The organism is Pseudoduganella danionis, from assembly GCF_009720775.1.
In the GTDB taxonomy this organism is placed as follows: Bacteria; Pseudomonadota; Gammaproteobacteria; order Burkholderiales; family Burkholderiaceae_D; genus Rugamonas; species Rugamonas danionis.
The window spans coordinates 1-113,546 of record NZ_WNKW01000001.1 but is presented as its reverse complement, the minus strand read 5'-3'; the positions used below and the strand labels follow the sequence as shown (position 1 = coordinate 113,546).

109 protein-coding genes and 1 tRNA gene (1 of these 110 running past the window's edge) are annotated in these 113,546 nt (G+C 60.8%); 45 read left to right on the top strand and 65 right to left on the bottom strand.

Annotated elements, in window-relative coordinates:
* From nirB to grpE, 12 genes are all read right to left on the bottom strand, one after another.
* Positions 1–1,611, bottom strand: partial view of a nitrite reductase large subunit NirB gene (gene nirB / locus GM655_RS00550; protein ID WP_155432709.1) — the 5' portion only. Its footprint begins 921 nt before the window's first position; the window shows 1,611 of its 2,532 coding nt (coding positions 1–1,611); the start codon lies at positions 1,609–1,611; its stop codon lies off the left edge, out of view.
* A 23-nt stretch (positions 1,612–1,634) separates the two neighbouring features.
* Positions 1,635–2,954 carry an MFS transporter gene (locus GM655_RS00545; RefSeq protein ID WP_155432708.1) on the bottom strand — a complete coding sequence of 440 codons (1,320 nt, stop codon included), beginning with the start codon at positions 2,952–2,954 and terminating at the stop codon, positions 1,635–1,637.
* Positions 2,955–3,229: 275 nt separating this feature from the next.
* Positions 3,230–4,000 carry a uroporphyrinogen-III C-methyltransferase gene (cobA, locus tag GM655_RS00540; protein WP_155432707.1) on the bottom strand — a complete coding sequence of 257 codons (771 nt, stop codon included), beginning with the start codon at positions 3,998–4,000 and terminating at the stop codon, positions 3,230–3,232.
* A 10-nt stretch (positions 4,001–4,010) separates the two neighbouring features.
* Positions 4,011–4,682, bottom strand: coding sequence for a methyl-accepting chemotaxis protein (locus tag GM655_RS00535; RefSeq protein WP_155432706.1), 672 nt, complete (start codon positions 4,680–4,682; stop codon positions 4,011–4,013).
* Positions 4,682–5,488: an ABC transporter ATP-binding protein gene (locus GM655_RS00530; protein WP_155432705.1), complete on the bottom strand. Its 807-nt coding sequence runs from the start codon at positions 5,486–5,488 to the stop codon at positions 4,682–4,684. Before GM655_RS00530 ends, GM655_RS00535 begins: the two co-directional genes overlap by 1 nt.
* Positions 5,489–5,503: 15 nt before the next feature.
* Positions 5,504–6,385: a nitrate ABC transporter permease gene (ntrB, locus tag GM655_RS00525; RefSeq protein WP_155432704.1), complete on the bottom strand. Its 882-nt coding sequence runs from the start codon at positions 6,383–6,385 to the stop codon at positions 5,504–5,506.
* Between the two features lie 11 nt (positions 6,386–6,396).
* Positions 6,397–7,605 (bottom strand): CmpA/NrtA family ABC transporter substrate-binding protein, encoded by a 1,209-nt coding sequence (locus GM655_RS00520; RefSeq protein ID WP_308807397.1) that lies wholly within the window; start codon positions 7,603–7,605, stop codon positions 6,397–6,399.
* A gap of 371 nt (positions 7,606–7,976) precedes the next feature.
* On the bottom strand, positions 7,977–8,600 hold the full coding sequence (locus tag GM655_RS00515) for an ANTAR domain-containing response regulator (RefSeq protein ID WP_155432703.1): 624 nt from the start codon (positions 8,598–8,600) through the stop codon (positions 7,977–7,979).
* 65 nt (positions 8,601–8,665) lie between these two features.
* Entirely contained in the window at positions 8,666–9,343 is a 678-nt protein-coding gene (can, locus tag GM655_RS00510) for a carbonate dehydratase (protein WP_155434038.1), read from the bottom strand.
* A gap of 90 nt (positions 9,344–9,433) precedes the next feature.
* Positions 9,434–10,558 (bottom strand): molecular chaperone DnaJ, encoded by a 1,125-nt coding sequence (gene dnaJ, locus GM655_RS00505; RefSeq protein ID WP_155432702.1) that lies wholly within the window; start codon positions 10,556–10,558, stop codon positions 9,434–9,436.
* 162 nt (positions 10,559–10,720) lie between these two features.
* On the bottom strand, positions 10,721–12,664 hold the full coding sequence (gene dnaK / locus GM655_RS00500) for a molecular chaperone DnaK (RefSeq protein ID WP_155432701.1): 1,944 nt from the start codon (positions 12,662–12,664) through the stop codon (positions 10,721–10,723).
* Between the two features lie 93 nt (positions 12,665–12,757).
* Positions 12,758–13,300: a nucleotide exchange factor GrpE gene (gene grpE, locus GM655_RS00495; protein WP_155432700.1), complete on the bottom strand. Its 543-nt coding sequence runs from the start codon at positions 13,298–13,300 to the stop codon at positions 12,758–12,760.
* A 293-nt stretch (positions 13,301–13,593) separates the two neighbouring features.
* On the opposite strand from grpE, the gene GM655_RS00490 reads away from it, so the two are divergent.
* From GM655_RS00490 to GM655_RS00480, 3 genes are all read left to right on the top strand, one after another.
* Positions 13,594–14,598: a TraB/GumN family protein gene (locus GM655_RS00490; protein ID WP_155432699.1), complete on the top strand. Its 1,005-nt coding sequence runs from the start codon at positions 13,594–13,596 to the stop codon at positions 14,596–14,598.
* 639 nt (positions 14,599–15,237) lie between these two features.
* Complete coding sequence (locus GM655_RS00485) at positions 15,238–15,816, top strand: hypothetical protein (protein ID WP_196308674.1); 579 nt, start codon at positions 15,238–15,240, stop codon at positions 15,814–15,816.
* A gap of 2 nt (positions 15,817–15,818) precedes the next feature.
* Entirely contained in the window at positions 15,819–16,655 is an 837-nt protein-coding gene (locus GM655_RS00480) for a hypothetical protein (protein WP_155432697.1), read from the top strand.
* Positions 16,656–16,876: 221 nt separating this feature from the next.
* Here GM655_RS00480 and hemH read toward each other — a convergent pair whose 3' ends face one another.
* From hemH to GM655_RS00460, 4 genes are all read right to left on the bottom strand, one after another.
* Positions 16,877–17,986, bottom strand: a complete 1,110-nt coding sequence (hemH, locus tag GM655_RS00475; protein WP_155432696.1) for a ferrochelatase — start codon at positions 17,984–17,986, stop codon at positions 16,877–16,879.
* 85 nt (positions 17,987–18,071) lie between these two features.
* A complete protein-coding gene (gene recN / locus GM655_RS00470; protein WP_155432695.1) occupies positions 18,072–19,724 on the bottom strand; it encodes a DNA repair protein RecN in 1,653 nt (550 codons plus the stop codon).
* Between the two features lie 14 nt (positions 19,725–19,738).
* Positions 19,739–20,647, bottom strand: a complete 909-nt coding sequence (locus tag GM655_RS00465) for an NAD kinase (RefSeq protein ID WP_155432694.1) — start codon at positions 20,645–20,647, stop codon at positions 19,739–19,741.
* Between the two features lie 160 nt (positions 20,648–20,807).
* Positions 20,808–21,752, bottom strand: a complete 945-nt coding sequence (locus GM655_RS00460) for a DUF3667 domain-containing protein (RefSeq protein ID WP_155432693.1) — start codon at positions 21,750–21,752, stop codon at positions 20,808–20,810.
* Positions 21,753–21,882: 130 nt separating this feature from the next.
* Between GM655_RS00460 and GM655_RS00455 the strand changes: the two genes are divergently transcribed.
* Both GM655_RS00455 and gloA read left to right on the top strand, forming a co-directional pair.
* Positions 21,883–22,140: a hypothetical protein gene (locus GM655_RS00455; RefSeq protein WP_155432692.1), complete on the top strand. Its 258-nt coding sequence runs from the start codon at positions 21,883–21,885 to the stop codon at positions 22,138–22,140.
* Between the two features lie 65 nt (positions 22,141–22,205).
* On the top strand, positions 22,206–22,613 hold the full coding sequence (gene gloA / locus GM655_RS00450) for a lactoylglutathione lyase (RefSeq protein ID WP_155432691.1): 408 nt from the start codon (positions 22,206–22,208) through the stop codon (positions 22,611–22,613).
* A 100-nt stretch (positions 22,614–22,713) separates the two neighbouring features.
* On the opposite strand, the gene GM655_RS00445 is transcribed toward gloA, so the two are convergent.
* From GM655_RS00445 to GM655_RS00430, 4 genes are all read right to left on the bottom strand, one after another.
* Positions 22,714–24,042: a TolC family outer membrane protein gene (locus GM655_RS00445; protein WP_155432690.1), complete on the bottom strand. Its 1,329-nt coding sequence runs from the start codon at positions 24,040–24,042 to the stop codon at positions 22,714–22,716.
* A gap of 68 nt (positions 24,043–24,110) precedes the next feature.
* A complete protein-coding gene (locus GM655_RS00440; protein WP_155432689.1) occupies positions 24,111–24,434 on the bottom strand; it encodes a rhodanese-like domain-containing protein in 324 nt (107 codons plus the stop codon).
* 17 nt (positions 24,435–24,451) lie between these two features.
* The gene (locus tag GM655_RS00435) at positions 24,452–25,105 is read right to left on the bottom strand and encodes a protein-L-isoaspartate O-methyltransferase family protein (protein ID WP_155432688.1); all 654 of its coding nucleotides are present in this window, start codon (positions 25,103–25,105) and stop codon (positions 24,452–24,454) included.
* 169 nt (positions 25,106–25,274) lie between these two features.
* Positions 25,275–25,919: a TetR/AcrR family transcriptional regulator gene (locus GM655_RS00430; RefSeq protein ID WP_155432687.1), complete on the bottom strand. Its 645-nt coding sequence runs from the start codon at positions 25,917–25,919 to the stop codon at positions 25,275–25,277.
* A 346-nt stretch (positions 25,920–26,265) separates the two neighbouring features.
* Between GM655_RS00430 and GM655_RS00425 the strand changes: the two genes are divergently transcribed.
* The 9 genes from GM655_RS00425 (at position 26,266) to GM655_RS00385 (ending at position 34,971) form a co-directional block, all read left to right on the top strand.
* Positions 26,266–26,442, top strand: coding sequence for a hypothetical protein (locus GM655_RS00425; protein ID WP_155432686.1), 177 nt, complete (start codon positions 26,266–26,268; stop codon positions 26,440–26,442).
* Between the two features lie 63 nt (positions 26,443–26,505).
* Positions 26,506–27,519, top strand: a complete 1,014-nt coding sequence (locus tag GM655_RS00420; protein WP_155432685.1) for a M14 family zinc carboxypeptidase — start codon at positions 26,506–26,508, stop codon at positions 27,517–27,519.
* Positions 27,519–28,283: an alpha/beta fold hydrolase gene (locus GM655_RS00415; protein WP_155432684.1), complete on the top strand. Its 765-nt coding sequence runs from the start codon at positions 27,519–27,521 to the stop codon at positions 28,281–28,283. Before GM655_RS00420 ends, GM655_RS00415 begins: the two co-directional genes overlap by 1 nt.
* 56 nt (positions 28,284–28,339) lie before the next feature.
* Positions 28,340–28,627: a YkgJ family cysteine cluster protein gene (locus GM655_RS00410; RefSeq protein WP_155432683.1), complete on the top strand. Its 288-nt coding sequence runs from the start codon at positions 28,340–28,342 to the stop codon at positions 28,625–28,627.
* 210 nt (positions 28,628–28,837) lie between these two features.
* Positions 28,838–29,740 (top strand): LysR substrate-binding domain-containing protein, encoded by a 903-nt coding sequence (locus GM655_RS00405; protein ID WP_155432682.1) that lies wholly within the window; start codon positions 28,838–28,840, stop codon positions 29,738–29,740.
* A 108-nt stretch (positions 29,741–29,848) separates the two neighbouring features.
* On the top strand, positions 29,849–30,685 hold the full coding sequence (locus GM655_RS00400; protein WP_155432681.1) for an undecaprenyl-diphosphate phosphatase: 837 nt from the start codon (positions 29,849–29,851) through the stop codon (positions 30,683–30,685).
* A gap of 28 nt (positions 30,686–30,713) precedes the next feature.
* Positions 30,714–32,537 carry a DNA helicase RecQ gene (recQ, locus tag GM655_RS00395; protein ID WP_155432680.1) on the top strand — a complete coding sequence of 608 codons (1,824 nt, stop codon included), beginning with the start codon at positions 30,714–30,716 and terminating at the stop codon, positions 32,535–32,537.
* Positions 32,538–32,622: 85 nt separating this feature from the next.
* Complete coding sequence (locus tag GM655_RS00390) at positions 32,623–34,407, top strand: amidohydrolase (RefSeq protein WP_155432679.1); 1,785 nt, start codon at positions 32,623–32,625, stop codon at positions 34,405–34,407.
* A gap of 54 nt (positions 34,408–34,461) precedes the next feature.
* Positions 34,462–34,971, top strand: a complete 510-nt coding sequence (locus tag GM655_RS00385; RefSeq protein ID WP_155432678.1) for a hypothetical protein — start codon at positions 34,462–34,464, stop codon at positions 34,969–34,971.
* A gap of 61 nt (positions 34,972–35,032) precedes the next feature.
* On the opposite strand, the gene trmB is transcribed toward GM655_RS00385, so the two are convergent.
* A complete protein-coding gene (gene trmB / locus GM655_RS00380; RefSeq protein WP_155434037.1) occupies positions 35,033–35,713 on the bottom strand; it encodes a tRNA (guanosine(46)-N7)-methyltransferase TrmB in 681 nt (226 codons plus the stop codon).
* A gap of 209 nt (positions 35,714–35,922) precedes the next feature.
* On the opposite strand from trmB, the gene GM655_RS00375 reads away from it, so the two are divergent.
* From GM655_RS00375 to GM655_RS00365, 3 genes are all read left to right on the top strand, one after another.
* Entirely contained in the window at positions 35,923–37,251 is a 1,329-nt protein-coding gene (locus GM655_RS00375; protein WP_155432677.1) for a GH1 family beta-glucosidase, read from the top strand.
* Positions 37,252–37,353: 102 nt separating this feature from the next.
* Complete coding sequence (locus GM655_RS00370; RefSeq protein WP_229632320.1) at positions 37,354–38,706, top strand: MFS transporter; 1,353 nt, start codon at positions 37,354–37,356, stop codon at positions 38,704–38,706.
* 159 nt (positions 38,707–38,865) lie between these two features.
* Positions 38,866–39,729 (top strand): alpha/beta hydrolase, encoded by an 864-nt coding sequence (locus tag GM655_RS00365; RefSeq protein ID WP_155432676.1) that lies wholly within the window; start codon positions 38,866–38,868, stop codon positions 39,727–39,729.
* Positions 39,730–39,817: 88 nt separating this feature from the next.
* Here the strand turns inward: GM655_RS00365 and GM655_RS00360 are convergent, their stop codons facing one another.
* Positions 39,818–40,285: a helix-turn-helix domain-containing protein gene (locus GM655_RS00360; RefSeq protein WP_155432675.1), complete on the bottom strand. Its 468-nt coding sequence runs from the start codon at positions 40,283–40,285 to the stop codon at positions 39,818–39,820.
* A gap of 227 nt (positions 40,286–40,512) precedes the next feature.
* Positions 40,513–41,004, bottom strand: coding sequence for a GNAT family N-acetyltransferase (locus GM655_RS00355; protein WP_155432674.1), 492 nt, complete (start codon positions 41,002–41,004; stop codon positions 40,513–40,515).
* A gap of 107 nt (positions 41,005–41,111) precedes the next feature.
* Here GM655_RS00355 and GM655_RS00350 point away from each other — a divergent pair, with 107 nt between their 5' ends.
* Positions 41,112–42,032, top strand: a complete 921-nt coding sequence (locus GM655_RS00350) for a LysR family transcriptional regulator (protein ID WP_155432673.1) — start codon at positions 41,112–41,114, stop codon at positions 42,030–42,032.
* Between the two features lie 102 nt (positions 42,033–42,134).
* Here GM655_RS00350 and GM655_RS00345 read toward each other — a convergent pair whose 3' ends face one another.
* The gene (locus GM655_RS00345) at positions 42,135–44,549 is read right to left on the bottom strand and encodes a TonB-dependent receptor (RefSeq protein WP_155432672.1); all 2,415 of its coding nucleotides are present in this window, start codon (positions 44,547–44,549) and stop codon (positions 42,135–42,137) included.
* Between the two features lie 241 nt (positions 44,550–44,790).
* Between GM655_RS00345 and GM655_RS00340 the strand changes: the two genes are divergently transcribed.
* Complete coding sequence (locus GM655_RS00340) at positions 44,791–46,377, top strand: tryptophan halogenase family protein (RefSeq protein ID WP_155432671.1); 1,587 nt, start codon at positions 44,791–44,793, stop codon at positions 46,375–46,377.
* 23 nt (positions 46,378–46,400) lie between these two features.
* On the opposite strand, the gene GM655_RS00335 is transcribed toward GM655_RS00340, so the two are convergent.
* Positions 46,401–46,474, bottom strand: a tRNA-Gly gene (locus GM655_RS00335).
* Positions 46,475–46,551: 77 nt separating this feature from the next.
* A complete protein-coding gene (locus tag GM655_RS00330) occupies positions 46,552–47,478 on the bottom strand; it encodes a Gfo/Idh/MocA family protein (RefSeq protein ID WP_155432670.1) in 927 nt (308 codons plus the stop codon).
* Between the two features lie 212 nt (positions 47,479–47,690).
* Between GM655_RS00330 and GM655_RS00325 the strand changes: the two genes are divergently transcribed.
* Positions 47,691–48,965, top strand: a complete 1,275-nt coding sequence (locus GM655_RS00325; RefSeq protein ID WP_155432669.1) for a M28 family peptidase — start codon at positions 47,691–47,693, stop codon at positions 48,963–48,965.
* A gap of 32 nt (positions 48,966–48,997) precedes the next feature.
* Here GM655_RS00325 and GM655_RS00320 read toward each other — a convergent pair whose 3' ends face one another.
* From GM655_RS00320 to leuS, 12 genes are all read right to left on the bottom strand, one after another.
* Complete coding sequence (locus tag GM655_RS00320) at positions 48,998–50,455, bottom strand: flagellin N-terminal helical domain-containing protein (RefSeq protein WP_155432668.1); 1,458 nt, start codon at positions 50,453–50,455, stop codon at positions 48,998–49,000.
* A 127-nt stretch (positions 50,456–50,582) separates the two neighbouring features.
* Positions 50,583–50,759, bottom strand: a complete 177-nt coding sequence (locus GM655_RS00315; protein WP_155432667.1) for a hypothetical protein — start codon at positions 50,757–50,759, stop codon at positions 50,583–50,585.
* A 71-nt stretch (positions 50,760–50,830) separates the two neighbouring features.
* Complete coding sequence (locus GM655_RS00310; RefSeq protein ID WP_155432666.1) at positions 50,831–52,426, bottom strand: SEL1-like repeat protein; 1,596 nt, start codon at positions 52,424–52,426, stop codon at positions 50,831–50,833.
* 13 nt (positions 52,427–52,439) lie between these two features.
* Positions 52,440–54,701, bottom strand: a complete 2,262-nt coding sequence (locus GM655_RS00305; protein WP_155434035.1) for a putative bifunctional diguanylate cyclase/phosphodiesterase — start codon at positions 54,699–54,701, stop codon at positions 52,440–52,442.
* A 7-nt stretch (positions 54,702–54,708) separates the two neighbouring features.
* The gene (locus GM655_RS00300) at positions 54,709–56,856 is read right to left on the bottom strand and encodes an HDOD domain-containing protein (protein WP_229632319.1); all 2,148 of its coding nucleotides are present in this window, start codon (positions 56,854–56,856) and stop codon (positions 54,709–54,711) included.
* Positions 56,857–56,983: 127 nt separating this feature from the next.
* Positions 56,984–58,219 carry a multidrug effflux MFS transporter gene (locus tag GM655_RS00295; RefSeq protein ID WP_155432665.1) on the bottom strand — a complete coding sequence of 412 codons (1,236 nt, stop codon included), beginning with the start codon at positions 58,217–58,219 and terminating at the stop codon, positions 56,984–56,986.
* A 9-nt stretch (positions 58,220–58,228) separates the two neighbouring features.
* The gene (locus GM655_RS00290; protein WP_371866666.1) at positions 58,229–59,431 is read right to left on the bottom strand and encodes a THUMP domain-containing class I SAM-dependent RNA methyltransferase; all 1,203 of its coding nucleotides are present in this window, start codon (positions 59,429–59,431) and stop codon (positions 58,229–58,231) included.
* 84 nt (positions 59,432–59,515) lie between these two features.
* A complete protein-coding gene (locus tag GM655_RS00285; protein WP_155432664.1) occupies positions 59,516–59,932 on the bottom strand; it encodes a CopD family protein in 417 nt (138 codons plus the stop codon).
* Between the two features lie 9 nt (positions 59,933–59,941).
* Positions 59,942–61,213, bottom strand: a complete 1,272-nt coding sequence (locus GM655_RS00280; protein ID WP_155432663.1) for a glutamate-5-semialdehyde dehydrogenase — start codon at positions 61,211–61,213, stop codon at positions 59,942–59,944.
* A 19-nt stretch (positions 61,214–61,232) separates the two neighbouring features.
* Positions 61,233–62,249: a DNA polymerase III subunit delta gene (gene holA / locus GM655_RS00275; RefSeq protein WP_155432662.1), complete on the bottom strand. Its 1,017-nt coding sequence runs from the start codon at positions 62,247–62,249 to the stop codon at positions 61,233–61,235.
* An 8-nt stretch (positions 62,250–62,257) separates the two neighbouring features.
* On the bottom strand, positions 62,258–62,809 hold the full coding sequence (locus GM655_RS00270) for an LPS-assembly lipoprotein LptE (RefSeq protein ID WP_155432661.1): 552 nt from the start codon (positions 62,807–62,809) through the stop codon (positions 62,258–62,260).
* A gap of 12 nt (positions 62,810–62,821) precedes the next feature.
* On the bottom strand, positions 62,822–65,464 hold the full coding sequence (gene leuS, locus GM655_RS00265; protein WP_155432660.1) for a leucine--tRNA ligase: 2,643 nt from the start codon (positions 65,462–65,464) through the stop codon (positions 62,822–62,824).
* Positions 65,465–65,604: 140 nt separating this feature from the next.
* Between leuS and GM655_RS00260 the strand changes: the two genes are divergently transcribed.
* The 3 genes from GM655_RS00260 (at position 65,605) to map (ending at position 67,743) form a co-directional block, all read left to right on the top strand.
* On the top strand, positions 65,605–66,396 hold the full coding sequence (locus GM655_RS00260) for a helix-turn-helix transcriptional regulator (protein ID WP_155432659.1): 792 nt from the start codon (positions 65,605–65,607) through the stop codon (positions 66,394–66,396).
* Between the two features lie 93 nt (positions 66,397–66,489).
* Positions 66,490–66,855 carry a VOC family protein gene (locus GM655_RS00255; RefSeq protein ID WP_155432658.1) on the top strand — a complete coding sequence of 122 codons (366 nt, stop codon included), beginning with the start codon at positions 66,490–66,492 and terminating at the stop codon, positions 66,853–66,855.
* Between the two features lie 45 nt (positions 66,856–66,900).
* The gene (gene map, locus GM655_RS00250) at positions 66,901–67,743 is read left to right on the top strand and encodes a type I methionyl aminopeptidase (protein ID WP_155432657.1); all 843 of its coding nucleotides are present in this window, start codon (positions 66,901–66,903) and stop codon (positions 67,741–67,743) included.
* On the opposite strand, the gene GM655_RS00245 is transcribed toward map, so the two are convergent.
* The 5 genes from GM655_RS00245 to GM655_RS00225 are packed head-to-tail and all read right to left on the bottom strand — an operon-like array spanning position 67,740 to position 70,569.
* Positions 67,740–68,066, bottom strand: coding sequence for a barstar family protein (locus GM655_RS00245; RefSeq protein ID WP_155432656.1), 327 nt, complete (start codon positions 68,064–68,066; stop codon positions 67,740–67,742). The genes map and GM655_RS00245 overlap by 4 nt on opposite strands.
* 1 nt (position 68,067) lies before the next feature.
* Positions 68,068–68,490: an ExbD/TolR family protein gene (locus GM655_RS00240; RefSeq protein ID WP_155432655.1), complete on the bottom strand. Its 423-nt coding sequence runs from the start codon at positions 68,488–68,490 to the stop codon at positions 68,068–68,070.
* Positions 68,491–68,525: 35 nt separating this feature from the next.
* Complete coding sequence (locus tag GM655_RS00235; RefSeq protein ID WP_155432654.1) at positions 68,526–69,200, bottom strand: MotA/TolQ/ExbB proton channel family protein; 675 nt, start codon at positions 69,198–69,200, stop codon at positions 68,526–68,528.
* Positions 69,197–70,006 (bottom strand): 4-hydroxy-tetrahydrodipicolinate reductase, encoded by an 810-nt coding sequence (gene dapB, locus GM655_RS00230; RefSeq protein ID WP_155432653.1) that lies wholly within the window; start codon positions 70,004–70,006, stop codon positions 69,197–69,199. The genes GM655_RS00235 and dapB overlap by 4 nt, the downstream gene beginning before the upstream one ends.
* Before the next feature lie 11 nt (positions 70,007–70,017).
* Positions 70,018–70,569 (bottom strand): outer membrane protein assembly factor BamE, encoded by a 552-nt coding sequence (locus GM655_RS00225; RefSeq protein ID WP_155432652.1) that lies wholly within the window; start codon positions 70,567–70,569, stop codon positions 70,018–70,020.
* Positions 70,570–70,841: 272 nt separating this feature from the next.
* On the opposite strand from GM655_RS00225, the gene fur reads away from it, so the two are divergent.
* Positions 70,842–71,270 carry a ferric iron uptake transcriptional regulator gene (gene fur / locus GM655_RS00220; RefSeq protein WP_155432651.1) on the top strand — a complete coding sequence of 143 codons (429 nt, stop codon included), beginning with the start codon at positions 70,842–70,844 and terminating at the stop codon, positions 71,268–71,270.
* A 15-nt stretch (positions 71,271–71,285) separates the two neighbouring features.
* Here the strand turns inward: fur and hrcA are convergent, their stop codons facing one another.
* Together hrcA and GM655_RS00210 are read right to left on the bottom strand one after the other, a co-directional pair.
* On the bottom strand, positions 71,286–72,302 hold the full coding sequence (gene hrcA, locus GM655_RS00215; protein WP_196308673.1) for a heat-inducible transcriptional repressor HrcA: 1,017 nt from the start codon (positions 72,300–72,302) through the stop codon (positions 71,286–71,288).
* A gap of 75 nt (positions 72,303–72,377) precedes the next feature.
* Positions 72,378–73,085 carry an HAD family hydrolase gene (locus GM655_RS00210; RefSeq protein WP_155432649.1) on the bottom strand — a complete coding sequence of 236 codons (708 nt, stop codon included), beginning with the start codon at positions 73,083–73,085 and terminating at the stop codon, positions 72,378–72,380.
* A 150-nt stretch (positions 73,086–73,235) separates the two neighbouring features.
* Here GM655_RS00210 and GM655_RS00205 point away from each other — a divergent pair, with 150 nt between their 5' ends.
* The 3 genes from GM655_RS00205 to GM655_RS00195 all read left to right on the top strand — a co-directional run bounded on the left by GM655_RS00205 (position 73,236) and on the right by GM655_RS00195 (position 76,158).
* Positions 73,236–74,675, top strand: a complete 1,440-nt coding sequence (locus GM655_RS00205; RefSeq protein WP_371866665.1) for a metallophosphoesterase family protein — start codon at positions 73,236–73,238, stop codon at positions 74,673–74,675.
* A 169-nt stretch (positions 74,676–74,844) separates the two neighbouring features.
* Positions 74,845–75,450 carry a hypothetical protein gene (locus GM655_RS00200; RefSeq protein ID WP_155432647.1) on the top strand — a complete coding sequence of 202 codons (606 nt, stop codon included), beginning with the start codon at positions 74,845–74,847 and terminating at the stop codon, positions 75,448–75,450.
* Between the two features lie 57 nt (positions 75,451–75,507).
* Positions 75,508–76,158 carry a hypothetical protein gene (locus GM655_RS00195; RefSeq protein ID WP_155432646.1) on the top strand — a complete coding sequence of 217 codons (651 nt, stop codon included), beginning with the start codon at positions 75,508–75,510 and terminating at the stop codon, positions 76,156–76,158.
* 299 nt (positions 76,159–76,457) lie between these two features.
* Here the strand turns inward: GM655_RS00195 and rsmA are convergent, their stop codons facing one another.
* The 4 genes from rsmA to GM655_RS00175 all read right to left on the bottom strand — a co-directional run bounded on the left by rsmA (position 76,458) and on the right by GM655_RS00175 (position 82,196).
* Positions 76,458–77,225, bottom strand: a complete 768-nt coding sequence (rsmA, locus tag GM655_RS00190; RefSeq protein WP_155432645.1) for a 16S rRNA (adenine(1518)-N(6)/adenine(1519)-N(6))-dimethyltransferase RsmA — start codon at positions 77,223–77,225, stop codon at positions 76,458–76,460.
* Positions 77,226–77,232: 7 nt separating this feature from the next.
* Positions 77,233–78,297, bottom strand: coding sequence for a 4-hydroxythreonine-4-phosphate dehydrogenase PdxA (pdxA, locus tag GM655_RS00185; protein ID WP_371866664.1), 1,065 nt, complete (start codon positions 78,295–78,297; stop codon positions 77,233–77,235).
* 78 nt (positions 78,298–78,375) lie between these two features.
* Positions 78,376–79,845: a peptidylprolyl isomerase gene (locus GM655_RS00180; protein WP_229632318.1), complete on the bottom strand. Its 1,470-nt coding sequence runs from the start codon at positions 79,843–79,845 to the stop codon at positions 78,376–78,378.
* Positions 79,846–79,922: 77 nt separating this feature from the next.
* A complete protein-coding gene (locus GM655_RS00175; RefSeq protein ID WP_155432643.1) occupies positions 79,923–82,196 on the bottom strand; it encodes an LPS-assembly protein LptD in 2,274 nt (757 codons plus the stop codon).
* A 98-nt stretch (positions 82,197–82,294) separates the two neighbouring features.
* On the opposite strand from GM655_RS00175, the gene GM655_RS00170 reads away from it, so the two are divergent.
* From GM655_RS00170 to GM655_RS00115, 12 genes are all read left to right on the top strand, one after another.
* Complete coding sequence (locus GM655_RS00170; protein ID WP_155432642.1) at positions 82,295–83,371, top strand: aminoglycoside phosphotransferase family protein; 1,077 nt, start codon at positions 82,295–82,297, stop codon at positions 83,369–83,371.
* Between the two features lie 9 nt (positions 83,372–83,380).
* Positions 83,381–84,106, top strand: coding sequence for an N-acetylmuramate alpha-1-phosphate uridylyltransferase MurU (murU, locus tag GM655_RS00165; RefSeq protein WP_155432641.1), 726 nt, complete (start codon positions 83,381–83,383; stop codon positions 84,104–84,106).
* Between the two features lie 17 nt (positions 84,107–84,123).
* On the top strand, positions 84,124–85,458 hold the full coding sequence (locus GM655_RS00160; RefSeq protein ID WP_155434031.1) for an aminopeptidase P N-terminal domain-containing protein: 1,335 nt from the start codon (positions 84,124–84,126) through the stop codon (positions 85,456–85,458).
* Positions 85,459–85,593: 135 nt separating this feature from the next.
* Positions 85,594–86,691 carry an FAD-dependent monooxygenase gene (locus GM655_RS00155; protein WP_229632421.1) on the top strand — a complete coding sequence of 366 codons (1,098 nt, stop codon included), beginning with the start codon at positions 85,594–85,596 and terminating at the stop codon, positions 86,689–86,691.
* 35 nt (positions 86,692–86,726) lie between these two features.
* The gene (locus tag GM655_RS00150) at positions 86,727–87,239 is read left to right on the top strand and encodes an arsinothricin resistance N-acetyltransferase ArsN1 family B (RefSeq protein ID WP_155432639.1); all 513 of its coding nucleotides are present in this window, start codon (positions 86,727–86,729) and stop codon (positions 87,237–87,239) included.
* A 336-nt stretch (positions 87,240–87,575) separates the two neighbouring features.
* Complete coding sequence (locus tag GM655_RS00145) at positions 87,576–88,430, top strand: lysozyme inhibitor LprI family protein (RefSeq protein WP_196308672.1); 855 nt, start codon at positions 87,576–87,578, stop codon at positions 88,428–88,430.
* 126 nt (positions 88,431–88,556) lie between these two features.
* Positions 88,557–89,003 (top strand): YcxB family protein, encoded by a 447-nt coding sequence (locus tag GM655_RS00140; protein ID WP_155432637.1) that lies wholly within the window; start codon positions 88,557–88,559, stop codon positions 89,001–89,003.
* 36 nt (positions 89,004–89,039) lie between these two features.
* Positions 89,040–89,474, top strand: coding sequence for a hypothetical protein (locus GM655_RS00135; protein WP_155432636.1), 435 nt, complete (start codon positions 89,040–89,042; stop codon positions 89,472–89,474).
* A gap of 69 nt (positions 89,475–89,543) precedes the next feature.
* The gene (locus GM655_RS00130) at positions 89,544–90,053 is read left to right on the top strand and encodes a hypothetical protein (protein WP_155432635.1); all 510 of its coding nucleotides are present in this window, start codon (positions 89,544–89,546) and stop codon (positions 90,051–90,053) included.
* Positions 90,054–90,396: 343 nt separating this feature from the next.
* Complete coding sequence (locus GM655_RS00125) at positions 90,397–90,615, top strand: hypothetical protein (RefSeq protein ID WP_155432634.1); 219 nt, start codon at positions 90,397–90,399, stop codon at positions 90,613–90,615.
* A gap of 266 nt (positions 90,616–90,881) precedes the next feature.
* On the top strand, positions 90,882–91,310 hold the full coding sequence (locus GM655_RS00120; protein ID WP_155432633.1) for a hypothetical protein: 429 nt from the start codon (positions 90,882–90,884) through the stop codon (positions 91,308–91,310).
* A gap of 104 nt (positions 91,311–91,414) precedes the next feature.
* A complete protein-coding gene (locus GM655_RS00115; protein WP_155432632.1) occupies positions 91,415–92,044 on the top strand; it encodes a dihydrofolate reductase family protein in 630 nt (209 codons plus the stop codon).
* Between the two features lie 63 nt (positions 92,045–92,107).
* On the opposite strand, the gene GM655_RS00110 is transcribed toward GM655_RS00115, so the two are convergent.
* Genes GM655_RS00110 through GM655_RS00100 form a run of 3 tightly spaced genes read right to left on the bottom strand, consistent with a single transcriptional unit; the run spans position 92,108 to position 95,027 of the window.
* Positions 92,108–93,586, bottom strand: a complete 1,479-nt coding sequence (locus GM655_RS00110; RefSeq protein ID WP_155432631.1) for an NAD(P)(+) transhydrogenase (Re/Si-specific) subunit beta — start codon at positions 93,584–93,586, stop codon at positions 92,108–92,110.
* On the bottom strand, positions 93,583–93,903 hold the full coding sequence (locus tag GM655_RS00105) for a proton-translocating transhydrogenase family protein (RefSeq protein WP_155432630.1): 321 nt from the start codon (positions 93,901–93,903) through the stop codon (positions 93,583–93,585). Before GM655_RS00105 ends, GM655_RS00110 begins: the two co-directional genes overlap by 4 nt.
* 11 nt (positions 93,904–93,914) lie before the next feature.
* The gene (locus GM655_RS00100; protein ID WP_155432629.1) at positions 93,915–95,027 is read right to left on the bottom strand and encodes a Re/Si-specific NAD(P)(+) transhydrogenase subunit alpha; all 1,113 of its coding nucleotides are present in this window, start codon (positions 95,025–95,027) and stop codon (positions 93,915–93,917) included.
* Positions 95,028–95,353: 326 nt separating this feature from the next.
* Here GM655_RS00100 and GM655_RS00095 point away from each other — a divergent pair, with 326 nt between their 5' ends.
* On the top strand, positions 95,354–95,851 hold the full coding sequence (locus GM655_RS00095) for an NUDIX hydrolase (RefSeq protein ID WP_155432628.1): 498 nt from the start codon (positions 95,354–95,356) through the stop codon (positions 95,849–95,851).
* Between the two features lie 117 nt (positions 95,852–95,968).
* Positions 95,969–97,075 (top strand): tRNA 2-thiouridine(34) synthase MnmA, encoded by a 1,107-nt coding sequence (mnmA, locus tag GM655_RS00090; protein WP_155432627.1) that lies wholly within the window; start codon positions 95,969–95,971, stop codon positions 97,073–97,075.
* Between the two features lie 39 nt (positions 97,076–97,114).
* On the opposite strand, the gene GM655_RS00085 is transcribed toward mnmA, so the two are convergent.
* The 6 genes from GM655_RS00085 to GM655_RS00060 all read right to left on the bottom strand — a co-directional run bounded on the left by GM655_RS00085 (position 97,115) and on the right by GM655_RS00060 (position 101,630).
* The gene (locus tag GM655_RS00085; RefSeq protein ID WP_155432626.1) at positions 97,115–97,576 is read right to left on the bottom strand and encodes a response regulator; all 462 of its coding nucleotides are present in this window, start codon (positions 97,574–97,576) and stop codon (positions 97,115–97,117) included.
* Between the two features lie 15 nt (positions 97,577–97,591).
* Positions 97,592–98,377, bottom strand: coding sequence for a 5'-3' exonuclease (locus tag GM655_RS00080; RefSeq protein ID WP_155432625.1), 786 nt, complete (start codon positions 98,375–98,377; stop codon positions 97,592–97,594).
* A gap of 94 nt (positions 98,378–98,471) precedes the next feature.
* A complete protein-coding gene (locus GM655_RS00075) occupies positions 98,472–99,143 on the bottom strand; it encodes a glutathione S-transferase family protein (protein WP_155432624.1) in 672 nt (223 codons plus the stop codon).
* A gap of 2 nt (positions 99,144–99,145) precedes the next feature.
* The gene (locus GM655_RS00070; protein ID WP_155432623.1) at positions 99,146–99,457 is read right to left on the bottom strand and encodes a DUF6587 family protein; all 312 of its coding nucleotides are present in this window, start codon (positions 99,455–99,457) and stop codon (positions 99,146–99,148) included.
* A gap of 1 nt (position 99,458) precedes the next feature.
* Entirely contained in the window at positions 99,459–101,360 is a 1,902-nt protein-coding gene (gene feoB / locus GM655_RS00065) for a ferrous iron transporter B (RefSeq protein ID WP_155432622.1), read from the bottom strand.
* A gap of 3 nt (positions 101,361–101,363) precedes the next feature.
* Positions 101,364–101,630 (bottom strand): FeoA family protein, encoded by a 267-nt coding sequence (locus GM655_RS00060; protein ID WP_155432621.1) that lies wholly within the window; start codon positions 101,628–101,630, stop codon positions 101,364–101,366.
* 211 nt (positions 101,631–101,841) lie between these two features.
* On the opposite strand from GM655_RS00060, the gene GM655_RS00055 reads away from it, so the two are divergent.
* From GM655_RS00055 to bfr, 3 genes are all read left to right on the top strand, one after another.
* Positions 101,842–102,132 carry a (2Fe-2S)-binding protein gene (locus GM655_RS00055; protein ID WP_371866663.1) on the top strand — a complete coding sequence of 97 codons (291 nt, stop codon included), beginning with the start codon at positions 101,842–101,844 and terminating at the stop codon, positions 102,130–102,132.
* 10 nt (positions 102,133–102,142) lie between these two features.
* Positions 102,143–102,832 (top strand): energy transducer TonB, encoded by a 690-nt coding sequence (locus tag GM655_RS00050; RefSeq protein ID WP_155432620.1) that lies wholly within the window; start codon positions 102,143–102,145, stop codon positions 102,830–102,832.
* Between the two features lie 133 nt (positions 102,833–102,965).
* Positions 102,966–103,439, top strand: a complete 474-nt coding sequence (gene bfr, locus GM655_RS00045; protein WP_155432619.1) for a bacterioferritin — start codon at positions 102,966–102,968, stop codon at positions 103,437–103,439.
* A gap of 66 nt (positions 103,440–103,505) precedes the next feature.
* Here the strand turns inward: bfr and GM655_RS00040 are convergent, their stop codons facing one another.
* From GM655_RS00040 to GM655_RS00015, 6 genes are all read right to left on the bottom strand, one after another.
* Complete coding sequence (locus tag GM655_RS00040; RefSeq protein ID WP_155432618.1) at positions 103,506–104,846, bottom strand: MFS transporter; 1,341 nt, start codon at positions 104,844–104,846, stop codon at positions 103,506–103,508.
* Positions 104,843–105,784, bottom strand: a complete 942-nt coding sequence (locus GM655_RS00035; protein WP_155432617.1) for a PfkB family carbohydrate kinase — start codon at positions 105,782–105,784, stop codon at positions 104,843–104,845. Before GM655_RS00035 ends, GM655_RS00040 begins: the two co-directional genes overlap by 4 nt.
* A gap of 2 nt (positions 105,785–105,786) precedes the next feature.
* The gene (locus tag GM655_RS00030; RefSeq protein WP_155432616.1) at positions 105,787–107,652 is read right to left on the bottom strand and encodes an alpha-amylase family protein; all 1,866 of its coding nucleotides are present in this window, start codon (positions 107,650–107,652) and stop codon (positions 105,787–105,789) included.
* Positions 107,642–109,933 (bottom strand): TonB-dependent receptor, encoded by a 2,292-nt coding sequence (locus tag GM655_RS00025; protein ID WP_155432615.1) that lies wholly within the window; start codon positions 109,931–109,933, stop codon positions 107,642–107,644. The genes GM655_RS00030 and GM655_RS00025 overlap by 11 nt, the downstream gene beginning before the upstream one ends.
* Before the next feature lie 234 nt (positions 109,934–110,167).
* Positions 110,168–111,220, bottom strand: a complete 1,053-nt coding sequence (locus tag GM655_RS00020) for a LacI family DNA-binding transcriptional regulator (RefSeq protein ID WP_155432614.1) — start codon at positions 111,218–111,220, stop codon at positions 110,168–110,170.
* A gap of 1 nt (position 111,221) precedes the next feature.
* On the bottom strand, positions 111,222–111,833 hold the full coding sequence (locus GM655_RS00015; RefSeq protein ID WP_155432613.1) for a glutathione S-transferase N-terminal domain-containing protein: 612 nt from the start codon (positions 111,831–111,833) through the stop codon (positions 111,222–111,224).
* A gap of 137 nt (positions 111,834–111,970) precedes the next feature.
* Between GM655_RS00015 and purB the strand changes: the two genes are divergently transcribed.
* The gene (purB, locus tag GM655_RS00010) at positions 111,971–113,347 is read left to right on the top strand and encodes an adenylosuccinate lyase (RefSeq protein WP_155432612.1); all 1,377 of its coding nucleotides are present in this window, start codon (positions 111,971–111,973) and stop codon (positions 113,345–113,347) included.
* A 108-nt stretch (positions 113,348–113,455) separates the two neighbouring features.
* On the opposite strand, the gene GM655_RS00005 is transcribed toward purB, so the two are convergent.
* Positions 113,456–113,546: IS3 family transposase (locus tag GM655_RS00005; protein ID WP_155432611.1), on the bottom strand; the 91-nt coding region annotated here is incomplete at its 5' end.

Below are 113,546 nucleotides of genomic sequence, written 5' to 3'. Positions count from 1 at the left end.
CTTCAGCACAAAGTCATTCCACACGGTGGCCAGCATGTTGGCGGCCAGCGGTTTGCAGATGTCGCAGCCCAGACCCTTGCCATGTTTGTCCAGCAGATCGGCGAAGGTTTTGATCTGGCCGACTTTAATCAGGTGGAACAGTTCCTGACGCGAGTGGGCAAAGTGTTCGCACACATGGTTGTTGACTTCCATGCCCTGCTTCTTCATCTCGGCCTTCATCACCTGCGTTACCAGCGGCACGCAGCCACCGCACGAGGTACCGGCACCGGTGCAGCTTTTCAGGTCCGCCACATTGGTCACGCCACCAGCCACGGCCGAGCACAGCGCGCCTTTGCTGACATCGTTGCAGGAGCAGATCTGCGCCGTTTCAGGCAGAGCATCCACACCCAGTGCCGGTTTGGCTGCGCCATCGGACTGCGGCAATATCAGGAACTCGGGCGATTCCGGCAGCTCGATTTTATTCAGCATCATCTGCAGCAGCGTGCCGTATTCGCTGGCATCGCCCACCATCACGCCACCGAGCAGATATTTGCCGCAATCGGACACCACGATCTTCTTGTAGATCTGTTTGCGCTCGTCGGTGAACTGGTAGGAACGGCTGCCTTCCACCTTGCCGTGCGGGTCGCCGATACTGGCTACGTCCACGCCCATCAGTTTCAGCTTGGTGCTCATGTCGGCACCGGCGAATTCGGCCGCCTCGCCCAGTATGTGTTTGGCGGCCACGCGTGCCATTTCGTAGCCGGGTGCCACCAGACCGAAAGTCAGGCCGCCCCACAGCGCGCACTCGCCAATCGCGTACACGTTCGGATCGGAAGTCACGCAGTTGTTGTTGATTTCGATGCCGCCGCGCGGGCCGATGGTCAGGCCACTTTCACGTGCCAGCATGTCGCGCGGGCGGATACCAGCCGAGAACACGATCATGTCGGCATCCAGATGGCTGCCGTCCGCGAACTCCATGCGGTGGGTACCTTCCACGCCATCCACAATCGCCGTGGTGTTCTTGCCCGTGTGGACGGTTACGCCCAGCTCTTCGATCTTGCGGCGCAGTACGCGGCCACCGCCGTCATCCACCTGCACCGCCATCAGGCGCGGCGAGAATTCCACCACATGGGTTTCCAGATGCATGTCGCGCAGCGCCTTGGCGCATTCGAGGCCCAGCAGACCGCCGCCGATTACCACGCCCGTCTTGGCGCGCTGGCCGCATTCGAGCATGGCTTCCAGATCTTCGATGGTGCGGTAGACGAAGCAGTCCTTGCGCTCCTTGCCCGGCAGTGGTGGCACAAACGGATAAGAACCCGTGGCGATCACCAGCTTGTCGTAGTCGAGCACATTGCCGTCCGCCGTGGTGACGTTCTTGTTGACGATGTCGATCTGGGTGGCACGGGTGTTCAGACGCAGCGCCAGATTGTCACGCTCGAAGAAGCCCGGCTTCACCAGCGACAGGTCCTGCGCCGATTTACCCGAGAAGAATTCGGACAGATGCACGCGGTCATAGGCCGGACGTGGCTCTTCGCACAGCACCGTCACTTGCAGATTGCTGATGTCGCTCTGAGCCAGCGTTTCCAGGAATTTGTGGCCTACCATGCCGTGACCGATAACGATGATTTTCATGATTGCTGTTCCTCTTATGGGTGTTAGGCTGCCAGCTTGGCGGCGACGATAGCTTCTTCTTCCGTGCTGCTGCTGAAGCGGGCGGCCAGTGCGCACAGGGCCGATGCTGCGACCACCACGCCCAGCACCGTCAGCGTTTGCTGGGTATTGCCCAGTCCTTTCATCAGGAAACCGGCTGCGACGGCGCCTACATTGCCACCTGCACCGATGATGCCGGCCACGCCACCGAGAGCACGCTTGTCGACGAAAGGCACGATGGCGTAGGTGGCGCCGCAAGCCATGTGGGTGAACAGGCCGAACACCAGCATGGAAGCTATCGCCAGCGTCACATCGCCAGCGTGAGCGAACATCAGCAGGCCGGCGCCTTCGCCCAGCATCAGCACGAACAGCAGCGTGATGCGCTTGTTCAGCGAGCCGCTCGCTGCCAGCTTGTCCGAGGCCCAGCCACCGAGTGCACGGCCGAACAGCGCCAGCAGACCGAAGCTGCCCGCTGCCATGCCGGCCTGCGCCAGCGACAGCTTGAAGTGATCGACGTAGTAGATGGCAGCGATGTTGTGGATGAAGATTTCGATGCCGAAGCAGGCGCCGTAGGTGATGAACAGCAACCAAACGCGGTGGTTGGCGGCGGCGCGCTTGAAGCTATCCCATGCACCACCTTTGGCATCACCGTATTTGCCGCCTTCGATGGCGATGCCGGCAGCGCGCAGTTCCAGATAATTCCCTTGCGGGCAATCCTGGGTATAGCGGTAGTACACACCGGCCATGATGATCATCAGTACGCCCGGTACGATCAGGGCAGCGCGCCAGCCCAGCGTTTCGTTCACGCCCAGCATGATCATGGCAGCCATCAGCAGCGGCATCACGGCTTGCGCTACGCCGCCGCCGGCATTGCCCCAGCCTGCCGCAGCCGCATTGGCCGTGCCGACCACTTTAGGGCCGAACATCACCGAAGTGTGGTACTGGGTGATGACGAAGCTGGCACCGGCCGCGCCGATACCGAGACGGAAGAACAAAAAGCTCTCATAGCTCTGCGCAAAGGCTACGCCAATCACTGGAATCGAGCCGACCAGCAGCAAACCCGTATAGGTCAGGCGCGGACCGAAACGGTCGCACAGCGGGCCGACGATCAGACGCACGAGTATGGTGATGGCCACGGCAGCGATATTGATGTTGGCAATCTGGGCCACGCTCAGACCGAATTCACCCTTAATCACGGGCATCAGCGGAGCGCAGGCAAACCACGCGAAGAAGCAAACGAAGAATGCCATCCACGTCAAATGGAACGCCCGCATCGAAGGCGACGACATGGTGAAGAGTTGGATGCTGTGAGCTTTGCTGGCCATTTTCTATCCCGTTCAGAAAACAAAAAGGCGCCCGCGCAACCACAGTCACAAAGACCGGGTTGGGCGGACGCCGTTGTCCTGCCAGCCCGTCTTTAGGCCAGCGTTGTATTCGGGGGGATCGCCGTTGATCCCTTACCCTGAGTATTGCAAGAGCCGTGCCAGCTTAGGCAGAGCGCTGCTTCAGAGGGAAGTCAGGCCGGGCAGCCTGATTCGGCCCTGGCACTGCACCGCAACTGCTAGCTGGCGGTGCAGGCACGCACTTTATCGGTGCACCATTAGCGGGCAGTTGCGGTGCAGGCGGACGCCGGCACCTGCACCAGCTCCTGCCACGCGTCGGCGCAGCGCACCACATCGCCGATGACGATGATGCTGGGGCTACCAAGGCCGCTATCGCGCAGCGTTTGCGGCAGCTGGCCCAGTGTGGTGACGACCTGGCGCTGCTGCGCGCGCGTGGCCGACTGCACCACAGCCACGGGCAAGGTGAGCGCGGCACCGCCGGCCAGCAGGCCAGCCTGTATGGATTCCACCCGCGCCACGCCCATATAGATCACTAGCGTCAGGCCGCTCTGTGCCAGTGCCGCCCAGTTAGGTTCGGATTGCTCGTCCTTGCCATGGCCGGTAACAAAGATCGCGCCCTGACTCCAGTCGCGGTGGGTCAGCGGCACGCCTATGCTGGCCGGTGCCGCCACGCCACTGCTAATGCCGGGTGCTACCTCGACGGCGATGCCGTGCGCCTGCAGCGTGGCGCGTTCCTCGCCGCCACGGCCGAACAGATACGGGTCGCCGCCCTTGAGACGCACCACCTGCTGGCCCGCGCGCGCTTCGGCCACCATCAGCCGCTCGATGAATTCCTGCGGCGTGGAAGCGCAGCCGCCGCGCTTCCCCACCTGGATTACCCGCGCGGTAGCCGGCGCGTAGTCCAGTATGGCGGGGTTGACCAGATCATCGATCAGCACCACGTCGGCCTGCTGTATGGCGCGTACTGCCTTGATGGTCAGCAGTTCCGGGTCGCCCGGCCCTGCGCCTACCAGTGTTACCTTGCCCATGCTGCTCTCCTTATTCTGCTGCGGCCAGCGCAGTGGAAATCATCTGGTCGATTTCGCCCGAGATGTTGGACATCACGCCGGCGACCACGGAAAATTCCACGCCAGCCTGCCCGGCCCGCGCTGCCACGATGCGCGCATTGAAAGCCACCATGCGTGCTTCGCGGTTGATAGTTTCGATATCGCTGATCACGCTGCGCAGCTGCCGCTTCATCTGGCGCGCATGCAGGCGTGACTGCTCCTCGTAGATGCCGGTGATCTGGTTCAGCACGGCCAGCGTGGGAGTGGTCTGCTGCACCAGTTCCGCCTGCAGTGCCTGCGCCTCGGCGCTAGCCGTTTCGATGGCACGCAAGGTGCGCTCGGCCAGATCGGCAAAAGCGCGGATCTTGCGGTCGCCCTCGTCCTGACCAAAGTAGGCGCGCTGCAGCTCGGCGCAGAAGACGCCGGGCAGACCGTCGCCCTCTTCCAGCAAAGCCTGATGGGCATTGCGGAACAGACCCAGTGCTTCGCGCGCAACGGCCAGGCTGGCTTCTTCTCCCTGCAGGGCCAGCAGCGCATACAGCACGATACGTTGCGAAGTGAAGCGGCGGCGGCCCGACAGATTGATCATCGCGCCGAATACTTCTCCCGACAGCGGCCGTGCTGATCTCGCTGCCAGCGCTGCAGCATAATCCGGCGCGCCCATTACGCTGCCTCTTTCGCAGGGTGGGCCTGTTTGCGGTACAGGAATTCCAGCACCGCGCTGCGATACTCGGCATAGCGTGCATCCTGCGCCAGCGCCACGCGGTCGCGCGGGTGCTCGAGCTGCACTTCGACCATCTCGCCTATGGTGGCAGCGGGGCCGTTGGTCAGCATGACGATGCGGTCCGACAGCAGCACGGCTTCGTCCACATCGTGCGTCACCATCACCACGGTGGACTGGGTAGCGGCAACGATCTTCAGCAGTTCGTCCTGCAAGTGGGCGCGTGTGAGTGCATCGAGTGCGCCGAACGGTTCGTCCATCAGCAGCACTTTAGGCTCCATCGCCAGCGCACGGGCGATGCCCACGCGCTGCTTCATGCCGCCCGATATCTCGTGCGGCCGCTTGCTCTCGGCCGCAGTCAGGCCTACCAGCGCCAGCGCACGCATGGTGCGTTCACGTAGCTGGGCGGCCGTTTCCGTTTTGCCGAACACGCGCTCGACGCCGAGGTAGATGTTTTCATAGCAGGTCAGCCATGGCAGCAGCGAGTGGTTCTGGAACACCACGGCACGCTCGGGCGCCGGCCCGGCGATTTCGCGGTTGGCGCATAACAGCACGCCCTCCGTGGGCTTGGTCAGCCCCGCAATCAGATTGAGCAGGGTCGACTTGCCGCAGCCCGAGTGGCCGATCAGGGTGATGAACTCGCCCTTGCGTACCTTCAGGTTAATCTCGCGCAGAGCGTGGAATACCCCCTTCTTGGTGTGGAACACCATCTCCACGCCTTCGATATCGATGAATTTTGCGTCGTCCATGAGATCCGCCTTTCCTTAGTTGGCTACCTGTTCGTAGCTGAGTGCGCGTGCTAGTGCAACCAGTGCCTGTTCCAGCAACAGTCCCACTACGCCGATCGCCACTATCGCGATGATGATGTGCGGTACATTCAGGTTGTTCCACTCGTCCCAGACCCAGAAGCCTATGCCTACGCCGCCGGTCAGCATTTCCGCCGCCACGATCACCAGCCATGCGGTGCCGATGGACAGGCGCACGCCCGTCAGAATGTAAGGCAGGGCCGATGGCAGCAGGATCTTGGTCAGCACCTTCCACTCGGACAGATTGAGCACGCGCGCCACGTTCATATAATCCTGCGGCACCCGCTGCACGCCCACCGCCGTATTGATAATCATGGGCCAGATCGAGCAGATGAAGATGGACCAGATGGCAGCAGGATTGGCCGACTTGAACACCAGCAGACCGATAGGCAGCCAGGCCAGCGGCGAGACGGGCTTGAGCAGGCTGATCATCGGGCCCACCATACTGCCGACGAAAGGCACGCGGCCGATCAGAAAGCCCAGCGGGATACCCACCAGCGCAGCCAGCCCGAAGCCCACCGCCACGCGCTGCAGCGAAGCGAGGATGTTCCAGCCTATGCCCTGATCGTTCGGGCTGTTGCGGTAGAACGGATCGGAGAACAGCGTCACGGCCTCATGCCAGGTCGCCAGCGGCGTGGGAAAGTTGCTGTTCTTGATCGTGATGATTTGCCAGACCAGCACCAGTAGTGCTGCGCCCAGCAACGGCGCGATCACCTTGATGGCCGCTGCCGACATCTGTTCGCGTACCCGGGCTGCCGGATTGACCTTGAGTGCAGGACGCGGACGGCGCACCGGCACCTCCACGGGTACTGCGGTTTCGGGTTTCAGCATGGCGTTCATGGCATTCCCTTTCAGGCTTTGATTTTGAACGAGGCGGCGTAGGCTTTCGGGTTCTTGCCGTCCCACACGGAACCATCCATCAGCTTGGAACTGCGCAGCGGGCTTTTCGGCAGCGGCGTCTTGGTCATGGTGGCAGCGTCCTTGTACAGGTCGATCTGGTTGACGGCCGTGGCGACTGCCAGATAGTCCGGATCATCCTTCAGCAAGCCCCAGCGGCGGTGCTGGGTCATGAACCACATGCCATCCGACAGATACGGGAAGTTGACCAGACCGTCGTTGTAGAACTTCATGTAGTTGGCATCGTCCCAGGTCTTGCCCAGACCATTCTGGTAGCGGCCCATGATGCGCTGGTCGATCGCATCCTTGCTGGTGTTGACGTAGGACTTGTCGGCGATGACTTCGGCCATGCGGTTCTTGTTGGCCAGCGAGGCATCGATCCATTTACCCGCTTCCAGAATCGCAGCCATCATGGCGCGGCAGGTGTTCGGATATTTCTTGGCGAATTCCAGCGTCGAACCCAGCACCTTCTCGGGATGGTCGCGCCAGATATCCTGCGTGGTGGTGGCGGTAATGCCTACGCCGTCCATGATGGCGCGGTGGCCCCACGGTTCGCCTACGCAGAAGCCGTCCATATTGCCGACGCGCATATTCGCCACCATCTGCGGTGGCGGCACGGTAATCACCTTGGCATCCTTGAGCGGATTGATGCCGTTCGCAGCCAGCCAGTAGTACAACCACATGGCGTGGGTGCCGGTCGGGAAAGTCTGGGCGAACGTGTATTCGCGCTTGTCGGTCTGCATCAGCTTGTTGAGCGAAGCGCCATCCACGGCACCCTTGTCGGCCAGCTTTTTCGACAGCGTGATGGCCTGACCATTGTTGTTCAGGCCCATCAGCACCGCCATATCCTTCTTCTGGCCACCTATGCCCATCTGCACGCCGTACAGCAGGCCGTACAGCACGTGGGCCGCATCGAGGTCGCCATTGGCCAGCTTGTCGCGCACGCCAGCCCACGAAGCTTCCTTGCTCAGCACGAATTTCACGCCATATTTCTTGTCCAGCCCCAGCACCGAAGCCATCACCACAGAGGCGCAGTCAGTCAGCGGAATGAAGCCGATTTTGACTTCTTCCTTTTCCGGCTTATCCGAACCGGCCGCCCACACGCCACCTGTTGCCAATCCCAGCATACTTCCTCCCGCTACCAGTCCTGCACCATGAATCATGCTCTGCACCACTGCCCGCCGCTTCACGTTCACCTCGGTCGTAGGCGTTGCGTCGATTGGTGTCTGCTTTTTTTCCATGGCTATCCTCGTCTAGTCCGTGTCTACACAAAAAAAAACGTCCACCCACACGCAAGCCATAAGCTCGGTGTACGGTAGACGTCGTTGTCTGGTGTACTCCACCGCCGTTGGCAGAGTGCATAAGCGCATCGTTGCGCTTGTCCTAGACTATGCAATGACTGTGCCAGCCATGCTGCACGGGGATGTCAGAGGGGTTAGCAAACGGAAAGGAAGCCAGCGCGGCGGCGCCGTGCCGCCCGATGGCGCAAAAAACGCACCGCTATTGCGCAGTGCATCATTTATGGGCGCCGGGCTTAACCCAGCAGGTCTTCCACATCGAGGATGCGCTGGGCCACTTCGGACAGCTTGAGGTTCTTGCTCATGGCCATGCTGCGCAGGCGCTGGTAGGCCTGCTCCTCGCTATAGTTCTGGCGCGACATCAGCAAGCCCTTGGCGCGCTCGATCAGCTTGCGCTCGGCCAGCTTGCTCTTGGTATCGGAAAGTTCATCCAGCAGCTTCTGCTCGCGCTTAAAACGGGCCAGCGCCACTTGCAGTACCGGCTTGATGCGCTCGCTGTGCAGGCCGGCCACGATATACGCGGACACGCCGGCCGCCACGGCGGCCTCCATGCTGGCCGTATCCTCGCTCTCCGTGAACATCACGATGGGGCGGCGCTCATCACGCGTGGCGATGACGATGTGCTCAAGCACATCGCGTGCGTCGGATTCGGCGTCGACAATGATCATATCGGGCTGCAACTGGGCGATGCGCTCGGGCAGATACATGTCGGGCGGTAGCGAGGCGATGATGTCATAGCCGGCCTCCAGCAGGCCGATGCGCAGCGCACGGGCGCGCTCGGTCTGGGCCTGCAGGGCCGGATCATCCTCGTCACCGGCCAGAATGACGGGATTGACAACCACGATGCGTAAATGTTTCATGGTCGGTAGTGGTGCGTAATATGGTTCATGCCCCAAGATGAAGCAAGAATCATGCAAACACCGGCTTAAGCACGTTCAGCAGCGTACTTAGCCAGCCGGTCGGCTACCCGTGGCGCCAGTTCGTCGCTGCCCGTGACGGTCATCTGCAGGTCGTGCAGCTTGCCGTCTTTCAGGCCGTACACCCAGCCATGCACGGTGACTTGCTGGCCGCGTTCCCATGCATCCTGCACGATGGTGGTCTGGCACACGTTCTGCACCTGCTCCACCACGTTGAGTTCGCACAGGCGCTCGGAGCGCTTGTTGGTCTCGACGATTTCGCCCAGATAACGCTCGTGCTTCTGGTTCACGTCCTGCACATGGCGCAGCCAGTTATCGGCCAGCCCCACGCGGGTGCCGACCATGGCCGCATGCACGCCCTTGCAGCCGTAATGGCCCACAATGATCACGTGCTTTACTTTCAGCACATCGATGGCGAACTGCAGCACGGACAGGCAGTTCAGATCCGTATGCACGACCACGTTGGCAATATTACGGTGCACGAACACGTCACCCGGTGCCAGACCGAGCAGCTCATTTGCCGGCACGCGGCTATCGGAGCAGCCTATCCACAGGTATTCAGGCGAAGCCTGTTGCGCCAGACGTTTGAAGAATTCGGGATCGCGTTCGATTTCCGATTCGGCCCAGCGGCGGTTATTGGCTAACAGACCACTCAAGGGCGACGTACTAATGTCCAGATCACTCATCATATTCCTCTCGTACATAACAAGACCGCCGCACTGCACCATAGCAGTACGGCGGTCCGATTTTAACAGGACGGGTAAAGCCAGCTTGCTTTACTCGAAGAAGTCCTTCACCTTGTCACGCCAGGTTTTGGTCTGCGGGCTGTGCTTGGCGCCGCCTTCCGTGGTCGACTTTTCGAAATCGCGCAGCAGCTCTTTCTGCTTGTCCGTCAGTTTCACCGGCGTCTCGACTGCCACGTGGCAGAACAGATCGCCCGCGAAGCCCGAACGTACGCCCTTGATGCCCTTGCCCTTCAGACGGAAAGTCTTGCCCGACTGGGTACCTTCCGGCACGGTGAACGCCACCTTGCCATTCAGCGTAGGCACTTCGATTTCGCCGCCCAAGGCCGCTTTGGCAAACGAAATCGGCATTTCGCAATGCAGGTCGTCGCCTTCGCGCTGGAATACGGCGTGCGGCTTGATGTGGATTTCCACATACAGGTCGCCCGACGGCCCGCCATTGGTGCCCGGTTCGCCGTTACCGGACGAGCGGATACGCATGCCATTGTCGATACCGACAGGAATTTTCACTTCCAGCGTCTTGTTACGCTTGATGCGGCCCTGACCCGAGCAGGCTGCGCATGGCTCAGGGATGATCTTGCCCGTGCCGTGGCACTTAGGGCAGGTCTGCTGGATGCTGAAGAAGCCCTGCTGCATACGTACCTGACCGTGACCGGCACAGGTCGAGCAGGTCACCGGCGACGTGCCGGGCTTGGCGCCCGTGCCGCTGCAGGTATCGCACTTGTCCCACGATGGTACGCGGATGGTGGTGTCGAAACCGTGCGCTGCCTGTTCCAGCGTAATTTCCAGGTTGTAGCGCAGGTCGGCGCCACGGTAGACCTGCGGGCCCGAGCTGCGGCCACGACCGCCGCCGAAGATATCACCGAAGATATCGCCGAACGCATCACCGAAACCGCCTGCACCGCCAAAGCCGCCTCCGCCGCCCATGTTCGGATCGACGCCAGCGTGACCATAACGGTCATACGCATCGCGCTTCTCCGGATTGGTCAGCATCTCGTAGGCTTCTTTGACTTCCTTGAATTTTTCTTCCGACTCTTTGCTATCCGGATTACGGTCCGGATGGTACTTCATCGCCAGCTTGCGGTAAGCCTTTTTGATCTCGTCTTCCGACGCGTTCTTGGCGACGCCTAGTACTTCGTAGAAATCTCGCTTTGCCATCTTGTCGGCACCTTGCTGTAGTTATTACGGGTGTAGACCTCCGGCGCGTTGGCACGCGCCGGAAAAATGCTCTACTGATTATGCTAAAAAGCCGAGCCGGTACCGCTTACACGGCCGATGGCTCGGCGCTCGACCTCCCCGCGCAGTGGCGGGGCGGGCGAATTACTTGCTGTCTTTGACTTCTTTGAAGTCAGCGTCTACCACGTCGTCCTGCTGTGGCTTGGCCTGTTCGCCAGCGTGGGCACCGCCTTCGGCACCAGCGCCACCAGCAGCTTGCTGGGCTTGCATGTCAGCGTACATCTTCTCGCCCAGTTTCTGCGAAGCGGTCGACAGCGCAGCCACTTTGGCGTCGATGTCGGCTTTGTCGCCAGCCTTGATCGAGCCTTCCAGATCGGTGATAGCTGCTTCGATCTTCTCTTTCTCGCCAGCTTCCAGCTTGTCGCCGTATTCGGTCAGCGATTTGCGGGTCGAGTGCACCAGTGCGTCGGCCTGGTTGCGCGCTTCGGCCAGCTCTTTCACTTTCTTGTCTTCTTCGGCGTTCAGCTCGGCGTCCTTCACCATCTTCTGGATCTCTTCTTCGGTCAGACCGGAGTTCGCCTTGATGGTGATCTTGTTTTCCTTGCCGGTGGCCTTGTCTTTCGCGCCGACGTGCAGAATGCCGTTGGCGTCGATGTCGAAGGTCACTTCGATCTGCGGGGTGCCGCGTGCTGCTGGCGGGATACCTTCCAGATTGAATTCGCCCAGACCTTTGTTACCGGCAGCGATTTCGCGCTCGCCTTGGTAAACCTTGATGGTCACGGCTGGCTGGTTGTCGTCAGCGGTCGAGAACACTTGCGAGAACTTGGTAGGAATCGTGGTGTTCTTGTGTATCATCTTGGTCATCACGCCGCCCAGCGTTTCGATACCCAGCGACAGCGGGGTTACGTCCAGCAGCAGCAGGTCTTTGCGGTCGCCCGACAGTACCGAGCCCTGAATCGCAGCACCAACGGCCACGGCTTCGTCAGGGTTCACGTCTTTACGTGGGTCTTTGCCGAAGAACTCTTTAACTTTTTCCTGCACCTTAGGCATACGGGTCATACCGCCGACCAGAATGATGTCGTCGATGTCGGTAACCTTCACGCCCGCATCCTTGATGGCGGTGCGGCATGGTTCGATGGTGGCGTTGATCAGCTCTTCCACCAGCGATTCCAGCTTGGCGCGGGTCATCTTCAGGGTCAGGTGGACCGGTGCGCCGTTCGCCATGGCGATGTACGGCTCGTTGATTTCGGTCTGCTGCGAGGACGACAGTTCGATCTTGGCGCGCTCGGCCGAAGCTTTGATACGCTGCAGAGCGATAGGATCTTTTTTCAGATCCAGACCGTTGATCTTCTTGAACTCTTCGATGATGTAGTCGATCACGCGCTGGTCGAAGTCTTCACCGCCGAGGAAGGTGTCGCCGTTGGTCGACAGCACTTCGAACTGCTTCTCGCCGTCTACGTCAGCGATTTCGATGATCGAAACGTCGAAGGTACCGCCGCCGAGGTCATACACGGCGATCTTGCGGTCGCCCTTGTCGGTCTTATCCAGACCGAAAGCCAGCGCAGCAGCGGTTGGTTCGTTGATGATACGTTTGACGTCCAGACCAGCGATACGGCCGGCGTCTTTGGTGGCCTGACGCTGCGAGTCGTTGAAGTAGGCTGGCACAGTGATCACGGCTTCGGTGACTTCTTCACCGAGGTAGTCTTCTGCCGTTTTCTTCATTTTGCGCAGCACTTCTGCGGAAATCTGTGGTGGCGCCAGTTTCTTGTCGCGCACGCCGATCCATGCGTCGCCGTTGTCGGCTTTCATGATCGAGTAAGGCATCAGACCGATGTCTTTCTGCACTTCTTTTTCTTCGAACTTACGGCCGATCAGACGCTTGACCGCAAACAGGGTGTTCTTAGGATTGGTGACCGCCTGACGTTTTGCAGGGGAACCCACCAGAATTTCGCCATCTTCTTGATAAGCAATGATCGATGGAGTGGTACGCGCGCCTTCCGCGTTTTCGATCACTTTTGGCTGACCGTTTTCCATGATGGAAACGCAGGAATTCGTGGTTCCCAGATCGATACCGATAATTTTGCCCATGATGTTCTTCCTATTATGCTTTAAGTTTCAGATGCTACGAATATGTGGAATTACTGTTTGTTTTCAAGAGCCTAAATTGGCTTCAGGAAAAAATTATTTGGCTTGCGCCGCGGTCACGATGGCTGGGCGCAGCAGGCGGTCAGCGATCATATAACCTTTTTGCAACACGGAAACCACGGTGTTGGCTTCCTGATCCGCTGGCACCACGGCAACTGCCTGATGTTTGTTCGGATCGAGTTTCTCGCCCTGTGCCGGCATGATTTCCAGCAGACGGTTCTTCTCGAAAGCGGAATTGAGCTGTTTCAGCGTCATTTCCACGCCTTCCTTGAGCGATTCCAGCGTTGGCGCTTCGACTTTCAGCGCCATTTCCAGGCTGTCTTTCACCGGCACCATGGCTTCGGCAAAGCTCTCCACGGCGAATTTGTGGGCTTTCGCCACATCTTCCTGCGCACGGCGGCGGATGTTCTCGCCTTCGGCTTTGGCACGCATGAATGCGTCCTGCATTTCTGCCAAGCGGGCTTCGGCGCTGGCCAGCTGCTCTTCCAGAGATGGCTGGTCAGGAGTCGATGGCGGAACCGGTGCAGCGGCTTCTGCCGCTTCTGGATTAGGTACGGCTTGATTTTCCTGATCTTGCATCTAAAGACTCCTACTATCGTATTTGTTTGACAAAACTTCTAACGGCACTGACCGCAAATGGGGCGTGAGTCCCTGTTTTCAAGGGCGCCAGCGCTGCGGCTATGCCACTAGGACATCGCCAGTGCAGTTTCCGGGAGGAAAAATCACGCGCACAACGAACTGCGCAACTCCCGACAACTGACTATTTTAACAGGCTAGCACTCACCGACGGCAAGTGCTGATTACGCTGTTGCACAGGAATTGAACTATCATTGCATTTCTCTTAACTATTACTGAAAGCGTAAGAGACTCCCATGAAATTCAAACAAATCATTATTACTGTCGCGTTCTGCTTTAGCGCCAGCGCTGTATGGGCGCAGGAAGCCGCGCCTGATCCTGAACAGGATGCCGGACAAGTGCTGGTACACGGGCAGCGTCCCGGCCCCGGCATGTGGAAAGTCTCGAAAGACGAGCATGTGCTGTGGGTGTTTGGGCGCTATGGTCCGCTGCCCGCAAAAATGGAATGGCGTTCGCACGAGGTGGAAGCGGTGCTGGCCCAGTCACAGGAATATCTGGCGGAACCCGATGCATCGGCCAAGGTCGGCATCTGGGGCGGCATTAAACTGGCCGCGTCACTGCCGCAACTCTGGAACATCCAGAAGAACCCGGACGGCGCCGTGTTAAAAGATGTGGTGCCGCCGGAGACTTACCAGCGCTGGTCTGTGCTCAAGGATAAGTACATGAGTCAGGATGACGAGGTAGATCGTTACCGCCCGTATTTTGCCGCAAGCAAACTGTACAACGCGGGACTGCAGCATATAGGTCTATCCAACAAGGACGAAGTGGGACCTGCCATTAACAAGCTCGTCAAGCAATACAAGCTCAAGTTCACGCCTGCCAGGGTGGAAGTTGATTTGTCCGATGCCAGCAAGCTCTTCAAAGAATTTAGCAAAACCGGTCTGGACGACGCAGCCTGTTTCGCCAGCACGCTAGCGCGACTGGAAGCGGATATCGACCGCATGCGCGTGCGCGCCAATGCGTGGGCGATCGGCGATATCGAGATGATCCGCAAGCTGGACTATAACGACCATGAAGGCACCTGCCGTGCCGCCCTCGAAGGCAGCGCGGCTTTCCAGAGCCGTCCCGATCTGCGCGAGGCACGCAGCAAAACGCGCGAGATATGGCTGCACAATGCCCAGCAGGCACTGGAAAACAATACCATCACCTTTGCCATGCTGCCCCTGAAGGAAATCCTGTCGCCGACGGGATTGCTCACGCACCTGCAGGCCAAGGGCTACAAGGTGGTAGCGCCCGAGTAAGCCGCCTAGACTAATCTCCAGCACTATGTTCTAAGGCAACCACACGCACGCTTGCATGACATTGGCCATCTTACCAGCCGTGCTGATGCCCCCACGAGCGGCCTGTATTGCAGAGATCGTATCCTCAGCACCTTCGGCCGACAAGCCAAAGCAGTGCTAAGCGACACACAGGTACAGCATGCTCTCAAGTCCAACTGATGGTCGACCTCGACTGTCACCTTTCGGGGAATCCGGCAAGATAGCTGAGATCAGCGACGGCCTAGGTGTCGCGGCAACAATCCCGGCGAGGAGACGGTAGCGCCGCGTCAACTTCTTTATGTGGGCGTACTCGGCATCAAAAAACTCGATTGCATAAACTGGCAGTCAGCTAGTCAAAAACATCAAAGTGCCAGCTCCGGCTAGCCCCCTGGAGCCCGGCGATAAAATCAGTGCTTCCTCAACAAGACGATTATCACCTTTGACGAGGTCGCTTAATTGTGCACAAGCTAGCCTCTAATTCAGTGTCCGCAGTATCTTCACTTTTTCCGATGAAATGAATTACTGCGCCAAATCCGCAGGTACCGAGAGATTTCTGATGAACTTCTGGAGATTGAAGATGTCTATATTTCTATCAACTCTAACAACCTTCGAAAGTTTCTAATGAGAGTATTTCTGTCCTGTTCTGGCTGGCTAATGATGGCGCTCTTATCAATCCACGCGTCTGTGTACGGCGAAGGGCGGCACACCGCCGGGGCTATGCCGGAAGAGGCCCTGAAGATGGCTCTCTTTTATGCAGCCCACCCACGTGAAATCACGCTTGAGCACATTCAGCGACACACCTTACGGAAATTAAAACTTTCAGAGTGCGCAGATTATGGTTCGTTAAGACAATGCACCTACTCACCGGCAGAAGGTGGCATCGATGCATCCGGTCTGCAAACGGTCACCGTTAGCTATTCAGCAAAGGGCGCATCGCGCGGCGGATCCATTTTATGGAGGTTCTCTCCGAACCCATGTCTTTCCGCTGAGACTGTTACCAGACTTCTGGGAAAAACAAGTTTCACGTCTGAATTGCCACCGACGTTTTATCAGGCACCGGGAACACCGGAGTCAATCGCTCCAAGCCCAGAATACAAGACCTATAAATCAAAAGATTGGAACCCCGAAGTCAGGGTAGAAACGGTCACAACTAAATGCTTGGAGATGATCGCATTAAATGCCCAACTTACTAAGGAGTAATCATGACAACTAACGTCACTTTTCCTATCGAATTTACGCTAAAAAATTTTCACACTCCGAAAGCAGATTCATATGTCAGTAATTTTTTCGCAAACAATGGTCATATTGTAATGGCACCCGACAACAGGTCCTTTTATAAAAGCGCTGGCCACGTAAATGGTTTGGAGAAGAATGGCACCATCTACATCGGTACTCAATCGATCGACAACTACGCTAAAAAAATGGACATTCCTCCAGTATGGGCTGCTAGGGACTTAGCCATTCATGAGTTGGGACATGTGGCCTATCAACAACGTGACTATGAATCAAATCCCGGCGACAACGCTCCCATGTCAGCGAAAATCGATTGGTGCCTAAATCGGGAAGCAGAAGCTACCTTTTTTTCCTTTACCGTCGCAATGGAGAATCACGCACAAGGTGGAAATTTGCACGTACCCGGTACTGATTCAGTACCAGATTTATATAACGCAATGCTGTCAGCGCTTGTAGGCATTGATACGCGCTCTTCCCTGTACGAAAAAATGGGCATTGACTTTGCTAAGGACATTTTCGCGCATGACAACAAATATATTACGTATTGCAGTGATCCCAATAACTGGAAAAAGCCTGCCTATGTTACGCCCACTGAACCAGCCGAATCTGGTGGTGGTGGTGGTGGTGGTGGCGGCGGATTTGGCGGTTCGGTAGCGGGATATACACCAGAGCCTGGCGGCTATTGGAGAGAAGTACCTCCGAAGAATCCCAGCGACATCACCACACATCTGTCATCAGGTTATGATGCGATACGCCTAGTAGGGGTTAGCGATCCTCTGACTCACTCTGAGCACCCGACTATTTAGTACGTCATTATCACAAACAATATGCCGCTAGACTTAGCGTAATTGAGCATTTCTCCTGATAACGCTCCACCTTGGCAATACCTTTCCAGCCTATCCCGCCCAGCTAGCGACAGTCGACTGCATCAGTTTGGCGAGAACAACGCTTAACTCAATCACGCCTTACCTACAACCTATTCATATCCTGTAACGCGCGTGTTATGTCTGATCAAGATGCATAACGATTAATCGGTGGCGCCCCGCTCCAGCGCGGCGGCACGGGCGACCTGCGCATCTTTTTGCTGGGCTTCCCGTTCCGACGCGGCCAGACGGGTAGGCCAGCCGATCAGGTGCGGCTCGATGATGTCGGCCATGGCGGCGATCCATGCAGGACTATCGTTCAGGCAAGGAATGTAGTGGAACTGCTGGCCACCGGCCTGTTCGAACTCGTGGCGTACTTCCAGCGAAATCTCTTCCAGCGTTTCCAGACAGTCGCTGGTAAAGCCGGGGCACAGCACATCGAGACGCTTGACGCCATCGCGCGCCAGTTGCGCTACGGTGGGTGCCGTGTAAGGCTGCAGCCACTCGGCCTTGCCGAAGCGCGACTGGAAGGTGACCATGTATTGATCGGGCGTCAGTTGCAACGAAGCGGCCAGCAGACGCGCCGTTTTCAGGCATTCGCAGTGGTACGGATCACCCAGCATCAGAGTGCGCTTGGGCACGCCGTGGAAGCTCAGTACCAGTTTATCAGGCTGGCCATGCTGATCCCAGTGCGCCAGCACGCTGTCGCGCAGCGCGTGGATATACGCCTCGTTATCGTGATAGTTGCGCACGAAGCGCAGCTCGGGGATGTTGCGCACCGTGCCGTAGTGCTGGAACGCGGCATCGTAGATCGAGCCGGTGGTGGTGCCCGAATACTGCGGATAAGCGGGCAGCACGGCGATACGATTGATGCCTTCGGCCTTCAACTGCTTGAGCACTTCCGGCAGCGCAGGCGAACCGTAGCGCATTGCCATCACCACCTTCAGGTCGCTGTGGCCACGCTGCAGCAGTGCCGCTTCCAGCAGCTTAGCTTGCGCTGCCGTGTAGATCTTCAGCGGCGAACCTTCCGGCGTCCAGATGGTCTGGTACTTGGCTGCCGATTGGCCGGAACGGAACGGCAGGATGATCAGGTTGAGGATGAACCACCAGACGGCGCGCGGAATTTCCACCACACGCGGGTCAGACAGGAATTCCTTCAGATAGCGCCGGACGGCCGATCGCGTAGGCGCATCGGGGGTGCCCAGATTGACTAAAACGATGGCACTGCGACTAGCACTACCGTGCTGGTAAGAAGGTTCGGTCTGAAAACTCATGGGCCTTGTGCTCGAAATGTCTAGGACAAAATTGGATTATAGTGAAGAAGCGCAGCGCCTGTCTGCGGGCGGCACGCGTATCGCTTCAGGATGCTAGCAGTTCGCGTGCATGTTTGCGCGTGGTGGCGGTAATTTCCAGCCCGCCCAGCATACGGGCCACTTCTTCCACCCGTGCTTTGGCATCGAGCACTTCGATGCGCGAAGCCGTCTTGCCGTTTTCCAGCGTGCCTTTGGCCACCTGGAAGTGCTGGCCCGCCTGACTGGCCACCTGCGGCAAGTGGGTCACGCACAGCACCTGACGCTGCTGGCCCAGACGGCGCAGCAAGCGCCCCACCACTTCGGCCACGCCGCCACCGATGCCGCTATCGACTTCGTCGAAAATCAGCGTAGGCACGGTAGTCGCGTTGGAAGTGATGACGGAAATCGCCAGCGCAATGCGCGCCAGTTCGCCGCCCGATGCCACTTTGGCCAGCGAACGGGGTGCCACGCCAGCGTGGCCCGCTACCAGAAACTCCACCTGCTCCAGCCCGTGCGCGCTCGGTTCACCACTGTGCAGGGCAATCTCGAAGCGCCCGCCCGTCATGCTCAGATCCTGCATGGCCTGCGTCACCGCGTCGGACAACTGGCGTGCGGCCGTGCTGCGCGTGGCCGACAGTTGCTGCGCCTGCGTCATATACTGCGCCTTGAGCTGCTGCTCCTGCTGGCGCAAGCCGTCGATATCGCTGGCATCGGCCATCTGCGCGAGTCGTGTCGATAGCTGCTCGTACTCTTGCGGCAGCTGGTCTTCGCTGACGCGGAATTTGCGCGCCGCCGAGTGGATCGCTTCCATGCGCGCTTCCACCGACTGCAGACGCTGCGGATCGAGATCGACCCGGTCCAGATAATCGTTGAGCGCATACACGGCTTCCTGCAACTGGATGCGCGCCGGTTCGATCAGATCGACGATGGCCTGCAGGCCGCTATCCACACCGGCCAGCTTGCCCAGCTTCTGATTCAGGCTGGAGAGCTGGGAGATAATCGGCTGCTCGTCCGCTTCCGACAGTAGTGCCAGCGCTTCCTGCGCGCCTTCCAGCAGACTGGCCGCATGCGACAGCCGGCTATGCTCGTTACTGACTTCGCTCCACTCGCCCGTTTTCACGGCCAGCTTTTCCAGTTCGTTGACCTGCCATTCCAGCCGCTCGCGCTCATACAGCACATTGGCCGCATTGGTCTCGAATTCTTCCACCTGCTTGGCCAGCGCACGCCATGCCTTGTAAGCTGCGCTGACGGCGCGCACCTGCGCATCGGCACCGGCCTGACCATCGAGCAGGCCGCGCTGGGCATCAGTTTTCAGCAGCGACTGGTGGGCGTGCTGGCCGTGGATATCCACCAGCAGATCGCCAAGGTCGCGCAACTGCGTGGCGGTAGCGGCAATGCCATTGATATAGGCTTTGCTGCGACCGGCGTTGTCGATCACGCGGCGCAGCAGCGCACCGCCCTCTTCCACCGCAAACTCGTTGGCGGCCAGCCATGCGTCGGCCGCTGCGTTGGCAGCGAAATCGGCCGTGATATCGGCCTTGGCTGCGCCTTCGCGCACCACCGAAGCATCGCCACGGCCGCCCAGCGCCAGCGTCAGCGCATCGATCAGAATGGATTTGCCGGCGCCCGTTTCACCCGTGAATACAGTAAAACCGGCAGAAAACTCCAGTTCGATGGTGTCGACAATAACGAAATCACGGATGGACAGGGTACGCAGCATAGCGATGAGTGAGATTAATTGAGTTTGCCGTCGTGCGAAGGATGCTCGTTCCAGTGCAGCTTCTCGCGCAGCGTGTTGTAGTAGCTCCAGTCTTCCGGATGCAGGAAGGTGATGGTGTGCGGCGAACGCCGGATCACGATCTGGTCCTGCCAGGCCAGACTGGCAAAGGTCTGCATATCGAAGTTCACGCTGATGTCGCGGCCACGCACGATTTCGACCACGATCTCGCTGGTTTCGGACAGCACGATAGGCCGGTTGGACAGCGCGTGCGGCGCAATCGGCACCATCACGATGCCGCCCAGACTAGGATGCAGCAACGGGCCGCCAGCCGACAGCGCGTAAGCAGTGGAACCGGTAGCAGTAGAAATGATCAGCCCATCAGAGCGCTGGTTGTACATGAAGTGGCCGTCCACATCGACGCGCAGTTCGGCCATGCCGGCGCCGGCGCCGCGTGCCACCACCACGTCGTTCACGGCCAGCCCCAGATGGATGGTGGCACCCTCGCGCACGACGCGTCCTTCCAGCAGCGTACGGCGGTCGGCCTTGTAACGGCCACCCAGTATCTGCGCCAGCACATCGAGCATGCCATCGAGCGGAATATCGGTCATGAAGCCGAGCCGGCCCTGATTGATACCGATCAGCGGCACATCGAACGGCGCCAGTTGGCGTGCGATGCCCAGCATGGTGCCGTCGCCGCCCATAACGATGGCGGCATCGCAGTGGGCACCGATTTCGGCTGCCGTCATCACCCGCACCTGCGGCAGGCTCAATGCCAGATGCTCGGCCGTCTGCGCTTCGAACACCACCGCATGGCCAGCGTTCTGCAGGAATTCCACCACGCTGCGTACGGGAGCGGCAATACCGTCCGTATTCTGGCGCACGACCAGAGCGATGGTAGGAAAAGCGGCTGGCGTGGCAGTCATAGAAGTCTCGGCTAAGGGGTGGATCGGCGACACGCAGCAGAGTAACCCATATCGCCTGCTTGTGCCATGATCCGCCCTTGGACTGTATGTTTAAACAGTATTGCGCGCAGTATAGTGTGGCCGCCGCCAGACTGCAAGGAGTGGCGGCGGCCGTGGCGTTTTAGTGGCCGATGGTCATGATCCCGGCCAGCATGGAGCCGGCCACGGCTAGGCCGATCAGGATGGAGTAGAACGACATCAGCAGCAGCCAGCGCAGGAAAGTCGTACCACGGCCGCTGTTGTAGACGCGCCGCATGGCCCATGGCAGATAGCCGAGCAGCCAGCACCATAGCACAAATTGCACAAAGCCCCAGGGCACCAGCAGCATCAGGATAAAGATGAAGTAGGCAAAGGCGTTGGTGTGCAGCGCGAACAGCAGATGGTCGCCAAAGCGCCGGCCCGAGCCCAGATACAGCACTTTCAGCAGCAGCGCGAACACCGGCATCAGAGCGAAGATGGCATACGGCGCATAGTGGTAGAAGCCGTTCTGGAACACCTTGATTTTCTCGGCCGATGGTAGCTTGTCGAAAGCATCGAGCTGATGGCGGGCGGCAGGCCAGCCATCCAGATAGCTCTTCAGCTTTTCATTGCCGTCGATGTCGATACGGGTCTCGTCGGCGGCCGTCTCCTGAGCCTTCTGCGGTATCTTATCCTGCGCCTTTTCCGCGGTTTTGGTCGCGGCGGCAGCATGCTCCTGCGGCGCGTCGTTCCCCTCCGTCATGCCGGGCGAAAACGTACCGGAGAATTTCAGCAGTGCGAAGAACAGCAGGCTCAGCGTCAGGTACAGCCGCAGCGGCTGGACAAAGCGCACGCGGCGGCCACGCATGTATTCAAGCGTGAGCACGCCGGGGCGGAACAGCAGCCGCATCACGGTGCCCCACAGCTTGCCCTCGAGCGCCACATAATGGCCCACGAACTCGTGCAGGAACTCGCCCACACTGGCATGGTGGAGTATGGCTTCCTGTCCGCAATGGGAGCAGAACTGCCCCGTCAGCACGGTGTCGCAATTGGGGCAATGGGCTGGCGCCGCGTGGGCATCCGCAACCGGCGTAACGGCAGTATTCATGCAGGCAGTCCGTATCTTAAGATGGTCTAAATGATAACCGTACTCGCTCCGGCTTGTCACGATTCAATCTAGCGACAGTGTGGCGATTTGCCGCCTACCATGATTCCTCCCTATCGGTACGGAGGCCATCATGCACGACACCAAGATCAATACCCGCGCCAAGCGGCGCAACGACGGGGTGCAGCGCTTGCCGCATGAACGCGACGAATCGCCCGAAAGCGAACTCACACCGAACCGCAGCGTGATACGGCAGGCTGCCAGTGATGTGGAAGAGGGACTGGTCGATACCGACCGGCACAACCAGCCCGGCGCAGAAACCACCCGCGCCACGGGCGGCAAGCCCCCTTCGGGACAGGCCCGGCCCCAGCCCGGCACCAAACGCGACTAAGCTCGGCAGGCTGGCGCCAAAACGCATAGAATTCTGTCTTTCCCGCTCCTACACGAAAGACCATTATGCGTATTCTGCACACCATGCTGCGCGTCGGCGACCTGCAGCGTTCGATCGCCTTCTATACCAATGTACTCGGCATGAAACTGCTGCGCACCAGCGACAATCCCGAATACCAGTACACGCTGGCCTTCCTCGGCTACGGCTCGAACCCCGACCACGCCGAACTGGAACTGACCTATAACTATGGCGTCAGCAGCTACGAGCTGGGCACGGCCTACGGCCACATCGCCATTTCCGCCGACGACATCTACCGCGCCTGCGAGGCTGTCAAAGCCAATGGCGGCACGGTCACGCGCGAACCGGGCCCGGTCAAAGGCGGCAGCACCGTGATCGCCTTCGTGACCGATCCGGACGGCTACAAGATCGAGCTGATCGAACGCAGCTTCGACGGCGCCGGCGCCGGCCTGTAAGCGCTAGCAGCAAACAAAAAGCCGCCCCACGGGGCGGCTTTTCATGGCTGGCCGGCTCAGGCCAGCTCAGCTCAGCTCAGTGCATGGCCCAAGCGGCCTGTCAGTGCACCAGCATGGCGTTGACCGCAGCCAGATCCTCTTCCTTGAGCGAACCCGCTGCCGACTTCAGGCGCAGACCGTTGACGATGGTGTCGTAACGGGCTTTGGACAGATCTTTCTGGGTCGAGTACAGCAGCTTCTGCGCATTCAGCACGTCGATATTGATACGCACGCCGACCTGATAACCGAGCTTGTTCGATTCCAGCGAAGACTTGCTCGACACTTCAGCCGCTTCCAACGCTTTCACCTGCGCCAGACCGCTGTTCATGCCCAGATAGGCAGCACGGGCGCCCTGTGCGGCAGCACGCTTGGTGGCTTCCAGATCGTTGCGCGCCTTGTCTTCCAGTGCAATGGTTTCACGCACTTTGCTGGTGACGGCAAAGCCGCTGAAGATAGGCACGCTCCAGCTCACGCCGATGGCGTTGTTGTTGATGGTCTGGCCGGCCGTCTGGTTCTGGTGCGAGGAGCTGGCCACCAGATTCAGCGTCGGCATATGGCTGGCGCGGTTGCGCGAGATTTCGCGCTTGGCGATTTCCACGTTCAGATTGGCCGCGACCACGCCGTAGTTCTGGGTTTCAGCCGAGCTGACCCATGGCTCCATGGCCGCTGGCGACGGCGGCGTAATCGTCACGCCGGTACGCAGCGGTGCCAGATCGCCCGGCATCTGGCCGATGATGACCTGCAGCGCAGCACGCTTGTTATCGAGATCGTTGATGGCCGCATATTCGGCTGCCACCACCAGATCGTAGGCGGCCTGCGCTTCGTGGGTATCGGTAATGGTCTGGGTACCCACTTCGAAGTTGCGCTTGGCCGATGCCAGCTGCTCCGTGGTCGCCACTTTCTGCGCGCGGGTCGAAGTCAGATTGTCCTGCGCCGTTAGCACATCGAAATAGGCCTGTGCCACGCGGGTAATCAGATCCTGCTGGGCCTGAGCGAAAGCCGCTTCGGCGGTTGCCGTGGCCAGCTTGCTCTGCTGGTAACTTTCCCAGTTAGCCCAGTTGAACAGCGGCTGGGTCAGCGACACCGTATAGGCATTGCTGTGGTAGTCGGTATCGTTCTTGGTGCGGATGCCCAGAATATTCGGTGCGGTGATATCGCCGCTATTGCGCAGATTGCTGCCGCTGGCCGAGATGCTGGGCAGCAGACCGGCGCGCCCCTGAATGATGCGTTCCTGACCGGCGCTCAGCGACGAACGGGCGCCTGCATAAGTGGCGTCGTTGGCCAGCGCCTGCTGGTAGATCTGGATCAGGTCAGCCGCCTGTGCCTCGGTCGTAATGTTCAGCGTCAACAGGGCGCTGGTGATCAGCACGGCGATAAGGGGTTTCTGCATTGCTTTCTCCACGGGAGTCATCAAAAAAAGACGGCCTTCCACACCAGGGCTGACGCCGCGCCAGCACCTCAGTATTTAGCCATCGTGCTATCGACCTGCAGTGCCCACGCATGGACACCGCCAGTCAGGTTGTACAGCTTGCCAAATCCATGATGCTCGAGATAGGCGGCCACCTGCAGGCTGCGCGCACCGTGATGGCAGATGCAGACGATGGCTGCATCTTCATCGAGATCATCGATACGGGCCGGGATGGTGTGCATGGGAATGAGCTGAGCCCCGGCAATATGACAGGTCTCGAATTCCCACGGCTCACGCACGTCCAGCAGGACCGGGTCGGGCCGGCCGCTATCAGCCAGCCAGTCCGCCAGTTCCAGAGCACTCAGATGCTGCATTGACGACTCCGCTCCGCTCAGAACGTGAACTTCGACGGCACCACGGCCGAGGCCAGTGGTTTTACGTCGGTTTCGAACAGGGTGCGGGTGTCGTAACCAGCTTCACCGGTGCGGGTGATCAGCTGTGCCTTCATCGCTGGCGATGCGCCGATGATGACGACCAGACGGCCACCAATACTCAGTTGTTGCAACAGGGCCGGTGGCAGTTCCGGCAGCGAGCCCGACACCACGATCACGTCAAACGGGGCGCCGCTGCTCCAGCCCTGGGCCGCATTGCCCAGTTCTACCGTTACATTGGTCACGCCGTTGTCGGCCAGATTCTTTTCTGCCAGCGCTTTCAGCTCTGGCGATACTTCTACCGACGTCACATGGCGGGCTTTGTGCGCCAGCAGCGCCGCCATATAGCCCGAACCGGCGCCGATTTCCAGCACGCTTTCATGCTTTTTCAGGTTCAGATCCTGCAGCAGACGCGCTTCGATCTTGGGCGCCAGCATGTAAGCACCACCCGGCAGCGGCAATTCCACATCAGCAAAAGCCAGCGCTTTATGGGCTTCCGGCACGAAATTCTCACGTTTCACCACCTGCAGCAGGTCCAGCACGTCCGCGGCGAGGACGTCCCATGGACGGATTTGCTGTTCGATCATATTGAAGCGGGCTTGTTCGATATTCATCTTTTGACTCGGGTCTGGATTAAACAAACCGTCATTTTATCGTTGAACTGGCATCGAGGCACATATTAACGACATGACGGGGTTTACGCGGGAAATTGCGACAGTCTGCAGTTTAAGGGGGTTGAACCTACCAAAATGGCAAGTTTGATGCACGCCGGGCCGCCCCGCCTCATGCCGGCCGCACTTCCAGACCACGCAGGCTGACCTCGGTAAAGGTCGCCATGAAGGCATCCGGATCGATGGGCGGCATGCCGCAATCGGGCATGTAGGCGTGGGTCCACATCATCAGCATCAGCACGGGCGCCACCAGCACAGGCGTCATCACCAGCGGGTCGACCGGATGGAATTCGCCGCGTTCGATGCCGCGCACCAGCACGCTGGCGATCAGCCGGTTACCGCGTGCTACCACTTCTTCGTTGTAAAACTGCGCCAGTTCGGGGAAGTGATTGCCCTCCGACAGCATCAGTTTGGTAATGCCAGCCAGCGGCGTCGCACAGATCTGGTGCCACCATTTAAACAGGATGGCGCGCAGCAGCGCGCCGCTGGGGCCGTCGTGCTGGGCCGCTTCGAGCTCGGCTTCACCGATCGGGTGGACGATGTTTTCCCGCACCACGGCTTTGAACAGTTCTTCCTTGTTGGCGAAATACAGGTACAGCGTGCCCTTGGACACGCCGGCGCTTTTCGCCACATCTTCCAGCCGCGTGCCGGCATAGCCGCGTTCGACGAACTGGTTCAGCGCAGCGGCCAGCAATTCCTGCGGCCGCGCATCTTTGCGCCGCTCCCAGCGAGGCTTGGTTTCTTGAGACGCTAGCATGGAGGCTCTTGATTTAACTAACTTTTTTAGGCTGCCGATTAACTTACTTGTTAGTCATTAATATAATCGCAAGCTTTGCCAGCGTCAAGTTGCAGCGTGGCCGGAATCGGCTCCCGCCCCCCCCGTCCAGTCTGGCGACAATGCTGTGTGTGCCGGTACTGGGCTACCACGGCATGCGTGCTGGCGGCCCCTCTACCAGCACGCATTGAACAAACGGGCGTGTAAATAAGGCAAATTGAATATATTTGAAATAAATTCGATTTATTTGCGATATTTGATCAAATCTGTATAATGCGAAGCATCGGCAGCCATTTCTGGCCGCCTCACCCCGTCTAGCGAGGTCAACATGTCCATACAGCCCGAGATGTCGCGCGAACAGTTAGCCCAACTGCGCGCCCTGCGCAGCAAGGAAACCCTGCACGATGCGCTGGAGCGCGCCCGCAAAGCGTCCTATGCCGCCACGGTACTGGCCGCACGCGACCGCGCACGTCAGGAGGCCATCCGGCGCATGCACACGCGGTAAATCGCCGCATCAGCGCAGGGCAACTGGGCTACACTAGCGACACTATTCATCGTGTAGGCCGCCATGCCCCGCAAGAATCTGCCCGAGCTGATCACCCTCAAGCGCCTGATCGACGAAGGCGCGGCGCACCTGCAGGTAAGCACGCCCTGCAGCATCGCCATGGATGGACGCGATTTTCCCGTCTACACGGTGGCGCTCGGTAATCCCGATCCGCAAGTGCCGGCACTCGGCTTCTTTGGCGGCATCCACGGGCTGGAACGCATAGGCACGCAGATCGTGCTGGCGTTTCTCGAAAGCCTGCTGGCGCGCCTGCGCTGGGACCACACGCTGCATCAGCAGCTTTCCTGCTTACGACTGGTCTTCATGCCGCTGGTGAATCCGGGCGGCATGTGGCAAGCCACGCGCTGCAATCCGCAAGGCGTGGACCTGATGCGCAATGCCCCCGTCAGCGCCAGCGACCGCGTGCCCTTCCTGCTGGGCGGGCAGCGCTATAGCCGCCACCTGCCGTGGTATCGCGGTGCGGCCGACGCGCCGATGGAAGCGGAAAGCCGCGCCGTATGCGATTTCGTCACGCGCGAACTGCTGTCGCGCCAGTTCAGCCTGGCGCTCGATTGCCATTCGGGTTTCGGCCTGCGCGACCGCATCTGGTTCCCGCACGCCCACACCAGCACACCGATACCCCATCTGGCCGATATCGCCGCGCTGGAACAACTGTTCAGCGCCAGCTACCCCAACCACAACTATGTGTTCGAGCCGCAAAGCCGGCAGTACCGCACCCATGGTGATCTGTGGGACTATCTATACCTGAACGGCACGGACAGCGGCGAGCGCGTGTTCCTGCCGCTGACACTGGAAATGGGATCGTGGCTGTGGGTGAAGAAGAATCCGCGCCAGCTATTTGACCGCATCGCCATGTTCAACCCTACTGCACGGCACCGCCAGCAGCGTGTGCTGCGGCGCCACCTGACGTGGTTCGATTTCCTCATGCGCGCCACCATCAGCCACCAGTCCTGGCTACCGTCCGGCATGGCGCGCAAGGTGCAGCACAAGCGCGCGCTGACCCAGTGGTACGCCTGATGGAGCGCTGGATACTGCTGCGCGGGCTGGTGCGCGAGCAGCGCCACTGGGGCAGCTTTCCCGCCCTGCTGGCCGCAGCGCTGCCGGACGCCCGTTTGTACACTCCCGACCTGCCCGGCAACGGCAGCCGCTACCGCGAAACCAGTCCGGCCAGCGTGCGCCAGATGGTGGAAGCCTGTCGCCTGCAATTACAACAGGCCGGGGTGGCGCCGCCCTACTCGCTGCTGGCCCTGTCGCTGGGCGGCATGGTGGCACTCACGTGGGCCGACCTGTATCCGCAGGAATTGCGCCGCTGTGTGCTGGTCAATACCAGCATGCGGCCCTACAGCCCGTTCTACCAGCGCCTGCGCTGGCAGAACTACGGCGCCATCGTCCGCCAGTTGCTATCAGGCGGACGGCAGGCACAGGAACAGCTAATCCTGCGCCTGACCAGCCGCAGCGGCGACGCGCCCGGGCGTGCCGCGCTAGTACAACAGTGGCTGGGCTATCAGCAGGAATACCCCGTCGCACGCCGCAATGCCTTGCGCCAGTTATGGGCCGCAGCCCGCTTTCGCGCTCCGGCCCGGCGGCCAGCGTTGCCCGTGCTGCTGATCGCCAGCGCGGGCGACCAGCTAGTGGATCATCGCTGCACGCTGGAACTGGCGCGTGCATGGCAAACATCTGCACGGCTGCACCCGACAGCGGGCCATGACCTGCCGCTCGATGCCGGCGCCTGGCTGGCGCAGCAGATCGCCGACTGGGTGGCCGCTAGCAAAGCGGCGTAAAATACCGCCCCTATGAAAAGCCATCAGCCAACGCGGCCTGTTGCCGCCTGCCAGCCATGAACTGCCGCGACCGTTGCGGCGCGTGCTGCATCGCGCCGTCCATCACCAGCCCCATCCCCGGTATGCCGGATGGCAAGCCGGCCGGCGTGCCCTGCATCCAGCTAGACGCCGACTACCGCTGCCGCATCTTCGGCCAGCCGGAGCGGCCAGCCTTCTGCGCCGGCCTGCAGCCGGCCGCCGATATGTGCGGCGACACGCGCGAGCAGGCCATGCTCTGGATTACCACGCTCGAACATGCCACCCGGCCGCAGGCTAGCGGCAAGCCAGCAGGGCAAACAGCCTGAACAACTCGGCACGGAAACGGCCGGCCCAGCGGTAGTCCGGCCGTGCTTTGCAGATGGCGGAATGGGTACAAGTAGTAGCTAAAGTCATGATGTTCCCCTCAAGAAAAACTTGTGTATGGAAATACGCGAACTGATGGGATATATTCTGCTCGTGCGATTCAGCACGATCAAACGAGTTATTTTCTCCGCATACACAAGAAAAACTTATCCATGAGCAAACCACTGCGCTCCCTGTCCGGCCTGCTGGATTTTGATTGTGCCGCGCGCTGGGGCAGTTTCAAACTGGCTGCGCAGGAGCTGCACAAAACTCCTGCCGCCGTCAGCCTGCAGATCCGCCAGCTCGAGGAAGCACTGGGCTTCGAGCTGTTCGTGCGCCATCCGCGCCAGATCACCCTGACGGAAAAAGGGCAGGAGCTGGCCGCCACCGTGCGCCGTACCTTGAGCGAACTGCATAGCAAGGTGGCCTCGCTGCAGGGCGGCGACGAGGAAAAAATCCTGCGCCTGTCGACCACCCACTCGCTCGCCATCAAATGGCTGGTACCGCGCATCGCCCGGTTTACCCAGCGCTATCCGGAAATCGATATCCGCATCGATTCCAGCGACCGCATCGCCAATATGGAGGATGGCAGTACCGATATCGCGCTGCGTACCTACGTCGAATCGCCGGGCGAGCACGCGCTGCTGTTCCGCGACCGGCTGGTGGCCGTCTACAGCCCCAGCCTGCTGCACCCGGGCGCCAGCGAGATCACACTGGCAGATCTCGAGCACTATCCGCTGCTGCACGAATTCACTACCGACACCTGGATCGCCCTGCTGCGCCAGAACCATGTGCTGCACGGACGCTACAATTTTGCGCGCAGCTTTACCAACTTCGCCGTGATGGTGCAATCCGCACTGGCCGGGCAGGGCGTGGCGCTGGTGTCCTATGCCATCGCGTGCGAGGACCTGCGCAACGGCGCGCTGAAAATGATCACTTGCGACAATACGCCCTACCAGCGCGGCTACTACATCATCGTTGCCCCCGACAAGAAAGGCATGAGCAAAATCCGCCATTTCTGCGACTGGCTGCACGCCGAAGTGGCGGACATGCAGACCATCTGCCCCGATAATTAATTTACATTACGCTTGCGCCAGATTCGGGTCGCAGGGGTTTGGGCATGGTAAGCTTCGACCCCGGCATTGCTAGCCTGCCGTTCTACACTTACTCACTATTTCTACCTCATGGATATCGTTCTCGCACTCAAAGCCCTGATCATGGGTCTGGTTGAAGGTTTTACGGAATTTCTGCCGATTTCTTCCACGGGTCATTTGATCCTGACCGAGCATTTGCTGGGTTTCCAGGGCATGGAAGAAAAAATGAAAGTGTTCGAGATCGTGATCCAGGCCGGCGCCATTTTCGCCGTTTGCTGGGAATACCGTGCCCGCATCGCCGCCGTACTGACGGGCCTCGGTGACCGCAAGCAGCAGCGCTTCGCCATCAATGTGCTGATCGCCTTCCTGCCGGCCGCCGTACTCGGTGTGCTGTTCAGCAAAGCCATCAAGGCGTCGCTGTTCGCGCCCGTGCCGGTCGCGCTGGCCTTCATCATCGGTGGTCTGGTCATTCTGTGGGTAGAAAAACGCGAACGCGATAATCCGGCCATGGTGCGCATCCATTCGGTCGATGACATGACGCCGATGGACGCCATCAAGATCGGCATCGCTCAGGCCTTCGCCCTGATTCCGGGCACCAGCCGTTCCGGCGCTACCATCATGGGCAGCATGCTGTTCGGCCTGTCGCGCAAAGTGGCGACCGAATTCTCCTTCTTCCTCGCCATCCCTACGCTGCTGGGCGCAACCGTGTATTCGCTGTACAAGGAACGTGCGCTATTGTCGGCCGCCGACCTGCCGCTGTTCTCGATCGGCACCGTAGCCGCCTTCATCTCGGCCTTCCTGTGCGTGCGCTGGCTGCTGCGCTACATCAGCACCCATACCTTCACCGCTTTCGCGTGGTACCGCATCGCTTTCGGCCTGCTGGTACTGGTCACCGGCTATACCGGCATGGTGGTGTGGGCGGACTAAACCCAAGCAGCAAAACCTTTCTGTCTCAATGAATCAAGCGCAATACCAGCAACAAGCTCTGCACCTGCTGCAAACCGTGTTCGGCTATCCGGCCTTCCGCGGCCAGCAGGAGGACATCGTCGGCCATGTCTCGGCCGGCGGCGATGCGCTGGTACTGATGCCTACCGGCGGCGGCAAGTCGCTGTGCTACCAGATCCCTGCACTGGTGCGCGATGGCGTGGGCGTGGTGATCTCACCGCTGATCGCGCTGATGCAGGATCAGGTGGACGCGCTGGCCGAGGTGGGCGTGCGCGCCGCCTTCCTGAATTCCACCCAGACCTACGAAGAAGCCAGCCGCATAGAACGGCTGGTACGCACGGGCCAGCTCGATCTGGTCTATGTGGCGCCGGAGCGGCTGATGACGGAGCGCTGCCTGAACCTGTTCCAGGATTCCAAGATCGCCCTGTTCGCCATCGACGAAGCGCACTGCGTCTCGCAATGGGGCCATGACTTCCGGCCCGAGTACATCCGCCTGTCGGTGCTGCACGAGCAGTTCCCCGATGTGCCGCGCATCGCCCTGACGGCAACGGCCGATCCGCAGACCCGCGCCGAAATCGTCCACCGCCTGCAGCTGGACGATGCCATGCAGTTCGTCTCGTCCTTCGACCGGCCGAACATCCGCTACCAGATCGTCGAGAAAACCAATGGCCGCAAGCAGCTACTCGATTTCATCACCAGCGAGCATGGCGGCGATTGCGGCATCGTCTACTGCCTGTCGCGCAAAAAGGTAGAAGAGACGGCCGAATTCCTCAACGAGAACGGCGTGCGCGCCATGGCCTATCACGCCGGCATGGAACACGCCAAACGGGCCGCCAATCAGGCCCGCTTCCTGCGCGAAGAAAACATCGTGATGTGCGCCACCATCGCCTTCGGCATGGGCATAGACAAGCCCGATGTGCGCTTTGTCTGCCACCTCGATCTGCCCAAGAGTATCGAAGGCTATTATCAGGAAACCGGACGGGCCGGCCGCGACGGCGCACCAGCCAGCGCATGGATGGCCTACGGCCTGCAGGACGTGGTGCTGCAGCGGCGCATGATCGACGAATCGGAAGCTGACGAGACCTTCAAGCGCGTGCTGGGCACCAAGCTCGATGCCATGCTGGGCCTGTGCGAAACCCTGAGCTGCCGGCGCGTGCGCCTGCTCGACTATTTCGGCGAAAAGGCCGGCCCTTGCGGCAATTGCGATACCTGTTTGATTCCGCCCGTCTCGTTCGACGGCACGGTGCCGGTGCAGAAGCTGCTGTCGGCCATCTACCGCGTCGACCAGCGCTTTGCCGCCGGCCATGTGATCGAAGTGCTGCGCGGGATGGAGACTGAACGCATCAAGACCTGGCACCACGACTCGCTGTCCGTGTACGGCATAGGCGCCGACCGCAGCGAGCAGGAATGGCGCGCCATATTGCGGCAGGTGATAGCACTCGGTCTGGTCACGGTCGACCACGAACAATACAGCTCGCTCAAGCTCACCGATGCGGCCCGCCCCGTACTCAAGGGCGGACAGAAAGTGCAACTGCGCCAGTATCAGAAACCCGTCAAGCAGAAGAGCTCCAGCCGCAGCAGCAAAGGCTATGTGGAGAGCGACCTGTCGCCGCGCGAGCAGGCCATCTTCGACAAGCTGCGCTGGTGGCGCGTGGAGACGGCGCGCGCGCACGACGTGGCGGCCTACATCATCTTCAACGACGCCACTCTGCGCGAGATTGCCAAAGCCCGCCCTACCACGCTGGCTGAAATGCGCGGCATCTCCGGTGTGGGCGAGAAAAAGCTGGCTTCCTACGGCGATGAAATCGTCGCCATCATCCGCGAGATGGAATAACGGAATAATCGGATCAGACCGCGCTTCCAAGGTATCATGCAGCATCAGGCGACCATCGTCGCCATGCCCTAATGGAGCCGGTCTGATGATCAAATTCAGTCTTAGCGCAGCACTCGCACTTTGCTTTTCCACTTACGCACAGGCCGCGCCCGCGCCGGCCGACACCATCTACCGCAACGGCTACGTCTACACGGTAGACGCCAAAGATAGCGTACAGCAGGCGCTGGCCGTACGCGCCGGCCGTATCGTATATGTAGGCGACGATGCCGGTGCCCAGGCGCTGGCCGGCAAGCAGACCCGCGTGATCGATCTGCAGGGCCGCATGCTGATGCCGGGCCTGATCGATGGCCATATGCACCCGCAATCGGGTGGCAGCCGTCTGCTCAACTGCAGCCTCGATTACGAAAATCTGACCGTGCCGCAGTTTCAGGCGCGCATACAGGCCTGTCTGGACAAGGACAAGAAATCCGACAGCAAGCGCTGGCTGGTCGTGGTCAACTGGTTCCAGCAAGGCATGCTGCCCGAAGGCGTGGAAACCAGCGCCGCCACGCTAGACGCGCTGAAGACCGAGCGCCCCATCATCGTGCGCTCCTCGTTCGGCCATTCCTCACAACTCAACTCCAGAGGCATAGCACTGGCCGGCATCAAGGCCGATACGCCGGATCCGGCCGGTGGCAAAATCGTGCGCGACGCACAAGGCAAGGCCACCGGCCTGCTGGAAGACGCCGCACAGGATGCGGCCATGAATCTGCTGCCAGCGCTGACCGTGGCCGAGAATCTGGCGGCTTCCAAGGCCGCGCTGGCGGCCATGCGCAAGCAGGGCATCACCACCTTCCTCGATGCCTACACTGATCCGGAAACCATGACCGCCTTCAGCACGCTGCAGAAACAGGGCAAGCTGACGGCGCGTGGCCACTTCGCCGTGCTGATCGATCTGGACAAAGGCGCCACGCCGAAAAGCGCGGTGGCCGAGCTGCTCAAGCAGCAGAAACAGTTCGATCAGGGGCCTACCCGCGTGGCACCGTCCATGCAGGTGCGCCACGCCAAGCTGTTCATGGACGGCGTGATCTCGGCACCGGCTTTCACGGGCGCCATGCTGGAACCGTATCTGGTCAATCAGGGCACGGCCCAGCAGCCTAACTGGCAACCGGGCCCGCACAATGGTCCGGCCAACTACTTCTCGCCAGAAGCACTGACGGCCACGCTGAACGAGCTGGCTGCGGCCCGCATCGATCCGCACGTTCACGTCGATGGCGACCGTGCCGTGCGTGCCACGCTCGATGCCATCGCCGCGCTGCGCGCCACGCCGGCCGGTGCGCTGGTACGTCCGGCACTGGCGCATGATGAAATCGTCGCGCCGGCCGACTACGCCCGCTTCGCCCAGCTCGATGTCACGCCTGTGCTGTCACTGCAATGGGGCAAACCGGCGCCCGACACGGTGGGCGCGCTGAAGGACTATATGGGCCCGCAGCGCTATGCCATCGTCGAACCGCAATCGCTGCTGCTCGATGCCGGCGCACGCATCGCCTATGGCAGCGACTGGCCGGTGGATCCGCTCGATATCTGGTTTGCGCTGAAAGTGGGCGTCACCCGCACGGCGGCACCGGACGCGGGCAAGGAATACGCCGGCACACTGGGGCCGCAGCCGGGCATGCCGCGCGCCGCCGTGCTGCGCGCTGCCACCATCAATGCCGCCTACACCTTGCGGCAGGAAGCGCTGACCGGCTCGCTGGAAGTGGGCAAGCTGGCCGACATGATCGTACTGGACCGGAACTTCTTCCGCATCGAAGCAGAAGATATCGCCAACATCCGCGTGCTGCAGACCATGGTAGGCGGCAAAATCGTGTATCAGGCCGACGGCATGCACTGATACGCACTGCTGCGTATGGGTTAAGATGTCGGCCTTTAGTTGAATGGCATAGTCATGGAAATCGCTCTCACCCTGCTGGTCGTCGCTGCTGCCGCTTTCGCCATACGCACGATCATCAAGACCAATCCGGCCCAGCCCATGGTGCTGCCGCCCATGCCGACCACGCCGTATGAGCCCAAGCTGCCGGCCGGACCGGCTGCGCTGCACTGGTCCGATGATGGCCGCTATCTGGTGGAAGTGATGACGGAATCGCGCTACCAGCCCACCCTGAAAGAGCTGGCGGGCGAGCATGGCGATCAGGCAGCGGCCGTGCCCTATCTGGCCACGCTGGTACCCGATGATGTGAACCCGTATGAAAGTGCGGCGGTAGCGGTATTTGTGGCCGGCCGCATGGTGGGCTATCTGTCGCCCAAGGCGGCCGTGACTTTCCGCGAACATCTGAAACGCAAAGAGGCCGAAGGCCAGAGCACCACCTGCGATGCGCAGGTGCGTGGTGGCGGCAAGTGGCAGAATGGCCGCCTGGCCTATGTGGTGGTGCTGGATATGGAGCCGCTGGAGCGCTAGCTGCGGCCAGCCGGACGCACCGTCCGGTCACCAGCCCGTCCGGCGCTGCGGCCGGTCCGACTTACTTCTTGGTGAATACCAGATCCCACACGCCGTGGCCCAGCTTGAGGCCGCGGTTTTCGAACTTGGTCAGCGGACGGTAGGCCGGTTGCGGCGCATAGCCGTCGGCGGTATTCTGCAGGCCCTGTTCCGCGCCCAGCACTTCCAGCATCTGTACCGCGTAGTCTTCCCAGTCGGTAGCGCAGTGCAGGTAGCCGCCCACTTCCAGCTTCTTCACCAGCAGTTCCACGAATGGACCCTGTATCAGGCGGCGCTTGTTATGGCGCGCCTTGTGCCACGGGTCGGGGAAGAAGATGTGCACGCCATGCAGCGAGCCATCGGGAATCATCTGGTTCAGCACTTCTACCGCATCGTGCTGAATCGCTTTCAGATTCGTCAGGCCCTGCTCGCCGATCAGCTTGAGCAGGCTGCCCACGCCCGGCGTATGCACTTCCACGCCGATGAAGTCTTTCTCCGGCATGGCCGCAGCGATGTGCGCGGTGGTGCCGCCCATGCCGAAGCCGATCTCCAACACTACCGGCGCCTTGCGGCCGAAAGCCTGCGCATAGTCGAGCGGCGCCTTGCTGTATTCGATCAGGAACTGCGGTCCCAGTTCTTCCAGCGCACGCGCCTGCGCCGTCGACAGACGACCGGCACGGGTCACGAAGCTGCGGATGCGGTGTTCGGTCGGGTCGTACAGCATAGGCCGCGCTGGGCCGTCTTTTGGAGTTTCGGAAGACATGGGATAAACAGACAGAAATTCAATGAGGCCGCATTATATCAGGCTGTTTTCAGCAAATGATTGACACCCCGATTGAGTTCGGGTTTAATCGCATCAGGAGACATGAAAACGTTTTCAAAACGTTGGAATAGACCGTACGCACCCTTGTTCACCCACAAAACGGCACAAAAATGACCGAGTTCACCAAATTTCCGCCCACTTTCCTCTGGGGCGTTGCCACCAGTGCCTTCCAGATCGAAGGCGGGGCCAGCGCCGACGGCAAAGGCCCGTCCATCTGGGATACCTTCAGCCACCGCAGCGGCACCATCATCGACGGCAGCAATGGCGATATCGCCTGCGACCACTACCACCGCTACCCTGAAGACGTGGCCATCATGGCGGGGCTGGGCGTGGACGCCTACCGCTTCTCGATGGCCTGGTCGCGCGTGCAGCCGGCCGGCAAAGGGGACTGGAACGAAGCCGGTTTCGCCTTCTACGACAAGCTGCTGAAGCAGCTGGAGCAGCACGGCATCAGTGCCCACATCACGCTCTACCACTGGGATCTGCCGCAAGGCCTGCAGGATGAAGGCGGCTGGCTCAATCGCGCAACGGCGTATCGGTTCGCCGATTATGCCGCCGAAGTAGCGCGTCGTTTTGGCGATCGCGTGAAAACGATTTCAACCCATAATGAACCGTGGTGCACGGCCAATCTGGGTTACGGCAATGCCCAGTTCGCACCGGGCGTGGCCGACCTCAAGCAGTCGATCCAGGTGTCGCACCACCTGCTGCTGTCGCACGGGCTGGCCATCCAGGCCATGCGTGCCGTCGGCAGCAGCGCCCAGCTAGGCATCGTGCTCAATCAATGGACGGCCGATCCTGCCACCGATAGCGCGGCCGACAAAGCCATGGCCGAATTCGAATATGCGCGTTCCGTGCAATGGTTTATGGACCCCATCTTCAAAGGCCGCTATCCGGCGCTGGCCTTGCAGGGCCATGGCGCCAATGCACCGGACGTGCATCCGGAGGACTTCAAGGATATCCAGCAGAAGATCGACTTCCTCGGCGTGAACTACTACTTCCGCGCCTACTGCAGCGCCGAAACGCCGCCGCGCCAGCCCGAGTGCAAACTGGGCAAGACCGACATGGGCTGGGAAATCTATCCGGACGGCCTGACCGAGCTGCTGCTCAAGCTGAAGGCCGAATACGATCTGCCGCCCATCTACATCACCGAAAACGGCATGGCCAGCCCGGATCGCATCGTCAACGGCGAAGTGGCCGATACGGCCCGCATCGATTTCGTCGAGCGCCACCTCAAGGCACTCAAGGACGCCATGCAGCAAGGCGTGAACGTGCAGGGCTATTTCCTCTGGAGCCTGCTCGATAACTTCGAATGGAACTCCGGCTACGCCAAGCGCTTCGGCATCGTCCATGTCGATTACGCCACCCAGCAGCGTACGCTCAAGCACAGCGCCCACTGGTACCGCGAGTATCTGAAACAGCAGCGCTCCAGCAATGCCTGATTCAGCCCATTAGCACCACGCCGGCTTGCGAGCCGGCGTTTTCCATTCAACAGGCCGCAGAGTCTGTGCTATATATCTGACCAGTTTCCTGAGGACGACACCATGCCCACTGCTCCATCCACCCTGCCGCACGCCGCCGAGGCGCAGCAGCCCCCTTCCCTGCTGCGCGCCATGTTCACGCGCGGCACGCCCATGCTGTGGGTGCCGAGCGGCTACTTCACCATGGCCCTGACCTACATGATGCTCACCAGCGTCACCTCCATCATGTTCAAGAACCTCGGCATGGATAACGGTCAGGCCGCGCAGTACGCCAGCTACCTGATACTGGCCTACACCATCAAGCCCCTGTTCGCGCCGTTCGTGGAAATGTACCGTACCAAGAAGTTCTTCGTGCTGTGCAGCCAGCTCATCATCGCGGCTGGTTTTGCCGGCGTGGCGCTGGCCATGGCACTGCCCGACTACATGGCCATCATGGTGTTCCTGTTCGGCGTGCTGTCGCTGGTCGGCGCTACCCAGGACATCGCTTCCGACGGCGTGTATGTGACTTCGCTCGACGCCCCCACCCAGTCACTGTTCTGCGGCATCCAGAGCCTGAGCTGGAACATCGGCCCCATCGTCGCTTCGGGCGGCATGGTCTACCTGAGCGGCTGGCTGCACACCCAATACTTCCACCATGCGGCCGGCAGCTTCGGCGCCGAATGGATAGATGCATGGCGCATCATCTTCTTCCTCGTCGCTGCCATCATCGTGGTGGCTGCGCTGTGGCATGCACGCGTGATGCCCGATGGTGCCAAGGCAGAAAACGCGCCCACCTCGGTCGCGCAGGCGGCCTTTCTGCTCAAGGATTCCTTCGTCACCTTCTTCCAGAAGCGCGATGTCTGGCTGATGATAGGTTTCGCCTTCCTGTTCCGTCTCAGCATAGGCCTGCTGGAAAAGATTGGCCCCTTCTTCATGGTTGATCCGGTGGCGCAAGGCGGGCTGGGGCTGTCGAATGAAATGCTGGGCCTGATCTATGGTACTTATGGCCTGATCGCCGTGCTGGTGGGCTCGCTGCTGGGCGGCCTGTTTGTCGCCAAGCGCGGCTTGAAGGCCACCCTGTTCGTGCTGTGCTGCGCCGTCAACATCCCCAACGTCACCTTCCTGCTGATGAGCATCTGGCAGCCGCAAAATCTGGTGGTGATCTGCGCCGGTGTGGCGATCGAAAAATTCTTCTTCGGCTTCGGCTCCGTGGGCTTCATGATCTACCTGATGCAACAACTGGCACCGGGCAAATACACCACCACCCACTACGCTTTCGGCACAGGTCTGATGGGCTTGTGCATGATGGTCACGGGCGTGGTCAGCGGCCATTTGCAGCAAGCGCTCGGCTATGTGCACTACTTCTGGCTGGTGATGGCCGCCACCATCCCGTCTTTCCTGATCACCTGGTACGCGCCGTTCCACCAGAAGAGCTAAGTCTCTTCAAGACGGACAAGGCAGCCGCTGGCTGCCTTTTTTTTGGGGCGCGCGCTATGCAAGTGAGATTGTGTGGATTTCCAAGATTGCCAATATGTTACTATTCGCCGCCGCGGCCAAGTTCGGCCTGGAGCCAGTCTTTAAATTGAGGAACCATGCATGCGTGTCAGGGCTGCAGCCGTATTGATTGAAACAGTTGGCAGACACGGTTCGCATCAGCTCATTGCTATGGTGCTCATGGCGGCCACGCTCTTGGTCGGATCGTCGGCCTGCGCAGACGAGCTGGTCAAACTCAATTCGCGACCGGGCGTCAGCCTGTCCATGCTGATCTGGAAGCCTCTCCGTTCTAAGCCGGAAGCCGTTGTCCTGCTGATCCCGGGCGGCGATGGCGACATCGGCCTGAGACTACAAAACGGCCGGGCAAAAGCCACAGACCCCTATCTGTTCTCAAAAAAGCGGCAAGCGCTATTGCAGCGAAAGGTCGCGGTCGCAGTCATAGACCGGCCTTCGGATCAGGACAATATGACGCAGGAATTCCGCACTTCGTCACAACATCTGGCGGATATGCAGGCGGTGGTACAGGAGCTCCAGCGCCGCTACCCGGGTGCTCGTCTCGTGCTGATGGCACATAGCCGAGGCACTGTCTCTGCTGGCCAGATTTTGCAGCACCTGGGGGACAAATTCAGCGCGGCTGTCCTTGTTTCTGGCTTGTATCGCGCTTCCGAGCCGGGCGCTCCAGCCGCAGCGGCCGGCCCCGGCCTGTCGCAGCTGGATTGGGCCCAGCTCAAAGTCCCGGTACTGCTGGTTCATCACAGCAAAGACTCCTGCCCGCTCGCCCCCTTCGCCGCCGCTGTCTCGACACAGGTCCCCATGGTAGAGCTTAGGGGCGCAGCCGATGCCCATAGCGTCTCGGGCTGTGGCAATCCCGCCTCCAACCACTGGCTTGCGGGAAAAGAAAACGCGGCAGGCCGGGAAGTCTTTAACTGGCTATCCGGAACAGCGTGGAAGCCTGTCGTGCAGTGAGTACCGTACCGCGTTCCCCCAATTGCGGACTCAACCATATTCTCCCAAAGCCTGACGCGATTTGGTCAGGCTATTCTGCCTTGCACAGTCAGGTTACGGCGGTGCCCGGCGAGTCATACCAGATACCGTTCTGGTCACCCAGCCAGGTCAAGTAGGTGAACAGATAGGCATTCACGAGCATAATGAGGCCGCCAACCAGCGAGGCCTGGTTAATCAGGCCAAGCAGACAGAACAGGAATCCGCTGATGTGGGAAATGATAGTGATCCGGCGTGAGGTAGCACGCGCGATATGAATATCGAGGAAGTTCAGGGAAAACATGCACTTGAGCCAAAGCGGCAGTTTTTTCCAATTTTCAGAATGTTTATCCATCACGAATTTCTCCTGTTCCAAGGTTGAGATATCAACTTCGAGCGCAGCAGCCAGACACTTTAGAGACTCGACGCTGGCCTTGTGACCACTTTCTATCCGCTGGATGGTGCGTACGTTCAGGCCCGACATCTGGGCCAGTTGCTCCTGGGACAGGCGATGGCTAAGCCGTAATTGCTTCAGTATCATTCGTGTGCTCCATTGCTCGAGAAACTAGAGTTTCGACGTAAATTCGTGCTGTCGGTGACGAAAACGGCCCGACAGTGACACGACAGCATAGCAAATCAGCATTTTTTGAAGAGAGCGGCGCACTTGGGCGCATAACTTTGCATGCTGTAATTAGCCAGTAGCCGCCACTCGAACTACGAGTTACCGGGCCCCCGGATGCCTAAAAATTTCAGACTGCCGGCTAATCATCAAAGTTTCATCACCATTTCATGCCATGCCATACCGCCATGATCGGACGATGAGGGCCTGACGTATTGGTAGCCGAAGTGCTCGTAGAGATCTACGTGCCGGTCCTTACACATCAGGTGGATAGTCTGTTTTCCCATGCCCCGCATCTGTTCGACAAAAGTTTGCATCAGCATCGACGAGTAGCCTTTGCCCTGATGGGCCGGGTCCAGCACGACCGACATAATCACGACATTCGGCGCCATTGCATCGTGGCCTATCAGCTCTTTGAACTCTTCATCAGACATGACGACCTCGATAGCACAGCCGCTGTTGATGAAGCCGATAATTTCGCCGTCCAGCTCCATGACCAAAAATCCCTCTGGATACTGAGCAATACGGGTAGCGATCTTTTCTCGTGTAGCGGCTTCGTCACCTTCGTATGCCGTGGACTCGATGTGATAGCAGCGCGAGGTATCCCCGGGCTGAGCCTGGCGGAAAATAGGTGTAATCATTGGGCAGTTCCCTCAGGTGGCCGCGAGCTGCGGCATTAGATGAGACTGCATAGTACAGACAATGTAGAATGCACGTACTGCATTGTTTTCAGAACAGGATGCACATCATGCACGATGCTTTACGCCGGATTGATCTCAATCTGCTACCGGTTTTTGATGCGCTTTACCGTCACCGTAGCGTCGCGGCAGCGGCTGATGAACTGGCTATGAGTCCGTCCGCGTGCAGCCATGCCCTATCCCGCTTACGGAGTGCGCTCGCCGATGAGCTGTTTGTTCGCTATGGTGCGGCCATGCAACCAACTGCACAAGCTGAGCAACTAGCGCCCAGCATCAGCGACGCTCTGCATCTGCTGTCTGATCGACTCGCCCATTCTGTCCCTTTTCTACCGGCAGAAAGCCAGCAAACCTTCACTTTCGCCGCATCGGACTTTACCGCTTTTACGCTCCTGCCGGAGCTCGTTTCCGCAATTGAAAACGAAGCGCCGCATATCCGGTTTAAGGTGGTGCAAACAACCCACCGTGATGCGATGGACGATCTGGCAGCAGGACGCGCACAATTTGTGCTCGGATTCTCGGATGAATACAGCAAACCGTACGATGGCATTGCAACCATCGCGAGCCAACCCGAAAAGTACGCTGTAGCACGAAGCGCGCGGCACAGCCGGATTACAGATACCCTCACCCTTGAGCAATACCTGAGCGAGCGTCATGTTGCTGTCGTCCCCTGGTCCGATGACGGAAGTGTGATTGACGCGTCACTAGCACGTCTGGGTTTGCGCCGTGACGTCGCGATTGAGCTGCCGACGATGATGGCGGCACCCTATATCGTTGCCGGATCCGATTTCCTGGCAACGCTGCCAGCGCGCGTCATAGGGCAATTACAAGGGGCCGTGCCACTCATAGCACATCCGGTACCGTTCCAGACGCCCGAATTCACGCTTAAGCTATTGTTCCATTCAAGGCACGCTCGTTTGCCCGGGCATCTATGGGTGCGCGAGCGGATAGCCAGTATTTTCGGCCACCACTGACTCGCGGAAGGTCTGTATCTCACTGAGGTCTGTGGCCTGATCCGGCCATAAAAAAACCCCCGCCTTTGCAGCACGGGGGTGTCGAGTGGGAGAAGTACTACTTTAGAAAGTCTTGCCGACGTTGATGCCGAAGGTGCGCGGCGGCAGATATTGCGCCTGCCAAGGACCGTTGGCGTTCATGGCGCTGGTCTTGATCTTGGCATCTTCTACGTTACGCACATAGGCATCGAAGTACCAACTCGAATGGGCGTCATAGCGCAGACCCAGATCCGTGCGGGTGTACGATTTCTGCTTGTCCGGCTCACCCAGATTGAACACGCTCAGCCAGCTAGCGGTTTCGTAGTGGGCGCTGATGCGCGGCGTCAGCGTGCCATCGGCCAGCGCGATACGGTGCTGGTACATCACCTGCGCCGCAAACTTCGGCGAGTGCGGCATGGTATTGCCCGTCACGTCGAGGCAGGTGCTGATGCCGGGTACCGGGCAAGCCGGTAGTGTATAGTCGTTACTACCGCCGATCAGGTGCTTGAGGGTGGCGTTGGTGTAGGCCGCCGTCAGTTGGATACGGTCATCCGGCGTGATCTTGGCCGCGATCTCCGTTTCCAGACCCCAGACTTTGGCGCCTTCCGCATTGCTGGTCGCCAGACCGCGCGTACCATCGGGATTGGTGACCGGTGCGCTGAACTGGAAGCCTTTGAACTTCTCGTAGTAGGCCGAGTTATTCATGCGTACTGCACCGCCGAGGAAGGTGCTCTTGGAGCCGATCTCGTAGTTGGTCAGCGTCTCGGAACCGTATGGTTTGCCGCCATCCTGCAGACCGCCCGACTTGTAGCCGGTCGATACGCTGGCGTAAATCATATTGTTCTTGTCGATGTCGTAGCCCACGCGCACCAGACCGGTCAGCTTGTGATCACTGAAGCTGCCGTCATTCCGCTGATAAGTCGAGAAGCCCGAGCCGGGCGCCAGCGGATTCATCGAAGGATTCACCGGCACTTGCGGCGCCGTCAGATCGCTCCAGCCATTGTTGGTACCGCCGATGTTCTTGCGCTCGTCCGAGGTATAGCGCAGGCCGCCCGTAACATGCAGCGCATCGCTGGCATTCCACGTGGCCTGACCGAACACGGCTTTGGAATCCACGGTTTCTTTCGGCTGGATGAAGGAACCCTGCCAGCCCACGGTGCCATGCTCGGTACCGTTCATGATAGGAATGTCGAAGCGGATACCGTTGTCTTCGTTGGCGTAGTACAGACCCAGCAGCCAGTCCACATCGCGCTTGCCGGTCGACTGGATTTCCACTTCGTGGCTGTAGTTCTTGTACTTGGACCAGACCGTGTTATTGGCCTGGAAGTTGCCGCCCGTGGTGAAGCTGGTCGGGATATTGGCGCCGCCGTCCTGATCGAAGGTCGAGGAACCGTTGAAGCGCGAATAGCCGGCGATGTAGGCGAGGCTGATGTCCTTGTTGATGTTGTAATCGATGCGGCTGCGTACCGAATGCGAATCACGGTTGACGCTAGGCGCCGTATCAATCAGCGCGGACCAGAAGTCCTGACCGGCGCGCGGCGTTTGCATCAGGTTCATGCTCGGCGTACCGCGATCCATATAGTGTTCGTAGGCGATGTTCCATTTCAGGTCGGCCGATGGCTGCCACAATACGCTCAGGCGGGCAGCGCTCTGATCCTGTGCGCTGTACTTGGGCGCATTGCTGACGAACTGATTCGGGTTGATAGGCTGGAAGCCGATAGGATTACCAGGATTGGCCTTGTTCCATGCCGCGATGACAGGGTCGGCTGCCGCGTGCTGGGCTGCCAGCGGCACATTCGGCGCGCGCTGATAGCTCACATAACCGTCGTGCTGCTCGTGTACCACAGCCACGCGCATGGCCAGCGTATCGCTGATCGGAATGTTGACGGCACCACGCGCACCAAGGCGGCCGTAGTTGCCGTAGCCAGCTTCAAAGTTGCCGGCCTTGCTGCCGATTTCCGGCTTCACGGTCTGCATGTTGACGGCGCCGACAGTGGAGTTACGGCCCCACAGCGTGCCTTGCGGGCCGCGCAGCACTTCGATCGCTTCCAGATCGAACAGCAGCGCAGTCGCGCCTTCCGGCCGTGGCGAGTACACGCCATCGACGAAGGTGGCTACTTCAGGGTCGGCGTACTCGGTCTTGGCGCTATCGTTACCGATACCGCGCAGCGTCATGGTGATCACACCATGGTCGCCCTGGCCGGTGGCAGCGAAGCCCGGCACCAGATTCACCACATCCTGCAGGGTCTGCACGTGGTTGTCATCGAGTGCGGCGGCATTGATGGCGGTCACGGCGACCGGAGTTTTCTGCAGCGAAGTGGAACGCTTGGTCGCAGTGACATACACCTCGGTGATGGCCGTGCTGTTCTTGTCAGCGACAGCCTGCTCGGCAGCCGGTACATCGGCAGCAGCATGGGCGGAGCCAGCCATCAGGGCGAGGATGGCCAACTGGATCGGGGACGACAGGCGCTTCCCGGTGCGCGGTACGTGGACGTTCATAAGTCTCCTTAGTCGTAGCAAACGCTACGGGGGCGTCGCTACATTTATCGTAAATTACGATCTCATGTTGTATGAAAACGTTTTCAAACTCGATGAAACCGTTTTCGGTCTTTGTGAAATCGTTTTCATGGTACATAATTCAAATCGCAGATGTCAAACGAAAAATATTCGAAGCGTTGTTTCCGCGACATGGCCACCGCCGCCGCCCCGGAAATCACGCTCACTACGGAGACCGACCAGCATGTCCATCAGCAGCCCTGCAGCAGCGGCACACAGTGTCGCCCCCCGCCCTGTCAAACAGGTCCTCATCGTCGGCGGCGGCAGTGCCGGCTGGCTCACCGCCGCTTTTCTGGCGCGCACGCTGGGCACGGGTGCCGATGAGCAGAGCGTGCGCATCACCGTGGTGGAATCGCCCGACATCGGCATCATCGGCGTGGGCGAAGGCAGCTTCCCTTCCATCCGCGGCACGCTGGCCGCCATCGGCATAGACGAAGCGCGCTTCGTGCGCGAGTGCGATGCCACCTTCAAGCAGGGCATACGTTTCAACGACTGGGTGCGCACACCTGGCAGCGCCGGCAACGATCACTACTTCCATCCGTTCAGCCTGCCCAGCCAGCGCCCCGGCGGACCGGAGCTGCTGCCCTACTGGCTGCAAGGCATGGCGCCTGCAGGTAAAGGCTTTGCGGCCGCCGCCACCATGCAGAAAACTGTCGCCGATGCCTGCCACGCACCCAAGCGCGCCAGCGATGCCGACTTCATGGGACCGCTCAACTACGCCTACCATTTCGATGCCGGCAAATTCGCCGCCCTGCTGGCCACCCATGCCCGCTCGCTCGGCGTGCAGCACATCGCGGCCACGGTGGAACAGGTCGAACTGGGCGCCGAGGGTGCCATTGCTGCCGTCCATACGCCGCAGGCAGGCCGCCTGACGGCCGACCTGTACGTCGACTGCACGGGCTTCCGCGCCAGCCTGATAGGCGCCGCCATGGGCTCAGAATTCCACAGTCTGAGCGATACGCTGTTTGTCGACCGTGCACTGGCCATGCAGGTGCCCTACGATCGCCCTGACGCGCCCATCCCTTCCTACACCATCTCCAGCGCGCACGAAGCTGGCTGGAGCTGGGATATCGGCCTGCAGCAGCGGCGCGGTATAGGCTATGTGTATTCGAGCCGGCATACTGATGCGGCACGCGCCGAACAAGTCCTGCGCGACTACATCGGCCCCGCCAGCCAAGGGCTGGAACCGCGCCAGCTCACGCTCAACCTCGGCTATCGCAAGCAGCACTGGGTCCACAACTGCGTGGCCGTCGGCCTGTCGGGCGGATTTATCGAACCGCTGGAAGCATCCGGCATCGGCCTGATCGAAACGGCGGCCTATCTGCTCGGCTATCTGTTCCCCCATGATGGCGAACTGGCCGCCGCAGCGCGGCTGTACAACGAGATGATGACCGCGCGCTACGAGCGCATCGCCGATTTCGTCAAGCTGCACTACTGCCTTACCCAGCGCAAGGACAGCCAGTTCTGGATCGAGAACACGGATCCGGCCAGCATCAGTGCCGCCCTGCGCGACAAGCTGGCCATGTGGCGCACACGCGCGCCGCACCGCATGGACTTCGTGGTCGATTACGAGATGTATCCGCCCTCGAGCTGGCAGTATGTGCTGTACGGGATGGAGTATCCGACCGCGCTGTATGCCAATGCCCGTACGCTCAGCCGCGCCCATGAAGCACGCGAAGAATTCCGCATGATAGAACAGGTAGCGCAGCACGCGCTGGCCGATCTGCCCACGCACCGCGCGCTGATCGAACACATGCTAAGCAAGAAATAAGGGAGGCAAAAACAGGAAGGTTGTGGAGCGGGTGAAGGGAATCGAACCCTCGTATGAAGCTTGGGAAGCTGCCGTTCTACCATTGAACTACACCCGCGTAGCCGTTATTTTACGCGGGTTCTGGCGCTGCTGACAACCTAGCCTACCTGAGCGCCTCCCCGTGCGGCCGGAATTTCAGTCGAAGAAGGCCTCGACTTCCTTGCGCCGCCCCAGCATGAAGGCATCGGCCACGTGGCGCAGCGGTGCCAGATCGACCTCGCAGCGGCCGCCCCTGACCAGCTCGGCGAAGCGCTGGTACAGCGACGGATACTCTGCCTCTTTCGCCAGCGCCTGCTCGACGCCGTTGAGCCACAGGCGTGCACCGCCGTCACTGAGGCGGACTTCACCGCCGCCAGTCTGCAGCACGATATCCCAGCTTTGCTTGCCGGTCTGGCGCCAGTCGAACTGGGCGTGCACCGGCATGCCGTCCGCGCTCTGGAAATGCAGCTCGGCCGCGATCGGCGCATCGCGGTTGGCAGGGAATTCCAGCGTGGCGCGGTTGAGGAAGATCCCGGCCGGCAGTATCTCGGTAACGATGGACAGCGCATTGATGCCCGGATCGAACACGCCCAGCCCGCCCGCCTGCCAGATCCATTCCTGATTCGGATGCCACTGGCGCACATCTTCCTTCCAGATCACTTCCATTGCAGTAGGCGCGTGGGTGGCGAGGTAAGCCTTGGCTGGCTGTACGGCCGGCGCAAAGCGCGAATGCCAGCTAGTGAACAGTGTCACGCCCTTGGCGGCAGCCAGCGCTTCCAGATCGGCCACTTCGGACAGCGTAGCGCCGGGCGGCTTTTCCAGAAACACATGCTTGCCCGCCGCCAGCGCGACTTGCGCGGCCTGATAGCGATACTGCGGCGGCATGCACAGCGACACGGCCTCGATTTCCGGCACGGCCGCCAGCATCGCTTCGATCGACGCAAAGCCGGGCAAGCCAGCCACCGTGTTATGGCGGCTGGCCGATGCCACTAGCTGATAGTCGGGATTTGCCGCAATCGCGGGCAGGTGCTGGTCGTGGACGATCTTGCCGACGCCGACGATCGCAAGTTTTATTGCTGACATCTTCAGTCTTTCGTTAAACAGGTAATTGTGCGCCACCATGCTACGACGAAGCGCCCGCTAGCACCATTCACTTTTAGCACGACATACATACCAAAATCGGATATCAGCGCGCATGGCGTGGCTAAGCGCAACGGATTTATCCGTATTCCTGCCACAGCACGGCCAAGCTGATGCAGAATGACACAGCCCCTTAAAACCCTGCAAGGAAGCCCATGAAATCCCTGATAGCCCTGAGCGTGGCACTGGCCTGTGCGGCACCGCTGGCGCAAGCCCAAAGTGAAGCCGCAGATCCCGTCAGCACGCTGGTCGGCCAGCTAAAACTGGAACAATACAAAGCCACCATCAAAAGCCTGACCCGCTTCGGCGACCGCCGTCAGGGTACCCAGCGCAACCGCGATGCGCTGGACTGGATCGAAGCCCAGCTCAAAGCCTACGGCTGCAGCAATGTGGAACGCCTGCAGTATATGTACACCCAGCCCGCGCCCGATGCGCCGCCAGCCAAGCGTGCAGCCGGCCTGCCTAGCGGCGGTGCCGGCGGCCCGCCCGGTCAAGGCGGCAGCACGCTGTTCGGCAACCGCGCACCGATAGGCGTGAACACCGATCCGCTGCGCCAGCCCGATGAGAAACTGCGCGCACTGAATGCCGAAGCTACGCCGGTGGGCACTTCGCAGCGCGAGAACGTCTACTGCACCAAGATTGGCACCACGCATCCGGAAGAAATGTACATCGTCAGCGCGCACATGGACGGCATCGGTTTTGGCGAAGCGGCCAATGATGACGGCTCCGGCACGGCACTGGTCATGGAACTGGCGCGCATCTTCAGCGCACCCGGCGTGCAGACCGAACGCTCGATCCGCTTCGCGCTGTGGAACAACGAGGAGACGGGGCTGAATGGCGCCACCGCTTACGCCATGCAGCGCAAGGACTTGCAGGGCATCGAATCGCCGGCCGGTTCGGGACGCTATCCGGAACCGCGCTGGCTCGGCATGATCCAGCACGACATGATGCTGTGGGACCACGGCATGCCGATCCCGCTGCGCGATGCTCAGGGCAAGCTGGTGCTCGATGCCAAAGGCCAGACCCAGTATGTCTCGCCGCCCGAACAGCGGCCGGAAGCAGATGTGAATATCGAATACCAGAGCGTGTCGAAATTTGCCGACGCTTCGGCCAAGCTGGCATGGGCGCTGCGTGCCGCCAACGATAAATACGCCACCCATTATCCGGCCACCGTAGGCTTCCACATGACCAATACGGATTCCACACCGTTCATGGATCTGGTTCCAGCCGTATCGCTGCGCGAGAACGAACGGGGCCAGCAGATAGGCGCTGGCTGGGACCCTAACTGGCACCAGCCTTCCGACGTCTATGCCACTTATTCTGACAAAGATTTTCTGCTCGGTCTGAATGCTGCGCAGACGACGCTGGCAGGTGTGGCCCGACTCGCAGGCGCCACACTACAGGCCCAGCCCAAGCCAGTCGCGAAGTAAGGCAAGTGCCCGCAGGCCGCAATGCGCGGCCGCTAGCGCAGTAACTGCAGCGCGCGACGCGGCTGGGTGTTGGCCTGCGCCAGCATGGATGTGCCGGCCGCGCGCAGGATGCGCGAGCGGGTCAGCTGCGCCGTTTCGCTCGCGTAGTCGGTATCGACTATGCGCGAACGTGCCGCAGCCAGATTGGTAGCGCCATTATCGGCATTGGCGGCGGCTTCGCTCAGGCGGTTGCTCATTGCACCGAGCTGGGAACGGATGTTGGTGATCTCGTCGATTTTGCTATCGTAATAATCCATGGCGTCACTGGCGCCGCTGAATGTCAGCATATCCTGCAGCGGTTCGCCGCCGATAAAACTATCTTTCGGCTGCATGTCGATCGGCCCCACCCGCACCGAAGCCTGCGCCCCAGCATTCAGCCCCACTACGGAAGGATTGGTGCCGCCTATGCGCATCGAGTGGCTGCCCGCGCGCGCAGCTTCGGTCACGGTAACGCTGCCGCGCGTGGTGCCCAGCGACAGGCCCAAGGAAGCTGCCGTACCGGCGTTCGATTCGGCGATGATGATGTTACGCCCATCCGCCGCCGTCAGGGTCAAGGTATCGCCAACCGCGCTGGCGCTCACGCCGCTACTGCCTGCCGCAGCACTGATCGCACCAGCCGCATTGGCCGCGCGCGCTGCTGCAGTATTACCGCTGATCGCGCCTATGCTGACACCGTTGATGATCAGGTCGCCGTCGCCCAGGGCGCCACTACTGCCCACCGTGCCGCTGGAGCTGGCCGTCGCCGTGGCCGACACATTGGTAACATTGGACCGGTTGATCGCCGCGGCAACGGCATACGCACTATCGGCGCTCTGCCCTGGCAGAGCGTCCGCCACCGAGGCCTGCACTACCGAGTTATTGATCACCAGATCGCCATAACGCAGCGCGCCCACCACGGTCGTACCGACGGCCGAGGCCTGCTGCTGCGCCATATCGATCATGCTGCGGTTGTAACCATCCTTGACCAGTGCGGCACTGATCGCCACCAGCAAAGTCTGATCCGCTTCCGAACCTATCTGCAGTTGGGTAGAAAACGTCCCGTCCAGCAAAGCCGTATTGTTGTAGCGCGCGCCGTCGACAATGTCACGGTTGGAGACCGCCAGCGCATTCACCTCGGTCTGGATGGCCTGCCTATCGACAGTCGAATTGATGTCATTGGCCGCCTGCACCGCCAGCTCGCGCATGCGCTGAAAATTGTTGAGTAGCTGTCCGGCTGCACCATCGGCGACCTGCAGCAGCGAGATACCGTCGTTGATATTCTGGCGCGCGCGGCGCAGGCCATTCACGCCTGACGTCATGCGCTCGCCTATGGCCTGTCCTGCGGCATCGTCGCGCGCCGAGTTGATGCGCTGGCCGCTGGCCAACTTCTGGAAACGCACGAGCATATCCTCACCCGCAGCATTCAGGCTACGTTGCGCATTCAGTGCGGAGAGGTTGGTGTTAAGCTGCATGCCGTTTCGGTTTCACGCCACCACGGATTCGTGGCAGTCGCTTACTATAACGGCAAAATCCGGCGCGACTTGAGCGCGCCGGTAGAAACAGCAGGGAATAACTGCTGGAGGAAAAGTGCTGCAGAACTTAGTTCGTGCCGCTGGCGCTGCTACGGCGAGTCGGCAGGCGGCTGCCCGTCATCGGCTCATCGTATTGCGGTTTTTCACGCGCACTCGCTGCGGTGTCGGTGGAACCTTCCATGGAGGCGCAGCCAGTCAGAGACAGAACTGCCAGTGCCAGTGCGGTGCCCAGTAACGATTTCATAGCAACTCCTTGAGATATTAAGCTTTGAATAATATCAAGAAGTAAATGTTAACATCTATGAATGTTACAATTTAATTCGGCAGCAATTCCAGCCGTTCGCGCGCCAGTGCCAACTGGCTGCTATCGAGCGTCGCGGCCACAGTTTTCAGATAGCGGCTAGCGGAACTGAAACCGTTGCGTTCGGCCAAAGCCAGCCACAGCCAGGCCTGCGCACCATCCGCCGGCACGCCCTGCCCGCACATAAACATCAGCCCCAGATTGAACTGCGCGCGCACGTGGCCCTGGGCTGCCGCCTTCAAATACCAGTGATAGGCCAGCGCATAATCCTGCACCGTACCAAGGCCGTTATCGAAACGCAGCCCCAGCGTGAACTGGGCTTGTACGTGGCCCTGCTCGGCCGCCTTGGCATACCAGGCATTGGCCTGCACGCAGTTAGGCTCGGGGCCATCATCCTTATCGTACAGCAGCGCCAGCGCATACTGGGCTGCCACATAATCCTGCTCGGCCGCTCGGCGGTACCAGTGCAGCGCTTTCTTCTCGTCGCGCGGTACGCCGCCGCCCGTTTCGTAGCGCAGGCCCAGATCGAACTGGGCGCGCAGATGGCCCTGATCGGCCGCCTTGCGGTACCAGAACACGGCTTCCTGCTGATCCTGCGGCACGCCATGGCCGGCGTCATACAGATTACCGAGCTGGTACTGGGCGCCCGGGAAGCCCTGCTCGGCCGCCTTCAGATACCACTGCTGCGCCTGCGCAAAATCCTGCGCCACGCCCTGTCCATGCTCGTAACGCAGGCCCAGATTATTCTGCGCACCGGCATGCCCCAGACCAGCGGCCTTGCGGTACCAGTCCAGCGCCTTCTGTTCATCGCGCGGCACACCCTGACCGTTATCGTAGATCAGGCCCAGATTGAACTGCGAGCTGGCATGATCCTGATCGGCCGCACGGCGATACCACAGGATGGCTTTCTGGCTATCCTGCGCCACGCCATCGCCCTTGTCGAAGCGCAGCGCCAGATTGAACTGGGCCGGCGCATAACCCTGATCGGCCGCCTTGCGGTACCACGACATGGCCTGCCCCACATCCTGCGGCACACCCTGACCATGGTCGTAACGCAGGCCCAGATTGAACTGGGCCCGTGCATAGCCTTGCTCGGCCGCCTTGCGATACCAGGCGATGGCCTGACGGAAGTCCTGCGGCACCCCTTTGCCGGTGTCGTACATCATGCCCAGATTGTTCTGCGCACCGGCGTCGCCCTGTTCGGCCGCCTTGCTGAACCAGTACATGGCCTGCTGGGTATCAGCCTGCACGCCCTGACCTTTGGCATACAGCCAGCCGAGGTTGTACTGGGCCGCAGCATAACCCTGCTCGGCCGCCTTGCGGTACCACGCCGCAGCTTCCTCGAAGCTCTGCGCCACGCCCTGGCCCTTCTGGTACATCACGCCGAGGTTGTACTGCGCATGTTCCAGCCCGGCCTGCGCGGCCTGGCGGTACCACACTACGGCCAGCTCGTAGCTCTGCACCACGCCCTGCCCGTTAAAATACATAAAGCCCAGACTATGCTGGGCATTGGCGACACCGCGTTCGGCCAGTCCTTTGACGCGCAGGAATTCGGCTGTGTAGGTACTGCCGTTTTTCGCGTCGGCTTCGTTGGGACTATATTTGGTCATGTCATCATATGGCTCAGGCCTGAATAGCTATCATCGGCGGCGCTGCATTCGCCGACGGAACTGCATGCAAACCATGCGCACCTGCCTGTGCGTTGCGACGGTTCTGCTCATTGAGCACATCGATAAAAGTGGCCAGCGACAGCGGACGGTGGTACAGATAGCCCTGCATGGTGGTGCAGCCATTGGCCTGCAGATAGCGCGCCTGCACGTCCGTTTCCACCCCTTCCGCCACCAGATGCAGGCCCAGCCCGCGGGCGATCGAGATGATCGCCAGAATCACCGGATAGTGGCCGTTCTCGTCGTGGATCTCCTTGACGAAGGACTGGTCGATCTTGATGGTGTGGATAGGGAAGCGGTGCAGATACGACAGCGAGGAATAGCCGGTGCCGAAATCGTCGATGGCCACGGACACACCCAGCTGGCATAGCTTGTTAAGCTGTTCGATGGCGTACTGCGGATTGCGGATGCAGATATTCTCGGTAATCTCGACTTCGATCTGGGCTGGCGAAATGCCATAGCGGGTCAGCGCGCCGCGCATTTTCTCGAAGAAGTCGCCCCGGTCCAGATATTGCGGCGACAGGTTGAGCGACAGGCGGATATTGTCGCCGCCAGCCGCGTTCCACAGCAGCATATCGCGGCACAGCGCCCCCAGCATCCAGTCCGAAATCGGCAGCATCAGGCCGTTCTCTTCCGCGAACGGCAGGAACTCGCCGGCCGACAGCAGGCCGCGCTGCGGATGGTTCCAGCGCATCAGCCCTTCCGCACCGATGATCCGGCCAGTGGCCATATCGATCTGCGGCTGGTAGTACATTTCCAGTTCGTTCAGCTCGAGCGCCTTGCGCAGGCTCTGCTCCAGTGCGATCTTCTGGTGCGACACATCGAGCATGGAGTTGTGATAGAAGCTGTGGCCGTTCTTGCCCAGCGCCTTGACCTGATACATGGCGATGTCGGCATGGCGCAGCAGTTCGTCGATGGTCTCGCCGTCGCCGGGATAGATGGCGATACCGATCGAGGCCGAGATATGCACTTCATGGCCATCGAGGTCGAACGGACGGTGCAGGCTTTCGAGGAATTTGTCGGCAATCGCCTTGGCATCCTGACGGTCGCGCAGTTCCGGCAGCACGATGGTGAATTCATCGCCGCCCTGCCGTGCCAGCGTATCGCCGCGGCGCAGACAGTCTTTCAGGCGCTGGGCTACCTGCTGCAGCAATTCGTCGCCCTTGACGTGGCCCAGCGTATCGTTGACCAGTTTAAAGCGGTCCAGATCAACGAACATCACCGCCAGTTCGGTCAGCTTGCGCTTGGCCTGGATCACGGCCAGACCCAGCCTGTCCTTGAACAGCATGCGGTTCGGCAGATCGGTCAGAATGTCGTGGTAGGCCTGATAGGAAATCACTTCCTCGGCACGTTTACGGTCGGTGATATCGCGCGCCACGCCATAGGTGCCGAACACTTCCTGCTTCACTTCCTGCTCCGGCACATGCATGCCGATGGCATTGAGCGAAATCGTCATCAGCGTATTACTGAAAGTACGTTCGATACCGCTACCAAGATTGGACTTCAGACGCAGCTCGACGTTGCGCGAAGCGCGCTCCTCGCCACGGCGGTCATTGAAGGCATAGCGGGCCCGCTCCAGATCTTCTTCGTGCACCAGCACCGAGTAGTGCTTGCCGATCAGCTCTTCGCGGCTAAAGCCCAGCAGCTGCTGCACGCGGTCATTGACGAAGGTGATCTTGCCTTCGTGGTTGAGGGTATAGATGATGTCGGGCGAACTGTCCACCAGCGAACGGTACATGCGCTCCGAGTTTTCCAGCTGCGAGGTGATGCGCGAATTGTCATTGGCCAGACGGCGCTTCTGCAGCGCGTTTTCCACCGTCTTGAGCAGCTCTTCGCGGCTATACGGCTTGCGCAGATAATCGTAGGCGCCGCGCTTGAGGGCGCCGATGGCCGCTTCGATGCCCACATCGCCACTCATGACGATGATGTCGCCCTCGATGCCGCGGGTGTTGATGAAGTCCATGATCTCGTGGCCGCTCATATCGGGCAGACGCAGATCGAGCAGGATCAGATCGAATTTCACGCGGGTCAGCTGGGCCAGCGCCTCCGCGCCATTGGTGGCGGTAATCAGCTCGTAATCGCGGTCACGCAGCAACTCGTACAGTGACGACAGCAAACGTGGCTCGTCATCGACCAGCAACAGGCGCGGGCAATAATCTTTAGCGACGGTGACATTGGCCGGAGTCACCGCATTCAGACTGGCGGGGCTGATGTTCATCATGACCTTACACGGAATCCATCGCCCGCGCATTCACGCCGGCGACTTGGCTGGTACTGCCACGGGCGGGCAGCAGAATTTCAAAAGTAGTACCGGATTTCCCGGAGCGGCAGGTAATCATGCCCTGCATCTTCTTCACCAGACTATGCACTATCGACAGGCCCAGACCATGGTGGGCACCGTCTTTGCCGCTACGGACCGGCGAGAACAGATTGGCCAGCACTTCGGTCGACAGACCGGGGCCGGTATCGCTCACCACCAGTTCCAGATACAGCTTGCGCTCGCGGTTCACGTGGCCGCGGTTGGATATTTCGATTTTGCCGCCACCGGCCAGCGCCTCGATGGCGTTCTTGATCAGGTTGACGAGAATCTGTTTGAGCATGTCGGCATCGCCGTCGATCTCGGCCGGCTCTTCCTGCATGCGCACCACGATCTGTACCGAGGCCGGCACAAAATCAGTCGCGCGGAACAGGCGCAGCACATCTTCCACCACGCGCCCCACATCCGTCACGCGCACCGCTTCGCTAGGCTGCAGGTCGGCCAGACCATTGATCAATTGGCCGACCCGGTCGATCTCTTCATTCAGGATGGACATCTCGCCCACCACCGGCTCGCGCTTGGCCAGCTTACCGTCCAGCACCGACAGATAGTTCTTGATGATGGACAGCGGGTTATTCACTTCATGCACCACGCGGCGCGACGCTTCACGGTATTCTTCGGCCACGTGGGCGATCTGGCGCTTGGCGTAGCCACGCTCGCTGATGGCGGTTTCCAGCGCCACGGCAGCCTGCGTGCCGAACGACTGCAAGAAGCGTTCGCGCTTGCTGTAGCCGGCCATCTGCCAATTCGGCGCACCGCCTATCAGCAGGGCCAGACAATTATGGTTGGTCACCAGCGGCAGGCACACCATGCCCTCGCTGCCGAGCATGCGGAATAACTGCTCTTCCGCCACATTCAGTTCAGGCGACTGCCGGCTCACATAAGTCAGTTTCGCATTCAGCGCCGCTTCGGCCACGATGCCGCCCTTGTTCAGCGGGATGCTGAATTCGGCCAGACGCTGCTGCTGTTCGCCTGTCGCCACGCCATGCAGCGCATGGCCGGTAGGATCGGCCAGCAGCACAACGGCATTTTCGAAATCGAACAGGATGCGCGCGGAACGGGCGATCGATTCCAGCAGCCCCGCTTCGCCCTGCTGGCGTGCGAAGGTCTGGCCCATTTCCGATACCAGCACCATATTGCGCACTTCTTCGGACAGGCGCTGCTGCACCGGATCGACCACCGGCGGCGCATACGCAGCCGGGGTAGGAATATCGTCGGCGCCAGCCAGATCGATGCCCAGATAGGTGGCCGCTTTTTCTACCTGACGGGCAGCGCTCAGGCTGATATGCTCGAGCACTTCGCCATCGAGGCCGCACAGCCGGGCGGCGTCTTCGATGGCCGGGTCTTCATCGCGGTGGAAGCACAGCAGATGCGCCAGCCGCACGGCGCGAATCAGAGGATGGGCTGATTCGAGACGCGACAGCGGCTCGTGGTGATACAGCACGCTATCGGCCAGGAAGGAATCCAGATGCCAGCGTTCGATCAGCCAGGCCCCGGCTTCCGAGTGAGTAATCTGCAGCGTGCGCTGCTCGACGGCACACAGCGCTTCATCGTCGCGCGCCATGAAGTTGTAGGCGTATTCTTTCGGCGCCGTAGCCAGCAATGCGAGGCGGCCCACGTTGTGCAGCAGGCCGGCCAGATAGGCTTCCTCCACATGCGGGTATTCCATCTGCTTGGCGATTTCGCGCGCGATCACGGCCGTGGTCAGGGAACCTTTCCAGAAGCCGCGCAGGTCGGTGCTGCCCGAATGGGGGAAACTGTTAAATGTCTGGAATACGGATTCGCTGATCACCAGCGTCTTGATCATGTCCGTGCCCAGCGCCACCAGTGATTGCTCCAGCCCCACGGCGCGGTTGCCGCGGTGGTAGGCCGAACTGTTGGCGACAGTGAGGATTTTGCTGGTCATCGCCGCATCTTTGGCGATCAGGGCGGCTAGTTCTGGCATGCCCGCATCATCCGCCTGCAAGTGCTCGATCAGCTTGATCAGTATCTGCGGCATCGCCGGCAGACGCGCGATCAGCAGTCGATTGCGTATATCTTGGTCAGGTTGATGCATCGTATCGGGCGGTGGTTTGGGCCGAAGAAATATTGTCTTAAAAAATTATACTAACATAAAGCTATGGTGAAAATTTACTATCAGTAAGATTTCTGGTTAAACTATTTGAATTTCCTGCCGATAATAATTAATCCCCTAGATGGCGTAGAAGCATGCTCCGGTAATTGCGTGCCGTCAACCACAAAACGAGAGCACACATACTAAATGCCGTCTGTCCTGCGGCTAGCCAGAATACCGACTGTGATAAGAGCGGTGCGACCACGCCGGCCACGATGGCGCCCAGCAGCGTGGTGGCAAAAGATTGACAAGATGCCACCGTTCCCCGGATGTGCGGGAACAGATCCAATGCCAGCAAGGTTGCCGCCGGCGACACCACCGACATGCCGAAGGTATAAAAGAACAGCGGCAGCACTGCCCATGGCAGCACGGGCAGACACCAGTAGTGATAAACCAGATTAACTAGTGTAGCCAGAATCATCACAGTGAAGCCGAGCGCGATCTGTCGCGAAAAAGCCATACGGCCGGCGATGCGGTTGGCCATCAGCGCGCCGCAGAAAATCCCGCTTACGGCCGGGATGAACAGCCAGCCAAACTGGTGCGGTCCCAGCCCCAGATGACGGGGCAGATACAGCGGCGCCGCAGAGATGTAGACGAACAGGCCGGCGAAGTTCAGCGCCACGATGCCGGACTTCATATGGAATAGCGGCGAGCGCAGGATTTCGCCGTAATTGCGCAGCAACTGACGCGGGTGGAAAGGCTGACGCTGGGCCGGCGCCAGCGTTTCCGGCAGACGCAGATAGCAATAACCCCACAGCGCGAGACTGTAGCCCAGCAGGCCGATGAAAATGGCGCGCCAGCCAAACTGCGTCACCACCAGCCCGCCCAGCACGGGCGCTATGGCCGGCGCAATGGAAAAGATCATGGTGACCATGGACAGCAGGCGCGCTGCGGCAGCGTCATTGTGCAGGTCGCGGATGATGGCGCGCCCCACCACCACCCCGGCACCGGACGACACGCCCTGCACGATGCGCCAGAACCAGAGCGCATGCACGCTCTGCGCCATCGCGCAGCCGGCCGTGCCGAGCGCGAACGCCAGCAGCGAAATCAGGACGACACGGCGCCGCCCGAAGGCATCGGACAGCGCGCCATGCCACAGCACCATGCAGGCAAACGAGAACAGGTAGAGCGCCAGACTTTGCTGCACTTCCACTTCGCTGGCGTGCAGGCTGGCCTGTATCGCGGGGAAGGCGGGCAGATAGGCGTCGATGGAGAATGGCCCCAGCATCGACAGGGCGGCCAGCAGAGCCGCCAGCGCCGTGGCGCCGGGGATGGCGCGCGTGGGCGCAGGCAGCTTGAACGACATCGGTCCGAGTTACTCCGCTTTCGGCTTGGCTGCTTCGCGGCGGTTGAAACCGGCCACCATATCGAAGCGGAACAGACGACATTCCAGCGCACCGTTGAAGAATGGCGTCTTGCGTGCTTCCTTCAGGCGCAGCAGCTTGGGCAGGCCCAGATCGGCCGTGAACAGGAACACCGTCCAGCCGGCAAAGCGCTGCTTCAGCGTGGAGCTGAAGGCCGCGTAGAAGCTGGTGGCCAGTTCGTCTTCCGGCAGCGTGCTGTCGCCGCGCACACCGATACGCTCGCCATACGGCGGGTTGGTCAGCAGAATGCCCGGCTGTTCGGTCGGCGCTTTGACTTCCTGCGCTTCGATCTGCTTGAGCGGCACTTCGAACAGAATGCCGGCGCTGCGCAGATTGTGGCGCGTCATGGCCACCATGTCGCCCGAGATGTCGGAACCGAAAATGGTCGGCTCGGTCGGCAGCGGATTAGGCTTGATGGCAGCCTTCATGGCCTGCCACGGGGCCGGATCGAAATCGTTGAAGGCTTCGAAAGCGAAGCGGCGGCGTGCGCCCGGTGGCACGCCCTGCACCATCTGCGCTGCTTCGCACAGAATGGTGCCGGAACCGCACATAGGATCGAACAGCGGCACGCCCGGCTTCCAGCCCGATACGCGCAGCAGACCGGCAGCCAGATTTTCGCGCAGCGGAGCATCGCCCGTTTCGGTACGCCAGCCGCGCTTGAACAGCGCTTCGCCCGAAGTATCGAGGTAGATGATGAACTGGGTCTTGTCGAGGAAGCCGACGATGCGCATGTCCGGCTCGCGGGTATCCACCGACGGACGCTTGTTGAACTGGTCGCGGAAGCGGTCGCAGATAGCGTCCTTGATTTTCAGGGTGGTGAATTCCAGACTTTTCAGTGGCGACTTCACGGCCGTCACGTCAACGCGGATGGTGTGGTCGTAGGTGAACCAGTCTTCCCATGGCTGGGCCAGCACCAGATCGTAGATATCGTTTTCGTTCTGGTAGCCGCTCACGCCCATGCGCATCAGCACACGCGAAGCAATGCGCGAATGCAGGTTGATGCGGTAGGAGTCCAGCAGGTCACCCGAGCAGTGCACGCCGCCCGGAACCTGATTGTGCACTTTCATCGTGCGGCTTTGCTGGGCGATTTCGCCCAGTTCTTCGGCTAGTGCTGCTTCCATGCCGCGCGGGCATGGGCAAAAATAGGATGCCATAGGTGTACCTTTTGTCCGTTGAAAAAAACTGCGCCGTCCCAGCCGGCGCTATGCTGTCTTACTTTATTACTTTGCCGCTCAGGCTTAGAACGGCTTGAGCACTACCAGCAGCACAATGGCCAGCATCATGAATACAGGCAGCTCGTTAAACACGCGGAACCACTTGTGGCTGCGCTGGTTAGTACCGTTCTCGAACTTGCGCAGCAGCGGGCCGCAAGCGTGGTGATAGCCGATCAGCAGCGCCGCGAAGAACAGCTTGGCGTGCAGCCAGTGCGGCATCTGCCAGCCGTACTGCAGGTAGATCAGGATCGCGCCCGCCGTGACGGCGAACACGGAGATCCACATCGAAAAGCGGTACAGCTTGCGCGCCATGGTCAGCAGGCGCTGGATAGCCACATCGTTGGTTTCCATCGCCAGATTGACGAAGATGCGCGGCAGGTAGAACACCCCTGCCATCCACGAGATCACAAGCATTATGTGCAGCGCTTTAAACCAGAGCATAAGCGTTTCCTAGTTACGTACTTCCCCGTGGCCGAACACCACGTATTTTAGCGAAGTCAGTCCTTCCAGTCCGACCGGGCCGCGTGCATGCAGCTTGTCGTTGGAGATCCCGATTTCCGCCCCCAGACCATACTCGAAACCATCGGCAAAGCGGGTCGAAGCATTCACCATCACGGACGAGGAATCGACTTCGCGCAGGAAGCGCATGGCGTCGCTGTAGTTCTCCGTAATGATGGCTTCCGTGTGCTTCGACGAATAGTGATTGATGTGCTCCATCGCCTCGTCGATGCTGCCGACGATTTTCACCGACAGGATGGCGGCCAGATATTCGGTGGCCCAGTCTTCTTCCGTCGCTGCTACCAGATGCGGGTAGTTAGCCGCCTGCAGGATCGCCAGCGCTTCCGCATCGGCGCGCAGTTCCACCTGCTTGGTAGCGTACAGCTGCGCCAGTTGCGGCAGCACGCTAGGCGCAATGGCGCGGTGCACCAGCAGCGTTTCCATGGTGTTGCAGGTGCCGTAGCGGTGGCACTTGGCGTTGAAGCCTATCTTCAGCGCTTTCTCGATATCGGCCTGCGCATCGATATACACGTGGCAGATGCCGTCCAGATGCTTGATCATCGGCACCGTCGCTTCCGCCATCAGGCGCGCGATCAGGCTCTTGCCACCGCGCGGCACGATCACATCCACATACTGCGGCATGGTGATCAGCGCGCCCACAGCCGCGCGGTCAGTAGTGTCAACCACCTGCACGCCATCGGCCGGCAGACCGGCACCCAGCAAACCTTCCTTGACCAGCTTGGCCAGCGCACGGTTGCAATGTATCGCTTCCGAACCGCCGCGCAAAATGGTGGCATTGCCGCTCTTGATGCACAGCCCGGCCGCATCCACCGTCACGTTCGGACGCGATTCGTAGATGATGCCGATCACGCCCAGCGGCACGCGCATCTGACCGACCTGTATGCCGCTAGGGCGGAACTTCATGCCCGAGATTTCACCGATAGGGTCAGGCAGCGCGACGATCTGGCGCAGGCCTTCCACCATGGTGGCTATCGCCTTGTCCGACAAAGCCAGCCGGTCCAGCATGGCCGGTGCCAGCCCGTTGGCGGCAGCGGCGTCCATATCCATCTGGTTGGCAGCGCGCAGTTGCGCTGCATCGCGCTCGATCGCGTCGGCAATCAGCGTCAGCGCGTGATTGCGGGTGGCGCTGTCGGCGCGGGCCATGGCGCGCGATGCTGCACGCGCCTGCTGACCCAGTTGTTCCATGTAGTGCTTGATATCCATCGTGATTGCTTTCGCTGTGCTAACCGCGCGCGACGTTCAATGCCAGTTGCAGCATCGCATCCCACGCGTCGCCGGCATGCGCTTTGGCGCGCAAGCCTTTGATCATCTTGTCTACCTGCGCTGCGTCCTGCATTGCCGCTTCCAGCGTAGCGAGCGAAATGCGGCGCAATGCCGGCTCCATCATGCGTTCCTTCGGCCCCCAGATGCGGTACTCCTTGAGCAGCGCACCCAGTGGCCGCCCCTGCGCCATGCCCGCCTTGAGCTTGAGCAGCGTGCGGATTTCTTCCGACACCGCCCACAGCACCAGCGGCAATGCTTCGCCTTCACCCTGCAAGCCTTCCAGCATGCGCACCAGCCGCGCCGGATCACCGGCCAGCATCGCTTCACTGAGCTTGAACACGTCGTAACGCGCCACGTTCAGCACAGCATCGTGCACCTGTTCGTAGGTCAGCTTGCCCGGCTCGTGCAGCAGGGCCAGTTTCTGAATTTCCTGATGGGCCGCCAACAGATTGCCTTCCACGCGATCGGCGATGAAATCTATGCTCTGCCGGTCAGCGCTTTGCCCTTGTGCGGCAAGGCGCTGGCCTATCCAATTGGGTAATTGCGTCCGTTCTACCTGCGGGATGTCGATATACACGGCAGCCTGCTGCAGGCTGGCTACCCACGCCGCTTTCTGCGTCTGCCAGTCCAGCTTGGGCAGGGTAATCAGCGTCAGGTTATCGGGACTCAGGTCTTGCACATAACTTTGTAGTGCGGCGCCGCCATCCTTGCCCGGCTTGCCGGTGGGGATGCGCAGCTCGATCAGCTTCTTGTCGCCGAACAGCGAGAGTGCCTGATTGGCCGCCAGCAGTTCGCCCCATTTGAAGCTGCGTTCTACCGTCAGCACGTCGCGCTCGGAATAGCCTTGCGCACGCGCCGTGCGGCGGATCTTGTCCGCCGCTTCCAGCGCCAGCAGATGCTCGTCGCTGGTGATCACATACAGTGGCGCCAGCGCCTTGCTTAAGTGGCCGTCCAGTGCCTCTAGCCGCAGTTGCATGGTGTGCCCTAGCGGCTGGCCGGCACGGAGATCTGTGGCGGCTTGATGGCAGCGATACGGCGCATCATCTGCTGCACCAGATCGGTCTGCATGTCCTTGTACAGCAGGGCTTCTTCCTGCTCTTTCGCCAGCAACTGGGTTTCGTTAAAGTCGATCGGGCGAGTCAGCAGAATCTGCGTCGGCGCCAGCAACTCGTTACCCTGCCGGTCCAGTACCCGGAACACGATGTTGTACGACAGCAGATACTGTCGTACGCGGCCATTGCTGTTCAGCGACAGAATGGTTTTGGTACGGGTCTTTTCCGGATTGGTCAGCACCTCGATCACGCCATCCGCATCTTTGGCGGCAGCCACCACGGTGGTGCCGCCATTGGCGCGGATATTGCGTTTGAGGTCGATCGCCAGTGGCGATGCATCCGGCAGGCCCACATACATCTTCGGGAACGGCAGGGTGTAATGCCCGCCTTCGCCACGCAGGTGGAAGCCGCAGGCCGACAGCGTCAGCAGCAGCGACAGTCCGATCAGCCGGGCCAGCCGGCGCCATGCCAGATTCATCGTCATAGTTATCCCAGCTTAGACCACGATGTTGACCAGTTTGCCCGGTACCACGATCACCTTCTTCGGCGTACCTTCGATGAACTTCTGCACCGCTTCGCTGGCCAGTGCAGCCGCTTCGATGGCCGCCTTGTCGGCGCCTTTCGGTACCACCACACTGCCGCGCAGTTTGCCGTTCACCTGGATCATCATCTCGATTTCCGACTGTTCCAGCGCGGCCGGATCAACTTGCGGCCATGGCGCGTTGAGCAGGTCGCCGAACTTGCCGGCATAGCCCAGTTCCTGCCACAGCACGTGGGTGATGTGCGGCGCGACAGGGTTGAGCAGGCGCAGGAAGATCGACAGGCCTTCGGCGATCAGCGCGTCCGATGCAGCGCTGTCATCGAGCTTGGCCGATTCCAGCGTGTTCAGCATCTTCATGCAGGCCGATACCACGGTGTTGTACTGGATGCGCTTCAGGTCATAGTCAGCCTGTTGCAGCAGCTTGTGCAGCTCGCGGCGCAGGGTTTTCTGCGCGTCGGTTGCCACTGGTGCATCGGCGCCTTGCAGCGCTTTACCGATGCGGCCCGATTGCGCGTAGCCATAGGCCCACACGCGTTTCAGGAAGCGGTTAGCACCTTCCACACCACTGCCCGACCATTCCAGCGTCTGCTCCGGTGGCGAAGCGAACATGGTGAACAGACGTGCCGTATCGGCGCCGTACTGTTCGATCTGGGCGGCAGGGTCGATACCGTTGTTCTTCGACTTGGACATCTTCTCGGTGCCACCGATCTGCACCGGCTGGCCGTCGGCTTTCGCCACGGCGCCTTGCGGACGGCCTTTGTCGTCCAGCGTCAGATCCACGTCGGCCGGATTGAACCAGACCTTCTTGCCGGCGGCATCTTCACGGTAGTAGGTTTCGTTCAGCACCATACCCTGCGTCAGCAGGTTGACGAACGGCTCGTCGAACTTGACCAGACCCAGATCGCGCATGATCTTGGTCCAGAAGCGTGCGTACAGCAGGTGCATCACGGCGTGTTCGATACCGCCGATGTACTGGTCCATCGGCATCCAGTAATCATTGCGTGCATCGACCATGGCCTCATTCGAGCCGGGCGAGGTATAGCGCATGTAGTACCACGACGAATCGACGAAGGTATCCATGGTGTCGGTTTCGCGACGTGCTGGCTTGCCGCATTTCGGGCAGTCGCATTTCAGGAAAGCTTCGTGCTTGTTCAGCGGGTTGCCCGTACCATCCGGTACGCAGTCTTCCGGCAGTACCACTGGCAGATCTTTTTCCGGTACCGGCACGGTGCCGCAATCGGCGCAATGGATCATCGGAATCGGCGTGCCCCAGTAACGCTGGCGCGATACGCCCCAGTCGCGCAGACGGAAGGTGATTTTCTTCTCGCCCAGACCTTTGGCGACCATGTCGGCAGCCACGGCATCGACTGCGGCAGCGTAGTTCAGGCCATCGTACTTACCGGAGTTGGTGACGATCGAAACTTCTTTGTCGCCATACCATTCCTGCCATGCTTCGGTGGAGAATTCCTTGCCTTCGGCCTTGATCACCTGCTTGATAGGCAGATTGTACTTTTTGGCGAAAGCGAAATCGCGCTCGTCGTGCGCAGGCACGCCCATCACGGCGCCATCGCCGTAGGTGATCAGCACGTAGTTACCAACCCAGACTTCTACCTGTTCGCCCGTCAGCGGATGGGTCACGAACAGGCCGGTCGGCATACCTTTCTTTTCCATGGTGGCCATGTCGGCCTCGATCACGGAACCCAGTTTGCACTCGGCGTTGAAGGCAGCCAGCGCAGGATTGGTCTTGGCAGCGTGGATCGCCAGCGGGTGCTCGGCTGCCACGGCGCAGAAGGTCACGCCCATGACCGTATCCGGACGGGTGGTGAACACATACATCTTGCCGTCGCCGATCAGCGCGCCCGTTTCATCCTTGATCTCGTGCGGGAAAGCGAAACGCACACCGGTCGATTTGCCGATCCAGTTGGTCTGCATGGTGCGCACGCGTTCCGGCCAGCCCGGCAGCTTGTCGTCCACATAGGACAGCAGCTCATCGGCGTAGTCGGTGATGCGGGCGTAGTACATCGGGATTTCGCGCTTTTCGATCAGCGCGCCGGAACGCCAGCCGCGGCCATCGACCACCTGCTCGTTGGCCAGCACGGTCTGATCGATCGGGTCCCAGTTCACGGTACCGGTTTTTTTGTAGATGATGCCTTTTTCCAGCATCTTCAGGAACATCCATTGGTTCCATTTGTAATATTCGGGTTTGCAGGCCGTCATTTCGCGCGACCAGTCGATCGCCAGACCCATGGACTCCATCTGCTCGCGCATGTGGGCGATGTTGGAGTAGGTCCACTGCGCTGGCGGCACGTTGTTGGCCATCGCTGCATTCTCGGCAGGCATACCGAAAGCATCCCAGCCCATAGGCATCAGCACGTTGTAGCCGTTCATGCGCAGATAGCGGTACATCACATCGTTGATGGTGTAGTTACGCACGTGGCCCATATGCAGCTTGCCCGATGGGTAAGGCAGCATCGAGCAGGCATAGTATTTACCCTTGGGGAAGCGCGGGTCATTTTCGACGGCTTTATAGGCGTCGATGGCTTTCCAGTGCGATTGTGCGGCTTTTTCTACGTCAGCGGGACTGTATTTATCTTGCATGATGGTCAACGGCCAGAATTGTCTAAGAACCCAACATTATACCGTCCCCCGCCCCTCCTGCGCGGCTTGGGCACAGTGGAACGCAGTATCCGGCTGCCTAGCGCCCCCTCGTTGCCCGTCTGGCGTGGCATACTGGCCCCATGTACTACCGTGAATACCCCCCTCAGCCGGCACTGGCCGCCTACGTGGACTGCCTGTGGGCAGCGCAGGCGCCTGCCCACGCCAGCCAGCATCGGGTATTGCCGGACAACTGCGTGGACATCCTGTGGCAGGACGCCGGCCAGTCCGGCCGCACGCCCCACAGCGCCTTTGTGGTCGGCATGATGAGCAGCCCGATACTGGCGGCCGGCAGCGATGCGCGCCGCACGCTGGCCGTACGTTTCAAGGCCGGGGCGGCAGGGCTATTCCTGCGCGCGCCCCTGCAGGAACTGAACGACCAGCGGGCCGAGATTGATCTACTTTGGGGTGACAGCGACGCAAGCCGTCTGGCCGATGCCCTGTGGGAGCGCGAGCGGCCGGAGCGCCAGCGCCTCGCCCTGATCGAAGCCTATCTGCTGCAGCGCCTGTGCGCCGCACAGGCCGCGCCCAAGGCTGCCGTGCTGGCCGAGCAACATGCGGCTGGCCTGATCGGCTATGCGCTGGCCGCGCTGGAACATAGCGACGGCAGCTTGCGCATCGAAGATCTGGCGGCACGGCTGGGCGTCTCGCGCCAGCATCTGGCCACCCTGTTCCGTCAGCGTGTGGGCCTGACGCCCAAGCTGTATGCGCGCATCTGCCGCTTCCGCCGCGCCACGGCAACCCTGCGCCAGACCAGCGCGCCCGACTGGAGCGAACTAGCGCTGGTCTGCGGCTATTTCGACCAGTCCCACCTGATCCACGACTTCCAGCAGTTTGCCGGCGCGGCCCCGCAGCGCTTCCTGCTCAACGCCTGAAGCGGCCGCCGGCCATCCCGCTTTCCATTTTTCCAATCGCGCACACTGCACTTGTGCCAAGATGGCGTTTTCGACATCTCACGGGAGTACAGCATGATCAAAGGACTACGCACGGCCGCTTATCCGGTCGCCGATCTGGCCGCCGCCAAAGCATGGTATGAAAGCGTATTCGGCGTAGCGCCCTACTTCGACCAGCCGTTTTATGTGGGCTTTTCCATCGGCGGCTTCGAACTGGGCCTGATCCCGGACGGCACGCCGGGCACCGGCGGCAGCATGGTCTACTGGGGCGTGGACGATATCGATGCGGAAGTAGCGCGCATCGTGGCACTGGGCGCGGCCATCCATGGCCCGATTCAGGACGTGGGCGGCGACATCCGCACGGTGGAACTGGCTGATCCGTTCGGCAATCTGCTTTGCCTGATCGACAACCCGCATTTTGATCCGTCAGCGGTGCGCTAAGGCTTGTGGCAGAATATCGGCCTTATCTGAAAAAGAAGGCCCCTCATGTCCCGCCGTAGCCCCACCAACCACCACAAGACGCCAGAACAGATCGCCCAGGCCCGCGTGGCCGCCCAACTGGCGGCCGATGTGCTGACCATGATAGGCCCGCATATCCGCGCTGGTGTCAGTACGGCTTATCTGGACCGTCTGTGCAACGAGTACATCGTCAATGTGCAGCAGGCGATACCGGCCAACGTGGGCTATGGCGGCTTCCCGGCCACCGTGTGCAGCTCGGTCAACCATGTGGTGTGCCACGGCATTCCGTCGGAAATCCAGATACTGAAAGATGGCGACATCATCAACATCGATGTGGCCGTCATCAAGGATGGCTGGTTCGGCGACACCAGCCGCATGTACTACGTGGGCGAACCGTCCAAGGCCGCGCGCAAGCTGGTGGAAACCACCTATGCCGCCATGTGGGCCGGCATCCGTGCCGTCAAACCACGTGCTACCTTGGGCGATGTGGGCTTCGCGATCCAGACCATAGCCGAGAAAGCCGGCTACAGCGTGGTGCTCGACTACTGCGGCCACGGCATCGGCACCATCTATCACGATGATCCGCAGGTGGCGCACTACGGCCGCCCCGGTCAGGGCGTGGTGCTCAAGCCGGGCATGCTGTTCACCATCGAACCGATGATCAACGCGGGCAAGGCGCCCACGCGCGAACTGGCTGATGGCTGGACGGTGGAGACGCGCGACAAATCGCTGTCGGCGCAGTGGGAGCATATGGTGCTGGTGACGGAAACCGGTTACGAGGTGCTGACGCTGGCACCGGGCGAAACGGGCGCCAAGGCGCAGATTCCGAATGCCGTGCCGGCACCCGCAGCAGCCAGCCCTGCAGCTTAACGCAGGGTCAGTTTCAGGGCCGGCTTCTCGCCGTAGTCTTCGTAGCGCTCGTTGATGCCGGCCACGCAGTAAGTCACTTCTTCCAGAATATCGGGCACGGCGGCCTGCATGGCAGCGCCGTCCTTGATAACGATTTCCAGCACCTCGTTCGGCTTCAGACGGAACTTGCTCATGCTGTCGTCATCGCGCAGATAGCTCAGGCAGTCCACCCACGCATCCATGCTATTGCCATAGGTGTCGGGGAAACCCAGCGCAGCCTTGCAGGCAGCGTGGAAGCTGGCGAAATCGGTGATCGCAGCACCATTCAGTTCGGCGGTAGCCATATTATTTCTCTTTCTTGGGGGCGGTAACAAAGCCCAGTTTGGTTAAGCCCTGCTGCTGCGCGGCGGCCATCACCTGCGCCACCACTTCGTAGCGCGTATTCTTATCGGCGCGTAGCTGCAGTTCCGGTTGCGGCGACAGCGTCGCGGCCTGTTCCAGCCGCGTATCCAGTGCCGCACTATCCACCGGATCGTTGTTCCAGTAAATCTGTCCTGCACCATCGATGGCCAGCAGCACGGTGGCGGCCTGCTGGCTGCTGGCGCCCGCATCGGCGCTCGGCAGCTCCAACTTGACGGCATTGCTCAGCATGGGCGCGCTCAGGATAAAGATCACCAGCAGCACCAGCATCACATCCACCATGGGCGTGACGTTGATGTCGGCCATGGGGCCGGGATTGCGGTGGTGATTGAATGTGCCGAAGCTCATGCCGTGCTCCTCGTGAGGTCTGTTGCTTGCTGCGCTTACTCGGGGCTGCGCGTCAGATAGGCTTGCAGGTCGTAGGCAAAGGCATCGAGTTCGGCCAGCGTGAGGCGGTTGACGCGGTTGAAACCGTTATACGCCAGTACGGCAGGTATCGCCACCGTCAGGCCTATGGCCGTCATGATCAGCGCTTCGCCCACGGGGCCAGCCACTTTGTCGATCTGCACCGTGCCGTGTGCCGACACATTGGCCAGCGCATGGTAGATGCCCCACACGGTGCCGAGCAGGCCGACGAATGGCGCGGTGGCACCGATAGACGCCAGCACCGTCAGGCCGCTTTCCAGTTTGTTGGTAGCGCGCTGGATCGCATCGCGCAGCACGCGCGTGCTCTGCGCGGCCGGTGCCAGTTCGGCGCTCAGCGAACGGCTGCCCGTCTGGGCGGCCTGCTGCAAGGCGGCGCCCTGCTGCGCCAGCGGCGCGTAGATCTGTTCGGGATCGGCAGCATTCAGCGCAGCCACGCCATCACTGAGCGTGGGCGCCTGCCAGAACTGCTGTACGGCTGGCGCGCTGCGGCGGATACGCCACGCGGCCAGCGTTTTGGAAAGAATGAAAAACCAGCTCACCAGCGACATCGCCAGCAACACCAGCGCCACAACGTGGCTGATGGCGTCGCCCTGTTCCCAGTAACTGGTCAGGGTGAATTGGTTGGGCATCATCCGTTCAGCGCCAGCACGTCGTACATGTCATACAGACCGGTGCTCTTGTCCGCCAGGAAGCGGCAGGCGCGCAGCGAACCATGCGCGTAAGTCACGCGGCTGCTGGATTTGTGGCTGATTTCGATGCGCTCACCGATACCGGCGAACAGCACGGTGTGGTCGCCCACGATGTCGCCGCCACGGATGGTAGCGAAGCCGATCGAGGATGGATCACGCTCGCCCGTCACGCCTTCGCGCGCGTACACGGCGCAGTCTTTCAGGTCGCGGCCCAGCGCATCGGCCAGCACTTCGCCCATTTTCAGCGCCGTGCCCGAAGGCGCGTCGACCTTGTGGCGATGGTGCGCTTCGATCACTTCGATGTCGTAGCCTACCGACAGTGCCTTGGCAGCTTGCTCGAGCAGCTTGAGCGTCACGTTCACGCCCACGCTGAAGTTAGGCGAGAACACGATGGCGGTTTTCTTGGCCGCCTCGGCAATCGCTGCCTTGCCCGCTTCGTCGAAGCCGGTGGTGCCGATCACCATCTTGATGCCATGCTCGGCGCAATAAGCCAGATGTTCGAGCGTGCCTTCCGGACGGGTGAAGTCGATCAGGTACTGCGCACCGGCCAGACCCTGCGCCAGTTCGGCCGCCACGGCCACACCGGCCGGCTGGCCGAGGAAGGCTGCCGCATCGCTGCCGATATTGCTGCCGCCGGCACGATCGAGCGCACCGGCCAGACGCGCATCGGGCGCAGCCAGCACGGCTTCGATCAGGATACGGCCCATGCGGCCACCAGCGCCAGCAATGGCGATATTCATGTCACTCATGTATTCCTCTGTTATTTGTCGCTCGCCTTGATTTGCGGCGCCGGGCCGGCAATACGGGCGATGTATTCTTTTTCCGTTGGCAGATTGCCGCCTTCCCAGCGTTCCACGCGGCCGTCTTTTCCGAAGAACACGATCACGCGGCTGGTGGTCAGCTCGCCGTTACCCTTGGCCATGCGGAACGGGTAGTCCCAGCGATTGCCATGGAAAGGATCTTCCAGCAGCGAGCTGCCGAAGATGAAACGCACCTGATCGCGCGTCATGCCCACCTTGAGCTGGGCCAGCATTTCTTCCGATACGAAGTTACCTTGCTGAATATCTGGACGGTACGGCGAGAAGAACCACATGAACTTCTGCAACTGGGTGATGGTCGTGGTCTGCGCGCCCTTGCTCGCATCCAGCGTGGTACCGGTTTCTTTCACTTCCGTGGATTTCTCGCCCAGCGTGGTCTTGGTGGCGCAGCCGGTGCTAGACAATGCCAGCGCGAAGACGGCTGCTGCCAGCACAGGCAGGCGGCGTGGGGTGGACTGCAACTTGGTCGGCTTTGGTGCCTGGGTGACGCGCATGTTTATCCTCAATCGGTTCGAGCGGAAGTGCCGAAAAACGCTATATCATAATGCACATGATGCACGATGGGGCTAGCCGGGCACAGTTTGCGCAGGCATTATCCACCAATTCCGGCAGTATGTCCTTGTTTTATATAACTAAAATGTAAAACATTGCAAATTGCCGCGCAGCGCGGCCTACGCGCCGCAGCATCGTTGCTGCGGCCAGCGCCGGAGTACGTTAAACTGTCGCCTCACCAGCACTGAATAACACCACTGTAAGAGTCGCCACCATGGGTAACAATCCTAACGATCTGAAGGCCAGCGGCCTGAAAGCCACGCTGCCACGTCTGAAAATTCTGGATATTTTCCAGAACAGCGATGTGCGCCATCTGACCGCCGAGGATGTGTACAAAATCTTACTGGCAGACAACATGGATGTGGGCCTGGCCACCGTTTATCGCGTACTGACCCAGTTCGAACAGGCTGGCTTGCTTCATCGCAATCATTTCGAGACGGGCAAAGCCATCTTCGAACTCAATCAGGGTTCGCACCACGACCATCTGGTCTGCCTCGATTGCGGCCGCGTGGAAGAATTCTTTGACGAAGAGATCGAAGTGCGCCAGCAGGTCATCGCGCAGGAGCGCGGCTTCAAGATCGCCGAACATGCGCTGGCCATCTACGGCAACTGCACCAAGACGGCCTGCCCGCACCGCCAGTAAGGCTGCGCTGGCAGCTTACTGCTGGCTCAGCGCATTCGACAGCAGCTTGGCCGTAATATCCACTATCGGGATCACCCGCTCGTAAGCCATACGGGTGGGACCGATCACGCCCAGCGTACCGACGATCTTGCCATGCGCCGTGTACGGCGCCGTCACCACGCTCATTTCATCCATCGGCACGAGACTCGATTCGCCGCCGATGTAGATCTGCACGCCATTGGCCTTGCTCGATACATCGAGCAACTGCATCAGGCCCGTCTTCTGCTCGAACATATCGAACATCTGGCGCAGCGAACTCATATTCGAGGACAGGTCGCTGACCGACAGCAGATTGCGCTCGCCGGCGATTACCATGTCTTCCGAATCGTCAGCCATGGCTTCGCTGCCCGCCTCCACGGCGGCCTGCATCAGCCGGCCCATATCGTCGCGCAACTGCCGGACTTCGCTCTGCAGGCGGCGCTGCACTTCGTCGAACGCCAGCCCGCCGTAATTCTGGTTGATATAGTTGGCCGACTGCACCAGCTGGGCCGGGCTGTAATCGACATCCGTCAGCAGCAGACGGTTCTGCACATCGCCACCGGGCGCTACGATCACCAGCAGGATGCGCTTCTCGCCCAGGCGCAGGAATTCGATATGCTGGAACACGGATTCGCGCCGCGGCGACAGCACCACGCCGGCAAACTGCGACAGCGAAGACAGCATCTGCGCTGCGTTATTGATCATCTTCTGCGGCTGCGGCGCCTGCAAACGCATACGCCCTTCCACCGCCTGCTCGTCCAGATGCTGCACCGTCAGCAGGGTATCGACAAAAATCCGGTAGCCACGCGGCGTGGGCACGCGGCCGGCCGACGTGTGGGGACTGGCCACATAGCCGAGTTCTTCCAGATCGGCCATCACATTGCGGATGGTGGCGGGCGACAGATCCAGCCCGGAAATCTTGGACAGAGCGCGCGAACCGACCGGCTGGCCGTCCGCGATATAGCGCTCCACCAGAGCTTTAAGCAAAGTTTGCGCGCGGGGTTCGAGTTGCATGATCAGTGGTTCAGTTAAAGCTACTTACTTCCTATTATGCACCGATGGCAGGCCACCGTGCTATGCAGCGTGGCATCAATGCTGCATCTGCGCCTCTAGCCAGTGACGCAAATCATGCAGATCGTGGCAGATCGCGTCCGGTTCCACCCCCGCCAGTTCCGCATGCTTGACATCGCTGCGGCGCATCCACACGGCGCGCAGGCCGGCCTGCTGGGCGCCCTGCACATCGAGCCGCAGGTCGTCACCCACGTACACGGCATGCTCGGGCGCCACGCCCATGGCCGCACAAGCCGCATGGAAAATGGCCGGATCGGGCTTGGCCAGACCGAAACGGCTGGCAGCCAGATTCACCTTGAAATGGTGCTGCAGGCCTATCACTGCAAGATCGGCATTGCCATTCGTGACCACGCCCAGCGGCAGCAGGCTCTGTAGCCGGGCCAGCCCCGGCGCCACATCGGCATACGGCGTGACGGCATTGCGGCACTGGGCAAAGTGCGCCATGGCGCCATCCAGATGGCTATGGTCGGCGCCAATCTCATGCAGCGCCTGCGCGAGCGCCACGCGGCGCAGGTTGTAGAGGTCGACAATGAGCTCGGGCTGGCGTTCCAGCAAGGCCATGCGCTGGCTGCGCAGTTCGGCAACGCTGTAGCGCTCGGTCAGCGCGGGCACGCGCTGGCTCAGCCAGTCATGCCAGCTCTGCTCGGCGCTGGCGATTACGGGCGCGATAGGCCAGAGCGTATCGTCAAGGTCAAACAGCAGGGCGTGCGGGCGGCGCTTCATCATCACTGAGGCAGTATGCAAAACGCTTATTGTCGCACCAATCGGCAGCAGCAGGGGCTGCCGGGGCTGGGGCGCGCGCGCAGGCAACGGTACAGCCTGAACCGGACCGGCACGGAGCGTGGTAAATTAACAGATTGCCTATGTGGAGTAACCGTGTTGCCGCTGCCCCGACTCTCCTTATCCCTGTCGCGTCTCACCATCCCCGTGCCTGCCGCGTTGTTGTCTGCCTTGCTGGGCGGCTGCGCTGCGCTGGCCCCTGCGCCTGCGCCGGAATTCAGCTCCTATGTGGTGCTCGGCGAAAACGGCCGTGCCGTGGCGCGCGTGCTCATCGATGCGCCGGCCTGCCCGCCGCTGCAGATCGACCAGCACAGCGTAGCCATGAGTGTGCGCTCGCGCCCCGCCAGCCTGCCGCTGCGCCCCACCGTATCGCCCATAGCTGACTCGAAACCATCCGTCTTCCCCATGCTGACCTGCGAGGCCGAGCTGCCGGCCAGCGCCAGTTATACCAGCGCCAGCGTGCTGGGCCGCCAACTGCCGCGCCCTGCTGCGGCGCCCCAGCGCATCGTGGTACTGGGCGACACGGGCTGCCGGCTGGCCGACCATGCCCAAAGCTATCAGGCTTGCAATGATCAGGATGCCTATCCGTTTGCCCGCATTGCCGCTGCCGCTGCCGCATGGAAGCCTGATCTGGTGATCCACGTGGGCGACTACCACTACCGTGAAAACGCCTGCCCGGCGGGCAATGCCGGCTGCGCGGGCAGCCCGTGGGGCTATGGCTGGGATGCCTGGCAGGCCGATTTCTTCACGCCCGGCGCGGCGCTGCTGCAGGCGGCGCCATGGATCATGGCTCGCGGCAACCATGAAAACTGCGCGCGCGCAGGCCAGGGTTACTGGCGCTGGCTCGATCCGCGCCCTCTGCTGCCGCAGCGCGATTGTGACGATCCGGCCAACGACAAGCTGGGCAACTACAGCGCCCCTTACGCCGTGCCGATCGGGCAGGACACCCAGTTACTGGTGATCGATAGCGCCAGCACTAGCTGGCGTGGCTTCAAACCGGGCGATACGGGCTGGGACATGTACCGCGACAGCTACCGCCGGCTGGCCGAACTGGCCGCGCAAGCGCCCCGTAATCTGGGCATCGTGCATCACCCGATGCTGGCCATGGGCGCCGACCGCAAGGGCGACGGCCCTATCCAGTTGCTCAAGGGCGATGCCGGCCTGCTGCAAAGCTTCGGATCGCTGAACCCGCTTTACCTGCCCGAAAATATCCAGACCATGCTGTCCGGCCATGTACATCTGTGGGAGCAAATGAGCTTTTCCAGCCCCCACCCCAGCCAGTTCGTGTCCGGTTTTTCCGGCACGGCGGAAGATATCGTGCCCTTGCCCGTACAACTGCCGCAAGGCGTGACGCCCGCACCGGGTGCGGTGGTGGAAGCCTACAGCCACTGGATAGACGGCTTCGGCTTCATGACCATGGAGCGGCAAGGGCCGGACCAGTGGCTGGTGCTGATCCACGACCTGCACGGGCAGGTCCGCAACCGCTGCCAGATCAACGGCCGCCATTCACGCTGCGAGCACGATCAGGTGAAATAGCCCGCGCTGCGGGCAGGTGCCGCGACGGCAGGCCCGCCAGTGTCACAGGCTGTTACATCGGCAAGTGCGCCGGGTGTTACCAAATGCACTAAAATACGGGCGATTCCGTGTAAGATGCCCCGGCTGCGCCAAGCGGGCGCCCGCCCCCTTTTGTTTTGGAGAAGAGTTTATGAAAAGTTTGTATCAGCGTGCTGGCCTGACCCTGCTGTGCGGCGCGATCCTCGCAGGCTGCGGCGGCGGTGGCGGCAGCATGGCCCTGAGTGGCACCATCACCGGCCTGTACAAACCCGATCTGGTCCTGATCAACGCCAAAAATGGTGAAACCCTGCCGATTACCTCGGGCCAGGTCAGCTTCGTCTTCACCAAACTGGTCAAACCGGACGAAGACTTCGATATCGAAATCCAGAACCAGCCTACCGGTGCCAAGTGCAAAGCACTGGACAACACCAACATCGGCAAAGCCAGCGTCTACACCGCGTATTCGATCCGCTTCCAATGCACCACCAACCCGTATTCGCTGGGCGGCACCGTCACCGGGCTCGATACCAAGGGCCTGGTGCTGACCAACGGTTCCGACACCGTCAGCATATTGCCACCAACCACGCCGGGTGCAGCCGTCAGCTTCACCTTCCCCGCGCTGGTGGCGGACGGCTCGCCTTACGGCGTCGCCATTCTGACCCAGCCCAAGGAAACCACCAAGGTCTGCAGCCTCAGCAACAACGTCGGCACCATGCCTTCGGGTAACTACAACGGCATCGTCGTTACCTGCCAATAATACGGGCCCGGCCGCCAGCATGGCGGCCGCCCTTTCCTGAATGATCTGGAGCACTACATGAACATCAAATTTATGGGCGCCGCTGCGGCGCTGGTACTGGGCGCGGCACTGGCTGGCTGCGGTGGCAAACAGCAATTCGCCGTACAGGGCACGATCACGGGCCTGAACAATGCCGGTCTGGTACTGGCCAATGGCAGCGACACCCTGCCCGTGCCGGCCGGAGCGCTGACCTTTACCATGCCCAAGCAGATCGATTACGGCGCCAGCTTCAACGTGGTCGTCCAGACCCAGCCTGCGCACCAGACCTGCACCCCGACCACGGCCACCTCGTCCGGTTCGGCCGGCCACACGCTGGTCATCAACGCGCTGATTACCTGCGTCCAGAATAGCTACGCACTGGGCGGCAAGTTCTCCGGCCTGTACGCCAACAACGACGCCACCGCCACCACGGCCGCCACGCCGCGCACCGTAGTGCTGCTGAACGGCAGTACCGGTGGCCAGTTGTCCGTTTCCAGCGCCATGGCCGATACCAACACTCCGGGCGCAGGCTTCTTCAACTTTGCGGCCGCCGTTAAATTCGGCGATGCCTACGGCGTGACGATTCTGTCCCAGCCTAGCGACGTTAGTTGCACGCTGACCAATGGCAGCGGCATCATGCCGGAATCCAACGTCAGCAATATCGTGCTGACCTGTGTACCGAAAACCTGATCGCCAGCACGCAAGACGAGGAGAGCGGCGCGTGGCGGGCAAGCCAACCATCAATATTCACAATATGAATAATTGATATGCGAAAAATAAACTTGCCTTATATGACGCGTCGCAGCATACTAGCCCTGTCTCCTCCACTTCTTGCAAAGGAATTGGATTTAGCCCGCTCACTGTAGCGGGCTTTTTTTTTGGCTGTGCCGCCTGCCCACCGGGCTGCGTAGGCAAAAAAAACCGCCAGCGCTGCCGCTGGCAGCCTGACGGTTGCTGACTGGCCCCATGCGGGGCCGCACTGCCCAGACCTAGGCCAGATTGGCCAGTGCCACGTACTGTTCCAGACTGATGGTCTCGGGGCGCACGGTCGGATCGATGCCCGCTTCGATGATCTGCGCTTCCGTGAACATGCCGGCCAGACAGTTACGGATCACTTTGCGGCGCTGCGAAAACGCTTTTTGCACCACGGCTTCCAGACGGGCACCATCGCAGGCCAGCGGCTGCGCCAGCGGGATCATGCGCACGATGGCCGAATCGACTTTGGGCGGCGGATCGAAGGCATCCGGCGGCACCACGAACAGCAGCGTCATGTCGTAGCGCCATTGCAGCATCACGGACAAGCGGCCATACACCTTGCTGCCCGGCTCGGCCACCATGCGCTCCACCACTTCTTTCTGCAGCATGAAATGCTGGTCCTTCACCTGGGGCGCGAACGTCGCCAGATGGAATAGCAGCGGGCTGGAGATGTTGTAGGGCAGATTGCCGACGATGCGCAGCTTCTGACCTTCCGGCACGGGCAGGCTGCCGAAATCGAACTTCAGCGCGTCGCCCGCGTGCACGGTGAGCTTTTCCGGACGATAGCGCTGCTGCAGACGCGCCACCAGATCGCGGTCCAGTTCCACCACATGCATGTGCGGCAGGCTGCGCGTCAGTTGGTCTGTCATGGCGCCCAGACCGGGGCCGATTTCGACCATGGTGTCGCCGGCGGCCGGTGCGATAGAGTCGGTAATGCGGTCCAGAACGTGCTGATCGTGCAGGAAGTTCTGGCCAAAGCGTTTGCGGGCAACGTGTTTCATGATGTTCTTATAAAGTTTGTGAGGCAGCGACCATAGACAGTGCGCTATCGATCGCGGCCAGCATACTACCACTGTCGGCCCGGCCCAGACCCTGTGCGGCCAGATCGAGCGCCGTGCCATGGTCGACCGAAGTACGGATAAACGGCAGCCCCAGCGTGATATTCACGCCACGCCCAAAGGTAGCGTACTTCAGCACGGGCAGGCCCTGATCGTGGTACATGGCCAGCACGCAGTCGGCGTCCTGCAGATACTTGGGCTGGAACACGGTATCGGCCGGATACGGACCGCGCGCATCGATGCCGGCTGCCTGCGCGGCGGCCAGCGCGGGCTGGATCACATCGATTTCTTCGCGTCCCAGATAACCGTTTTCGCCGGCATGGGGGTTCAGGCCGCACACCAGTATGCGCGGTGCAGCGAGGCCGAATTTGTGCTTCAGATCCTGATCGATGATGCTCAGGGTACGCAGCAGGCCCTCCACGCTGAGCGCTGCCGATACCTGCTGCAAAGGCAGGTGGGTAGTGGCCAGCGCCACCCGCAGCGGGGCCGCGCCTGTAACGCTGCCGGCCGGTTCGCCGGCCAGCATCATCACCACCTGTTCGGTGCCGCTATGCTGGGCCAGATATTCGGTGTGGCCGGTAAAAGCGATACCGGCATCGTTGATGGTGGATTTCTGCAGCGGTGCCGTCACCATGGCGCCGAACCAGCCCGCCTTCAGGCCTTCCAGCGCCAGATCCAGCGTGGCCAGTACACTGCGGCCATTCAGGTGATCGAGCTGACCGGCCTTCACATGGGCTGCCAGCGGCACATCGATGGCAATCAGCCGGTCCGGCCCGAAGTGGGGCAGACCGGCATTGCGCACCGCCTGCGAGGACAGTGCCGAGACCCGGATGGCCGGATCGATATCGGCGGCCAGCATGGCCAGATAGGCCGCATCGCCCAGCAGCACGCAGTTGGCCTGATGGCGGCGCTCCCAGGCGGCACGGATGGCGATTTCCGGGCCGATGCCGGCCGGTTCGCCGACCGTCAGGGCCAGCACGGGCCGGCGTCCCGCAGATTGATTGCTAGCGCCCACGGGCGACCCTTTCCTGCTGATGCGATTATTCAAAGGCTGCCCCGTCCGGATCAGCAGGACGGGACCAGCCAGCCCGCCTTATTTGGCGGGGTTGCTGCCGTCTTCGGTACGGAATTCGACATAGGCGCGGTCGCGCACTTCACGCTGCCAGCTTTCCGCCTCTTCTTCCATCTTGCGCTCGCGGATAGCCTGACGGGCATTGTTACGCTCGCGCTCCTTGGAGACATCGTCGCTCTTGCGTTCGAGGACTTCGATCAGGTGAATACCGAAGCTGGTTTCTACCGGATCGCTGACTTCGCCGATCTTCAGATTGTTCATGGCCGTTTCGAATTCCGGCATGGTATCGCCCGGATACAGCCAGCCCAGATCGCCGCCCTTGGCAGCGGAACCATCGTTCGATACCAGACGCGCCAGATCTTCGAACTTGGCCGCCTTGTTATCCAGTCGCTCTTTGAGTTCCAGCAGCTTGCGCTTGGCATCGGCCGCGCTCATGGTCGGCGTGACCTTGATCAGAATGTGGCGCGCGTGGGTCTGCTGCACGGCAGCCACGGCCTGTGCTTCGGCCAGACTGCGGCGCTCGGACACCTTCAGAATGTGGAACGCGCCCACGCTCTTGATGATAGGCGTGACCTGACCGGGTTTCAGCTTGACCAGCGCTTCCGCGAACACCGGCGGCAGACGCTCGGGCTGACGCCAGCCCACCACGCCGCCTTGCAGCGCATCGCTGGAATCGGAATAGGTACCGGCCATCTTGGCGAAATCGGCGCCGGTGCGCAGTTGGCGCATCACTTCTTCGGCGCGGGCACGGCGCTGGGCGATCACTTCGGCCGTGGCATTGTCCGGAATCCGGATCATGATCTGCGAAATATTCAGCTCGAACTGCTCGGCTGCCGCCGCTTTTTCAGCCGCCAGGAAGCTGTCCACCTCGGCATCGGAAATCTGGATCTTGGCATCGACTTCATGCTCGCGCAGACGCTGCATGATGATCTCTTCGCGGATCTCTTCACGGAAGGCCGCGTAAGGCATGCCGTCTTTTTCCATCTGGTTGCGCAGATCCTGCACGCTCAGCTTCTGTGCTTCGGCGATACGGGCAATGGCGCGGTCGAGCTGCAGGTCATCGACCCGCACGCCCATCTCCTTGGCCATCTGCAGCTGGGCGCGTTCCACGATCATGCGCTCGAGCATCTGGCGGCGCAGGTCGGCCGCATCGGGCAGGGCCACGTTCTGCGCCTTCATACGGCCGGTCACGGTCTTGATACGGTTATTCAGTTCACGCTGGGTGATCACGTCATCGTTGACGACCACCACGATGGAGTCGATCGCCACATTGCCCGATTCGCCGGGCGGCAGGAAACCTTTGCCATCACTCTTGACGGCTGGCTTGGCCGCCAGCGTGGCGGCCGGTGCTGCGCCAGCAGCCGGTGCGGCCACTGGTGCCGCAGCAGGTGCGGCGGCCGGCTTTTTGCCGAACAGGCTGCAACCGGCCAGCGCGCTGCTGCACAACAGCAGCGCCAGAACTTTCATCGGGATGGGACGGGCATTACGCATGGTAGAAGCTCAACAGTCAGTAGTCATCAATCAAACAGCACCGGCCATCCGGATCGGACAGCAGGCGCCGGGGTTCCTTAACGGCCATAGCCTTCGTTTAAACGCTGGTAACCAGGAATACTATTTTTCATCGCTTCGAGCGGGCTGCCCACACCGAGGTGGGACAGGCCGTTCAGCTCCAACTGGAAGAAGATCGGCGTGGAAGCCTTGGTCGAAGTCGTCACGAAACGCTGCGCGCCCATACGGAACACCCAGCAGTCGCTGTTGTACTCGAGACCGATCAGACTTTCCAGCACTTTCTTATCCTGCACCGAGTAGCTAACGCGGCCTACACCATACCAGCGCTGGAATATCGGCCACTGGCTCGACACATCAATATTTTTGAAGCTGTTACGCAGATAGCGGTAGCCCAGATTCAGCACCTTCTTCTGACCCGGCAGCCACTGCACGGTATAGCTCTCCGATACCACGCGGCTCTGGCTGGGGCTGTACTGCACGGCGCTATCGAAGCCCCAGGTTTCGGCGATGCGGCCCGTTGCTGCGAGCAGCATGTCGGAGCGTGCATCGACTACCGGCGTGGTGGAATTGAGCTGCACGCGCTGGTCGCGGAAGTAGAAGCGCTGGCCGAAGGCGAGGCGCAAGGCTTCCGCCCCCGCTTCATTCAGGAAGCGCGACACCAGTGCCGCCGTGAGCTGGTTGGCGTCGCCAATACGGTCGGAACCGACGAAACGGTTTTCGCTGAAGATCTGGCTGAAGTTGAAGGTGGCCGCATCCGTATCGAAGGTCGGGAAGCGGCTCTGGTCGCGGTACGGCGTATTCACGTAGAACAGGCGCGGCTCCAGCGTCTGCGTGACTTCCTTGCCCCCCAGTTGCAGCGGGCGCTCGAATACCAGCCCAGCATCGACCGACAGGGTCGGCACGGAACGCGACAACTGCTCGGCCTTGCTGCCGGTGGTTTCGTTGGCATCCAGATCGTAGCGGGCCAGATTCACGCTGGCCTTGGGCGTGATGAAATAGCTGGCGCCGATAATCGGATAGCTGAGCTGCGGTATCGCCACCATACGGGTGCCGCGCAGCAGGGTCGGGTGGTAGAAGCGCGTCAGTTCGCTGTCCATGGCCCAGTCGAAGCCGCCCGCCACATCGTACTGGGCGGCGTGGAAGTTAATTGCCGGCAGACGGTCGTAAGGACGCGAAACGAACAGGCTAGGATCAACCACGGATTCCGGATCCTGCAGCACCTGATACTTCTGCACGCGTGCCGTCAGCGTCCAGAACTCGCCATGGTAGTCGGTGCGCAGCTCGCGCAGCAACTGGCGTTCCGTCGAGCTGGACACCGTCTTGGAGAAGTCATTGGGATAGTTGTTATCCGAGGCCGCGCGCACCTGCCAGCCATACGACCAGTCGTTGCTCAGCTCCTGCGTATGGTGCGAACGCACGCTCCAGCGGTCGGTGGAACCGCCCGGCGTGGAAGGAATGTACTGCTTGTCGTGCGGCAGAAATTCCAGATAGGTTTCGCCCTGATACAACCCGCCCTCGGTCTCGCCCAGATAGCGGCCATTGGCACCGAGCTGGAAGCCGCGGCGCGGAATGATTTTCGGGTACAGCGTCAGGTCGCGATTCGGCGCGATATTTAAATAGTACGGCACCGTCAGTTCAGCCGCGCCTTTCGAACCGAAGCCCGGCATAGGCGAGAGCCAGCCGGAACGGCGTGCACCGGACAGCGAGAACGATAGCGCTGGCGTGCCCAGTATCGGCACATCCTTGAAGTAGATGATGGTCTTGCCCGCCGTGCCCACGTCACGCCCCGAATCAAGGTTCAGGGTATTCGAGCGCAGATACCAGTCCGGATTGGCACTCTGGCAGGTGCTGTAGGTGCCGTTCAGCACCAGCGCCTCGTCTTCATTGAGGAAGTTAATGCGTTCGGCCTTGCCCTGCGCATGGTTGGTCTCCATGCGGTAGGTCGGGTTGAGCATATAGCCCTGCCCCGTATCCATATTCATCTGCAGCTCATCGCCGGTGAAATAGTCGCCGAAGCGCCAGATGCGCACCTTGCCCTCGGCATGCACTTCATCTTCCACTTGGCGGTAGCAGGCCGTGTCGGCCTTTACGCGGGTCTGGTCCTTGACCAGCTCCGCATCGCGGGTCAGGGTGACTTCGCGCTCGGGACGGCCGGTAATGTCTTCCGCCTGGATCACCGTCACGGCCGCCTTGTTCTCGACCCGCGGCGCGCGCGTCTTGCCGGGCACGCTCTGGGCGTAACCGGGCACGGACGTTACCGTCACGATGGCAGTCAGGGCATAGGCCCAGCGGGGCGAGGTAGAGGGGGGCAAAAGCCAGCGCAGGCAACTCATGAAAAATAAGGGCGTACCACCATGACAGGCGATTTTTTAATCTGAATCCCTTATTATAGGGGAATCTTCAGTCTATACCGGTTTCCGCCGTTCGCTCCATGTCATTATTACAGAATTTACCATCTGATACGCCTGCTAACACCGCTGCTAACACCCCCGATCTGCGTCTGGCCGCTCTCACCGAGTGGCTGGCCGGCTTGAATGTGGTGGCTGCGGCCAGTGCGCGCGCGGCATCGGCCGACGCCAGTTTCCGCCGCTATTTCCGCCTTGACGTGTTGCCAGAACAGCAAGCCGTGCTGGGCAGCACGCTGATCGCCATGGACGCGCCGCCGGAACGCGAAAACGTGCTCGCTTACGTCAAGGTCGCGGAAATGCTGCGTCAGGCCGGCGTGAGCGTGCCGCGCATTATCGCCACTGATTACGAACGCGGCTTCATGCTGCTGTCCGATCTGGGCACCACCACCTATCTGCAGGTGCTGGACCACGATAACGCCTCCATTATGTACGCCGAAGCGCTGGAAGCCCTGAGCCGCTTCCAGCTCACCAGCGCGCCGGACGTGCTGCCCGAATACGACCGCGCCTTCCTGCAGCGCGAAATGGCGCTATTCCCCGAGTGGTATATCGGCCGCCACCTGAACGCCACCCTGACCGACGCTCAGCAGAAATCGCTGCAGGGCGTGTTCGACGCGATACTGGCCAATGTGACGGCGCAGGCGCAGGTATTCGTGCACCGCGATTTCCATTCGCGCAATCTGATGCAGATCGACGTGGGCAATCCCGGCGTGCTGGACTTCCAGGATGCGCTGTACGGCCCCATGACCTACGATCTGGCCTCGCTGCTGCGCGACGCCTATGTGCAGTGGGATGAAGAACTGGTGCTGGACTGGGTAATCCGCTACTGGCAGCATGCCAAGTCGCTGGGCCTGCCCGTGGCTGCCGACATCGACGACTTCTACAAGGATTTCGAGTACATGGGCCTGCAGCGCCATCTGAAAATCCTCGGCCTGTTCTGCCGCCTCAACTACCGCGACGGCAAAGCCCAGTATCTGGACGACCTGCCTACCGTGCTCGAATACGTGCGCAAGACAGCCGGCCGCTACCCTGAACTGAAACCCCTGCTACGTCTGCTGGACACGCTGGAAAACAAGGCGCCGCAAGTCGGCTACACCTTCTAAGGGGCGGCCATGAAAGCAATGATCTTCGCCGCCGGTCGCGGCGAGCGCATGCGCCCGCTGACGGACACCACGCCCAAACCGCTGCTGGTGGTACGTGGCCGTCCGCTGATCGTCTGGCACGTGGTGAATCTGGTCAAGGCAGGGATTACCGAAATCGTCATCAACCACGCCCATCTGGGCGAGCAGATCGAAGCGCTGCTCGGTGATGGCAGCAAATACGGCGCCAGGATTCAATACTCGCGCGAAGGCACGGCGCTGGAAACGGCCGGCGGCGTGGCCGCAGCGCGCCACCTGCTCGGCGAAGAACCGTTCCTCGCCATCTCGGCCGACCTGTACATCCCGCAGTTCGATTTCACCCAGGTGCTCGACGTGCTGCACGATAAAGACCTGTGGGGCAATCCTTATCCGGCCGAAAAGCGCGATGTGTGCTGGCTGTATCTGGTGCCGAATCCGGACTTCCATCCGGACGGCGATTTCGGCCTGACCCTGTACACCGTGAATAACGACGGCACGCCGCGCTACACCTTCGGCAATATCGGCGTCTACCGCATGGAGCTGTTCGACGGGATCACGCCGGGCAGCCACGCCAAACTGGGCCCGCTGCTGCGCGAAGCCGCCGAGCGCGGACAGGTAGGCGGTGAAGTCTACACGGGACCATGGCACAACCTCGGCACCGTGCAGCAACTGGAACAACTCAACGCCCCGCTGTCGCCGCGGCCGGCGTCCATCCAGTGAACAGCGCGGCCAGTCTGATGGCCGCCTGCGCGGCGCGCCGTAGCCGCCTGCTGGCGCAACTGCCGGCCGGCGCCATCGCCGTGCTGGCCACGGCACCGGAAGTGGTGCGCAACGCCGACAACGAATACCCGTACCGCCACGACAGCGATTTCTACTACCTGAGCGGCTTCACGGAACCGGACAGCGTGCTGGTACTGGTGGCGGCGCGTGCCGACAGCGCCGCACAGGCCATTTTGTTCTGTCGCCAGAAAAACCCCGAACGGGAAATCTGGGATGGCTACCGCTACGGACCGGAAGCGGCCCGCCTAGCCTTCGGCATGGATGCCGCCTACGCGATCGAAGACCTTGACAGCGAAATGAGCCGCCTGCTGGCCGATGCACCGGCCCTGTACTACCCGCTGGGCGGCAGCCTCGATACCCAGGTCAAAGTCTGGCGCTCGGCCCTGCGCGCCCGCGCCCGCACGGGCGTAACGCCGCCCGATAGCGCGGTCGACCTGCTGCCCCTGCTGGCCGAACTGCGCCTGCGCAAGGATGCCGAAGAACTGGCCTGCATGCAGCGCGCCGCCGACATCTCGGCGCAGGCCCACCTGCGCGCCATGCTGGCCACGCGGCCCGGCATGTACGAATACGAAGTGGAAGCCGAACTGCTGTACGCCTTCCGCCGCAGCGGCGCACAGGCACCGGCCTATAACTCGATTGTCGCCAGCGGCGAACGCGCCTGCGTGCTGCACTACAGCGCCAACAACGGCTTGTGCCGCGACGGCGAACTGCTGCTGATCGACGCCGGCTGCGAATACAACAGCTATGCGGCCGACATCTCGCGCACCTATCCGGTGAACGGCCGTTTCAGCGCTGCGCAGCAGCGCCTGTACGAACTGGTACTGGCTGCACAAGCGGCTGCGCTGGGCGTGATCGCACCGGGCCGACCTTACGCCGACATGCATCAGGCAGCCGTCAAGGTGCTGGCACAAGGCATGCTCGATCTGGGACTGCTGCAGGCCAATGTGCACGGCACGGTCGACGACGTGATCGCCAACCAGCACCACCAGAAATTCTACATGCACGGCACCGGCCACTGGCTAGGGCTGGACGTGCACGACGTGGGCCACTACCGCGACATCACGGCCGCCGACAAGCCCTCGCGCCCGCTACAGCCGGGCATGACGCTGACGGTGGAGCCGGGCATCTACGTGCGGCCCGCGCCGGACGTACCCGAGTGCTACTGGAATACCGGCATCCGCATCGAAGACGATGTGCTGGTGACGGACAGCGGCTACACCATCCTGAGCGCTGCCGCGCCCAAGAGCGTGGCCGATATCGAACATCTCATGCAGCAGCGCCCCACCCCTTAAGCTGATGCAGCAACCCGAAATGCAGCAATCATGAGTACTACCCCGAATTCCAGCGATAACCACCGCAGCCCCGCCAACGCCGCAAGCGGCCGCACAGACTACGACGTCGCCATCTGCGGTGCCGGACCGGCCGGCATGGCACTGGCCCTGCTACTGTACCAGCGCGGCATGGCGGCAGATCGCATCGCCCTGATCGACGCCCGTTCACTGGCGCAGGCCAGCGACGATCCCCGTTCGCTGGCACTGGCGTGGGGCAGCCGCCAGATCCTCGATGCCATCCACGCATGGCCTGCCGTGGCCACGCCGATCGAACAGATCCACGTTTCACGCCGCGGCCAGTTCGGCCGCAGCCTGATCGACCGCAGCGAGCACGATCTGCCGGCACTCGGCTACGTGACCCGCTACGGCGACATCGTGACAGCACTGGGCGCCGCCTGCCTGAAGGCTGGCATCCCCATGTTGCGTCCTGCCCGCGTAGAGAATATCGACGAACAGGCCGACCATGTGCGCGTGGTGCTGGCTGGCGACGTACCCGCCGTACGCGCAGCCATCGTGGTGCAGGCCGAAGGTGGCCTGTTCAGCGATCAGGCCAGCCGTTCGCAGCGACGCGACTACCAGCAGAGCGCCGTCATCGCACAGGTCCGCGCCGACCGCCCCATCGCGGCGCGCGCCTACGAACGCTTTACGGAACAAGGTCCGCTGGCCCTGCTGCCGCAGGATCAAGGCGGCGCTGCCGGCGAATACTCGCTGGTGTGGTGTCTGCGTCCCGACGAAGCGGCGCGCGTGCAGGCACTCGGCGACGCCAGCTTCCTCGCCGAACTCGGCGCCGCCTTCGGCAGCCGCCTGGGCCGCTTCGTACACGCCACGCCGCGTTTGGCCTTCCCGCTCGGGCTGAACGCCGACCCGCGCAGCACGGCACGCACGGTCGCCATCGGCAATGCAGCGCAGACGCTGCATCCCGTTGCCGGACAAGGCCTCAACCTCGGCCTGCGCGATGTCGCGGTACTGGCCAAGGTGCTGGCACAGGGCGCCGATCCGGCCCATCTGGCGCAGTTCACCGTACTGCGCGAGCAGGATCGCCAGACCACCGTGCGCATTACCGATACCATGGCGCGCATCTTCGCCAGCACTTCGCCGCTGCAAAGTTTGCTGGGCCTGTCGCTGACCGCCATCGACCTGGTACCACCTGCGCGCAATATGCTGGCCGAACTGCTGATGTACGGCCGCCGCTAAGAACCTGAAAAACCTGCCGCTCAAACGGAGAAAAAATGATCATTCGTGACGCCGTTGCCGATGACGCCCCAGCCATAGTCGCCATCTATAACCACTACGTGCTGACCACGTCCATCAGCTTCGAAGAGCAGGCAGTAACGGCAGCCGAGATGCAGCAGCGCATCGCCGACGTGCAGCGCGGCGGCCTGCCGTGGCTGGTGGTTGAAGTGGATGGGGTGCTGGCGGGTTATGCCTATGCCACCAAATGGCGCGTACGTCATGCCTATCGCTTTTCAGTCGAAAGCTCGGTGTATCTGGCGCCGGATACCGCAGGCAAAGGCCTGGGCACGGCGCTCTATCAGCAACTACTGGCACGCCTGACGGCTGGCGGCTACCACCTCGTCATCGGCGGTATCGCGCAGCCGAATCCGGCCAGCGTGGCGCTGCATGAAAAAATGGGCTTCGAAAAAGTCGCCCAGTTCCGCGAAGTCGGCTTCAAATTCGGCCGCTGGATCGACGTCGGCTACTGGGAGAAAACACTTGCCGCGCCCACGCCAGCGACACACTAGGCAGCCACTGCTGCACCTATCGGCGCCAGCCTTCTTCAGGCTGTGATAGCCATTGTGACAATCTGAGAATTTTTCGCGCGCGCGAATTGCTATGCTGCGGTGTCTATCCCTTGCCGGGTTCGACCACCTGCACGCTGGCCTTGCTGCCTGACCTCGCCCATCATTTTCGGCGTCATGGTTTCAGCAAACATTTGCTCGAATTTATTCCGGCCGAAACCTGATAGACCACGTGTTGCGATATGCAGTTGCTAGCGCACCGAGACGCACGATCATCACCAAGAGCTGGGCTTGGCCATCCAAGCTAATACACCGACTTACAAGGTCTAAGGAATGCTAATGAAGGTTTATCCCTTAAAAATTCAGGCTATCGCATCGGCCTTGGTTTTTCTGCTGATCTCTGACAGCGCAAGTGCTGGTCCGGCGACGTCACCAACTGCCTGGCTGCTACAGTACGAAGGGAAGTCAACCAACCAGCTCATATGGGATAAGCGCTTCGTTGCACTGGTGAACAGCCGAGTTCCACCCGCCTTATCCGATAACGTGGCGATGGCACTCGGCGGCCCGCCGGATCCGGTTGTCGTCGAAGATCACCGCTATGTCAGCATGTCGGCCTGCCGCCCGCATAGCTGTACAGAGAAAGGCTTCCTATGGATAGATGCCGAAACTGGCATGGGCATAGGGGCGTTTCATGTACCTGGCACCCTCAGGCTAGCATCCAACAGTCTATCTGCAGCCAACATTCCCCCTCAGGCAAAGCTGGCTCTGAGCTCCTGGATTTATGAGCAGAGCATGAGCGTCGAGTACATCGAATTTATCGACCGTTCTGGCGCAAAAGTTGAGATGCCGCCTAAGTCCTTTAGCTGGAAAGAGAAATTTCAGCCACCATCGACTGGCCCTGCGTTTGATTGCACGATGGCACAGAGCAAAATTGAAAAAACCATCTGCGCCGATACAGGGCTTGCAGCGCAGGATCTCGCAGTAAGCGAGCTATACCATAGTATCCGCCTCGGTAGCGGCACGACCGGTGTGCAGGAGGAGCTACGGAGCTTGCAACGCAAGTGGCTGCAACAGCGAGACCGCGAGTGCCTCAATGTAGACAACCTCGTCGACTGTCTGAAGGATCAATACACGGCGCAATACAAGCGCTTAAACAATTGGCTTCCTGCTTCTGCTCATCGTCCGCAGAGCTAGACCAAACAAATACCCGGACGGCTTTCTGTTCCGATTTTACCAACCGCTAGGTGAGCGACCGGTGAAGTGATCGGCAGTGCTGCTGGCTTCACCCATTCATGTATGGACTCAAACAGGAGTATCCACTTGCAAGTTGTCCAACCTGCCCTTGCGTCGCTGCGTTTCCACGTCAGCTACCGGCTAGGCGAATACCTGGGTATCGTCACCTCCCACGTAATTGCTGAATTAACGCGCCGCAAAATTGAACAGGGAAAAAAGATAAGCCTTTTAGATATCCTCGTTCTACGTAGCTGTTTGCTTCTAGTTATCCCGCCTATATTTATGTTCAAAGTGCTAAAAGTCGGCGCTTGCGATTTTCATTTTGACGACGCAGGAATAACTCGGCGTTCGAAGGGCGGAGAGTTAGTCGTACCCTGGGCCGAGGTTATAGCCATTCATACTTACCCAGTGGGATATCTGTTTGCACAAAGCGACGGTGCGATGCCGGTTCCTTTTCGGGTTCTAAGTGATGAACAGCATGCTCTATTGAAGAACTACATCGTTCGGCATCAGCCCTCCGGCGGGCCAAGCTGAAAACGGTCTACATCCCCCAATGATTATTCAGATGTTATGCGAATTGATACGACGAATTTAGGGAAAAAGGCGCGCGCATTGCTTGCCATCCTGGGTGCATGCACCTTACTGATGCAGTTAGGTTCCTTTGCGCTGCGAGCCATAGCGAGCCATACGCACGATCTTGTGAGCGAGACCATATCGCCAGACGGCCAGTATCGCATGGTCGTTACAGAAGACCTGGTTGGATTTCCAGGGCAAGTCTGCATCAAAGACGTTTACATCATCCGTGCTCGCACATCGTCGCATAGCGTGGACGAGGATAAACTTATTTACTCGGGGGCTTGCAATGGTTTACTTGGCATAAAGTGGGGCGCTAAGGGCATTGAAGGCACTCTTAGCGTTGCCAACGCAGTGGATGGGGTCGCAGCGGTCACAATCAGACAGTATGCGGCTGAGGGCATGGTGCGCGTGATCTGGTCTTCGATGTAGCTGAGGTTGCGAAGTCGGCCTGCCGCAGACCCGAATACCACGTTAAACCGCTTATACGGAAAGCATTTCTTGAATACTCCTACTCCAACTTTATCCCACCAAGACATTGAAGAAGAGTCCTTGCTTCACATAGTCTGTCCAACGCAAAAGCGGCTGCTTCCTGTGCTGTTGGCTGGCTGCTGGTGTCTGATGTTTATTCCTGCCATAGCCAGGCATCTGAGCGGGCCATCGCAAGATTACGCCTATGCGTGGCTTGCTATCACGCTCTCAACCGGAGCGCTATTTGCCATCCTGCTGTATCGAAGTTATGTCTTCCGTGATGAGCTATGCATAGTCCGGGGGAGTAGCGCGCCTAAGGCATATAAATTTTTACTGTCAGCCGAAACCATACGTGCAGTGCGCGTTCTACCAAGCGCTCAAGCATGGTCGTCAGAAGGGAAGTTGGAGAGTCTTGGACTGAGTGATGGACGGATCGAAATCGAGACTAGCACTCAGTCGTTTCGTTTTGGTGCCGGCTTAGATGAATACTCGACGCACAACACGGTAAACAAAATACTGCGCTTCTGTGGACTCAACTGATATACGCCGCTACACGTAAAGTGCGCTATGCAGCGACTTCAGATGCTTGGACAGGGTATCGGCGGTCAAATCGATGCGAACAAAGTTTGATCGCCGAGTATATCCATGCGCATGGATGTATCTAGCTGGATGGATGCAGCAGTGTTCTCGGGGTCAGCTCAGTTCTCGGGGTCAGCTCTGTCATTCGGACATGTCGTACAAAACTTTAATCCATATCAATATGTGAAACAGTCGAATTTGCGTGTTAACATTGATCAAAGAATGGCGTCCGATGTCCAAATGACAGAGCTGTCCCCGAGACCCGCGGATGTCCAAATGACAGAGCTGTCCCCGAGACCCGAAGGTGCTGGCACAGGGCGCCGATCCAGCCCATCTGGCCCAGTTCACCATTCTGCGCGAACAGGATCGCCAGACCATCGTGCGCATCACCGACACCATGGTGCGCATCTTCGCCAGCACTTCGCCGCAGCAAGGTTTGCTGGGCCTATCGCTGACCGCCATAGGCCTCGTACCAACAGCGCGCAGTATGCTGGCCGAACTGCTGATGTACGGCCGCCGCTAATAGACAGAGAAATGAAAATACGTGACGCCATTGCCGATAACGCACTAGCCAAGCACCTCGCCCAAAGCTCCCCCCCTCTTTCCCGCCTCGTATAGCAAACCTTCTGCGTTTTCCACTTAAGCCCTCTTATTTTCTCTCCTTTCCACTTATTTTCTCTGCATTCAAGTCTAGTCTTTCGTTTGAGCTAAAACAAAAGCCCATATCAGCAAGCAGAGAAAATAAGAAGGAAACAGAGAAAATAAGAGTAAATAAGAGGAAATCGCAGAATGTTTACCACAGTGATCGCCCAAGTGGATCCCGACACCCTGCGACGGCTGATCCAGCACATGCAGCGTCACGGACAGCCTCCTGACGTCAGTGCTGCAATCAACACCGCGCTGAAATTCTGGCTGGATGAAAGTGTCAAACTTGCGTCCGAACCTAGTGCTGCCAGACAGCGCGGCTATCAGTGGAAAACCGTCTTTTTACCTGAGGGCACCATCCTGCGCTCATGGAGCTACGGCGAGCATAACTATGCGGAAGTCATTGGCGATCAGATCATTCATCAGGGTCGTTCCGTCAGCCCCAACCAGTTTGCCCGTTCATTCGCACGCAGCATGCGCAACGCCTGGATAGACCTCTCAATCCGCCGGCCTGGCGAACACCACTACACCATCGCCAGCCGCCTGCGCGACGAATCACTGAAGAAGGACTAGCCCCCCTCGCACCGCCATCTGCTATCAGCGCGACTAAACCAGCAACAAGTCACGCGATCCACTACACTCTGTCAGATCACCAACCATACCGCCGGAGTCGCATCATGAGCAAAGTTTTCGTCAACATCGGCCTGAGCCTCGATGGCTATATGGCGCCGGAAGGCATGACCATGGACGACCCCAGTTACAAAAACTGGGGCGCGAAATGGGGGGCGTTGATGGCCTGGCTGATCAATCAGCAATACTTCCGCGACAAGCTGCAATTCGGCCCCGGCGGTGAAACGGGCGCCGTCAATGAAATGGTGCGCCACACCTTCGAACGCACTGGCGCCAACATACTCGGCAAGCGCATGTTCGATCAGGGCGAAGTAAGCTGGCCGGAAGAAGCACCATTCCACACCCCCGTCTATGTACTCACCCACGAGAAACGGGAACCCTGGGTACGCCCCGGCGGCACCACCTTTTATTTCATCAACGAAGGCCCTGAACGTGCACTCGAACTGGCGCGCGCAGCCGCCGGCGAACGCGACATCCGGATATCCGGCGGCGCCGACGTAATCCAGCAATATCTGACTCTGAATCTCATTGACGAACTGGAGATCGCTCTGGCTCCCGTCCTGTTTGGCGCTGGCCGGCGCCTGTTTGAAAACCTGGGCGAAACAGCGTCCCAGTTCCGCATAGACTCCGTACTGAACGGCACACACGCCACCCATTTGCGCTACGTGCGCGCATAAAAAAAACGGAACCCTGATCTCTCAGGGCTCCGTACTCTTGCAGCCGGCAAGCAGGCGTATGCTTTACTCGACCGCCTTCACCATATCCTCGATGACTTTCTTGGCATCGCCAAACACCATCATGGTGTTTGCCTGATAGAACAGCTCATTATCCAGACCGGCATAACCGGAAGCCATGGAACGCTTGTTGACGATGATGCTCTTGGCTTTGTAGGCTTCCAGAATCGGCATGCCGGCAATCGGCGAGTTCGGATCTTTGGCCGCCGGATTGACCACGTCGTTCGCGCCCAGAATCAGCACCACGTCGGTCTGACCGAACTCGCCATTGATGTCTTCCATCTCGAACACCTGATCGTACGGCACTTCGGCTTCCGCCAGCAGCACGTTCATGTGGCCCGGCATACGGCCTGCCACCGGGTGGATCGCATACTTCACGTTGACGCCCTTGTGGGTCAGCTTCTCGACCAGCTCTTTCAGCGCGTGCTGGGCGCGTGCCACGGCCAGACCGTAGCCCGGTACGATGATCACGCTTTCCGCATTCGCCATGATGAACGAAGCATCATCAGCCGAACCGGATTTGACGGGACGCTGTTCTTTCGCTGCGCCGCTACCAGCTTCCGCGGGTGCTCCACCGAAGCCACCCAGAATCACGTTGAAGAACGAGCGGTTCATGGCCTTGCACATGATGTAGGACAGAATCGCACCGGACGAACCCACCAGCGAACCGGCGATAATCAGCATCGAGTTATTCAGCGAGAAGCCGATACCGGCAGCCGCCCAGCCCGAATACGAGTTCAGCATCGACACCACCACCGGCATATCCGCACCGCCGATAGGAATGATGATCAGCACACCGAGCACGAAGGCAATCGCCGTCATGATCAGGAACGGCAGCCATGCCGGCGTTGCGCCGCTATCGAAGCAGAACACCAGACCCAGACCCACCATGGCCAGCGCCAGCAACAGGTTGAGCATATGCTGGCCGGCGAAATTGACCGGCGCGCCCTGGAACAGACGGAACTTGTATTTGCCCGACAGCTTGCCGAACGCGATCACCGAACCGGAGAACGTAATCGCACCGACGAAGGTACCGATGAACAGTTCGATACGGTTACCGAACGGCAGCGCTTCGCCCGCCTGCGCAATGCCGAAAGCCTGCGGCTCCGACACGGCAGCCACCGCGATACACACAGCGGCCAGACCGATCAGCGAGTGCATTGCTGCGACCAGTTCCGGCATCTTGGTCATCTCGACTTTTTTCGCCAGCACGGCACCGATGCCGCCACCGACCACGACACCCAGCGCCACCAGCGTGAAACCGCCGGCGCTGCCGTGGCCCGCTGCTGCCGCTGCAGCAGCCATGGCCTGCAGCTTGAAGATCAGTGCCACCGTGGTGACAAACGCGATGGCCATACCCGTCATGCCGAAAGCATTACCGGCACGCGCCGTGGCCGGCGAGGACAGGCCTTTCAGCGCCTGAATGAAGCATACCGAAGCGATCAGGTACAGCAGGGTGACCAGATTCATGGAGATACCGCTCATGCCTGCTCTCCCTTGTTAGCTGCGGCCTTAGGCGCCTTCTTCTTGAACATTTCCAGCATGCGCTGGGTCACCAGAAAACCGCCGAACACGTTGACGGCTGCCAGTGCCACGGCGACAGTACCGGCCACCTGCCCCACCAGACCTTCGGTCAGCGCGGCAGCCAGCATGGCGCCCACGATGATGATGGCCGATACGGCATTGGTCACGGCCATCAGCGGCGTATGCAGCGCAGGCGTCACGGTCCACACCACGTGATAGCCCACATAGATGGCCAGCACGAAGATGATCAGATTGATGATGGTATGGCTCACTTCCATAAAACCTCCTTTTATTTTCTCAGCAGTTCGCCGCCGCTGCACAGCAGCGTGGCTTTGAGGATTTCGTCTTCGCGGTCGATCACCAACTGGTCTTCCTTGTTGATGATCAGCTTGAGGAAGTCGAGCACATTGCGCGCATACAGCGCCGAGGCATCGGCCGCCACCAGCGTTGCCAGATCGGGCTGGCCGACGATGTGCACGCCGTGGCGCACCACCGTTTCGTTCAGCACGGACAGCGGGCAGTTGCCGCCCTGCGCGACGGCCAGATCGACAATCACCGAACCCGGTTTCATGGCTTTCACGGTGTCTTCGGAAATCAGCACAGGCGCTTTGCGGCCCGGGATCAGCGCGGTAGTGATGATGATGTCGGCCAGCTTGGCACGTTCATGCACCAGCGCGGCCTGACGTGCGAGCCAGTCGGCCGGCATAGGACGGGCATAGCCGCCCACACCCTGCGCGATTTCCTTCTCTTCGTCGGTGAGGAAAGGCACGTCGATGAATTTGGCGCCCAGCGATTCCACCTGCTCTTTGACGGGTGGACGCACGTCGGACGCTTCGATCACGGCGCCCAGACGCTTGGCGGTAGCAATCGCCTGCAGACCGGCCACGCCCACGCCCATGATCAGCACGCGCGCCGCTTTCACGGTACCGGCCGCCGTCATCAGCATAGGCATGAAGCGCTGGTAGGTATTCGCGGCCACCATCACCGCCTTGTAGCCGGCGATGTTGGCCTGCGAGGACAGCACGTCCATCGACTGCGCGCGCGTGATGCGCGGCACGGCTTCCAGCGCAAACGCCTGCAGGCCGGCGGCTGCCATGGCAGCGTTGTTGTCGGCATCAAAGGGATTGAGCATGCCGATCAGCACCGTGCCAGCCTTCATCAGGCCGCGCTCCGCTGCATCCGGTGCGCGCACCTTGAGCACCACTTCCGCGCCGTATGCGTCGGCCGCTGTGCCGATCTGCGCACCGGCTGCCACATACGCCTCGTCGGTCACCGATGCGGCCAGACCGGCGCCAGCCTGCACGATCACACTGTGCTTGGCCGCCAGCTTCTTGACGGTTTCGGGCGTCGCCGCAACCCGGGTTTCGCCCGGCCGCGTCTCGGCCGGTATGCCTATTCTCATGCTGCCTCCCAAAGATTAATAAACTGACTAGAATCTAACACGGATTGCTGGGGCTGCACGCGGCAGAGTTCCCCCCTCGATGGCCCCATCATACTTAATACGTATTTATCAATAAATGCCGCATTTATCACTACATTTATTACAAAATGTCATCTATTGCTGTTAAAACACTTAATCTAGCGCAAAGAAGGCTGCTCCAGCGTACTCTTCTGGCTAAAGTTTGCGCTATTTCAATGTCGCTTCCATGACACGCAGCGAGAGCAGCGCCTAAACGGGCGAGCCCGAGTAAAAACAGGCTAAAATGTCGGCTCTTTCAAGGATCGCCTATGCCACGTATCTGGAAACCCTCTGTCACTGTTGCCGCCATCGTCGAAAAGGATGGCAAATTTCTCGTTATCGAAGAACAGACTAGCGATGGCATCCGCATCAACCAGCCGGCCGGTCACCTCGACCCGCACGAATCGCTGGAACAGGCCGTGATCCGCGAAACGCTGGAAGAAACCGCGCACGATTTCACCCCGACCGCACTGGTCGGCATGTATATGTCGCGCTACACCTCCAACCGCACGGGCGAAGAAGTCACCTATCTGCGCTTCACCTTCTGCGGCGTGCCGGGCCAGCAGCATGACCGCCCGCTCGACGATGGCATACTGCGCACCATGTGGCTGACGCGCGACGAACTGGCTGCCTGCGCCGAACGTCACCGCAGCCCTACCGTACTGCAGTGCGTGGACGAATATCTGGCTGGCCGCCGTGCGCCGCTGGAACTGCTGCAAACCCACGCTTCGGTCTTCCTGTCGGCACCGGACAGCAGCCACGGCTGACAACAGCGCGCGCACAGCTCGCAGGCAGCGGCAGGACCGCTGCCGCTGGCGTTATAGCTGGTGCTATGGCAGCGACGGCAACATAGATATTGATATAAACAGTTTTCAGGAAATAACATGAGCAAGAAAAAAGTCGTGATCGGTATGTCTGGCGGGGTCGATTCCTCGGTCTCGGCGTGGCTGCTCAAGGAACAGGGCTACGAAGTAGTCGGCCTGTTCATGAAGAACTGGGAAGATGACGACGACAGCGAATACTGCTCCACCCGTCAGGACTGGATCGATGCGGCCAGCGTGGCCGACGTGGTCGGCGTGGATATCGAAGCCGTCAACTTCGCCAGCGAATACAAGGACCGCGTGTTCGCCGACTTCCTGCGCGAGTATCAAGCAGGCCGTACGCCTAACCCCGATGTGCTGTGCAATGCCGAAATCAAGTTCAAGGCCTTCCTCGACCACGCCATGACGCTAGGTGCCGACCTGATCGCCACCGGCCACTATGCGCGCGTACGCGAACGCGCCGGCCAGTTCGAACTGCTCAAGGCGGTCGATCACACCAAAGACCAGAGCTACTTCCTGCACCGTCTGAATCAGGCGCAGCTATCCAAGACCCTGTTCCCGCTCGGTGAAATTCCGAAGACGGAAGTGCGCCAGATCGCGGCCAAACTGGGCCTGCCGAACGCCACCAAAAAGGATTCCACCGGCATCTGCTTCATCGGCGAGCGTCCGTTCCGCGAATTCCTGAATCGCTACCTGTCCTACCGTCCCGGCCCGATGAAAACCGACGATGGCCGCGTGGTGGGCGAACACGTGGGCCTGAGCTTCTACACGCTAGGCCAGCGCAAAGGCATAGGCGTGGGTGGTCTGAAGGCCTACAAGAAGGAAGATGGCAGCAGCGATGCCTGGTATGTGGCGCGCAAAGATGTAGCCAACAACACGCTGTACATCGTGCAGGGCCATGACCACCCGTGGCTGCAATCGGCCAGCCTGACGGCCGATACGGCTAGCTGGATCGCCGGCCATGCACCGGACAGCCGCATGCTGGCTGCCAAGACGCGCTACCGTCAGGCCGATGTGGCTTGCGAACTCACGCCGCAAGGCGAGAGCGATTTCGCGCTGCGCTTTATGGACCCGCAATGGGCTGTCACGCCGGGCCAGTCGGCGGTGATCTACGATGGGGAAGTCTGCCTTGGTGGTGGCCTGATTGCCGGCTCCACGCTGGCTGGCTAAGCAGGCAAGCCGCGCATGCGCGGCGGCCTGCTTGAAGAATTAGCTGGCGGCGTCCGCGCCGCCGGCTTCGCCCTCGGCACCCTTGCCGTCGCCGTCCGACGCTGCGGCATCGCGTGCCATGGCGGCACGCTGGCGTTTGACCATCGTGATGACGGTATTGCGGATGGTGTTGAGTACCGTATCGGCCTTGAACGGCTTGACGATGAAGCCGTGCACGCCCATGGCGTGCGCTGCCTGTATGGTGGCGGCATCGAATTCGCTCGACACCATGAAAATCAGCGTCTTGGGCCAGTTGGTTTTGATTTCGCGCACGATCTCGTCGCCGCTTTCGATCTGTTCGCGTGAAATGCAGATCAGGTGCGGCTGGTGCTTGATCAGCAGCGCCAGCCCGTTGGCGCAAGTGTGCGCCTGTCCCACCACATCGTAACCGCCCTCCACCAGCACCGTATTGAGCAAGCCGCGTGCGACGGCACTGGTATCGATAATCACTGCTTTTAACATCTTGCCTACCCTGTTCTAAACCCCGTTGGGGCCGGACCACGCCAGCATATTCCAGCTCACGCCCAGCCGCACGTCGGTTTTTAATTCCACCAATTGTCTGGAAAGATACAGCATTTCCTTCTCTTTTCGTAGCGTTATCCCCAGCCGGTCCTGCAGGATGCCGGCGCCGGCGAGTATGCCGTCCAGTGTGCCGTAGGTGCGCAGCAGCCGTGCTGCCGTCTTCACGCCAACCCCGGAAACACCCGGAATGGAGTCGGCCGGATCGCCCATCAGCGCCAGCAGATCAGCCAGTTGCGCCGGCACCACACCCCACTTGGCTTCTACCCATGCAGCATCGTGCCACACGCCTTTGAACGGGTCCCACAGCAGGGCACCCTGCGCGATCAGGCTATGCAGATCTTTGTCGGTACTGGCCACATAGGCTTCGCCGCGCCCTTCGGCCAGCCAGCGCTGCACGGCCGTGGCCAGCACGTCGTCGGCTTCCACCCCTTCGATGGCCAGCAGCGGCCAGCCCTGCGCCTGCAACTGCGCCTGCCATGGCGCCAGCGCGGTCTTCAGCACTTCGGGCATGGGGGTGCGGCCAGCGCGATAGCCTGCGTAAAGATCATGGCGCCAGGTCGGGCCGCCCGCATCGAAAGCCAGTAGCACATGGCTGGGCACGTGCTGGCGCAGCAGCTTGTGCAGCGCCGACTGGGCGTAGCGCAGCGCCGTCAGGGCCTTGTCGGCGCTATCGGGTTCGGGGCTGGCCTCGTACATGCGGCGTACGATGTTGAGGCCATCGATGGCCAGCAGTCTAGCCATGGCAGCAAAAGAAATCAGGAACTCTCACGGCGCCATTGTAACGTAGCGCCGCAGGTGCCAGAACTGGTACCAGAACAGATGCCAGTTCAGGGGCTTACTTGAGCAGTTCGTAGGGGCCGCCACGCTGCAGCGCACGCTGGAAGGCGGGACGGCTATGGATGCGCTGCAGGAAGTCCATCAAGTGGGGACGGCTGGCATTCAGGCCGGCACGGGCTGCGGCGGCTTCCAGCGGGAAGCTCATCTGGATATCGGCCGCACTGAATTCGGCCCCGGCAAACCACGGGCGCTGTGCCAGCTCCCGTTCCAGATAATCGAGATGGCTGGCGATCTGCGGCAGGATGTAGCTGCCCAGTACCTTGCGAGCGATCGCCCGCGCAATCGGCTTGACGAAGAATGGCGCAGGGCTGCTCTCGACACGGTCGAACACCAGTTTCATCAGCAGCGGCGTCATGGCCGAGCCTTCGGCGTAGTGCAGGAAATAGGTCCAGCGGCGCTGCTCCGGCGTACCGGCGGCCGGCTTCAGACGGCCCTGCCCATAGGTATCGAGCAGGTATTCGACGATGGCGCCCGATTCGGCCACCACCACTTCGCCATCCGTAATCACGGGCGACTTGCCCAGCGGGTGAATCGCGCGCAGTTCGGGCGGCGCCAGCATGGTCTTGGGGTCGCGCTGATAGCGCACGATCTCGTAAGGCAGACCGAGTTCTTCCAGCAACCACAGCACGCGCTGCGAACGGGAGTTGTTCAGGTGGTGGACGATAATCATGATCAGCGCTGTACCTGCAGCATGATGACGCGGGCCGACGGCTTGCCCGAAGCGCCGCCGCCGCCCTGCCCGGCCGCCCCGGCGGAAGTGCTGCCAGCTTTGCCTTGCGGGCCGCTATCGCAGCCACCGCAGCTACCGCAGCCATCGCCGCAGCCTTCGCGCACACCGAGCAGGCGGGCCAGCAGCGCCGCACTCACACCGCGCTGCGCCAGGGCATTCGCCCAGCCGCGCCGCAGCGCTGCAGGCAGATAGCGCCGGCACACATGCAGCAGTGCCAGCACAACGATGACAGCAACGATCAGGTTCTGCAGCATCTCAACCTCCGGCCAGCGCCAGTGCAACGCGATAGGTAATAAACGAGGCCGAGTAGGCCAGTACAAACATATAGCCGGCCATCAGCAACGGATAGCGCAGGCTGTTGGTCTCGCGCCGGACCACGGACAGCGTGGACATGCACTGCGGTGCGAACACATACCATGCCAGCAGCGACAGTGCGGTAGGCAGCGTCCACGAACCGGCGATAATGGGCGTGAGCGACTGGGCCAGCTCGTCGCCGCTCTGCGACAGCGCGTACACGGTGCCCAGCGCACCGACCGCCACTTCGCGCGCGGCCAGACCCGGCACCAGCGCAATGCAGATCTGCCAGTTGAAACCGATAGGCGCGAAGATGTATTCGAGACCGCGTCCCAGTATGCCGGCCAGGCTGTAGTAGATAGGCGGATGCGTCGCGCCTTCCGGCGCGCCGGGGAAGGTGCTGAGGAACCACAACAGCACCATCAGCGTGAGGATGATGGTACCGACACGGGTGATAAAGATCTTGCAGCGTTCCCACAGGCCCAGCGCCAGATTCTGCAGGTGCGGCCAGTGGTAGGACGGCAGTTCCAGCATCAGCGGTTGCTGGTGGTTGGCACCCATGCTGCGCTTCATGAAGTAGGCCACCAGCATGGCCGACACGATGCCCGTCACGTACAGGCCAAACAGTACCAGCCCTTGCAGACTGACGAAGCCGCCCACTTCACGCTCGGGAATGAAGGCAGCAATGATCAGCGCGTACACGGGCAGACGCGCCGAGCAGGTCATCAGCGGCGCGATCATGATCGTCACCAGCCGGTCGCGCGGATTCTGGATGGTGCGTGCCGCCATGATGCCGGGAATCGCGCAGGCAAAGCTGGACAGCAGCGGAATGAAGGCACGCCCCGATAAACCCACGCCGCCCATCAGGCGATCGAGCAGGAAGGCTGCGCGTGGCAGATAGCCGCAGTCTTCCAGCACGAGGATGAAGAAGAACAGAATCAGAATCTGCGGCAGGAACACCAGCACGCTGCCGGCACCACCGAGTATGCCTTCCACCAGCAGGCTGCGCAGCAGACCATCGGCCATGGCGTTTTTCACCATGCTGCCCATGCCATCCACACCATCCTTGATCAAGTCCATCGGCACGGTGGCCCAGCTGAACACAGCCTGGAATACGCAGAACATCAGCACGGCCAGAATAATCGGCCCCAGTACCGGATGCAGCACGATGTGGTCGATCTTCTCGCTCAGATTGCCGCGGTCATCTTTTTCATGGCAGGCCAGTGCGAGGATGCGGCGCACTTCGCGCTGGGTCTCTTCCACGCTGACGGTATCGATCACGTCGAGCGACTTGGGTGCGGCTTTTTCCGTCAACACCATGGCATCGAGTGCCTGCACCAGCGCGCGTTCGCCACCGGCCTGCACGGCCACGGTAGCCACCACCGGCATGCCCAGTTCCTGCGCCAGCCGCGCTTCGTCGATCACGATGCCGCGCTTGCGCGCCACGTCGACCATGTTCAGCGCCAGTATCATGGGCAGGCCCAGGCGTTTAATCTCCAGCACCAGCCGCAGGTTCAGACGCAGATTGGTGGCGTTCACCACGCATACCAGTACGTCCGGCACGGACTCGCCTGCGCGCTTGCCGGCCACCACATCGCGCGTGATGGCTTCATCCGGCGTATGCGCGGACAGGCTGTAAGCACCGGGTAGATCAAGTAAACGATAGGCGCGGCCCTCGGGCGAAGTGAAACTGCCCTCTTTGCGTTCGATGGTCACACCGGCGTAGTTGGCCACTTTCTGGCGTGCGCCCGTGAGGCGGTTGAACAGCGCGGTCTTGCCACAATTGGGATTACCGAGCAGCGCCACCATGGGCGCAGCAGTGACAGCGGCGGGAGCAGCCGCCCGTGTTTCGACGACAGCCATAACTTATTCCGGTTGAATTGATACCAGTGCCGCTTCGAAGCGACGCAGCGCGAAGGTGGCATTGCCTACCTTGATCGCCAGCGGCTCGCCACCGGGCATACCGCGCTTGAGCATGCGGATCTGTTCGCCCGGTACAAAGCCCAGCTCCATCAGCCGGCGCGCCAGCGTGGCGCCATCATGCTGCGGGGTGCCGGGGGCGATATGGACCACGGTGGCCTTGGCGCCCACCGGCAGCGTATCGAGAGTAATCAGAGGAACAGCATGCGTCATGGCGAAATCCGTTCAAAACGCCGCCGGGCCCGTGCCGCAGCGGCTTTCCTGCCTGCCCACGCCCCGGTAATGAGCGGTTCCAGCCGGAAATAACATGAGTCTATTATAAACCGTAATGCGAATTACTTCTATTTGCGCTTGCATGCCGCAGAAAACTGAGGCACACTACCGGAAATGATAATGATTCGCATTAAGTGAACGAATTACAACAGTGCCAGTCCGGCATCGCGCCTGCGGCACCGTCACCATCGAACTCAGGACTGAAGGTAATACCATGATCGTCTGTGTCTGCAACAACATCTCCGACCGCGAAATCCGCATGGCCATCGAGCTGGGCTCCGACTCCGTCGAAGCACTGCAGCGCGATCTGGGCGTGGCCACCTGCTGCGGCCAGTGCTTAGCTTACGCCAGCGAGCTGCTGAACAAGACGCTGGCCCAGAGTGCGCCGCTGCAAGAGACTGTGCTGCAACGCCAGACCGTCGGCAGCACTTGCAGCAACTAAGGGGGACGCCATGCACACCCTCAGCTTCGACAGTTACGACCAGTCCCACGAGCACGATCACGCGCGCTGGCGCAAGCTGGCGCCCATGGCCGCCATCGTGGCCGGCCACGCGCTGATGTTCTATCTTTTCCACACCGGCATGCTGCGCGAAGCCGCCCATGCCGTGCTGCCGAATATCGTCACGATCAATTTCGTCCCCGCCGCCGAGCCCGTCAAACCGGCCACCCCGCCCGTGCTGCCTAGCGCGCCTATGCCAGTGGCGCAGGTGACCGTGCCGCCGCTGCCGCCGGTCGCCATCGCCGCCAGCGAGCCGACCATCAGCGTCGCGCCGTCGCCCGCGCGCAGTACCGAAGCACCGGCCAGCAGCACCAGCGTCGCCGTGGCCGCCGTCGCCAGCACGCCGGTAGCGGCCGCCGGCACGCCGAAAACCGTGTCCACCGTCGAATACCTGCGGGCACCGCAAGCCATCTACCCGCACAGCTCGCGCCGTCTGGGCGAAACGGGCGTGGTCATGCTGCGCGTGCTGATCGGCGAAAAAGGTCAGGCCGAGCAGGTGGTGGTGCAGAAATCCTCGGGCTACTCGAATCTGGACGAAGCCGGCCGTCAGGCGGTGTTGCGCGCCCTCTACAAACCGTACATCGAAGACGGCAAGGCCATCGCGGTGTACGCGCTGGTGCCGATCAACTTCCAGCTGGGCTAAACCGGCACGGCCCGATCTATCCGGGCAGCAACTTGACCCAAGTCATTTTTGATGACTGCGATCAGGCTGGCCCCAATTTGCCTGCAACGTGGCAAAATAGGCGTATTCCTCCACCACGATAAGAGAGAACGCCATGAAAGGTGATCCGGAAGTAATCAAGCAGCTCAATGCGCAGCTGACCAATGAACTGACCGCCATCAACCAGTATTTCCTGCATGCACGCATGTACCGCCACTGGGGTCTGAGCCGCATCGCCAAGAAGGAATACGACGAGTCCATCGGCGAGATGAAGCACGCCGACAAGCTGATCGACCGCATCCTGATGCTGGACGGCCTGCCTAATTTGCAAGCCATGCACAAGATCATGATCGGCGAGAACACGGAAGAAATGCTGGGCGCCGATCTGGCGCTGGAACAGGGCGCCCAACTGACTGTCAAAGCCGGCATCGCTGCTGCCGAGAAGGCCGCCGATTATGTGTCGCGCGACCTGCTGCTGGAGATACTCGACGATACGGAAGAACACATCGACTGGCTGGAAACCCAGCTCGATCTGATCGCGAAAGTCGGCATCCAGAACTATCTGCAAAGCCAGATGCACGACGAGTAAAACAACAACGGCCAGCTTGCACAGCTGGCCGTTGTACTTTCAGGGCGCAATCCGCCGCAGCGCCAGCTAATGGGAAGCGCGCCCCATGGCCGGCTGCCCCGGCGCAGCGCTATCGGCCGACTTGACCTTGACGGCCAGCACGGCCAGCGCACCGCACAGCATCAGCGCCCCCGCCAGCCGGATCACATTTTCCGGATTCCCGCCCAGCAGACTCTGGTAGTACAGCGGCAGCGTGAAGATCTGGATGATCATGGGGATCACAATGAACATATTAAAGATGCCCATGTAGACCCCCGTGCGTTCGGGCGGGATGCAGCCCGCCAGCATCACATACGGGTTGCCCATGATGCTGGCCCATGCCAGCCCTATGCCCACCATGGGAATGAACAACAGCAGCGGATTGTGGATCTGCGGGATCAGCAGCATGCCCACGCCGGCCAGCGCCAGACAGACGCTGTGGCTGCGCTGCGGACCATAGCGGCGCGTGAACGGCACCATGGCCAGCGCACCGACAAACGCCACCGCGTTGTAGAACGCGCCCACCTGCCCGGTCAGCAGCCCCGCATCGCGGAAGCCTTGGGAAGCGGGATCGGTGCTGCCGTAGATGGTGGTCGCCAGCGACAGCATGATGTACTGCCAGTAGCAGAACATGGCGTACCACTGAAACAGCTTGACCCACGCCAGCTGCTTCATGGTGTCCGGCATTTCGCGAATAGCGCTGGCTACATCGGCCAGCGTGTGGCGCCAGCCGGCCGGCTGGGCGCGGATGGCCGCCAGTTCGGCAGGCGTGAGCGGCAGTTCCGGCGTAGTCTTCAGCGTCCACAGGATGGAGCTGATGGAGAAGATCGCCCCGATCACAAACGCCACGATCACGATGTGGGGAATGTGGTGGCTGTTGACGGCATCCTTGTTCATGCCGGCCCACACCAGCAGAGAAGGCGTCAGATAGGCCAGCGTCTGGCCCAGCCCCGTGAAGGCACTCTGGGTCAGGAAGCCCAGCGAGTGCTGGGACGGATCGAGCTTGTCGCTGACGAAGGCGCGATACGGTTCCATCGTGACGTTGTTGGCTGCATCGAGTATCCACAGCAGGCTAGCGGCAAACCACAGCGTAGGGCTGAACGGCATGGCCAGCAGACCGAGGCTGCACAAGATGGCGCCGATCAGGAAGTAAGGCGTGCGGCGGCCCCAGCGCGTGACCGTGCGGTCACTCATGGCGCCGATCAGGGGCTGGACCAGCAGGCCCGTCATGGGACCGGCCAGCCACAGATACGGCAGGCTGGCTTCGTCGGCGCCCAGATATTTGTAGATCGGACTCATGCTGCTTTGCTGCAGCCCGAAGCTGAACTGAATACCGAAGAAACCGATATTCATATTGATGATCTGCCAGAACGACAGGCGCGGCTTCATGCCTGCACTCCCTGCTGCCACGCGGCCAGCCATGGCCTGTAGAAGGCCAGATCGGCCGGCACCGCGCCGGCAATGCCGCAGATGGCGCCGGCAAAGGCATTGGCGCGGTCCAGCGTCAGTGCCAGCGGCCAGCCCTGCATCTGCCCGTACAGGAACACCGAAGAAAACGCATCGCCCGCGCCCACCGTATCGACGATCTGCATCGGCGCGGCCACCGGTGTGCTGGTGGTCACCACGCCGTCGCTGCCGAAGTGCATGGCACCGCGCTCGCCCAGCGTGACGATCATGCCCTGCAGGCGGAAGGTGCGCATCAGATTTAGGCAGGCGTCTATCATCTCCCGGCTATCCATGGCGCTGGTGCCGGGCTGGGTATGGGTGTACCAGCGGAACAGGTCTTTCAGTTCATCCTCGTTCACCTTCAGCACATCGGCCAGATGCAGCGATTCGAAGGCGCAGCGTTCCGTCACCTGCCCTTCGCGCACATTCAGGTCCAGATAGCGCTGGGCTGGCGTGGTTTCCAGCAGCGCGCGCAAGGTGCCGCGCGAGCACGGATGGCGTTGTGCCATGGTGCCGAAATAGATGGTGGCCGGCGCGGCCTGCCTGAGCGCCGTCAGCGCCGCCGAAGCTTCCACATAATCATAGGCCTGATCGGGCAGGATGATGAAGCGGTGGCCGCCATCGTTGCGCTCCACCACTACCCGCCCCGTCGGCGCGACAGGATCGCTCTGCAGGCCGGCCTCGCTCATGCCGAAACGGGAAAACTCGCTACGCAGCAGCAGCCCGTTCTGATCCTGCCCTACGCGGGTGATCATCAGCGTGGCCGCACCGAAAGCGGCCAGATTACGCGCCACATTGAAGGGCGCACCGCCGACTACCTGCTCGGTGAGAAAATCATCGACCAGTGCTTCGCCGAACACGGCGATGGTTTGTAGACTCATGTTTAATCTTCTCCGCGTTCCAGCCAGTGCAGCGCATACGGCGCCAGCGTGATGGTGCCGCCCAGTATGGCGCCACTCAGGCAGTCAGTCCAGCTTCCTGCCAGCGTGTAGTGCTGCGCGCTGGCGCTGAAGTTCATCAGGGCGCGGAAACGCTCGCCGCGGGCCAGCGCCAGCACGCCAGCCGGCGCATCGTCCAGCAAGCTACGCGGGGCGTCGGCTGCCAGTGCAGCATGGGTCTGGCGTGCCCGCACCAGCGCCGTCAGCGCCTGATACATGCGTCCCGCCGGCGTGGCGCCATCGTGCCGCTGCAGCCAGCGCTGTCGGTCGAAGCGGGGCCGCTGCAGCCAGCGGCTATCCATCGCATGCTGCGGACGCTGCAGATAGCTCTCGTCATTTTCCATCGCCAGCTCGTCGCCCATGTACAGCACGGGCAGCGCGCCGAAGCTCAGGGCCAGACCGTGCAGCAGCAGCATGCGGCGCATGGCCATTTCGCGCTCCTGCTCCGTCCGTGCCGACTGCAAACCGGTCAGCGCGGCGGCCATGCCATTGCTGCCATGGGCCGCATTCGGGTCGCTGCTCTGGAAGGCGGCGCCGCGTGCATAGCTGCCTTCGGCGCCGCTGAAGAAGCGCGCCACCCGTGCCAGCCGCTGTGCGCTGTCCACGCTGTCGGCACCAGCTTCGGCACGCAGCACATTCCAGCCGATATCGTCATGGCAGCGCACATAGCTGAGCCACGTGGCCGCAGGCGGCAAGGGCGGCGTATTGGCGATCACCGCGCACAGCACTGCGGTATTCTGTTCGGCCAGCCCCACCCAGCCCGCCGCCATCAGGCTGCTGTGATAGGCGATATGGCATTCGGCCGCGTTAGCGCTACCGAGATAGGCCGGCAGTTCGCGCGTCGGCACGATGGCTTCGGCCTTCAGCAGCACACCCGGTGCGACGATGTCGACGATGGCGCGCAGTGCCTGCAGCAGCTGGTGTGCTTCCGGCTGGTTCATGCTGTTGGTTCCCAGCCGCTTCCACAGGAAGGCCGTGGAATCGAGGCGGAACACTTCTACGCCGCGATTGGCCAGCCGCAGCAAGGCCTGCGCCATTTCCGCAAACACGGCAGGGTTGGCGTAGTTGAGGTCCCACTGGTAGGGATAGAAGGTGGTCCAGACCCAGCCACCGGCAGCTTCCACATGGCTGAAGTTCCCCGGCGCCACTTGCGGGAACACCTGCCCCAGCGTGGCTTCGTACTGGTCCGGCAGGCTGCGCTCGGAGAAGATGTGGAACATCGCCCGCGCCTGTGCATCACCGGCCTTGGCGGCCTGCGCCCACACATGGTCGTCGGCCACGTGGTTGAGTATGAAGTCGGAACACAGGCTGATGCCGGCATCGCGCAGCGCCGTGGTCAGTGCTTCCAGATCGGCGTTATTACCCAGCGCCGGTTCCACATCGTCGAAACTGGTGACGGCAAAACCACCGTCGTTTTCACCTGCGCGCGCACGCAGGAAAGGCAGCAGGTGCAGATAGCGCACGCCCAGTTCCTGCAGATACGGGATCTGTTCGCGCACGCCGGCCAGCGTGCCGCCGAAATTATTCACATAACTGCAGTAGCCCAGCATCTGCTGGCTAAGAAACCAGTCCGGCTGCGCTGCACGTTCCGCATCGAGCGCCTGCAGGGCAGCCGGGCGCGCTGCGTACAGCGTACCCAGACTGGCCATCAGTGCGCCATACCAGCTCTCGAAATCGGCCCGCTCGCCGTACAGGCCGGCCAGCAGCCGGTGCAGCGTGGGAGCCGCTGCAGCCAGCCGCTGGGCCGCCTGCGGCCGCAGCGTTTCCGGCAGAACCGCCAGCAGGCGGTCCGTCATCACATTAGAAGGCATAAGTCAGGCCAACTTTGGCAGCACGGCCGTTGATCGAGCGGGCCGCATGGCCGTCGCCTTCAACTTCGGTGTAGCCGATCTTGTTAAACAGGTTGTTGACGCTGAACGACAGCGTGGTCTTGGGCGACAGACGGTAGTTGACGAAGGCATGCACTACCTGATAGCCGTCCATCTCGATGGTGTGTCCATCATCGCCCCACGACTTGCCGGTGCCGATCAGGCTGGCGCCGAGCGTGACATCGCCGAAGTCATAGCTAGGCATGATCTGGTACACCACCTTGGCCTGACGGCGCGGCGTGTTGCCGATATTGGCCACATCCGCTGCTGCCGTGCCGACGATCTTGGCATCGGTGTAGGTCATGCCGCCGGTGACGCGGAAGCTGCCCTGGGTGTAAGCGCCTTCCAGTTCCACGCCCTTGGCGTCGTACTTGTTGGAAGTGCTCTTCTGGGTGGTGGCTTCGTAGTTGCTCTCGTCGGTCTTGGCCTGGAACAGGGTCACGAAGGTGGAGACACCGCCACTGCGCCATTTCACGCCACCTTCGATCTGCTTGACGGTGTTGATGTTGATCGGTGCGCTGCCATCGAGCGGCGTACCGAACAGGATACGGTCGGCATTGAAGGCTACGCCATCGCTGACGCGGGCGAACGCTGCCAGATTATTCGTGATGCGGTAGTTACCGCCCACCGAATAGGAGTTGTGGTTCATCTTGTAGTCCACCATTTGCATGGTGGCAGCCTCGTAGCGCTGGCTGCCATTGCTGAGGGTGGCAATATTGGCCGTGCCGCTTGCAGTCTGGCGATCCTGACGTACGCTGGCATCCACATTCAGTGCGCCCACTTCATAGCCCACGTTCAGGTAAGGCGAGGTGAGTTTGTATTCCATGTCCACCGCGCGCGAGCAGCAGCCGCCCCATGCCGGGCCAACCAGACCGGGCGTGGTGCTGGCCGTTTTCAGCAGGGCCGGTTTGTCGCCGCTCGCTTGCAGCAGGTATTCGTTAAAGTTCCAGGTCAGGCCCAGCTTCTGCGTCGACAGGTACAGGCCGGCCGTGGTGGTCAGCTTGCTGCCATCGGCCAGCGCAAAGGTCTTGGCCAGCTTGGTGTCGTTCAGGGTATTGCCGGCATCGTCGATCGAGGTGTTGAATACCACCGCCGAAATAGCACGGCCCTTGTAGGTCTGGCCTTTGTTCGGGCCGGTGGCAAAGGTGTAAGTGCCTACCGTGCCGTTATTGGCAGGGAACACGCCGGCAAAGCGGCCGCTGTTGGTGGAAGTGCGGAATTTGTCGCTCAGGTTCCAGCCATCGCCCAGATCGAACGAGCCTTCCAGACCGATGGAATCGCTTTTCACTTTCAGGCCGTCGTTGACATTGGTCGATACTGGCGTGTTGTTCTTGCCCAGCGCAACATCGCGCACCCAGTATGGCGAGTAGAACGATACGCTGCGCGGGTCGATGCCCGGCAGTTCCTGGATTTTCTTGTTCACGACCTGCACCGGCACTGGCAGTGCCGTCGGCGCCTTGTCGTCCAGATGTTTGAACGACAGGCGGATGTAGCCATTGTCCAGCTGATGGGTGATATTGCCGCGAATCTGGCCGCCGTCTTCCGTCTTCATGCCGGTATTGCGCACGCCTTCGCCGGTACGGTAGCTACCGCCGATGAAGAAGCGGGTCTTGTCCGAAATCGGGGCGCCGTAATCGAAGTCCAGCCGGGTTTCATCGTAACCGAGGCCGCGGCTGACACCGATATGGCCGCCCTTCTCTTCACCCGTTTTGGTGATGAAGTTGATGATGCCGCCCGGGGCATTGGTCGCCAGCGTAGAGGCCGAGCCGCCGCGTACCACTTCAAGGTGATCCAGCGTGCCGTCGATCTTGATGTAGCTATCGGGCGTGATGAAATTGAAGTCGCCCGATTGCAGCACCGGCAGGCCATCTTCCTGCATCTGCACATAGCGCGCACCGCCGGCGGAAATCGGCACACCGCGCACAGTGATATTGGCATTGCCTTCACCGCCAGATGATTCGGAACGTACGCCCGGTACGGAGCGCAGCACTTCGGCGGCGCTCAGCGGCGCGCCGTTCTTGATGACGTCCCCTTCCACGGTACTGATGGAGACACTGGTTTTCATTTTCGACGAGCCGGTGGTGCTGCCCGTCACCACCACTCGTTCCATGTTCAGGCCATCGTTGGCCGGAACGGCTTCGTCGGCATGTGCGCCAGCCATGTGCAGCACTGCGGTAGCAACAGCGGCGGCAATGCCGCACAGTTTGAAAGTGCGAGTATCCATTTTGTCTCCAGTATCGTTGTTGTGATGGTCGAATTTGCTCTGCACATTTGCTGAGCAGATGAGGCATTATGGGCTGATTCAAAAATTTATGCAATCGATTGCATTATGCGATGCAACACGTTAATCCGGGCTAGACCGTCAGAGGGAAAACCTTATCATTCCTAGGTTAACGACGAAAGAAAGGGAGTTTTTTATTGCGCCGCAGCAGAAAATTTATGCAATCGGTTGCATAAATCAGACACTAGCGCTGCTCTCGCGCACCATCAACTGGGTCGGCAACTGTAGCGACGGCGCCGGACGGCCTTCGATCAGCTCCAGCAGCGAAGCCACCAGTGCCCGCCCGGCCGCACGTATGGGCTGGCGGATAGTCGACAGGGGAGGATGGAAATAGGTCGACAGCTCGATATCGTCGTAGCCCACCACCGCGATCTGGCGCGGCACCTCCAGCCCCTGGGTGCGCAGGGTGTTAATCGCCGTCATGGCCAGCAAGTCGCTACCGGCAAAGATGGCGTCGAAGCGCACATCCCGTCGCAGTAACTCCTGCACGGCCTGGCGGCCGCTATCGGGCAGGAAGGCAACCGATACCTGCAGCGCCGGATCGATGGCCAGACCGGCGCGCTGGAGCGCCTGGCAATAGCCTTCGTAGCGCTGCCCCACTTCGGGCAGGTTGATATCGCCAAAGAAGGCGATGCGCTGGCGCCCCTGCTGTAGCAGATGGCTGACGGCCAGATCGCCGCCGGAGACATTGTCGCCGCCGACGGTGCAGTACAGCTGCTGCGGCAGCTGCGCGCCCCACACCACGATGGGCACATGGCGCGCGGCCAGCTGGTTCAGCTGATCATGGTGGCGCCACTGGCCAATCAGCACGATGCCTATCACCCGGCCCGTATCGAACGGCGCCGCGGCGGCATCGAGTTCTTCCGCATCGACGCGCGACACCAGCATGTCGAAGCCCTGCTCCGTCAGCGCATCGGCCAGACTACCGAGCATGGACAGGAAGAAGGGGTCGGACAAATGCTGGCGCGTGGCCGAGTCATACGGAATCACCACACCGATGGTGCGGTTCTGTTTCAGGCGCAGGTTCTGCGCGCCGATATTGATGGTGTACTTGAGCGAACGCGCCAGCTCCATGATGCGGGTACGGGTTTCCTCGTTGACCAGCTTGCTGCCGGCCAGCGCCCGCGACACAGTCGAAGTGGATACCCCCGCCAGCCGCGCAATGTCGGCCATCTGCAGACGCTGTTGGGACGGGGTATTCGGCACTTCCGGTGGCGTGTTGGCACTCATCTCAGGCTTGCGGAATCGTATCCTTGAAAGACTGGCGTTCGGACAGCTTGTCGTACAGACGCGCCAGATTCGGATGGCTGCCACGCCAGTCGATTTCCGGGAAACGGAAGCTGAGCCAGCCCAGCATACACCCTACCGCCACGTCCGCCAACGAATAATGGATGCCGGCGCAATAAGGCGATTCGCCCAGCCGCGCCGCCACCACTTCCAGCCCCTGATGGACTTTGCGCATCTGCCGTTCTATCCACTGCTCGCTCTGCAGTTCGGGCGGACGCTGGGTACGTTCGAGTCGCACCAGTATGGCAGCATCGAGCACGCCATCGGCCAGCGCTTCCCAGCACTTGATGTCGGCCCGTTCGCGGCCATTAGGCGGCAGCAGCTTGCACACTGGCGTCAGCGTATCGAGGTATTCCACCATCACGCGCGAGTCGATCAGGACGTCGCCATCTTCCATGATCAGGCTAGGCACTTTACCGAGCGGATTGAGTTGATCGATGGTCGTGTCGGCGGCCCACACATTTTCCAGCACGAATTGGTAATCCAGCTTTTTTTCTGCCAGCACCACGCGCACTTTGCGCACATAAGGACTGGCGAGGGAACCGATGAGTTTCATAAATGCTTAAAGTGGTCGATCAGACTTCAGTATAACATCGGCGGATCGGCGGGATGAGCGGCGGCCAATGGTAAAATCACGTTTTTCGCATTTCCGCGTTGTTGGCCTTCTTATTAACTCCCGCCTTCTAGTCCATCATGACCACTACTCCTTACTCCACGCTGTCTGCCCTGTCGCCGCTCGATGGCCGCTACGCCGGCAAAACCGATTTGCTGCGTCCCATCCTGTCTGAAGCCGGCTTCATGCACCACCGCGTCAAAGTAGAAATTTCCTGGCTGCAAGCATTGTCGCAAGCCGGTTTTGCCGAGATCCAGCCGTTCTCGGCGGCCGGCAACGCCCTGCTGGACAAGCTGGCCAGCGACTTCAGCGAACAAGATGCCGCGCGCATCAAGGAAATCGAAGCCGTGACCAACCACGACGTGAAAGCCGTGGAATACTGGCTCAAGGAACAGGTCAAGGATGTGCCGGAACTGGTGGCTGCATCGGAATTCATCCACTTCGCCTGCACCTCGGAAGACATCAACAACACTTCGCACGGCATGATGCTGAAGGCGGCACGTGACCAGGTCATGCTGCCTGCGCTGCGCAACGTTACCGCCAAGCTCAAAGAAATCGCGCTGGCCAACGCCGACCTGCCTATGCTGTCGCGCACCCACGGCCAGACCGCCAGCCCGACCACGCTGGGTAAAGAGATGGCCAACGTGGTAGCCCGTCTGCAGCGCGCCATCGTGCGCATCGAGCAGGTGGAAATCCTCGGCAAGATGAATGGCGCTGTTGGTAACTACAACGCCCACCTGTCGGCCTACCCATCGTTCGACTGGCCGGCCTTCTCCAAGGCCGTGATCGAGCAGCGTCTGGGTCTGGTGTTCAATCCATACACCATCCAGATCGAACCGCACGACTACATGGCCGAACTGTTCGACGCCTTCGCGCGCGCCAACACCATCCTGCTGGATCTGAACCGCGACATCTGGAGCTATGTCTCGCTGGGCTACTTCAAGCAGAAACTCAAAGCGGGCGAAATCGGCTCGTCCACCATGCCGCACAAGGTCAACCCTATCGACTTCGAAAACTCGGAAGGCAATCTGGGTCTGGCCAACGCCGTGCTGAAACACCTGTCGGAAAAACTGCCAGTCTCGCGCATGCAGCGCGACCTGACCGATTCCACCGTACTGCGCAACATCGGCGTGGGTCTGGGCTACACCCTGCTGGCCTACGATAGCTGCCTGCGCGGCCTGAACAAGCTGGAAGTCAATCCGCAGCGTCTGGAAGCCGATCTGGATGCCAACTGGGAAGTGCTGGCCGAGCCCGTGCAGACCGTGATGCGCCGCTACGGCATCGCCAACCCATACGAGCAGCTCAAAGAACTGACGCGCGGCAAAGGCATCTCCAAAGACGCGCTGCGCGAATTCATCACGGGTCTGGCGATCCCACAGGAAGCCAAAGACCTGCTGCTGCAGATGACCCCAGCCAACTACACGGGTATCGCTGCCCAGCTGGCCAAAGCCATCTGATCTGCCCCGTAAAAACTGCCGAATAGCAATTCCGGCAACAACTTGCTATACACTAGCCCCCGCGACCACCGTTTGAACTGACCCCAAATAGTTGGACGGTTTAGTTTGCTAGGCAGCCAAGGGCTGAGTCCTATATTGCACAGGACTCAGCCCTTTTAATTTGAGTTTGATGCGGTCGTGATTGTAATAGTGAATGTAC

What these genes read in the sequence shown, in the direction of transcription:
- GM655_RS00545 (WP_155432708.1), bottom strand. Translation starts at nt 2,954, where the DNA reads ATGGCCAGCAAAGCTCACAGCATCCAACTCTTCACCATGTCGTCGCCT.
- cobA (WP_155432707.1), bottom strand. Translation starts at nt 4,000, where the DNA reads ATGGGCAAGGTAACACTGGTAGGCGCAGGGCCGGGCGACCCGGAACTG.
- GM655_RS00535 (WP_155432706.1), bottom strand. Translation starts at nt 4,682, where the DNA reads ATGGGCGCGCCGGATTATGCTGCAGCGCTGGCAGCGAGATCAGCACGG.
- GM655_RS00530 (WP_155432705.1), bottom strand. Translation starts at nt 5,488, where the DNA reads ATGGACGACGCAAAATTCATCGATATCGAAGGCGTGGAGATGGTGTTC.
- ntrB (WP_155432704.1), bottom strand. Translation starts at nt 6,385, where the DNA reads ATGAACGCCATGCTGAAACCCGAAACCGCAGTACCCGTGGAGGTGCCG.
- GM655_RS00520 (WP_308807397.1), bottom strand. Translation starts at nt 7,605, where the DNA reads ATGATTCATGGTGCAGGACTGGTAGCGGGAGGAAGTATGCTGGGATTG.
- GM655_RS00515 (WP_155432703.1), bottom strand. Translation starts at nt 8,600, where the DNA reads ATGAAACATTTACGCATCGTGGTTGTCAATCCCGTCATTCTGGCCGGT.
- can (WP_155434038.1), bottom strand. Translation starts at nt 9,343, where the DNA reads ATGAGTGATCTGGACATTAGTACGTCGCCCTTGAGTGGTCTGTTAGCC.
- dnaJ (WP_155432702.1), bottom strand. Translation starts at nt 10,558, where the DNA reads ATGGCAAAGCGAGATTTCTACGAAGTACTAGGCGTCGCCAAGAACGCG.
- dnaK (WP_155432701.1), bottom strand. Translation starts at nt 12,664, where the DNA reads ATGGGCAAAATTATCGGTATCGATCTGGGAACCACGAATTCCTGCGTT.
- grpE (WP_155432700.1), bottom strand. Translation starts at nt 13,300, where the DNA reads ATGCAAGATCAGGAAAATCAAGCCGTACCTAATCCAGAAGCGGCAGAA.
- GM655_RS00490 (WP_155432699.1), top strand. Translation starts at nt 13,594, where the DNA reads ATGAAATTCAAACAAATCATTATTACTGTCGCGTTCTGCTTTAGCGCC.
- GM655_RS00485 (WP_196308674.1), top strand. Translation starts at nt 15,238, where the DNA reads ATGAGAGTATTTCTGTCCTGTTCTGGCTGGCTAATGATGGCGCTCTTA.
- GM655_RS00480 (WP_155432697.1), top strand. Translation starts at nt 15,819, where the DNA reads ATGACAACTAACGTCACTTTTCCTATCGAATTTACGCTAAAAAATTTT.
- hemH (WP_155432696.1), bottom strand. Translation starts at nt 17,986, where the DNA reads ATGAGTTTTCAGACCGAACCTTCTTACCAGCACGGTAGTGCTAGTCGC.
- recN (WP_155432695.1), bottom strand. Translation starts at nt 19,724, where the DNA reads ATGCTGCGTACCCTGTCCATCCGTGATTTCGTTATTGTCGACACCATC.
- GM655_RS00465 (WP_155432694.1), bottom strand. Translation starts at nt 20,647, where the DNA reads ATGACTGCCACGCCAGCCGCTTTTCCTACCATCGCTCTGGTCGTGCGC.
- GM655_RS00460 (WP_155432693.1), bottom strand. Translation starts at nt 21,752, where the DNA reads ATGAATACTGCCGTTACGCCGGTTGCGGATGCCCACGCGGCGCCAGCC.
- GM655_RS00455 (WP_155432692.1), top strand. Translation starts at nt 21,883, where the DNA reads ATGCACGACACCAAGATCAATACCCGCGCCAAGCGGCGCAACGACGGG.
- gloA (WP_155432691.1), top strand. Translation starts at nt 22,206, where the DNA reads ATGCGTATTCTGCACACCATGCTGCGCGTCGGCGACCTGCAGCGTTCG.
- GM655_RS00445 (WP_155432690.1), bottom strand. Translation starts at nt 24,042, where the DNA reads ATGCAGAAACCCCTTATCGCCGTGCTGATCACCAGCGCCCTGTTGACG.
- GM655_RS00440 (WP_155432689.1), bottom strand. Translation starts at nt 24,434, where the DNA reads ATGCAGCATCTGAGTGCTCTGGAACTGGCGGACTGGCTGGCTGATAGC.
- GM655_RS00435 (WP_155432688.1), bottom strand. Translation starts at nt 25,105, where the DNA reads ATGAATATCGAACAAGCCCGCTTCAATATGATCGAACAGCAAATCCGT.
- GM655_RS00430 (WP_155432687.1), bottom strand. Translation starts at nt 25,919, where the DNA reads ATGCTAGCGTCTCAAGAAACCAAGCCTCGCTGGGAGCGGCGCAAAGAT.
- GM655_RS00425 (WP_155432686.1), top strand. Translation starts at nt 26,266, where the DNA reads ATGTCCATACAGCCCGAGATGTCGCGCGAACAGTTAGCCCAACTGCGC.
- GM655_RS00420 (WP_155432685.1), top strand. Translation starts at nt 26,506, where the DNA reads ATGCCCCGCAAGAATCTGCCCGAGCTGATCACCCTCAAGCGCCTGATC.
- GM655_RS00415 (WP_155432684.1), top strand. Translation starts at nt 27,519, where the DNA reads ATGGAGCGCTGGATACTGCTGCGCGGGCTGGTGCGCGAGCAGCGCCAC.
- GM655_RS00410 (WP_155432683.1), top strand. Translation starts at nt 28,340, where the DNA reads ATGAACTGCCGCGACCGTTGCGGCGCGTGCTGCATCGCGCCGTCCATC.
- GM655_RS00405 (WP_155432682.1), top strand. Translation starts at nt 28,838, where the DNA reads ATGAGCAAACCACTGCGCTCCCTGTCCGGCCTGCTGGATTTTGATTGT.
- GM655_RS00400 (WP_155432681.1), top strand. Translation starts at nt 29,849, where the DNA reads ATGGATATCGTTCTCGCACTCAAAGCCCTGATCATGGGTCTGGTTGAA.
- recQ (WP_155432680.1), top strand. Translation starts at nt 30,714, where the DNA reads ATGAATCAAGCGCAATACCAGCAACAAGCTCTGCACCTGCTGCAAACC.
- GM655_RS00390 (WP_155432679.1), top strand. Translation starts at nt 32,623, where the DNA reads ATGATCAAATTCAGTCTTAGCGCAGCACTCGCACTTTGCTTTTCCACT.
- GM655_RS00385 (WP_155432678.1), top strand. Translation starts at nt 34,462, where the DNA reads ATGGAAATCGCTCTCACCCTGCTGGTCGTCGCTGCTGCCGCTTTCGCC.
- trmB (WP_155434037.1), bottom strand. Translation starts at nt 35,713, where the DNA reads ATGCTGTACGACCCGACCGAACACCGCATCCGCAGCTTCGTGACCCGT.
- GM655_RS00375 (WP_155432677.1), top strand. Translation starts at nt 35,923, where the DNA reads ATGACCGAGTTCACCAAATTTCCGCCCACTTTCCTCTGGGGCGTTGCC.
- GM655_RS00370 (WP_229632320.1), top strand. Translation starts at nt 37,354, where the DNA reads ATGCCCACTGCTCCATCCACCCTGCCGCACGCCGCCGAGGCGCAGCAG.
- GM655_RS00365 (WP_155432676.1), top strand. Translation starts at nt 38,866, where the DNA reads ATGCGTGTCAGGGCTGCAGCCGTATTGATTGAAACAGTTGGCAGACAC.
- GM655_RS00360 (WP_155432675.1), bottom strand. Translation starts at nt 40,285, where the DNA reads ATGATACTGAAGCAATTACGGCTTAGCCATCGCCTGTCCCAGGAGCAA.
- GM655_RS00355 (WP_155432674.1), bottom strand. Translation starts at nt 41,004, where the DNA reads ATGATTACACCTATTTTCCGCCAGGCTCAGCCCGGGGATACCTCGCGC.
- GM655_RS00350 (WP_155432673.1), top strand. Translation starts at nt 41,112, where the DNA reads ATGCACGATGCTTTACGCCGGATTGATCTCAATCTGCTACCGGTTTTT.
- GM655_RS00345 (WP_155432672.1), bottom strand. Translation starts at nt 44,549, where the DNA reads ATGAACGTCCACGTACCGCGCACCGGGAAGCGCCTGTCGTCCCCGATC.
- GM655_RS00340 (WP_155432671.1), top strand. Translation starts at nt 44,791, where the DNA reads ATGTCCATCAGCAGCCCTGCAGCAGCGGCACACAGTGTCGCCCCCCGC.
- GM655_RS00330 (WP_155432670.1), bottom strand. Translation starts at nt 47,478, where the DNA reads ATGTCAGCAATAAAACTTGCGATCGTCGGCGTCGGCAAGATCGTCCAC.
- GM655_RS00325 (WP_155432669.1), top strand. Translation starts at nt 47,691, where the DNA reads ATGAAATCCCTGATAGCCCTGAGCGTGGCACTGGCCTGTGCGGCACCG.
- GM655_RS00320 (WP_155432668.1), bottom strand. Translation starts at nt 50,455, where the DNA reads ATGCAGCTTAACACCAACCTCTCCGCACTGAATGCGCAACGTAGCCTG.
- GM655_RS00315 (WP_155432667.1), bottom strand. Translation starts at nt 50,759, where the DNA reads ATGAAATCGTTACTGGGCACCGCACTGGCACTGGCAGTTCTGTCTCTG.
- GM655_RS00310 (WP_155432666.1), bottom strand. Translation starts at nt 52,426, where the DNA reads ATGACCAAATATAGTCCCAACGAAGCCGACGCGAAAAACGGCAGTACC.
- GM655_RS00305 (WP_155434035.1), bottom strand. Translation starts at nt 54,701, where the DNA reads ATGAACATCAGCCCCGCCAGTCTGAATGCGGTGACTCCGGCCAATGTC.
- GM655_RS00300 (WP_229632319.1), bottom strand. Translation starts at nt 56,856, where the DNA reads ATGCATCAACCTGACCAAGATATACGCAATCGACTGCTGATCGCGCGT.
- GM655_RS00295 (WP_155432665.1), bottom strand. Translation starts at nt 58,219, where the DNA reads ATGTCGTTCAAGCTGCCTGCGCCCACGCGCGCCATCCCCGGCGCCACG.
- GM655_RS00290 (WP_371866666.1), bottom strand. Translation starts at nt 59,431, where the DNA reads ATGGCATCCTATTTTTGCCCATGCCCGCGCGGCATGGAAGCAGCACTA.
- GM655_RS00285 (WP_155432664.1), bottom strand. Translation starts at nt 59,932, where the DNA reads ATGCTCTGGTTTAAAGCGCTGCACATAATGCTTGTGATCTCGTGGATG.
- GM655_RS00280 (WP_155432663.1), bottom strand. Translation starts at nt 61,213, where the DNA reads ATGGATATCAAGCACTACATGGAACAACTGGGTCAGCAGGCGCGTGCA.
- holA (WP_155432662.1), bottom strand. Translation starts at nt 62,249, where the DNA reads ATGCAACTGCGGCTAGAGGCACTGGACGGCCACTTAAGCAAGGCGCTG.
- GM655_RS00270 (WP_155432661.1), bottom strand. Translation starts at nt 62,809, where the DNA reads ATGACGATGAATCTGGCATGGCGCCGGCTGGCCCGGCTGATCGGACTG.
- leuS (WP_155432660.1), bottom strand. Translation starts at nt 65,464, where the DNA reads ATGCAAGATAAATACAGTCCCGCTGACGTAGAAAAAGCCGCACAATCG.
- GM655_RS00260 (WP_155432659.1), top strand. Translation starts at nt 65,605, where the DNA reads ATGTACTACCGTGAATACCCCCCTCAGCCGGCACTGGCCGCCTACGTG.
- GM655_RS00255 (WP_155432658.1), top strand. Translation starts at nt 66,490, where the DNA reads ATGATCAAAGGACTACGCACGGCCGCTTATCCGGTCGCCGATCTGGCC.
- map (WP_155432657.1), top strand. Translation starts at nt 66,901, where the DNA reads ATGTCCCGCCGTAGCCCCACCAACCACCACAAGACGCCAGAACAGATC.
- GM655_RS00245 (WP_155432656.1), bottom strand. Translation starts at nt 68,066, where the DNA reads ATGGCTACCGCCGAACTGAATGGTGCTGCGATCACCGATTTCGCCAGC.
- GM655_RS00240 (WP_155432655.1), bottom strand. Translation starts at nt 68,490, where the DNA reads ATGAGCTTCGGCACATTCAATCACCACCGCAATCCCGGCCCCATGGCC.
- GM655_RS00235 (WP_155432654.1), bottom strand. Translation starts at nt 69,200, where the DNA reads ATGATGCCCAACCAATTCACCCTGACCAGTTACTGGGAACAGGGCGAC.
- dapB (WP_155432653.1), bottom strand. Translation starts at nt 70,006, where the DNA reads ATGAGTGACATGAATATCGCCATTGCTGGCGCTGGTGGCCGCATGGGC.
- GM655_RS00225 (WP_155432652.1), bottom strand. Translation starts at nt 70,569, where the DNA reads ATGCGCGTCACCCAGGCACCAAAGCCGACCAAGTTGCAGTCCACCCCA.
- fur (WP_155432651.1), top strand. Translation starts at nt 70,842, where the DNA reads ATGGGTAACAATCCTAACGATCTGAAGGCCAGCGGCCTGAAAGCCACG.
- hrcA (WP_196308673.1), bottom strand. Translation starts at nt 72,302, where the DNA reads ATGCAACTCGAACCCCGCGCGCAAACTTTGCTTAAAGCTCTGGTGGAG.
- GM655_RS00210 (WP_155432649.1), bottom strand. Translation starts at nt 73,085, where the DNA reads ATGATGAAGCGCCGCCCGCACGCCCTGCTGTTTGACCTTGACGATACG.
- GM655_RS00200 (WP_155432647.1), top strand. Translation starts at nt 74,845, where the DNA reads ATGAAAAGTTTGTATCAGCGTGCTGGCCTGACCCTGCTGTGCGGCGCG.
- GM655_RS00195 (WP_155432646.1), top strand. Translation starts at nt 75,508, where the DNA reads ATGAACATCAAATTTATGGGCGCCGCTGCGGCGCTGGTACTGGGCGCG.
- rsmA (WP_155432645.1), bottom strand. Translation starts at nt 77,225, where the DNA reads ATGAAACACGTTGCCCGCAAACGCTTTGGCCAGAACTTCCTGCACGAT.
- GM655_RS00180 (WP_229632318.1), bottom strand. Translation starts at nt 79,845, where the DNA reads ATGCGTAATGCCCGTCCCATCCCGATGAAAGTTCTGGCGCTGCTGTTG.
- GM655_RS00175 (WP_155432643.1), bottom strand. Translation starts at nt 82,196, where the DNA reads ATGAGTTGCCTGCGCTGGCTTTTGCCCCCCTCTACCTCGCCCCGCTGG.
- GM655_RS00170 (WP_155432642.1), top strand. Translation starts at nt 82,295, where the DNA reads ATGTCATTATTACAGAATTTACCATCTGATACGCCTGCTAACACCGCT.
- murU (WP_155432641.1), top strand. Translation starts at nt 83,381, where the DNA reads ATGAAAGCAATGATCTTCGCCGCCGGTCGCGGCGAGCGCATGCGCCCG.
- GM655_RS00160 (WP_155434031.1), top strand. Translation starts at nt 84,124, where the DNA reads ATGGCCGCCTGCGCGGCGCGCCGTAGCCGCCTGCTGGCGCAACTGCCG.
- GM655_RS00155 (WP_229632421.1), top strand. Translation starts at nt 85,594, where the DNA reads ATGGCACTGGCCCTGCTACTGTACCAGCGCGGCATGGCGGCAGATCGC.
- GM655_RS00150 (WP_155432639.1), top strand. Translation starts at nt 86,727, where the DNA reads ATGATCATTCGTGACGCCGTTGCCGATGACGCCCCAGCCATAGTCGCC.
- GM655_RS00145 (WP_196308672.1), top strand. Translation starts at nt 87,576, where the DNA reads ATGAAGGTTTATCCCTTAAAAATTCAGGCTATCGCATCGGCCTTGGTT.
- GM655_RS00135 (WP_155432636.1), top strand. Translation starts at nt 89,040, where the DNA reads ATGCGAATTGATACGACGAATTTAGGGAAAAAGGCGCGCGCATTGCTT.
- GM655_RS00120 (WP_155432633.1), top strand. Translation starts at nt 90,882, where the DNA reads ATGTTTACCACAGTGATCGCCCAAGTGGATCCCGACACCCTGCGACGG.
- GM655_RS00115 (WP_155432632.1), top strand. Translation starts at nt 91,415, where the DNA reads ATGAGCAAAGTTTTCGTCAACATCGGCCTGAGCCTCGATGGCTATATG.
- GM655_RS00110 (WP_155432631.1), bottom strand. Translation starts at nt 93,586, where the DNA reads ATGAGCGGTATCTCCATGAATCTGGTCACCCTGCTGTACCTGATCGCT.
- GM655_RS00105 (WP_155432630.1), bottom strand. Translation starts at nt 93,903, where the DNA reads ATGGAAGTGAGCCATACCATCATCAATCTGATCATCTTCGTGCTGGCC.
- GM655_RS00100 (WP_155432629.1), bottom strand. Translation starts at nt 95,027, where the DNA reads ATGAGAATAGGCATACCGGCCGAGACGCGGCCGGGCGAAACCCGGGTT.
- GM655_RS00095 (WP_155432628.1), top strand. Translation starts at nt 95,354, where the DNA reads ATGCCACGTATCTGGAAACCCTCTGTCACTGTTGCCGCCATCGTCGAA.
- mnmA (WP_155432627.1), top strand. Translation starts at nt 95,969, where the DNA reads ATGAGCAAGAAAAAAGTCGTGATCGGTATGTCTGGCGGGGTCGATTCC.
- GM655_RS00085 (WP_155432626.1), bottom strand. Translation starts at nt 97,576, where the DNA reads ATGTTAAAAGCAGTGATTATCGATACCAGTGCCGTCGCACGCGGCTTG.
- GM655_RS00080 (WP_155432625.1), bottom strand. Translation starts at nt 98,377, where the DNA reads ATGGCTAGACTGCTGGCCATCGATGGCCTCAACATCGTACGCCGCATG.
- GM655_RS00075 (WP_155432624.1), bottom strand. Translation starts at nt 99,143, where the DNA reads ATGATTATCGTCCACCACCTGAACAACTCCCGTTCGCAGCGCGTGCTG.
- GM655_RS00070 (WP_155432623.1), bottom strand. Translation starts at nt 99,457, where the DNA reads ATGCTGCAGAACCTGATCGTTGCTGTCATCGTTGTGCTGGCACTGCTG.
- feoB (WP_155432622.1), bottom strand. Translation starts at nt 101,360, where the DNA reads ATGGCTGTCGTCGAAACACGGGCGGCTGCTCCCGCCGCTGTCACTGCT.
- GM655_RS00060 (WP_155432621.1), bottom strand. Translation starts at nt 101,630, where the DNA reads ATGACGCATGCTGTTCCTCTGATTACTCTCGATACGCTGCCGGTGGGC.
- GM655_RS00050 (WP_155432620.1), top strand. Translation starts at nt 102,143, where the DNA reads ATGCACACCCTCAGCTTCGACAGTTACGACCAGTCCCACGAGCACGAT.
- bfr (WP_155432619.1), top strand. Translation starts at nt 102,966, where the DNA reads ATGAAAGGTGATCCGGAAGTAATCAAGCAGCTCAATGCGCAGCTGACC.
- GM655_RS00040 (WP_155432618.1), bottom strand. Translation starts at nt 104,846, where the DNA reads ATGAAGCCGCGCCTGTCGTTCTGGCAGATCATCAATATGAATATCGGT.
- GM655_RS00035 (WP_155432617.1), bottom strand. Translation starts at nt 105,784, where the DNA reads ATGAGTCTACAAACCATCGCCGTGTTCGGCGAAGCACTGGTCGATGAT.
- GM655_RS00030 (WP_155432616.1), bottom strand. Translation starts at nt 107,652, where the DNA reads ATGCCTTCTAATGTGATGACGGACCGCCTGCTGGCGGTTCTGCCGGAA.
- GM655_RS00025 (WP_155432615.1), bottom strand. Translation starts at nt 109,933, where the DNA reads ATGGATACTCGCACTTTCAAACTGTGCGGCATTGCCGCCGCTGTTGCT.
- GM655_RS00020 (WP_155432614.1), bottom strand. Translation starts at nt 111,220, where the DNA reads ATGAGTGCCAACACGCCACCGGAAGTGCCGAATACCCCGTCCCAACAG.
- GM655_RS00015 (WP_155432613.1), bottom strand. Translation starts at nt 111,833, where the DNA reads ATGAAACTCATCGGTTCCCTCGCCAGTCCTTATGTGCGCAAAGTGCGC.
- purB (WP_155432612.1), top strand. Translation starts at nt 111,971, where the DNA reads ATGACCACTACTCCTTACTCCACGCTGTCTGCCCTGTCGCCGCTCGAT.